The organism is Acinetobacter guillouiae CIP 63.46, assembly GCF_000368145.1.
Taxonomy (GTDB): domain Bacteria; phylum Pseudomonadota; class Gammaproteobacteria; order Pseudomonadales; family Moraxellaceae; genus Acinetobacter; species Acinetobacter guillouiae.
The window spans coordinates 2,072,570-2,187,912 of the sequence record NZ_KB849283.1; the positions used below are offsets into that span (position 1 = coordinate 2,072,570).

The following is a 115,343-nucleotide window of genomic DNA, read 5'->3' on the forward strand; positions in this document are numbered from 1 at the left end:
TGGGCAAACTTCAAGCCACGATTGAAAAAGCAAGTGAAGGCTTAGAAGGCATCAATGTTCAAGCCATTGTCGATGAAACAGTTAAAAACTTATATAACGGTGTAAAACAGTCAGACATCTCAACCACGATGATGATGGCGACACGTACCCGTATCGAACAAGAACCAAACTATACTTATGTAACTGCACGCCTATTACGTGATGACTTGGTTGCGACCGGTTTAAAATTCTTAGGTTTAGCCACAGATACCATCGAAGGCGATGCACTCGAAACTTATTTAAACAAAGGTATCGAGCTTGAGCTTCTCTCTCCTGAGCTTTTAAACTTTGACCTTGCGAAATTGGCAGCAGCGATCAAACCAGAACGCTCAAACCAATTTACCTATTTAGGTTTACAGACGTTATTTGACCGTTACTTCATTCATTCAAATGATGTACGTTTCGAACTTCCGCAATTGTTCTTTATGCGTGTTTCAATGGGACTTGCATTAAATGAAGAACAGCGTGAAGACCGTGCAATCGAATTCTATGACTTATTGTCTAGCTTCGATTATATGGCGTCTACACCAACACTGTTTAACTCAGGTACGTTACGTCCACAATTGTCGAGCTGTTACTTAACCACCATTCAAGATGATCTTTATGACATCTATGGTGCGATGCGTGACAATGCCCTTCTTTCTAAATGGGCAGGTGGTTTAGGCAATGACTGGACACCCGTGCGTGCCTTGAACTCATATATCAAAGGTACCAACGGTAAATCACAAGGTGTTGTACCTTTCCTTAAAGTTGCCAACGATACTGCGGTTGCAGTAAACCAAGGTGGTAAACGTAAAGGTGCTGTATGTGCATACCTTGAAACTTGGCACTTGGACATTGAAGAATTCCTAGAGCTTCGTAAAAACACTGGTGATGACCGTCGTCGTACCCACGACATGAACACGGCAAACTGGGTTCCAGATTTGTTTATGCAACGTGTGATTGAAGATGCTGAATGGACATTGTTCACGCCATCTGAAACACCTGATTTGCATGATTTAACTGGCGGTGAATTTGCTGAACGCTATGCTTACTACGAAGGCATTGCAAAAGAAAACAACATGCTGCATAAGAAAATCCGTGCGAAAGACTTATGGCGCAAAATGTTATCAATGTTGTTTGAAACAGGTCATCCTTGGATCACATTCAAAGACGTATGTAACTTACGCTCACCACAACAACACGTAGGTGTAGTGCATTCATCTAACTTATGTACTGAAATCACTTTAAATACCAATAAAGATGAAATCGCAGTATGTAACTTAGGTTCGATCAACCTTGTACAACACGTTCAAGGTGGCGCATTAGACCGTGAAAAATTAGCGCGTACAGTTAAAACTGCTGTTCGTATGCTCGACAACGTAATTGACATCAACTACTACGCAGTTGAACAAGCACGTAATTCAAATATGAAACACCGCCCTGTCGGTATGGGTATCATGGGCTTCCAAGATGCTTTATATGAATTGGGTATGGGTTATGGTTCTGATGCAGCGGTAGATTTTGCTGATGAATCAATGGAAGTGATCAGCTACTACGCGATTCAAACATCAAGCGACCTTGCTGTTGAACGTGGTGTGTATTCAACATTTAAAGGTTCATTGTGGGATCAAGGTATCTTGCCAATCGACTCTTTAGATATCGTTGCAAAATCACGTCCAGAGCGTATGTTTGAAGTTGACCGCACTCAACGTTTGGACTGGAATACATTACGTACTAAAGTTCAAAAAGACGGTATGCGTAACTCAAATGTAATGGCGATTGCACCTACAGCAACCATTTCAAATATTTGTGGCGTTTCACAGTCTATCGAACCGACGTTCCAAAACCTTTATGTAAAATCTAACCTTTCTGGTGAATTTACAGTGATCAACCCGTACTTGGTACGTGCGTTAAAAGATCGTGGTCTTTGGGACTCTGTGATGGTTAACGACTTGAAACACTTCGAGGGTTCAGTACAAAAAATTGCACGTATCCCTGAAGAGTTAAAAGCAATTTTTGCGACTGCATTTGAAGTAGATACACGTTGGATCGTAGATGCTGCATCACGTCGTCAAAAATGGATCGACCAAGCACAGTCATTGAACCTTTATATCGCTGGTGCAAATGGTAAGAAACTAGACATCACTTATAAGATGGCTTGGTTACGTGGTCTTAAAACCACTTATTACCTCCGTGCATTAGGTGCAACCTCTGCGGAAAAATCAACCATTAACACGGGTGCTTTAAACGCAGTAAAAGCAACAACTGTTGCTGCACCAGTGGCTGCGGTTGCTCAAGAAACTAAACCTGAAGCACCTGCTGAAGAAGATGGTTTCGCTCAAGCAGCACCAGTACCACAAGCATGTTCAATCGACAATCCAGATTGTGAAGCTTGTCAGTAAGTAATCCTCCCCAATCCTCAAGGGGAATAAAGTCCCCCCTTTAAAAAAAAGGGGGGTTTAGGGGGATTCAAAAAATCTGAAATTATAAAAGGCGAAGAAATGTTCCATTTAAGTCATAACTATGAGTTAGGCGTAATCGTGCTGATCTTAGCCTTTTTAGTTTTTTACGTGCCTGCGGTCTATGCATTCTTTGCGATCCGTAAGCAGCAAAAGCGTAAGCAAAATAAGTAGTGTGGATATCTGTTCTTTCGAACAAGAACAAAACAACTATCGGCAAAACTTAATTTTGCTTGCACAGAATAAGCGTATAGTAGTGACATCTTCCATTGTGAGATGTCGAACATAGATATTAACAACGAAGAGAGAACAACGATGTCTATCCTAAGTTGGGACGATTTTGAAGATGATGAACAGAAACAAGCTGCACAAGCTCACCAGCCTGCGCCCGTCGAACAGAAAAAAACGACTGATTCGCAAGTGGTATCTGATACAAAGCAGTCATCGCAGAATGTGGCAACTACACAATCCGCTGGAACCTATACAGCAAGATCAACAAATCCAACCGATTCGTTGGCAAGAGCATCTCACGCCTTAGAAAAGTTAGATGTTGCACCTGGCTTAGAAGAGCTTGAAATGGGTGCACAACGTGTACAAGTTGATGATAAAGCCATGATCAACTGTCGCGCTGACTTAAACCAACTTGTACCGTTCAAATACGAGTGGGCTTGGCAAAAGTATCTAGACGGGTGTGCAAACCACTGGATGCCACAAGAAGTCAACATGAACCACGATATCGCACTTTGGAAGTCTGAAAATGGCTTAACCGAAGATGAGCGTACCATCGTGATGCGTTCATTAGGTTTCTTCTCTACTGCGGATTCTTTGGTTGCAAACAACTTGGTGTTGGCGATTTACCGTCACATCACCAACCCTGAATGCCGTCAATACATCTTACGTCAAGCATTTGAAGAAGCGATTCACACCCATGCTTACCAATACTGTATCGAATCTTTAGGTATGGATGAAGGCGAAGTCTTCAACATGTACCGTGAAGTTCCATCAGTTGCTCGTAAAGCGGCTTGGGGCTTGAAATATACTCAGTCTTTATGTGATCCAACCTTCCAAACTGGTACACCAGAAAACGATCAAATCTTACTGCGTAACTTGATCGCATTCTATTGCGTACTTGAAGGGATCTTCTTCTATTGTGGTTTCAGTCAGATCTTGTCTATGGGGCGTCGTAACAAGATGAATGGTGTTGCTGAGCAATTCCAGTACATCTTACGTGATGAGTCTATGCACTTAAACTTTGGTATCGACATGATTAACCAAATCAAGATCGAAAATCCAAACTTGTGGACGGCTGAATTCCAAGAAGAAATCATTCAGATGATTCTTGAAGGCACCATGCTTGAAATCGAATATGCGCGTGACACAATGCCACGTGGTGTATTGGGTATGAACGCAGCGATGATGGAAGAATATTTGAAATTCATCTGTAACCGTCGTTTGGCACAGTTAGGTTTACCTGAGCAGTTTGCTGGTGTAAATAACCCATTCCAGTGGATGTCTGAAATGATGGACTTGCGTAAAGAGAAGAACTTCTTTGAAACGCGTGTAACTGATTATCAAACTGGTGGTGCGTTGAGCTGGTAAGAAGTCACGCCCGTCACGCGACACATAAGGTGTCATTGAAAAAAATCCGATTTAATATCGGATTTTTTTATTGCTCAAAATTCCACCTAAATTAAGCTTTAATTTATTATAGTAATGCTGATTCTAGACAAAATAATGGACACATAGCCCCTCTAAAGCTACTTGACAGTTGTGCTTGGAAACTGACGTGGCCTCGATTTTTAGCCATGCTTGAAATAGATCTAGGCCACAAGTATGCGAAGGTTGCTTTATTAAGACACATGAGATTCAAAAGAGCGTGGGGGCAAAAGAAGATGGGAAGCAAACCCACATAGAGATTGTAAAAATGTTTTTAATAATTATGCTTTACGGACAGCTTTAGAAAAGATTAAAAATTTACTCAAGAACAAACAAGAACATAAAAAATAAAAGAGTTTATATGTACTAGCTCAAACCAGATCTGACAGTTATCGATATTTGATTGAGACTGTCAGGTTAAATTTAAGCTAAATTCTTTTCAACCCACAGATGCACCCCTAAAATAGAACAATAAACAGCCGTTTTTAATACTATTAGCAAAATACCCCCCGATAGGGGTATTTAATTTATTGTTTTTTAGCCAGATATATTCCACTTAGAATTAAAAAAACAATCTGGCAAAGAAGCCAAACTAAAACAGAAAAATTTGAACATTTAACTATTGAATCGTAAATAATTTCTTTATATGACACAGTTTCGATCATGTTTAATAGAGTCAATTCCAACACTAACAGTATAAATATTAATCCAACATAAATGTATTTGTTTTTTATAAAAATCAATATGATTGCTAGTATTATTGATAAAAGACCACACATACCAAGCATGGATGGATCATTCGCCGATACTCCGTTTAGTTCTTTAAAATAGGTAACTGTGTTAACAGCTATATATTCGTAAACACATAAATCTTGACCAAACTTATCAATTGTATATCCAGCTACACCAGATAAAAATAAGAATACTACTGCTAAATATTTAATCATGACTTATAAACTCAATTTTAATGATGGGTCAAACTTCCAAGTTTCAACTTGTCTTTCTGGATCAGCGCGACAAGTTCCTTCACATCCATCGGGAATCGCAATAACATCACCGTTAAGAGCCAATTTTATAGCTTCTTGCCATTTCCATGATCGTGCATATACTGCATTTTCTAATCGTTTTTTTGGAATTTCACCTTTTATCCAACTATTTAGAGCCTTTTCCCCTGCATTATAAAAAACGGTTGATTCTTGCAAGGTAAGCTTTCTACCTAAAATTTTTCCACCACGCACTACATTTTTTGCAACCAAATCCATCGCAACTGTTGCATCTGTACAAATGACAACAAATGTTTCATACAACCAATCAGGATTTCTTTTATCTATATTCATCAATTCAGCAGCTAATCCTAATTGCATTTCGCCAAAACCATAACTATTATGAGGATATACTTCTCCTAGATTTAGATAAAAAGACAAAAGATTTTTCCTAAAAGCCCAAACTCCATGCATTTTTTCTTCAAATACAATAGATGCAACAATTTGCGGATCTATGCCATTATTAGCTCCTGCACTTTTAATTTCATTTCTAAGATAGGCAACCATTCTTAAACCTTCAGGCACTGGATAAGTCGTCGGAATAATTCGATTAGGAACCCTGTGTTCATCTTCTTTTAGGGTTTTATCCTGAAATAATTTTAGATCATATTCTGTTATCAGAGGCTTAGAATTAGCTTCTTTTATATAAGTATGACCGTAAATAACAATTCTAGGATTATATTGTGTCCCAGATGGAAGAAATATTTTAAATGAAACTGTAGTTTTGTCAGGTACTTCTTTGGGATTTAAGTCAAATGAAACCTCTACCCCTAAGCCATTTGCTTGTATAGCAACTTTATTTGTAGTTCCTACTCTTCCAGCACTAGTCACAAAATTAGCAACATAACTAAATTTACTGAAATTTAAAATATTCTTACTTTCTTTAATTTTCAATCTTGCGTAGGCTTTTGTCATTGTTCTTCTTCAGTGTAAGTATATTTATCTAATAAGTGGAAATTAACAATCTCTTGCTGCTCTGTATAAATAGGTTTGGTATAACCTTCTTCATCAGTTACGCCTTCTATAAGCGCACCAGATTCAGTCACTGCAAAGTACGCCTTATTTTTATAAGGAATATTTTCTGCATCAGTTAATTGGACACTTAAATTGAACTTACCATCATTAGGTAAGGGCAAAATAGGAAAATGAGCAACCACCTGTTCACCAGATTTAAAAATATGTTGTCCCGCTTTAACTTCAAATTTTCCAGCCATAATTGCAGTCACTTTAATTATGTTTATGTTATAGTCAGAATATACAAACCTTTAATATAACTTATCAATGACTTTAATTGTTGCAATTAATTTAAACAATTATCTTTTTTTAGCTAGTGACCAGAGATTAACTATTGAATGTGAACCATCAACTGGTCTACCACCTCGTATTCATCATGATGGATATAAAAAAATACGATACTGGAAACATGGCGCTATAGTCACATCAGGTGATGTTATTTTAATGGATCTGTTTTACAAACAGTTAATTCTAAAAGAAAATAAACCCGAATCAGAGCTAGATTTAATTTTAACTTCTAGAATAGCGAGAGTAATGTATCTACAGTTGGGATTTCCTGCTGCTCAAATATATGGCTGTGCTTTTTTCTCGGTTTATACTGAAGGTAAAGTAAAACTCATTCACCTATCCATTAAAGAAGACTCTATTGAATATGAAACTGTTAAACCTATGCACGCACATTTTTCATTATTTGCAGGATTGCCAGATGATCCAATTTACCAGCAATTTGTAAATTACTTAAAAAATGTCCAATCATTTGAATCATTCAAAGATTTTTACAACTATCACATGGAATTATTGAAATACTTTTATAAAAGACAATATTCATTTGATAAATCAATGACCAGTACTTTCGATTTATTTATTCAAAATAAAAAAAATGGAAAAGGCTTTACACAAACAATTAAAAATTTATGAAATCTGTTCTCTTGATGCACTAATAAATAATTACCTCGTTCAACGAAAGTTATGACTCATTCAGATCAAAGCTCACAGTACTGTAGTCGTGATTTTAGAAGACGGCTATTGACAGCTGTATTCAAAGGATAGCCTAGAAATCTAAATACGCTTTCAATTTTAGGGAAAACATCATTATTGAGTTTAATCTGATATATAGCAATGTCAGACTAGACTCAGTTAAATGAAAGTCCAATCAATAAAATAATTAAATCTATTAATTTATGATCTTTTAATTTCGTTCGTTAAAATTAGTGAGAAACAACATAAAATATAGGGACATATCTACAACTAATCCTCCTCAAACAACACTACCCCAACCCATCCAAAAAACACCCCACCAACCTCTCCCGATCATCCACACTGTTTTCACCCTGAAGCTGAACCATTGCCCCATCAATCACAAACAAGAACATATGTGCATCTTGTTTTGAGGCATTTGTATTGCTGGTTAAAAGCAGTTTATAAATTTCATCAATCAGCCAGTTTCTATAATCAACCACGATTTGATAAGCATTGGGATAGCGCTTTTCAATCTCAAAAATAGCCTTAAACGGTAGATGATAAAACCCTTCCAGATTGGCATGTAAAAAGATAATATGCTTAAGCTTTTCATAAACAGTAAAGTCTTTCTTTTTATAAATCAGCGCAAATACTTCTTCTTTCAGCGCATCTTTTTGAAAGGTTAAACTCATTTCAATCAAACGCTCTTTAGAATAGAAGTATTTATAAAACGTGGCTTTGGGAATTCTGGCAGACTCAATAATACGGTTTACCCCAACATGATGAAATCCGTATAGGTTAAAGAGTCTTCGAGAGGTATCGAGTACCCTTAAAGCTCGAAATGAAATATCTAAATTTGACATATATTTTCCCTATAAATATTTTTTGTTTTAATGAGATAAAACCACTCTCGATCTTGTTATAAGCAAAGAAGCATCAAAGGCTTCAAAAGGTAACCAGAGTGGATCTCAAGTTTTATTGTTGATATTTTTTAGGTATAACCAGCCAATGTCTAAAAGCCCAAAGGCTGTTAAACCGTACTAAACGCTAATCTGAAGGTTTACGAATAAAATACATGGCCAACTCCTGAACAATTCAAAATTCTGCCAATGTATAAAAATTATGGTGGCAGAACGAAAGAAGGTTGACAGACTGGTTCGACCCCAGCACACCCGAAGGTGTCCCTCTCCCGCCCTACCGCAACGAGAGGGGACGAGAAGTTTACATGCAAAACTATCCCTCAGATGGAATAATTCTGATGTAGTCGAAAAACGGTCTGTCAAAACCGGCTGGCAATGTAGGCCAGCCAGCAAAGAATAATCGGAGATTTTTCGGGTGTCAATGCTGTATTTTTCTTAAAACATTAAAATTATTATTATTTTTCAATCAATTAAATAATTGATTATGATTGTATTAAACCAGCGTATTTGATCAATTCAACCGATCAACACACCTTATTATTTTTAGTTCTGGCATAAGGCGTAAACCAAAAACCAAACTGGCTTTAAGCAAACTGGCTTTAAGCAACTTCAGTCTGCCCAACATGATGATAAGAACGATTAAAATAAACCAAGCTTTGATCATGTTCACTTTGTTGAATTGCCACAATACGACAAATAAAAATCGTATGTGTTCCAACTTCTTGAATTTGCTCAATCTCACAATCAAAATTCACCAAAGCATCATCTAAAACTGGTGCGCCAGTTTCTAATTCTGTCCAAACACCATGTTTAAATCGTTCTTCTGGGCTTAATTTAGACGAAAACGCTTTAGAAATATGCTGATGATGTGCACTTAAAACATTCACAGTTAAAATTTTATTTTCAACAAAATGCACATGCGAACTCGCCGCTTTATTCATACAGACCAATAATGTCGGAGGCGAATCCGTAACACTACATACGGCAGACGCAGTAAATCCGTAACGACCAGACAAACCTGTCGTGGTAATGACACTGACTGCACTGGTCAACAAAGACATTGCATTTCTAAAGTCTGTTGCTTCAATCATTTCATTGTTCCTAAATTGAACCGTACTTTTTTAGATTTAGCATTACCCTGCTATTCCGTCATGTAGGCACTGCATCTGGATGAGTTTCTCAGTAGAACAGATGTTCTCTAAATTGTGATCAGGGTTTCCCGTTGGGTCTTGGATATCCATTCACCCAAACAGATCACCCTTTTTACACCACAATATCGTTGAATACTAGCGGCTAAGTTCTTTACGAACGATTTCTGCGCCAGCACTTAAGGCATTAAGTTTGCCTCTTGCAACTTCACGAGATAAAGGAGCCATACCACAGTTAGTCGATGGATAAAGCTTATCTGCATCTACAAACTGAAGTGCTTTTCGTAATGTGTTGGCAACTTCTTCTGCTGTCTCAACGGTATTGGTTGCCACATCAATAGCACCAACCATTACTTTCTTACCACGGATCAATTCGATTAAATCCATTGGTACACGAGAGTTTTGGCATTCTAAAGACACAATATCAATTTTAGATTGTTGAAGTTTAGGGAACGCTTCTTCATATTGGCGCCATTCTGAACCTAAAGTCTTTTTCCAATCTGTATTGGCTTTGATGCCGTAGCCATAGCAAATATGCACCGCAGTTTCACATTTAAGCCCTTCCAGCGCTCTTTCTAAAGTCGCAACACCCCAGTCGTTGACTTCATCAAAAAACACATTAAATGCAGGCTCATCAAATTGGATAATATCCACACCTGCAGCTTCTAACTCTTTGGCTTCTTCATTGAGGATTTTGGCAAATTCCCAAGCAAGTTTTTCACGGCTTTTATAATGCGCATCATACAGCGTATCAATCATGGTCATTGGACCAGGTAACGCCCATTTAATCGGCTGATTGGTTTGTTGACGTAAAAACTTGGCATCATCAACAAAAACAGGCTTTTGACGAGACACCGCACCGACAACAGTTGGTACGCTTGCATCATAGCGATTACGAATGCGTACAGTCTCACGTTTCTCAAAATCAACACCGTTGAGATGTTCAATAAACGTGGTAACAAAGTGTTGGCGGGTTTGTTCGCCATCACTGACAATATCGATCCCAGCGTGTTGTTGCTCTTGCAATGACAAGCGTAAAGCATCTTGTTTGCCTTCAATTAATTGCTCATCTTGTAATTTCCAAGGTGACCAAAGTTTTTCAGGCTCGGCAAGCCAAGAAGGTTTTGGCAGGCTGCCAGCAGTTGAAGTCGGTAATAATATTTTCATAATCAATAATCTTGTCTATCTAGGTAAATTAAGCAACGTAATTTGCAGACCACTGCTCAAGGATATGTTTGTATGGCTTGATGAACTGCTCTTCAGTAAATTTGCCTTGCTTAATCGCCAACTGACCACGCTCTTCTCGGTCATACACAATACGAGTAAGTGAATAATCCTGATGTTTTAAACTTGGTTGGTAAGATTTACCTGCCACAGAATTCGCGTTGTAAATCTCAGGTCGGTAAATCTTTTGGAAAGTTTCCATGGTGCTGATAGTCCCGATCAACTCAAGGTTAGTGTAATCACTCAGCAAATCACCACGGAAGTAAAATGCCAAAGGCGCAACACTATTAGGCGGCATAAAATAGCGAACCTGCAAACCCATTTTTCCAAAGTATTCATCTGTTAACGAATATTCATCTTGCAGATATTCAACACCCAATACTGGATGCACATTTGCAGTACGGTGATACACCTTGCTACTTGAAACACTAAGACAAATCACAGGTGACTTTTTAAAGTTTTCTTTATACGCATTTGAATTTACAAATGCGTTGAAAATTTTCCCATGAAGCTCACCATAGTTTTCTGGCAGGCTAAATTGATCTTTATTTTTATTATGTTCTAACAGCAATACACTAAAATCATAATCACGCACATAAGAAGAAAAATTGTTGCCCACAATACCTTCGATACGTTGATTATTTTTGTGATCAACAATATTGGTTTTCAATATTTCAATCGTAGGGAAAGTCTCACCGTTGCCTTCGATATCAATATCAACTGAAATGATTTCTAGCTCAACAGAATAACGATCTGCTTCAGGATTATCCCAATGCGCTAAGGCATTAAAACGATTGTCAATCATCGTTAGGGTATTGCGCAAATTGTCATGGCGGCTCTCACCTCTTGCTAAATTGGCAAAGTTGGTTGTGATACGCGTATTATTAGAGGGATGATAGTTTTCGTCGAAACTAATGCTCTTAATCGTAAATGTAAAATCTTTACTCATGATGATCTGATACCCTAATTTCTGAAATAAACCTGAATTTTTTTCATGCTCTTTCTGAACCATCCAATTTATCTTTGGATCTATCCAGTCAATAGTATTTCCCGTATTTTCTGACTTGTACTTGGTCGCTCAATTCAGAATCAACGATAATCTTATCTATCGTGAAGCGCTTGGTGTAATTTATACCGCAATCCGTACATGAATAAAAATGATATAATTTCACAAAAAAGTGAACCAAATTCATGTTTAGGGGTGAGTATCATGAATAAATGGATTGTGCGGCTACGATGTTTGATCAAAACTCAATAGATGAGTGACCAAAATTGCTGTTAAAAGCGTATATAAACAAACTGATGTGATTGCTAATGTATTGCGCCGTATTGTGTTGGTTGCTATTTGGCTTTTTTCTTGGCTTAGTGAATTGAGAAGAAATGAAGATCAAAAATATTATTTTGATTGATCATTTAACTTTTCTATTGTGAGGCTGTTGGGTAAAAGTCACCTATTCAAAGATTTTAATAACTTAAAATCCGTATATATTTGAAAACAAAATTATTTACACATCCTTCACTAATTTTTTTCATATTTATAGCCTTAAACGATTTCGCTGAGATGTTTATACACCATCCAGTTATATCCAAAATCAACTAAATAACATCGTAATATTTTGGGCAAAACTATAATTTTAAGCATGCAATAATAGAGTCAGTATCATTTTGCAAAGAATGGATTGAAGGTAAAAAAATCTAACAATTCAAACCCACCCAGGATATAAAGTTGATCCACTTCACATTATGCGATTAAAATATGGATAATTTTTTTCTTGAAAATATATAAAAATTTACAATAAAAATGAGTAGCTTAGTCGTTTTCAATCATCACAAAACGAAATATTCCCTATTTATTTTCAGGTTTTTTTATGGTTTTTATAATTAAACAATGTATTCCTCTTAACTTTTCCATTAAAATAAGCCAAATATCTTTTTGTAATTCGTCACCACCCTCTCCTATTGTACCTATTGAGTGGTAACACGAATAAAACATGCCTTTGAAAATTCGCGTGGCTAATAAACTGTAATGACTCAAGCAACTCAGCATCCTATGGAATCCATTTCCAACATCCGTGTATTGGATGAATGGCAAGAAGAAATTCCAGAGGATTTATATATTCCTCCTGCTGCATTCGAAATTCTGCTTGAACATTTCGAAGGACCACTCGACTTTTTAATTTATCTGATTCAAAAAAATGGTTTCGATCTTTTACAGTTAGATATTGCCCCGATTGCAACACAATACTTGTCTTATATGGACGGTATGAAATCGTTAAATATCGAGTTAACCGCTGACTATATGGTAATGGCAGCATTATTGGCAGATTTAAAATCTCGCTTGTTATTGCCAAAACCAAAAACCATTCATATTGAAAAAGATCCAAAACAGGAATTAATCGATCGCTTAGAGACCTATTTACGGATTAAAAAAGCAGCTGAACGTTTAGGCCAGATGCCTGTTTTAGACCGAGATACTTTTACGACCCATGTTGCGATTGGTCATATTCCAAAAGTGTATGAAGGTTATGACGTTGAGATGTTAAAAGATGCCTTGTATTGCATTTTTAACCGCCCTGAACCCATAACCCATAAGATTGAACAAGAACCTGTATTACTTGAAGAACGCATTGCTTATATCGAATATATGATTGAATCTGGAGAAGTTCTCAGTTTCCAAGAATTACTCAAGCCAAACCAAGGTCGAATGGGCATGGTGGTTACATTTATGGCAATCTTGGAGCTGACCCGTCAGCAAAAAGTCCAAATTATTTCTTCTGGTGTTGAGGCCCCGCTTGCAATTCAAGGAGCAACGGCATGACCATTGATCAAAATAATGCCTTTAATGTTGATGAATTACATCACGAAGTTCTGATGCAACTTGAAGCGATTATCTTTGCAAGTGATGCCCCTGTATCGCTTGCTCGCTTAAAAGAAGCATTTCAAAATCAGTATTCTAAACAACAGTTGCAACAGTATTTACAGCAATTGTCTGTGTTACAACATGGTCGTTCAATCGAACTTGTCGAAACAGCTCAAGGTTATCGTTTTCAAGTACGGGCAAAATACCGTAACGTGATTGCGCAAGTTTGGCCAGATCGACCAACTCGATTATCGCCGTCACTGTTAGAAACAGTTGCAGTGATCGCTTATCATCAGCCAGTAACCCGTGCTGATATTGAGCAAATACGAGGGGTTACAAATAATAGTCAAATACTCAGGACTTTGTTTGATTGGAACTGGATTAAAGAATCTGGTTACCGAGAACTCCCAGGTAGACCCGCGTTGTTAGTGACAACGCCACAATTTTTAAATGCTTTTGGTCTAGTGTCTTTAGATCAATTGCCTCCCCTACAGGATGCCAAGGAAGCTTTTATGATTTTGGATGCGCAAGCTGCCAAGTCTTAAATAGGTGCACTGTTGATGATTATTTCTAAGGTTATGCTGTCATGAGTGAAAAATTGCAAAAGGTACTCGCACGAGTGGGTTTGGGCTCTCGCCGTTATATGGAAGAGGTCATTGCCGCCGGTCGTGTAAGTGTCAATGGGCAGGTTGCTCAAGTGGGCGAACGTATTGAACCAGGTGATGAGCTTCGCATCGATGGTCGTAAAGTTCAGTTCCAAATTGAAGACGAAATTCGTCGTCGTGTATTGATTTACTACAAACCTGAAGGTGAAATCTGTTCTCGTAATGATCCAGAATCTCGCCCGACTGTGTTTGATCACTTACCTCCCATTTCCAATGACCGTTGGGTGATGGTGGGTCGTCTAGATATCAACTCAACAGGTTTATTACTTTTTACAAATGATGGTGAACTTGCCAATCGTTTAATGCATCCCTCAAATGAAATCGAACGTGAATATGCAGTTCGAGTCATGGGTGAAGTAACGCCTCAACTCAAAAACAACATGACAAATGGCGTTGTTTTAGATGATGGTCCAGCAAAATTTGAATCTTTCTCTGAAATTGGTGGTGAAGGGATCAATCGCTGGTACCAAGTCGTTGTAAAAGAAGGTCGTAACCGTGAGGTTCGCCGTATTTTTGAATCACAAGGTCTAAAAGTAAGTCGCTTGCTCCGTACTCGTTACGGTACTGTGATTTTGCCTCGTGAACTTCGTACAGGTCGTTGGATGGAACTTGATAAAACTGATATCGATAATTTAACCAAAGCTGTTGAACTTAAACCACGTCAAGGCACAGGTTTATTTGGTATGGCAAAACGTCGTACTGAACGTATGCAAGACAAGCCTATGGCTGCGCGTCACGGTGGATTCCTGCGTCAACAACGTCGTGATAGCGAAGGTGAAGAAGCTCACAACCATCAAAATGATCGTCGTGATGCTCAGCCAAGTGCAAACCAATATGGTCAAAATCGCACTGAAAACCGTACTGACAATCGCAATGAACGCTCAGAAAACCGCTTTAATAAAGCACGTTCTGGTGGCAACAGCTACAACAATGAGCGTGCTGACAACCGTGGTAATAGTTTTAATAGCAACCGTTCTGAAAACCGTTATGGCAATCAACAAAACCGTAATCGTTCAGAAGGCCGTTATAATCCAAACGAGCGTCTAGATCGTTCAGATCGCCAAGAACGTAGTGAACAACCTGAAAAGAAAAAACCGTTTGTTGTGACAAAAGGTTTTAAAAAGTTCTAAGTTCTGAATAGACTTAAAGAGCAAAAGCCACTATTTTTAAATAGTGGCTTTTTTTCGTTTCAACTATGCGCTACATCATGCATTAAGGTTTAAATATATTCCTGTAGGCTATGCCTCAGCTTGTGCTGTAAACAAAACAGTGCAAAATCCTTTAAGCAATATGATCTTAATATGGTAATAACAAGATGAATAAAAAATACCTGATCCTCATTCCCTTATTTCTTATCTGGTTTATTGCGTCTATATCGATAGCATATCAAGGGCTGTTTTATTCAGAGTATCTGATCAATTTTCTTAGAAAGAAACCACAGGATTATGGTTATCCACTTTTTCAGGTTGTCATTTTATGCTCAATTTATGGCCTATGGATGTGGAGCTATGCCTATTTACTTTGCTCAGAAACAGCCATTCGCAGACCATTTCTTAGCTATGCAGTCTGTTCAATCTTACCGATTGTTATTCCAGTCTATGGCGTAATAATACTGATTTACTCACCACCTGATATAATCACTTTTATTCTAATCAGTTGTGCAACCAGCCTATTTCATTTTTTATTATTGCCTATTCTTATGCCTATCTATCGCAAGTATATTTATCCTAAACAAAAAGCATCAGTTTAATCGTTTTATATATCAATAAAATACTCCTTGCGCTACTACAACAGTAGCTCTCCCTGTTAGAAAAAGAGGGAGAGCAACCTGAGACTAAATTAATTAACTTCAGTAATACCCCCCTCCTTTTTCAAAGGTGAGAAGTATCAACTTCGCAAAGAGCAAGATTTGAAATCCTTCACTGACTGGCAGCAACTGAATCCAGCAGCTCTCACATAACAAAAATCTAAATCACCTGTCTGGTTCCTTGTGGAATTGAACTCAATAAGCGTTTGGTATAGTCATGCTGTGGTGACTGGTACAACTCATCCGAATTGGCAATTTCAACGATATCACCATGGTTCATCACCATAATTTGATCCGAAATATATTTCACCACAGACAAATCATGTGAGATAAAAATATAACTTAAGCCAAATTCATCTTGCAGATCTTGAAGTAAGTTCAGGACTTGTGCTTGAACCGATACATCGAGTGCTGAGACGGATTCATCACAGATTAAAATTTCAGGTTTTAAAGTTAAACAGCGTGCGATTGCAATACGTTGACGTTGTCCCCCAGAAAACTCATGCGGATAACGATCAAAGGCTTGCGCAGGTAAGCTCACTCTTTCCAGTAATTCCAAAGCCATTTTTTTACGTTCAGTATCATTTGCGCCAATTTTATGAACTTGCATTGGCTCCATCAAAATTTGCCCCACGGTAAAACGCGGATTAAGTGAGGCATAGGGATTCTGAAAAATAATCTGAATCTTACGTTGATACTGGGCAAACTCTTTTTCAGACATTGCCAAAATATCTTTACCTTGAAATAACGCTTGACCGCCAGAAGCTTGTTGCAAACGCATCAACAATAAACCAATGGTGGTTTTACCTGAACCAGATTCCCCGACGAGCCCTAAAGTCTTACCTTTCGCCAATTGGAAAGATGCCCCTTTGACTGCCTGAAACTCATCTTTGCCAAATAGCCCTTTACGACTAAAAAATGATTTTTTTAAATCACGTACCTCTAAAATAATTTCTTCACCGCCAACAAGGCCTCGCTTGCGCTCCGCAAAATCCACCTCAGGCAAACTCACCGCCTCAGTCACAGGTGCGTCTTGAGCTTGCATAAAATCACTAATAACGGGTAAGCGATATGGACGATGCGAAAGTTGCGGACGGCATAATAATAATGCTTTGGTATAGGCATCTTGTGGCTGTTCTAAAACAGCTTTTGCTAAACCTTGTTCACGAATTTCACCATGACGCATCACAATCACCTCATCAGCAATTTCACTCACCAATGCCAAGTCATGGGTAATAAACAACATCGACATTTGACGGCGCTTACGTAAAGCCTCCAACAAATCCAATATTTGTTTTTGGATGGTGACATCTAATGCGGTGGTCGGTTCATCAGCAATCAGTAATTTGGGTTCACAGGCGATTGCCATAGCAATCATGACCCGTTGTTGTTGACCGCCAGACAGTTGACTGGGGTAAGCATCAATCTTGCTTTCAGGGGATGGAATCCCAACTTCAGTGAGTAATTCCAAAGTGCGTTGTCGTGCTTGTTTACGCCCCATATTTAAATGGATACGCATAATTTCAGCGATTTGATCACCCACTGTAAACACAGGATTAAGTGAAGACATCGGTTCCTGAAAAATCATGGCAATGTCTTTACCACACATTGCACGCATTTGTTTACTGCTTAAACTGAGTAAATCTTTGCCTTCAAAAATAATTTTACTGTTTTCAGCAATACGAGATTGGCCTTTGGGTAATAAACCCATGGTTGCCAATGAAGTTACGGATTTGCCACTGCCAGATTCCCCAACCAAGGCCACAGTAGTATTGGCAGGAATCTGAAACGAAATACCTTTTACGGTTTCAATAAATTGCTTATTTTCACCCTTAAAACTCACACTCAGATTTTCAACACTGAGTAGCACAGGAGGTGTCGCTTGTTGTTCTGACATCTTTAGGCTCCTTATTTTAGTTTAGGGTCTAATGCATCACGCAATGCATCTGTAAACATTGAAAATGCGGTCACAAGCACGGCCATCGCTACTGAAGCTGCCACCAATTGCCACCATTTACCTAAAATCAGCTCACTTTGCGCCTCATTCAACATGCTGCCCCATGACACCACCCCCACAGGTACACCAAAGCCCAAGAAGCTTAAAATCACTTCAGACTTAATAAATGCAACCACCAAAATAGACATCTGAACCAACGCAATATGACTTACATTGGGGAAAATATGCACGAACATCCGTCGGGTATTACTGACACCAATTGCTTTGGCTGCCAGTACATACTCGCGTGAATTATGTTTCATATATTCAGCACGAATTAAACGGAATACTCCAGTCCACCCCGTTAATCCCAAAATTAAAACAATGGAAAGAATGCCCTTTTGTTGCAGTACAGCAGCAATCGCCAACACCAACAATAGATAAGGTATCGAGGTAAAAATGTTATAAAACCAGTTTAGAATATCATCGACCCAACCACCGAAATAACCAGCAATTGCCCCTAAGAATGTGCCGATTACCACGGCCAGCAATGCCGAGATCAAGCCCACAATAATTGAGGTTTCTGCGCCTTTAATGGTTTTTAGTACAACATCCTGTCCCCATTTATCTGCACCGAAAGGCAAGGTTTGTTTGAGTTCACTTTGCTGATCAAGTAAATGCCCACCCAATTGCTGATCAATGGCTTTCATATCTTCTGCAAGCGGATCTTGAATACCGTAGTAGTCAATCGCGCCACCTGAAGCTTGTTCTGTTGCAATTTCAGTATTTAACTCTTTGATCACATCTTTTAAAGGATCAACAGGATTTTCAGGTAAGGCCTCTACAGTTGCGGCTTTTTTTGCAGAATCTTGCGTGTTTTGATCTGCCCCGATAAATGTAGGTGGCGCATAACTCACGGCTACTTCTTTATTCCAATTTGATGCAACCACACCCGTCATGGAGAGTACCAATATGATGAAATAACACAGCAACACCAATAACGATAGCATAGCAATACGATCTGCTTTTAAACGTCGCATCGCCAATCGCCATAAACCAGGAGAAGTCTGTTGTTCTTGGGCGTCTACTTTTTTCGATAAAATTCCGAGCATCATCCCACCTACTTCAACTGTACGCGTGGATCAACCACTTTATAAATCAAATCAGCGATCAGGTTAAAAATCATGGTCGCAGCGGCAACATAGACCGTGATTGCCTTAATCACTGGAAAGTCGCTTCGTTCTACTGCAATAATGACTTCTCGCCCAATCCCCGGAATACCAAAAAATCGCTCAATTAAAAATGCCCCAATCAATAACGCTGGCAGGCTCGACATCACATCGGTAATAATCGGAATAGATGCATTACGCAGTACATGTACGCCTAAGATACGTCCCTCACCCACTCCTTTTGCTCGTGCAGTACGGACATAGTCCTGATTGACTTCATCCAAGACAAAGCTACGGTATAGACGTAAAGTCGGTGCAATACTCACCACCAACATGATTAAGATTGGCAATAGTGCGTATTGCAATAGATTTTCACTGAGACTATCGCTCCAACCTTGTACAGGGAACCATCCCAGCTTATAGGCAAGACCGTACTGAAATACGATGATATAGACCAAAATACTGATCGACATCCCAATGGTACATAACAACATCACCATACGATCCGTCAATGAACCACGTACCGAAGCAACAGCCAAAGCCAGAATGATTGAAATCACGGTTTGTAAAATTGTCAGTGGAATGATGATGGTCAGCGATGGACCTAAACGGGTCAGGATAATGTTTGAAACTGATTCCCCAGTACTCCAGCTATTGCCATAATCAAAAGTCAGGATTTGCTTAATAAAAATCCACAATTGAACGTAATATGGTTGATCTACCCCAAGTTGCTGACGAATATTTTCAATCTGTTCAGGGTTTGCCATTTTTCCAGCAAGGATATAAGCAGGATCTCCGCCCACCCAGTTAAATAGAAAGAAAATCAGCAACACGACTCCCAACATGGTGGGAATCATTTGCCATATACGGCGCGTGATATATGCCAGCATAGTTCTAATTCCTTTTAATCACGTTGACCGGTAATTTCTTGAAAGAATGCCTTGTTATCCGGTTCTCTGCCCAAGAAATCAACCACCAGCTGCTCTGCTTTCTTTTGTCCACCTTGTGACAAAATCGCTTTACGATAACGTGCTCCAACCTCTGGATTATTTAAGTTATCGCCAAAAGCAGAAAGCATGTCTAAGGCCATCACTTCAGACCACATATAGCCATAATAGCCGACTTGGTATCCGCCCATAATATGACCAAATTGTCCTGGGAATTCTGTGGTCGGCACATACCCTAAGGCGGTTTGGTTTTCGAGTTTTTTCCATACATCTAAAGGCTGGGTTTTTAAAGCATCTGCGGTATGCAGTGCCATATCGTATTGTGCGTATAAGGTTTGACGAGAATAGAACAAGCCACGACCATAGTTTTTAACGGCTTTTAATTTACCAATTAATTCATCATCGACACGTGGACAGGCTGGTTTACAATAATCGGCTAAGGTCGACAGCGTTTCTTTACGACGTGCCCATTCTTCATACATCTGTGACGGTGCTTCAACAAAATCTCGCTCGACTGAGGTACCAGATTGCGAGGCGTAACGGGTGTTTGACAAAATTCCATGTAAGGCATGTCCAAACTCATGCACAAAGGTTTCCAGTTCATCACTGTTTAAACCTTTACGGTTAAAGTTGGTGACTAAGGCTGAAATCGGTTTACGCTGGGTCAGGGTACTGCCACCCTTAACGCCCCACACCGCTGCATGACCATACTTTCCTTCACGTGGAAATTTATCGATATATAAACCACCTAAAAGCTGACCTGTTTTCTGATCTGTTACATCGTAATATTCAACTTCATCTTGCCAGACATCAACTTTGGCAGGCTTAAATTCAATCCCATATAGATTTGATGAAATTGCAAATAACCAATCTTGTGATGCTTGGGTCGGAAAATATTCACGCATTTTTTCTTGGTCAATTTTGTACTTTTCTTGACGTAATTTTTCGCTCCAATAGCCCTCACTCCAACGATTAATTTCCGCTTTTTCCACTGGGATATTTAAGCTTTTGGCCTTAAATTCACGCAGTGTTTGCACTTCTTTTTTCTCTAATGGCGCAACCGTACTATGTACTTCATTGAGAAATTTATTGACCGTTTCAGGATTCTTAGCCATACGATTTTTCAATGCCCAATCGGCATAACTGGCTTTACCAAATAATTGTGCAAGTTCATGCCGTAAATCAATCGCTTGTTTAAGTAATACTAAATTCTTTTCAGTACCACGGCGGGTATAAGCAATTTGATAACGTTTACGTGCATCATCACTGTCTGCCAATTCCATAAAAGGACGGTATTCTGGGTAGTCAAAGCCCAATAGATAATTGCCTTTTTCATTTTTCTTTAGATTGGCAATATAACTTTCTGGTAAGCCTTTTAGCTCGGCTGGGGTAAATTCTAATTTATCAGGATTATCTCGAATGTTGCGGGCATATTCTTGTTGAATCTTGGTCAATTCATCTAAAATCACTTTTAAACGTGCTTGTTTTTCTGCGGGAAGTTGTACCCCTGTATCTTCAAAACCATCTAAAATATCTTGGCGATATTTACGGTCAATCTCATCACTTGCTTTGGTTTTTTTAATTTGCTGATAAAGCTTTCCATCTTGATAGACTTCAGTTTGAAACTGACTGATTTTAACTTCGCAATCTTCTGCGGCTTTACGTAAATCTGCGCTTGGGTCAACATTACTGGCTAAATTAATTGGCCCATAAAAATCTTCAAACTCTGCAAAAATTTGATCCCACTTTGCCAATACTGCTCCAGCAGGCGCATTATTTTTGAGTTTAACTTTGGCAAATTCAGCCAACTTGGTTTTAACGTCTGCAATTTTTGCATCACATTGGGCCGGGATATCTTTCGCCTGAAACTTGGGTAAAGTACTGCGTTCAGTTTCTGCAAAGGCCCATTGCCCCATACCCATTGACAACATACAGAGTGTGGTTAATTTAAATCGCTTCATTTTCATTTTCTCCAATCTTTCATTTATTCATTTTCAAATTTCAATCTGTTTATTTTTAAGCTTTTGATAGAGATTATTTTTTCATATCAAAATACATCCATTCCGATGGAATAATCGGATGCTTTTTAAAGCCGATGACACGTGGTTGCGCCAAAGCATTGCGATAACGCGTCGACGCCATTTGTACCGGCATATACACTTCTAATATCCGCGCCATCTTATGATATAAAGCATCACGCTCAGGACCCGGTTTCAATTTTTGGGTTTGTTCATATAAGCGATCATATTCAGGTATTTTCATACATGCACTATTGGTTGCATGGATATTCTTTCCATAAAACAGTTGCATAAAATTATCTGCATCGGGATAGTCGGCAATCCAAGCTGATCCCTTAAACATGGTTTTACATTGTTTTTCAGCTTTTAAACCTTCCGCAAAAGGTAAGGATTTGGTGGTCATTTTGACCTTGATATTGTCTAAAGTCTTTTTCCAAAATTCAGCACTTTGCTGACTACGTGTACTATTTCCATAAACAGTTAATTCAATCAGTAAGGGTTTGCCATTCGGCAAGGTACGCCAGCCATCGGCTGCAACCTTATAATGATAACGATCTAACAGTAAATTGGCCGCTTTGACGGAATAAGGAATACTGGTTTTATAGTTTGGATCATGCCCAATCACCCCATAAGGGATGGGGAATTGTAAGCGTTGTGCATCACCCTTCATCAAAATCTTAATTTGATTATCAGGTGAAAAGGCCATGGCCATGGCACGGCGTAAAGCAATTTTTTCTTTACTCAAACCACCAACAACAGGGTTTTGCATATTCCAGTAATAATAATCAATTGAAGGATCGGCAATACGGGAAAGTTGAATACCTTTTTTGGCAAGTTCGGGTTTAAGCTGACCGTCTTGGATGGCTTGAACACTGAGATCACCATCCAACACAAATAAATCAGTTTCATCTTTACTAAATGATAACCAGCGTGATTGTGATTCTTCCATCACTTGAATATCGACCACACCGATTTGCGGCATTTTTTTGCCTTTCATCGCATCTACAATTTTTTGATCTTCTGGCGTGGATGCTTTGAAATCCCAAACATAACCACGAAAATCTGGATTGGCTTTCAGGATAATCCGTGAGCCAGGTGTCCATTTTGCCAAGACATAGGGACCCGTTCCGACAGGATGGGCCATGGCAAAACCAGACCGATCTCGATAGTGTTCAATCACTTCTCGTGCAACTGCGCCAGCTGGTTGATGTGCCAACAGCATTGGGAAGTTTTGATCCACTTGTTTTAGTTTAATCACCAAGGTATAACGATCTGTGGCCTGAAGCCCTGCAACAGGTAGATCATAATTAAACTTGCCTGTTTTTTTAGCTTGCTCAAGCACTTTGTCCATGCCTAGAATTTTGTCATCAAACAACCAACTATTGGGCGAATGCAAACTTGGGTCTAACAACCGTTTATAAGAAAAAACATAGTCTTGCGCGGTTAATTCACGGGCTTTGCCTTTAAATACAGGATCTTTGGCAAAATAAATTCCTTTTTGAATTTTAAAAGTATAGGTTAAACCATCAGCACTGACTTCAGGCAGGCTCACCGCGGTACGGGGTACTAATTTGGCGGGTGTTGCTAAATAATCGTAGGTATATAAGCCTTCAAATATTGAATTATGCACATGCGCAGAATAAAGATCTTGTGTGCCTGCTGGATCAAAACCCGTTTCTGCAACGGGGAAAACATAACGTAAAACTTTATTTGGATCCGCTGGGCTTTTGGCAAATACATTCATCGTGCCTGTCAGGAGCATACCGCCCAAGAATGCACTGACCCCAATCTGCTTTAACTTTTGCTTTAAATCATCCTTCATCATTTTATTCAACTTCATCTGGTTATTTTTTAACTGGCTGAACATCAAGGTATTGCCAAACGGTATTGATCATTGGATGTGCTTTATAGCCTTGAACTTGTGGTTGCAACAGCCAATTGCGAATACGGGTACTATGAATAATCCAAGGGTTATCTGCCTCTATCTGCCGACTGATTTTTTCATAAAACGGCGTTCGTTGTTGTGGCGGTAAAGTTAACGCTTGCTGATACAGTGCATCATAAGCTTTGGATTGATAGCAACTTAAATTTCCTTTGCCTGAGTTCGGACCGTAAAGCAACTGAGCAAAATTTTCTCCTTCAGGAAAATCAGCAATCCATGCCCCACCCCAAATCATATGTTTACACTGCATGGCCTCTTTTAAATTATCGGCAAAATTACTGACCTTAAACTCAACTCGCACCCCAATAGCATCTAAGTTTTTCTTCCATAACTCAGAATGAATGACTGAGCTTGAGCTATTTTCAGTATTATATTTCAGCGTAAACGGCTGCCCGTTGGGTAAAGTTCGATAACCATCTTTGCCTTTCTTATAACCAAATCGATCCAGTAATTTATTGGCCAATAACGGGTTATAGGCAACACTACTTCTATATTGAGCATTGTGCCCTTGCACCCCATCTGGTACCAACATTTCAGCTCTAACCGCTTGACCTTTATAAAGTTGCTTAATCGCTTCCTGTTGGTTATATGCCAATGTAATGGCACGGCGTAGTGCTATTTTGTCTAGACTATAACCACCCACAATCGGATCTTTCATATTGAACATGGTATAGGTGATTTCAGGGTCTTTATTGGGAAAATGTTGAATGCCCTGTTGTTTAAGTTCTGGTTTTAATTGTGTGCCGTTTAAAGCCTGTGGAACCGCATTTGAGGTTAATTTGTCAAAATCCAATTGGCCTGACTTAAATGCCAACCACCTTGACTGTTCTTCCTCAATAATACTCACGACAACCTTACCGACTTGGGGCATTTTTTTGCCCGACATCTCTTTGACAAGTTGGTTATCCCATGCCGTTCCTGTCGATTTATAATTCCAAATAAAGCCACGATAGTCAGGGTTTGCCACCAGCTCAATTTTACTGCGCGGCACGTATTTACTCAGTTGATAAGCACCTGTACCTACAGGATGCTGCCCGATACGATCACCATAAAACTCAACAACTTCACGCGCTGTTCCGCTAAAAGTGACATAGGCCAAAATATAAGGAAAATTATAATCTGCACGGGTTAAGGTGAATTGTAGGGTGTATTTGTCTAAAGCTTTAAGCCCTGAAATAGGCGCATCGTAATTAAACTTGCCTATCTTTTTCGCATTGGCAACCACTTGCTCTAAGCCTTGAATTTTGCCATCAATAAAAGAATAGGTAGGCGAATGGTTTTTCGGATCACTCACACGTTGAATCGAATAAATATAATCTTGAGCAGTCAATTCACGTCGTTTGCCTTTGAACGCAGGATCATCGGTAAAATAAATGCCAGGCTGAATTTTAAAAGTATAGACCTTGCCCTCTTGTTCTATTTTTGGCAATGCTTGTGCCGTATTGGGCACCAATACCACGGGACGAGCCAGATAATCATATTTGAGTAAGGGTTCAAATATCGCCTCTGCAATATTTCCACTGTAGAAATTATAGGTTTTCACCATATCAAAACCATCATCTGGTGCTTCAAAAGCCAAATTCAGGATTTTATTTGGTTGTGCAGGCGTTTTCGCAATCGCCATTTCCCCACAACCCATTGCACCGACCAACAACGCAAATTGTAAAAGCTTGGATTCCAAATTCACACCTATGTATTTTTATTCATCAAATTATTTAAACAGAATACTGGCAGCACCATCATCCTGTCGATTGCTGCTTTGGTGCCGAACCAGAACGTTAAATTAACAATAGTGAAAAATTGAACGATATAACAGTATTAAATACAAAGCGAATATCATGCCACTACACTTACCCCTTCTAAATTTTGTTTATTTTTACCGTAATAAAATTACATTTATTCAATAATTATCTGTGATTGACATCCTATCGTCATCTTTAGTATCAATCTAAATATTAAATTTAGATATCGTTTATCAGAACTACTCATAATGCACAGTTTAAGTACACACACGTTCCAAAATTGATCACTTATTTTATCAAACACTATAAATAACAAATTAATCATTTGATTTAAAATAATTAATAGCAAAAATAAAGCCATAATTAATAGTTATACCACTCATTAAATATAGTTAAACTCTTTAATTAACAAATAAATATAAAGAAAAACTAAAACCTTTTGAGTGTTTTTTAACCACATCTTCATATTGTATTAACATTAATCAGGTCTATTTCCAAACTTATTTTTCTACTATCAAGTCACGGATGAATAAGGAGATTAAACACTAGTCACGTAAATTCTTATCATTTTTTTGTATATTTTTAAAACATATAATTAGATAGTTGGCACTTGAATTGCTAGAAAGCAATGCAGCAATATCGCTAAGTACAAAAAAAAATGGATGTCTGAAAATATGAAAGTAAACAAAAATGTTTGCACTTTGGGATCGCAAACGATGGGGAAAACGTTACTAAAATTAAGTACGCTTAGTCTAAGTATGATGTGCCTATCGCTAGCGCATGCAGCAGAAACTGAAGAAACAAAACAACCAACAAAAGTAGCCAAAGTCACCGTTACAGGGTCTTCAATTAAAGGGGTTGCAGCTCAAAGTGCTTCACCCATTACGATTATTAAAGGTGAAGATTTAGCCAAACAAGGGGTAACCACTGTCGAAGAAGCCTTGACCAAAGTCAGTTCAAACCAAGCTGGTTTTTCTACCTCTCAAAACATCGGGCGAAGTAATACCGAGGGTTCATCAGCCAATTTACGTGGTTTAGGAACAAATAAAACACTGGTCTTATTGAATGGTCGTCGTTTAGCTTATAGTCCGTTTAGTACATCAACCACCAACCTTAATATTATTCCAATGGCAATGGTTGAACGTATCGAAGTCCTTCGTGATGGTGCATCTGCGGTTTATGGTGCAGATGCAATTGGTGGTGTGGTCAATTTTATTACCAAAAAATCCTTTGAAGGCCTCAACATCAGTGTGGGTGCAACTCAGCCCGAAGCCAGTGGTGGTGATAAACAAGATATTTCCATCTTTGGGGGCTATGGTGATCTGGATGAACAAGGCTTTAACGTTTACGGTGTAGTCGATTATCGCAAAACCAACAATATTATGGCAAAAGACCGCAAGATCAGTCGCCGTGGTGGTGTGATCCCTGAACTCGGTCTAGATGCCAGTTCAATAAATGGATTCCCTGCAAATTTTCTTGATCCAAAAAATAATATTTTGGCAAATCCATATGGCAATACAAATTGTAATAACACGCCTAATGTCGTTGCAGATGGCGGATTATGTTATCTCAATACCCAAGCATTAATTGGGATTACCCCAGAAGTTGAAACAATTTCAGCGCTTGGTCGTGGAACCTTTAAACTTTCAGATAAATTTAATCTGATTGGAGAATATATCTTCTCGCGCAATGAGGTCACCACTTCAGTTGCACCCGATGTATATAGCCGTTCGGTCACCCTACCCTCGACAAGTCAATATTATCCTGGCAAAGGCATTGTCCCTGCAGTGAATGGACTCAGCGATGGAGATTTACAACTCTATCTGCGTTCACAAGGTGGAAATCGCTCAGGTAAAACAATCAATGATTCACATCGTGCATTTGCAGGAATTGAAGGTGAAGCCTATGGTTGGGATATCAATGCCGGTTTAACCTATGCAAAAAGTGAAGCAACAGATAGCTTTAATGCGGGTTATCTCAATCAAAGTAAGGTTCAGGCCGCTTTAAATAATGGTTCACTCAATCCATTTGGCCCTTCAGCCGATGCTAATATTTGGAAATCCTTTGAGGTTAAAGGAGATACCAATAAAGCCAGCTTAGACTCAACCTCATTTGATGTCACCGTATCTCGTCCAATCTATACACTACCCGCAGGTGAGGTTGGATTTGCCTTAGGCGGAAGTTTTACCAAACAAAATTGGGATCAAAAAATTAATGCTGAGATCGTCAGACAAGTACCTGGTAGTGGTACAGATCCAGATAAACCTGTGAGTAAAGGTGATCGAGATATCTCTGCGGTATTCACTGAATTACATATCCCGATTTTAGCCAATTTAGAAGCGCAACTTGCAGCACGCTATGATGACTATAGTGACTTTGGCGATACCTTCAATCCAAAAGTCGCTTTACGTTGGGAACCGTTAAAGCAATTGATGTTCCGCACCTCATACAGTACAGGTTTCCGTGCACCAAGCTTATACGAAATCAACTCACCACAGAGCCAAACCTACACTGGTCCAAAATACAATGACCCGGTACTCTGCCCAGATGGCGCCCCAACTGCACCACAATACCAAACAGAATGTAAAGTTCAATTTAAACGTATGCAAGGCGGAAATCCCGACTTAAAAGCTGAAGAGTCAACATCTTATACTGCTGGGCTTGTGTTTGAACCGATCAAAAATCTGGTATTTACAGCAGATTACTACAACATCAAAGTGGATAATTTGATCGATACGATTTCCGATTCAATTATTTTTGCTGACCCAAACAAATATTCAAGTTTATTTGTCCGTGATGCAGATGGACGGATCAAATATGTGAGTACCACTTTGATCAATATGGGTGGAATTAAAACTCAAGGGGTTGATTTAAGTTTGAACTATCTCACACCTGTGACTAAAACAGGGCGTTTTGGTTTTGGTATTGATGGGACCTATGTCATTAAATATGACAAACAAGAAGAGAAAGACGGTGAATGGATCAGCCGTGCAGGTAGCTATTATAACCAACAAGTCTATTCACGCTGGAAACATGTTGCCAATGTCAATTGGAGTTACGACAACTGGAAAATGATCTTTGAGCAACAGTTTAGTCGTGGTTATAAAGACTCAAATTCTATTGGTGAAGCCAAATATGACAACCATCGTGTCAGTGATTACATCCTGTATAACATTGCGGGCACTTATAGTGGATTCAAGAACTTAGAACTTACTGGTGGGATCAAAAATATCTTTGACCAAGATCCGCCTGCATCCAACGTGAAGGATAATTTCCAATATGGTTATGACTCCAGTTATGCAGACCCAACCGGTCGCGCATATTACGTCAGAGCAACTTACAAATTCTAATTAGGCATTTCGCAAACATGGTCTAGATCTAATCTAGTCACGGTGTTTGCGAAATTGATTCATTCACTTAGCCAAACAAAAGAATTGAACAGAATTTTTTTATCGTCTCTCTTTTACTATTTATTGTTTGTCTCTCATTTCAGGAGTAGCAATGGGCAAGAATTTTTCAGAATTAGAAAATAATTCTTCCAAACGCCTGATCGGGATTGGAGCAGTCATCTTACTGCATCTAATCATTCTCTATGGCTTGATTACAGGTTTATCCAAGACAGTTGAAAAACCAGCGGATGAACCTGTTGAATTACTGATTATTCAGGACAAAAAACCTGAACCAGAAAAACCTAAACCCATTGAAAAGCCACCAGAACTACCAAAGTTGGTGGAGAAAGTGTTGAAAACACCAGATCCAAAGCCGACTGAAAAACCAATGGAAAAACCGACACCAACACCAAAGCAGACGGCTACACCTACACCCACAGCAACGCCAAAAACCTCAGAGAGTCCTGAGCCAACACCGACGCCAAAACCTGAAACGACGCCAAAACCTGAACCAGCAAAACCCAAACCAGCAGGTGAAACACGCGGTGTATCGAGTGGAGAAGCGGGTTGTAAAACACCTGATTACCCACGTGAATCTTTACAAAACGAAGAGCAAGGTGAGGTTCTTATTTCGGTATTTGTGGGTAGTGATGGAAAGGTTAAAGAAGCCAAAGTAAAAAAATCGAGTGGGAGTAAAAGCTTAGACAAAGCTGCCTCGAAAGCTTTTAGCTTATGTAAGTTTAAACCTGCTTTAAAGAATGGTGAACCTCAAGATTCTTGGTATGACATACCTTATGAATTTGTACTGAATTAATCAATTAAATAAAAATTTGGAGATAAATGATGAATAAAACGCTGAAATCTATACGACTATTTGCTTCTGTTGGGATTTTAACTGTAAGCACCCTACTGCCTGTATCTAGTGTATTTGCAGAAGAAACCACTGCAACGCCTGCGACTGTAACGACGACCAATACAGCAACCAGTGAAACACATACACCACCACCTAAACCAGCAACAACACAAGCTGTTCACAACCCTTACGGTTTAGAAGCACTATGGCGCGAAGGTGATATTGTGGCTAAATCAACCTTATTTATCTTGGTCCTGATGTCGATTGGAACGTGGTACATCATGGTGACCAAGTTTATTCAGCAGGCAAAAATTAAGCGTCAAGGTAAAGAAGTTGAAGCCAAATTCTGGGATGCTGCATCAATTGACGGCGCTGCGGGAACGCTAGGCGAAGCAAGTGCTTATCGTTTTATTGCTGAAAAAGGCATTAACTCAACCAAAAAACATGGCGGAAACCTACTTGAGCGTATCGACTTTAATACTTGGGTCACAATGTCGATTCAACGTGCAATTGATAAAATTCAAAGTCATTTAAGTGGTGGTTTAGCATTTCTTGCAACCGTCGGTTCTACCGCACCATTCGTTGGTTTGTTCGGTACAGTTTGGGGAATCTATCATGCACTTACTGCAATTGGCATTTCGGGTCAGGCCTCTATTGATAAAGTTGCTGGACCTGTCGGCGAAGCACTGATCATGACTGCAATCGGTCTTGCTGTAGCCGTGCCTGCGGTACTTGGTTATAACTGGCTCACCCGCCGTAATAAAGCAGTATTGGATAATGTACGTACTTTTGGTTCTGACTTACATACTGTTTTACTCAGTGGTGAGATCAAAAACAGTGGTGATGCGAAATAAATGAGGTATCTATTATGAGCATGACAGTCAATTCAGGCAGTGACGAAGATGATGTAATTTCAGCGATTAATACCACACCTTTGGTGGATATTATGCTGGTTCTGCTGATTATATTTTTAATCACCGTCCCCGTTGCAATTCACACGGTTCCAGTCAAGTTGCCTGAGGAAAAAAATACACCTTATGTCACTAAGCCAATTAATGTGCAAATCGCCGTCAATAAAGCGGGAGATATTTTTTGGAACGAAAAGTATATCGCAGATAAAAATACACTGATCAATCGTTTAGAGGCTGAGGCAGCAAAACGCCCACAGCCAGAGGTACATATTCGTGGTGATCAAGTGACAAAATTTGAAGCGATTGATGAAGTCATTAGTGCTACTAAGCAAGCAGGTATCGGCAAAATCGCTTTTGTCACGACACCTGTTGCCGCACCATAATCGGGAGAAGGAACAGTTTATGGGTATGAATGTAGGTGCCAATAAAGACGATGATGATGTGATGTTAGATGTCAATATGACGCCACTTATTGATGTGATGTTGGTGTTGTTGATTATGTTTATTATCACCATCCCAATTCCAAATAATGCGATCAATATTGACTTGCCCAATGGCGCACCACCACCTACCAATGAGAAGCCACCTGAGCCAGTCACCTTACGTATTGACCCTCAAGGTAAAATCTTTTGGAATGATCAAGCTGTTGAAAATAAACAAGCGCTAGAAGTTTTATTTGCGGGTGTTGCACAGAAATCAGATCAAGATCCGATTAAAGTGCAGCCCGATAAACTGACTGAATATAAGGATGTGGCAATGGTGATGGCAGCCGCGCAACGATTAAATGTTAAAAAAATCGGAATTGCAGCAAGCCAATAATATTTAAGGGATGAACAAAGCTGCACAGTGCAATCGACTTGCAGCTTTGAGTCCTTGATATGCAATCTTTCGGGACGATTTATTCATAGTGCAACATTATAAAGAACACAACACTCGATATATTTGGCATTCACTCACACTTAAAAAAGCCAGCATCTGCTGGCTGATCATCGACATAGAATCAATTAGGTGATTTTAAATGCCAAAGAAATGGCTTGATCTTGTTGTTCAGGATCAGGCCATTTTTGTGAAACAGATTTTAACTTAGTATAGAAACGAGCGGCATCTGGACCATATAAATGCGACTCACCAAATTTTGAACGTCGCAAACCACCAAAGTTAAAATAACTCACTGGGAGTGGTACAGGCACATTAACACCAATCATGCCCGACTCAACTTCCATAAAGAAGCGATGTGCTGACTTTCCATCACGGGTAAAAATCACCGAACCATTGCCATATTCATGGCTATTGGTCACAGCAATTGCCTCATCTAAACTATTGACGCGTAAAATTCCTCGCGCTGGGCCAAAAACCTCTTGTTGATAAAAATCCATATCCATAGATAAATAATCAAATAAAGTTGGTCCGATATAATAGCCATTGGCATACTCTGGATGTTTAAAATCACGACCATCCACCACCAACTCAGCACCATCTGCAATACATTGATCAATTGCCTTTAAAACAGATTGTTGCGATTGCGCACTAATCACCGCACCAAAATCTGCAGTCGGATCATTGTATGCGCCAACTTTCAATGCTTTGATTTTTTCTACGATACGTTGGCGTAAGTGATCTGCCGTTTCAGCACCTACGGGAATCAACAATGATACCGCCATACAACGCTGACTGGCTGAACCAAAACCTGCTGAAACAAAGGCATTTGCAGCCGCTTCAAGATCGGCATCAGGCATTACCACCATGTGATTTTTCCCGCCTGTAAATGCTGCAACACGTTTGTTATGTGAGGTGCCTTTTTGGTAAACATATTCACCAATCTGTGTAGAACCCACAAAGCTCACAGCTGCGATTTCAGGATGTTCAAGTAATGCATCGACTGCTGTTTTATCCCCTTGTACAACATTAAATACATCGTCTGGAAGACCCGCTTCTTTCCATAACTCTGCAAAAAATAATGCAGCCGAAGGCACTTTTTCAGACGGTTTCCAAACTATTGAATTCCCCACAGAAACAGCCATGGCCATCATGACAGCAGGAATCATGATGGGAAAATTAAACGGGGTAATACAGCCCACCACACCCACAGGAACCCGTACAGAAAACACATCGATGTCGCCAGCAACATTACGTGCATATTCACCCTTTGTAATCTGCGGTGCATTACAGGCAAATTCAATTCCTTCAATCGCACGGCCAATTTCACCGATTGCATCGGCAATGGTTTTGCCATGTTCACGACCAATGATTTCTGCTAATTCAGCTGTTTTGGCAATCATTAATTCACGTAATTTAAACAGAACTTGCAAGCGTGTAGCATGTGAAGCTTTTGCCCATTTTTTTGCATTTGCTGATGTCGCGGCTTTCACGGCAGTATCAATCACGGTTGCATCGCCATAAGCACAACGCGCAATTTCTTCACCTGTAGAGGGATTAAATACTGGGCCTGAATGTTGAGTTTCTGTGATATGACGGCCTGAAATATAATGTCCGATCAAAGTGTTCATCCTGATTTTTCCTTCACGCTGATACTGAAACTAAATTAAAAATGCTACTGAAGTCGGTCTTTCCATGACCGTTTTGGCGAGAAAGCCCCATATTCCCAAGACTGATAAAGGAAATATTCATATTCATTCCTGAAAATTAAGCGTGGTAAATTGAATGATTGATTGTAATGCTGTGCTTTGAATCACTGCTTTTCATTAAACAGACAATTTGCTTTTCACTGATTTACGTTGTCTCGCGGGGCTAAGATCATCACGCTTCATAAAGAAGCTACAGAAGATTGCGAAAATCGCCATGCTCATGATGTAGGTAATAATCAAATGCGGGCTACCATTACCAATACTCAGTAGTTTGGTGGCGATCAATGGTGCGAGTCCACCGCCTAATACACCTGCGAATTGAACTGAAATCGAGATGCCACTGTAGCGAATTTCGGCAGGAAACTGTCGAGCAAATAACTGAGACTGTGGCGCATACATGATCGGAAACACTACGCCGATTGCTAAAACAATTGCGGTCCATACCAAGACTGGGTCCTTGGTATCCAACATGCTAAAGAATGGATAGCAATACAATGCAAGGACCACTAGACCAAACATAAACATATTACGCTGCCCAACTTTGTCGGATAGATGTCCACACAATGGTGTCATCACCATGATTAAGCCTGCACCACAAATCGTTGCAAACAAAATGTCTTGGCGAGGAATACCCAACTTGGTTGTGGTATAGGCTAAGGCAAAAGTTGAAGCAATATAGAACCATGCATTTTCAGCAGCACGGGCAAAGATAATCGTGAGTAATTCGCGCGGATGATTTTTAAAGACCTGCATTGCTGGAACTTTAACTTCTTGTGCTTGTTGTTTTACTTTTTCAAAATCGGGTGACTCAGGCACTTTGACACGGATATACCAACCCACACCTAATAATAAAATGCTGGCAAGGAAAGGCAGACGCCAGCCCCAACTAAATAAACTTGCTTCGGGTAAAAGTGAAACCAAACCCAATGCGATAGAGGCCAACATTAAACCACCACCAGCACTTGCTTGAGGTAAACTTCCCCAAAAGCCTTTACCGCCTTCAGGAGCATGCTCTACAGCCATCAACACGGCACCACCCCACTCGCCGCCCATTGCCATACCTTGAATAAAACGCAAAATCACCAGAAAAAATGTCGCCCAATATCCAATACTTTCGTAGGTTGGCAATAGGCCAATTAAAACGGTAGGAATCCCCATCATAATCAGCGTGGTTAGCAGCATGGTTTTCCGACCAATTTTGTCCCCAAAATGACCAAAGATAATGCCTCCCAACGGACGTCCAATAAAGCCAACAGCGTATGTGGCAAACGCGGCCAATACACCTGTTAATGGATCAAGATTGGGGAAAAACAGTTTATTGAAAATTAATGCTGCGGCTGCACCGTAAATAAAAAAGTCGTACCACTCGATTGTCGTTCCGACCATGCTGGAGATACCCGCCAGACGGTGTGAAGACTTTTTCGGTTGTTGAGGACCTGATCCTTGTATATGCTCCATCGCTACCTCGCCCAATTCTTAGTATTGTCATCCATTCACCACCTTAGAGATAATCCATCCTGATTATATTTATTAAGGTGATCTAATTCTTTTTACACAAATAACTTAAAATAAGAAGCCAAGATTAATATTGATTTATCCTGATAAAAAATTCTAAATAACATGAGTGCTTCTCATCATCAATGTGAATCAATTGCTTTTTTCAGTCAACACCCTTAATTACTTAAGTAGTTTTTAAAATTCAATAAATAAATTAAATACAATTACTTATGAAAAAACATACCAATATAGACTAAAGTTAAATATAAAAAATGTGATCCATTACAAACTATTCAAAATGCTAAGTTTATATGTATAACAACACAAAAATAATCTATTTAATTTTCATCATATTATAAAAAATCAACGATCGAATACTTGTTATTTCTCGCTATCACGTTATATTCATTATTATACTAAGTAAGGATGCTTATTATGAACTATAATAAAATCGCATTTGATTTTAGCCCTGCACCGATTGTTGTATTAAGTTATCGACACATGATGGAAATGAATGCTGCATTTGCCAATCTATTTGGCTATGAGCGTGGTGAATTAATTGAGCAATCCATAGTCAAAATTTTTCCTAGCCTTGAAGATTATGAAAAGGTCGGGAATGATGCATTGCAAAGCTTATTGTTAAAAAAAAGCCATTACTATTCTGATCAGCGCTTTATGCAGCATAAAAATGGCGAAATCTTTTGGACACATACCCATGGGCAAACCTTAACACCTGAAGATCCCTTTAAATTGATGGTCTGGCATTTTGAACGTAAAGATCAGGTGCTGTCTTCTAAGCAAAAATTGACCAAACGTGAATCAGAAATTACCCAATTGATTGTCAATGGATTTACCTGTAAAGAAATTGCACGAAAATTAGAGCTGTCGCATCGGACCATAGAAGTACATAAAGCAAATTTAATGAAAAAGTTGGGCGTTCGCTCCAAAGCAGAACTAACCTCAAAAATTATTATTCGAGAAAAATGATATAGACAAAAAAATGATCACAGTTGAATTGCTGTGATCATTGATGAACCTCAAAAAAATTAAGCTTTTTTCACAAATTCTGACTTTAACTTCATGGGACCAATACCATCAATTTTACAATCAATATCATGCCCATCATTACTGTCTACCAGTAAACGAATACTTTTGACTTTGGTTCCTACCTTAACTACTGCAGAAGAACCTTTAATTTTTAAGTATTTAATCACTGTCACTGAATCGCCATCTGCCAAGATATTGCCAACAGCATCTTTAATCGTCACGCTGTCATCTGCTGTTACTTGCTCGCCATCTTTCCATTCATAACTACATTCTGGGCAAATCAATAAATCGCTATCTTGATAGGTATATTCTGAATTACATTTTGGACAATGTGGCAAAGACATAATAAGCTCAACTTCGGTTCAAATCACAATCATAGCATTTTAAGATTTTTCATCAACTTAAAAACCATAATAAATATAAGGAATAATTTAAAATCAACCGCGATCAATAAAACTAGGCTTTATGATTTAGAACATCCAACAAAACACTGACATGATTTCGCCCTTGATTTTTGGCCGCCGTTAATAAGGTTATAGGACCTTGTGCTATAAGTTTCCGCAGCTCTTCTAATTGTACTGTAACCTGTGATAATTCAACGCGATAACGTTGTTGAAACTCATCCCAACGGTTTTCGCTATCCTCGTGATACCATTTTCTGAGTTCATTGGACGGGGTAATTTCTTTCGGCCATAAGTCAATCTTAGCATCATCTTTTTTAATACCACGTGGCCACAAACGATCAACCAAAATTCGTTGACCATCTGTTTCTGAAACCGCATCATAAATTCGTTTGCTATAAATCGTCATTGTTATTCCGAACCGAAGTTATTCTAAAATTATTCCAAATGATGAGAAATATGGTTGTGTAAAGTGACAATGTGGGAATAAAAACACATTGTCCCCCATCACAGCTTAGCCTGCAAACATAGGCGAGGCTTGGTGCTTACTCAGGCAATCAATGATTGAATTGTATTGCCCGTTTAATGGATGATAGATGAATGATATAAATACCAAAGCAGATCTATAGCGATAGTTTATAGGTCACTCACGCGAGTTTATTGATCTGGAATTGTTGGATTGACCAAGAGACCAAGTAATTGCAAAGACTCTTGCCATCCCAAATAACAAGCCTCAACAGGAATCACTTTCGGGATACCTGACTGGGTAATATTGACTTCCGTTCCGACAAGCACACCTTTTATTTCAATGATTACTTCAATTTCGCCAGCGAGCTCAGGATTATCAAATCGATCAAAATATCGTATGCGTTGGTTGGGAATCAGCTCCGCATAAGTTCCACCAAATGAATGGATTGTACCTGTAGAGAAATTGGTAAATGACATTCGATAAGAACCACCAACCGTAGCATCCATTTGATGAAGTTTTGCTGTAAAACCATGCGGAGGCATCCACTTTACAATTGCATCTGGGTCTAAGAAAGCTTTATAGACTCGCTCTGGTGGTGCACTAAAAACGCGATGCAACTTTACCGTATTACTCATACTCATATCCTTGACTATTATTGTTGTTGACAAGCAAGTTTAGCGCTGTACAAAGCTTTCATTTGTATGGTTTGAGTAGTCTGAAACTTAAAAAAAAGCATATCAACAAGGATATGCTTTTAAAACAATATGCGTCGTCTAAAGACCATTATTCTTCATCGTCTTCATCATCAAATATATAGGTTGTACATCCCCAACCATCATATTCACCTTCAAACTGCTCAGCAATTTTACTAAACCATTGCTCTAAATCAACAACATCTTCGTAGTCTGGAATCAGATGAACATAAACCGTAATCACCCATTCATTAGGCTGCACTTCTTCATCCAAATACAGCGAAATTTTTTGCTCTTCGTGTAAAAGATAGATTGCACATTTTTCAGCAAGTTCTTGTGTTTTAAAATACACAGAAAACTCGATTTCATGTACCTCTTCTAAATCATCACCATCTTCGTGCATTTGCCAAAGTAGATTACCGTTATCATCTTCTGGGAATTTTTCAAAATCACGAGTCATGGCCAAGCCCTCTTTTAAGGTTATAAATATTATGACTTTTACAATAGCAAAGTTTTATGACAGTTTTAAAATATTGCCTATTCGCACACAAATTACTACTTTTATTTGGCATCAATTTGTAATAAAAATTGAATTAATTCTATGATTAGGGTCTGTTGTTGATCAATATTCATTGATGATTAAACCAATAATGAAAGGTGCATGATGCCAAACTTTAACCCACAACAACGACAAGAAATTCTGTTACTGATTCAACAAGGTCGTAAAGTTGAAGCAGTTAAATGGGTCAAAGACCACTCAGATTTAGGTTTAAAAGAAGCCAAGGATTATGTAGAAAATCTGACAGAAAACGCATACAACTTCGCATTTGCAGATACAGCTCAAAGTGATAGTTCCCGTGATATACACTTGCAAATTCCTCAACAAGACATCCTTTCCCTAATCCAACAAAATCGTAAAATTGAAGCGATTAAACTGGTCATGGAAAATTCAAACCTTGGGCTAAAAGATGCCAAAGACTTTGTAGAACAGCTCACTGAAAATCCCAATTTAGCAATCAATCAGTTTCAGTTCGATGATGATTTTTATGACAGTCAGCATCCTCGCTATAAGGCAATTCAGTCAAATTTTGAAACTGGTGAAATCTATGTGTTATATCAAGATCATCAAAAAGTGTTGATTGATGAGCATCATCCTGACTGGGATGAAATTATGCGTCATTTTACACAAGGTGAAACATATGATTCGGCTGCTGCCTATATTGCTGCGATGAAAGCCAAAGCACGTGATAGTGCTGTCAATTCGACACGCAATGTTCAGTCAATTCCCCGCCCATCCAGCGTGACAACACAACCTGTCGGTATTGAAGATCAAACCAAGAAAAAAGGCTTACCTATTGTTATGCTTGTTGTTATTGCGATTGTTGCTGTGATTGCCTATCAATTTTTTATCAAGCAATAAGATGCAACACCGCGATAAAATTTAACACGGCAATAAAATTGAATGTACAATGCAGGATGATTAATAAAGTTTAAAACAGTCAAAAGAAAGCCATTCAACTAAACGCCATTGCTCTCATCATTTAAATTATTCGAGATGCGTATGTACCAATTGAATCAAACACAATTACAAACATTGCTTGATCTGCTTGAACACCATCAAACAGAACAGGCTGAACAATTCCTTATTGCACACCTTCAGCTAGATCCAACCGCAGCAAAAAATTTAGTCCGCATCCTGCATGAATCACCAGATGCGCTTCAGGCTTTTAAAGCAAACCCTCAAATTTTATCGGGAGAAATACCGAATATAAAAAATGAAAGCAAATCTTTTGAATTCAACTTTTCATCTAGTACGGTGAAAATGACCAATCAGGATGGTAAGACCATTGAAATCAATGATCAACATCCCGACTGGCAAGAGATCAAAAAACAATTCCAAATCGATTTGACTCAACCAGATGCTTTATCCAAATTTGCCGAAAACTTTATGCAAGGAGAGACGCAAAATACCTCATCACAAGCAAAGTCTTCATCTTATGATTCAACAAGCCCTACTCACGCTTCGGTTCAAACCTCAGGGGTGGAAGACTTGAGTCATCAGAATAAGTCCAGCAGCATGCTGTTATTGATTGGGTTTCTTGTTTTGATTGGGATTGCAGCCTTTTACTATTTTAAAACATGATTGAGCAGTATAAAAATTAACTCAGCTCAATAATATCAATGGTTGGTGGTACTCTAAACCGAAAAGGCACACCCACCATACCGGTACCGACACTGACAAATACATCGGCATTTTCATGCTGATACAAGCCTCGTTTATGACCGAGAATAGAAACTTTTTTCATCACATAACTGGTCAACCACGGCAATTCAACTTGCCCACCATGAGTATGTCCAGACAGCATCAACGGACGTGTAGGCAACTGTGGCACCATATCTACCGTATCGGGGTTATGTGACAAAATTAACCACGGTTTGTCTTGAGGTAAATCGGGCATATAACGCATATCCGCCTTGCCTGCCCATAAGTCCCCGACACCGATTAAGCGAAAATCATCAAATTCAACAATTTTACCTTCAATATCCATGACGTTATTGGCCTCTAAGGCACTGGCCAATAAGGCTTGAATCGGTGGTCCTGGATACTGCTCATCATGATTACCATTTACTGAATAAACCGGAGCTTCGATCTGTTTTAAAATCGCCAGTTCTTCAACCAATTTATTTTCAGGTTCATAGGTCCAATCCCCTGCAACCACGACAAAATCGGGTTGAGCCAAATTAATTTTTTTGACAATTGTTTTAAGCTGACGCTCATGTCCAGAAAACAGACCAATGTGTAAATCTGCAAGCAACGCAACTTTAATCGGTTGAGTAAAGCTTTTCTCCTGCCCCAACGAATATTGTATATGCTGAACATGAACCCGATGTGGTTCAATAAAACGTGCATAAATCAGCAATGCACTGAGCAAGAAAATAAAAATACTTTCATGTAATGAGAATTTTCCGATATATCCTGCATAAATGCTAAAAAATAACAACGGAATTAATAAATAAGACAGGTAGAATGCCAGTAAATGGACGAAAGACTTAAAAGGATGGATCGTTTCAGTTCTAGATTGACTTAACCAAGCTTGGCTTACTCCCCATATCGCAAGCACAATGAAGCAGAGATAAAAAATTGATGTAACAGTTAGGGTTGGAAACATATTTAATCTCGCAAGTCGCTTGTACTTGTCATCTCTTTATTTATCTTTTGAAAAGGCTACATTGGCATTTCATAAATGGATTGCATTTCGGCAAACATCGACGAATTGTCAATATATCCTCAGGCAATTATACTCTAGCTCTGAGAAATCTTAGAAAATATTATGCAAAGAACGATCAATCGTAATACCCAATTACAGCAAAAAGCTCACAATCACCATGCTTCAAAATATTGGGTGATGATCGGTTCTTGCCTATTACTCAGCCTTTCTGCCTGCTCAACCCTACCCCGACAAGAAAATATTAAACCCGAATATGCCTACGATATAGACACCAAAGACACCCCTTTGGCGCAAATTATTTCTCCATTAAAAGCGCAAAACCCTGAGTTAACCGGTTATCACGTTCTTTATGATCCGCTGGAAGCAATCGCAGCACGCATCAATTTAATTGAAAAAGCACAAAAAACGTTAGATTTGCAATATTACATTTGGGACAATGACAAAATTGGCTCATTGGCTTTATACAAAATTATTGAAGCCGCAGATCGCGGTGTTAAAGTTCGTTTACTGATTGATGATAATAATGCTAAACAAATGGAAGGGGTTTATCTCGCCTTAGATCAACACCCAAACATTGAAGTAAAACTATTTAACCCTTACCGTTTTAGAAGTATTCGTCCCATCGACATGGTGCTGGATTTAAAACGTATCAATCGTCGCATGCATAACAAGACCTTTACTGCTGACAATCAAATTTCATTAATTGGCGGACGTAATATGAGTAATCAATATTATAACGTCAGTGACAATTACCAATTTTCAGATGTAGATGTCATGCTGGTGGGTCAAGCGGTAGATGATATTACCCACTCCTTTGACGAATACTGGAATCATAGCTACGCTTATCCGGTGAGAAATATTGTCAATCACAGTACCTACACCTTACGTTATGACAGCCTAAAAGAACAATTAACCCATCATTACCAAGAAATTACGGTTCAAAATTATTTGAATTTAAGTAATCGCACCCATGCTTTTGATCAGTGGCTCAATCAGAATATTCAACTGGATTGGGTCAAAGCAGAGGTGGTCAAAGATGCTCCTGATAAAATTCAGGCCAAGGCCAAAAAAGAACAGCATCTTAACTTCCAAATGGTGAAGCGCTTAGATATCCCGACTCAAAATGTCGATCTGATTTCTGCTTATTTTGTTCCGCAAAAAAAAGGCGCAAAGAAACTGGTTGAGTTGGCAGATGAGGGCGTTAAAGTACGTGTCCTGACCAACTCATTTAAAGCCAATGATGTCGCATTGGTGCATGCATTTTATGCAAAATATCGAGATAACTTATTAAAAAATGGGGTCGAGCTTTATGAGTTTCTGCCTGCCGTTTCTGAGGAAAATCTCTATGCCAATTCAGAAGAAATCTCAAAGAAAGCCAAAGTTAGCTTAAAAGGTTTAAGCCGTTCTAGCTTGCATGCCAAACTGATGGCTGTGGATAATAAGCAAGTGTTTATTGGCTCATTTAATTTCGACCCGCGTTCAGCCAACTTAAATACTGAAATTGGGGTCATTATCAACAGTCCGCCGTTGGCGATTGCCGTACATAAAACTATGGACGATAATTTAAAAAAATATGCTTATAAGCTGGTTTTAGATTCACAGAATAAAATCAATTGGCTCAAAGAAACGCCTCAAGGCATTGTCACTTTAAGAAAAGAGCCAAAAATGAAGTGGTGGCAAAAAGCAGGAATTAAGGTGATTTCTTGGTTGCCGATTGAGGGCTTTATGTAATTCTGAATAATTTCACATATATGGTATAAGCACTGAATAAGCAAAGTAAGACCACTCATGAAAATTTGCATAATACAAGGTGTTTTCACTGCCTTATATTTTGAGAAAAGTTTAGATCGATTTGCGTAGGCGATGCTCTACTTTTCTCGGGCAATGCCAAAACTTGCGCTGCAAACAAAGCCGTGCTTTGTTTTTGCTCATGTTGTTCAAAGGGGATATCCTTATCGCCCTTGACCAACGGCGGCATCCATGCCGCCAAACGCGATAGCGATGTCAGGTAAAATCGGCTGATGGTAAAAGCAAAAACCATTTTATTTATGTCAAGTTAATAATATTGATCGGTATAATATCTAAAAAACGTTGAGCATGAGTGAGGCAATATCGTTGAGAAAAAATAATGCCTTCACTGTATTTTTGAATTTGGAATCAGGCGTCATAACTTTTTCTTTTTCGAACAATCCTCGTTATGACTATGCTCCAGTGACAAATATTCTGCCTGCTGAGTAAAGACGTTTTATAAACCTACACACTCTCGCAGACAGCTTCCCTTGGCCTATTCAAAACAGTCAGAGACATCATTTTGAATAGATCGTTAATCTGTTAGGACTTCTTTCTGTAGATCTTCCAAACCTTTTTGCATCATCACTTGCACTTGTTGCGTCAGACTTTCAACCGTATGCCCTTCTGTTACAATCGCAGGAAAAGTTTTGAGATGCGCCACAACCTTTGGCATTTCCAGCACAGCTTGGACATGTTCGACAAATGTGGTTTCACCAATAAAAGGCACTACGGTATCTAATTGCCCATGTTGATTTACATAGCAAATCACACATACTTGTACAGGTTTCTTGGCTTCGATTGCTGCACCTAAGATCCGACCATGTACTTTTTTGACTTTTGAACCATCTGTGGTGGTTGCTTCAGGGAAAAACAACACTGGAATATCTTTACTTAAGAACTCAGCGATTTGCTCTCGAATACGCACCGAATCCCCTGAACCACGTTTAATAAATAAGGTTCCACCACCTTTAGCCAAATTGCCAAAAACTGGCCATTTTTCAATTTCAGCTTTCGCTAAAAAGAATACCCGTGCCCCTGAACCTAAAACAGCAATATCCAACCATGAAATATGATTACTCACCCACAATGCTGGTTCACGCGGAATATCGCCATGTACACGCACGTCGACATTAAATACTTCACTTAAACGGCGACAAAAATACTGCACATAACGGGTATTTTTAGGATTATTCGGATCTTTATAGAGTTGATGGCGGTAAACCAGATAAAAGCCTTCTGCAACAGCAGATGTTCCTGATACCAGTTTTTTACTGTACAAAAAGACTTTAGATAAAGCACTTAATTTCGATGATTTTGACTTTTTGATTGCTTGTTGTTGAGTCATAGATATTCACTAAACAAAATGTATGTCATATTAAACTGACACTATTGTATACATATCTAAATCAACTTGCATTCATCATAAAGACAACAACATTGATTTACTGTGCGAAATGAATAGCCAAATCAGCTCAACGCTAAATTGTGGCAAAATTTGCGCGCCATCAAGCAGCTATACATTTTTACTGAATTTTAACTCCACCGTTAAAACAACAGGAAAACCCAAATTAAGATTTCACCATAAATTCATATATTTATAATTTTATTGCAATACTTTGCATACGGCTTAGGATTTCACACGGAATATCCTTTAGAATGATTTTTCTAATCTAATGTCTGAGTTTTACAATCTGTGGAATACTTTGATCAAAATCAAGGTGGTGAAAAAACCATTTTAGTCAGTGTGAATGTTCAAATTTTAGAAGATCTTGATGCAGAAGAATTTCGATTACTGGCTAAATCTGCGGGCGCGGATATATTAGAGCATTTAAGCGTACAACGGATTAAACCCGATCCTAAGTTCTTTATTGGTTCAGGTAAAGCAGAAGAAATTGCTGAACAAGTTGAGGCAGATGAAGTGGAGTTGGTTATTTTCGACCAAGCGCTTTCACCCGCTCAGGAACGTAATTTAGAACGTATTTTAAAATGTCGTGTGATTGACCGTACGGGTTTGATTCTTGATATTTTTGCGCAACGTGCCCGTACCCATGAAGGTAAGCTGCAAGTTGAATTGGCTCAGTTAGATCATCTTTCATCACGTTTAGTCCGCAGTCGTAGCAATCTAGACAGTCAGAAAGGCGGTATCGGTCTACGTGGACCCGGTGAAACCTTACTTGAAACAGATCGACGTCTATTACGCATCCGTATGGAACAGCTCAAAGATCGTCTGGAAAAAGTCCGAAAAACACGCATTCAAGGTCGTGCTGCTCGCCAAAAAGCCAATATTCCAACCGTATCTTTGGTCGGTTATACCAACGCAGGCAAATCAACACTTTTTAATATTTTAGCAAATAGTGATGTTTATGCAGCGGATCAATTATTTGCCACACTCGACCCAACCTTACGCCGTTTAGATTGGGATGGTATTGGCACGCTTGTTCTTGCAGACACTGTTGGTTTTGTGCGCAATCTCGCTCATTCTTTAGTCGAATCCTTTAAGGCAACTTTGGAAGAAACTTTAGAAGCGTCTTTACTGTTACATATCATCGATTCGAGTAGTCCAGATGTCATGGAACAGATTGATGCTGTAGAAACGGTGTTAAATGAAATTGGCGCAGATGTTCCGATATTAAGAGTTTATAACAAGATCGATCAAAGCGGCGAAGAAGCCAAAATCGTTTATGCCAAACCGCACCAACCTGAACGTGTTTATGTTTCAGCCCATACACAACAAGGTTTAGACTTGTTACGTAAAGCGGTCCATGAATGTTTGATGGGGCAAATTCAACGTTTTGAACTGCAATTAAAACCCGCTTATGGTAAGTTAAAAAATCAACTTTACGATCTTAACGTCATCGAATCTGAGCATTATGATGATGAAGGCAACTTACAATTGGTGGTTGCCATGGCACCACAAAAACTGGAACAGCTCATCAATCAGGCACATTTACCGCTCGTTGAAATCCTTGGAAATAAGGCAGAACAATTTAAAAGGCCGTTAGAAGAGTTTGAAATAAAGCGCTAAATCGGTTAAAACGTGAAAGATCAATTTTTATAAATAAACACACATGGATCAGTTAAAAGGTATCGATTGGCAAGCATGGATCTTCACAATAGGACTTATCATCTTCTTTCGTGAAGCTTCTGTGTTGGTGATGTCACAATTTAATCATCCTGAATTGGGCAATTTAACAGGTCTACTCAGCTTACTGTTTGTGCTGGTTATATGGCGCAGATTCAAAAAAATCCCTGCCCGTCTGGTCGATACCAATAATAAATTAATGAGAGAAAGTGGCTTTGCTTTCTTACCGATATGCGCGGGTTCATTAATCATGCTGGTCAGTATGGGAAAAGAGATCCCCTTATTTCTGGTTGTGATGTTTGTCAGCACACTAATTCCACTCTGGATTTATGCAAAAATGGCGAAGAAGTGGCTATAGGAGGCTGATATGTTAAGTGTACTCACTGGGTTTTTAATCACGCTAATTGCCTATTTGGCAGCGAAACCAATTAATAAACGCTTTCCTCAAATTCCGCTTCTGGTCATTGGCATGTTTTTTGTGATTGGAATTTTAATGATCTTTAAAATTCCTTATGAAAAATACAATACTGATATGAATGGTCTATTTAGCCATCTACTCGGTTATGTCACTGTGGCCTTGGCTATTCCATTAGCGGCAATGCGTTATGATGATTTGCCACTGAAATCTGTTGTGGGGATCTTGGTGTTTGCCAGTATCAGTGCTGTCGCATTACCCATGAGCTTGGCTTATTTACTGCATATGTCGGAACCGACCATTATGGCCTTTGCTACACGTGCTGTGACTACCCCAATTGCAATCAATATTGCAACTTTATTGCACTCACCAGTCACATTGGTGATTTTGATCGTCATTTTATCGGGCGTGATTGGGGCCGCATTTTCATCGATTATTTTACGCAATATTAATGATGAACGCGCGTCTGGCTTGGCTTTAGGACTGGCTGCACATGCCATCGGAACGGCCCAAGCTTGGCAACGTGGCGCGGTTGCAGGTCGTTATGCAGCCTTTGGAATGGCAGTAAATGCGGTGTTCACAGCCATCTGGTTGCCAACCTTTATACTTTTTATAAAATAAATGTGATTTAGTTTACTTTTCACATGATTGCCTAGAGTAATTATTCAGCTTAAGATGAACTATTCTTTCCCCCATTTTGATAAGGAATCAATAAATGAGGTTTAATAAGTTCATCTTAGGGACATTATTTTCTGTTTTAAGCTGTAGCAGTATGGCAAAAGATATCACCGGTATTTGGAAAAATATCGATGATAAAACTGGCTCATCTAAAGCTGTGCTTGAAATACGCAAAGAAGCCAATGGCACATATACTGGTAAAATCATCAAAATCACCCCACGTCCTGGTTATACTCCAAAAGAAACCTGTATAGACTGTCCAGCGCCTTATACCAATAAACCCATTTTAGGTATGGATGTTCTTAAAAATCTCAAACAAACCAGTGAAGAAGATTATGTCGGTGGAAAAATTATTGACCCACTTACAGGTAAAATTTACTCCATGAAAGCCAAACTCAACTCAAACGGTAATCGCTTAATGTTAAGAGGTTATGTAGGGGTATCTGCACTTGGTCGTAGTCAAACTTGGATTCGTGAATAAGGTCTTATTCATGAATCACAACATTTAAACTTAAAAGAAAATAGGTATGCTTATGAAAAAAGGAATTTTCAATTGTATGCTACTGGGAATGATCAGCTGGACACATGCAGCTGACATCACTGGCACATGGCGCACTGTTGATGATAAAACAGGTTATGTTCGCGCACATATTCAAATCGAGAAACTAAAAGATGATACTTATATCGGGAAAATCATTAAAGATTTTCCTGCACCCGGTGAAACGGCTTTAACACAATGCCGCAATTGCCCCGCACCCTTTACCAATAAACCGATTATTGGCTTAACCATTTTACAAAAGTTAAAAGCTGATCCAAATAACCCAAACAACTATATTGGTGGTGAAGTTCTGGATCCTCGTGGAGGAAAAATTTATCATGGCAAAGCCCGCTTAAATGCAAGTGGAAACCGCCTGACCTTACGTGGCTATCTTGGTATTTCGCTGATTGGTCGAAGTCAGACATGGATTCGACAAGAATAATTTGCTTTTCAGTTGATAGATAAATTCGCCATTTAAAAGATTAAAATCATTGAAAATGGTGCATTGACACTATGCTTGAATCTCGTGATATTGCCCAAAATAAAGCCACATGTTGTGGCTTTATTCATATCAAAAAACAGGATTATCGACACTAAAAAGTTTTTGATCTTCTAGTCGATAAGCCAGCAGTTGATGCCCCCAAACACAACCACCATCGACATTTTGGATTTGCGCATTGATGCGCTCACCTTGCAACGCTGCCCAATGTCCAAAAACGATCTGATGAGTTTTTGCTGTCTGCGATTCAAATTTAAACCATGGCTGAAAACCTGCTGGCATCGGCTCATCTAAAGCATCTTTAAAGCTAAACTCTAAACGACCTTGTGCATCAGTCAGGCGCATACGGGTTAAATAATTGGTAATACAGCGTAAGCGAGCATGACCTTGTAAATCATCAACCCATAAATCTGGCTCAGTGCCATACATCTCTTTTAGAAATGAATCCAGCACAGCAAAGTCATCATGCGCTAAGACTGCTTCTACTTCTTTGGCCAACGCGGCAGTCTTTTCCGCATCCCAAATATTCGGGATACCCGCATGGGTCAAAATCGTCTTTTCATTGGGAAATAAACACAAAGGCTGTTTACGCAACCAATCAACCAATTCATCACTTTCTAAAGCATGAATGACATCATCAATATGGTCTTTTTCTTTGAGCTTTTTGATCCCACGTGCAACCGCCAGCAGATTTAAATCATGATTGCCAAGGACTGTCGCAGCATTGCCTTGTTCGCATAATTTTTTGATAAAGCGTAATGCACCCACTGAGTTTTCACCACGCGCGATTAAATCGCCCGCAAACCAAATAAAATCTTGATCAGCATCGAACTGGATTTCTTTGAGTAGTGCTTTCAGTGCTTCAAAACACCCTTGTACATCGCCAATCACATAATTATATCTGACTTTCTCCAGTGCCATTTAAGCCACCATTTGGTCAGATAATGCAACAAACTGAGCCAATGTTAAGGTTTCTGGACGTGCCATTGGATCTACACCAGCATTTTCAAAACCGTCTTCTACCAACATGCCTTTTAAGCTATTACGTAGTGTTTTTCGGCGTTGTGTAAACACATGCGATACCAAACGAGCTAAGGCTTTTTCACTTTTAGCAACAATTGGTTTAGTCGCATAAGGCTCTAAACGGAATACCGCAGATGTTACTTTTGGTGGTGGATTGAATGATCCCGGTGGTACTTCAAACAAGAAAGTAGGTTTACAAAAGTATTGAATCATCACCGACAAACGCCCATATTCTTTGGTGTTTGGAGATGCGGTAATACGATCAACCACTTCTTTTTGCAACATAAAATGCATGTCTTTGACTTTGTCACCAAATTCCAAGAGATGGAAAAGCAAAGGCGTTGAAATATTATAAGGTAGGTTTCCGACCACACGTAAAGGACGACCTTCCTGAAATAATTCAGTAAAATCATATTTTAACGCATCAGTTTCAATGATGGTGAGCCGTTCAGGATGTGGTACTCGACCCGGCAAGCCCGCTGCCAAGTCACGATCCAGTTCTAGCACTGTCAAAGCATCACATTCACCATTTAAAGGTGAAGTTAAAGCGGCTAAACCCGGTCCAATTTCAACAATATTTTCCCCTGATCTTGGGGCAACAGAACGAACAATTTTGGCAATCACACGTTGGTCATGTAAGAAGTTTTGTCCAAAACGCTTACGCGTATGATGCCCTTCATCTTTAGGGTTTAAGGCATTAATTTGATACATAAAAAAAATCCAACGTGATAAATAAGGTTGTTTACAAATTAATTCGAGCGAGCGAGATCAAGCGCTAAATCGACAGCGACATGCAAACTTGAACTTTTTGCAAGGCCTGTACCTGCAAGGGAGAGCGCAGTACCGTGATCAACTGAGGTCCGAATAAAAGGTAAACCTAAAGTAATATTAATGGCTTCGCCAAATCCCTGCGATTTTAACACAGGTAAACCCTGATCGTGATACATCGCCAAAACAGCATCAGTACCTTTTAAATGATCCACAGTAAATAAAGTATCAGCAGGCATACTTAAACTCATGTCTATACCTTGGACTCGATAACTTTCAAGCACTGGATTGATCGTATCAATTTCTTCATGACCTAAGTAGCCACCCTCTCCAGCATGCGGGTTTAAGCCACACACCAAAATACGCGGATGATTAATTTTAAATTTTGTTTTTAAATCATGAATAAGAATATCAATCACCTGATGGAGACGCTGTTTGGTAATGGCATCTGCAACATCCCGCAGTGGTAAATGCGTGGTCACTAAAGCAACTCTTAACGTTTTTGTTGCAAGCATCATGACCACACGTTCCACACCAGCAAACTCTTGGTAATATTCCGTATGACCGCTGAAGTGGATCCCTGCGTCATTGATAATTGACTTTTGTACTGGCGCTGTAGCAACACCAACACTGAGGCCTTGCATGGCATAGTATGCAGTACGGCGTAATTGTTCGATCACATATGCAGAGTTTTGCGAGTTTAACGTCCCTAAAGCAATATCCACGGCTAAAGGAACATGTTCCACATAGAGCTGACCTTGAGCCAAACACTCCGTCTGCCCTTGATACTCAATAAGCTGAACGCTTTTGTTTAAAATTTTGGCACGATCCCTCAACATATTGATATCAGCCAATACAACAACTGGACGATCATCAATACGATCTGCCAAATCTAAACAAATATCTGGGCCAATGCCAGCAGGCTCACCACTGGTTATATATAAAGGAAGCATCTAGAACTCTTTTAACAGACCTTGCATAGACAGTATACATCGGTTCTAAATTATCATTTCCAATTCAAATTCATTTTTATATCGAATATAACTAAATCAGGTAAAAAATGAACCAAAAACAATGTCTCAAGCCACCTCTCTGACTCCATTGCAAACAATTTTTATATTTCATCATACTTAGATGATTGAAATTTAGAATGCTTTAGAGTTGACTTTTAGAAGCGGGCCGAGTTTCTGGTTGAGCTTGCTATTGATCAATTTCAGAGAAATCAAACATTGATTCAACGTCTTTCCCACACTTGGCTGGATCAATATGTTGATCAAAGATTATTCTGACTCGATGGTCTGGTTCAACTTTCCCATAGACTGTATATTCCCCACTTCGGCTTTTATCATCGTCATCCTCCCATTGCACGACAGCATCGACTTCTTCACCAATAGGGATGTGTTGAGTTTGAATGAGTAATCCAATCGCTTGGCAAGGATATGCGGTTTGAATTTCTTCACTAAAATCGACAGTCATCCATTTCGCATCCAAGATCGTATCTAATTCTCCTCGCTGTTGTTTTCTTGCTGCTTTTTCTTCTTCGGTTTTTCCTACTTGTTTTATTTTTTCATTTTCCCATGTTTTTTCATTTTCTAATATGTTCTTTGAATTCATATGATTGAACTGGGCTTGCTGATCCAGCAAATCCGCTTGAGCAAAACTCAGGTTTAAGTTACCTATACCCAATAGCAGTAGAACGAATTTTATTGAATTTATTATTTTCATTTTTGCCTGACTTATTTTCTCTATATCACCTTAATTATTCATGAATCCCGTCACAATTCCAATATAAATCAGAAAACCTTACAACATTTTATCCAAACTAAGCTTTGCTTTTGGGTACGTTTATCAATATAATGATGCGCTTGAAATTCAATATTTCAATTGCGACTCTAACTCTTTTCAGATAGAATTCGCACTCCTTTTTGTTTGGACAGATTCCATAGTCCAAACCAACTATAATAGGTAGTGGTTTAATGAAAACTCTCAGCGCTAAGCCAGCTGAAGTTCAACACGACTGGTATGTTGTTGATGCTTCTGGCAAAACTTTAGGTCGCCTTGCGACTGAAATCGCTCGTCGTTTACGCGGTAAACACAAAACTTCTTATACGCCTCACGTTGACACTGGTGACTACATCGTTGTGATCAATGCTGAACAAGTACAAGTGACTGGTAAAAAATCACTTGATAAGAAATACTATCGCCACACTGGTTTCCCTGGTGGTATTCGTGAAACTAATTTCGAAAAATTAGTTGCTCACAAACCAGAAGAAATCTTCGAACGTGCTGTAAAAGGCATGTTGCCAAAAGGTCCTCTTGGTTACGCGATGATCAAGAAAATGAAAGTGTACGCTGGTACTGAGCATCCTCATACTGCTCAACAGCCACAAGTTTTGGACATCTAAGGGATACAGCACATGGCTACTAACTATGGTACAGGTCGCCGTAAGACCGCAACTGCACGTGTTTTCCTATCAGCTGGTACTGGTAAACTCGTAATCAACAACCGCACTCTTGAACAGTATTTCGGTCGTGAAACTGCTCGTATGGTTGTTCGTCAACCACTTGAGCTTTTAGAAGTTACTGAAAAATTTGACCTTTACATCACTGTTGCTGGTGGTGGTATCGGTGGTCAAGCAGGCGCTATCCGTCACGGTATTACTCGTGCATTGATCGCTTCTGATGAGACTTTAAAACCTGCTCTTCGTCAAGCTGGTTTCGTTACTCGTGATGCTCGTGAAGTTGAACGTAAGAAACTTGGTTTACGTAAAGCTCGTAAACGTCCTCAATTCTCTAAACGTTAATTCGTTTACCGAATCGGATAAAAAAACCTCGGCATTTGCCGAGGTTTTTTTATGGGGTAACTATTCGAAGTTACTTTGTTTTATCTCGTTTAGAACAGTCCATGACAGCGTCAGTAATCCCATCGGCAGCTTTTGATTCTGTAATCGTACAGCCATTTTCCTGATAAGTTCGAGTTTCCTTAGAAAACTTGTGATCTTTCGGAAGCGGTGCATTACATGGCTTATCGGTCTTTACATTGACCATTTTCACAGGTCCATCATTATAGATCGTCACCTTACAACCTTTTACGACATATTCTTGTTTGATCCCACCATACATTTCATCTTCAGAAGCAGCAGATGCAACATCACAGGCCTCGTCTGCACTACATAAGGTCCCTGCTCCAGCCACTTCCGCTCCAGCGGCTTCGGTTGCTTCAGCAGCAGCCTCTTGTACTTGAGCATCTACAGATTGCTTCTTTGCATATGTATTTGAAATACTCATCATCAACAGCAATGCCAAAGCTAATTTACTGTGCTTATTTATTAAATTCATAAGTTTATCCTTGTTTTCTATCTACTTGATAGCAATACCCACCATAAGCTTATTAAAGTTAAGATGATTTTATTGTCTATTTTTAGTATTCTACTCTATTCACTTCACTTAGTTTTTGGAATATGCCTGTCGAAAATGCACCTCAACAAGGGATTACGTTGTATAGCCACGAGGATGACTTTCGTTCACATTGGATTAGATTTCTTCTTGCAGAAAAACAAATTAAACACACCTTAATCATTGTCGAAGAAGATGATGAAGATTTAGCCAGTTTAAATCCATATAATCAACTACCTATGCTGATTGAAAATGATTTAAAGCTGTTTAATACCAGTATTATTTCTGAATACTTAGATGACCGTTATCGACAAAATAAACTCTATGCGGATGCCCCAGCACCACGCGCAGAGCAAAGACAGTATATTTGGCGCTTTGAACAAGATTGGCTTAAACTTGCAGACATTATGCTACGCCACCCAGACACACTTAATGAAGCTGCAAAAAAGAATGCACAAAAACAATTAAAAGATACTTTGGTATCCCTGACCCCACTTTTTCAACATTATCCTTATTTTATGTCTGAAAACTTTACAATTTTAGATTGCATGTTAGCGCCAATTTTCATACGGTTAAAACATATGGGAATTGAATTACCGAAACAGCAATCTCGTCCAATTTTATTATATTGCCAACGGATTTTTAGCCGCCCTGCTTTTTTAAAGTCGATGACTTTTAAAGAGAAAAACAGATATAGTGAATTTTTGGCAAAATTCTAGATCGCAAATCAATAGAGTATTTTTTAATGTCTGAACAAGAATTGAACTTAACCCCAACTCGACCATACCTTGCACGCGCAATATATGAATGGATTTGCGACAACAATTTAACGCCATACTTACTTGTTGACGCAACCAAACCCTATACCGATGTACCACAACAATTTGTACAAGATGGGCAAATTGTATTGAACATCGCACCACATTCTGTGCATATGTTAAATATGACCAATGAAGCAATTACTTTCTCTGCTCGATTTAGTGGTGCATCTAAAGATATCTATGTGCCTATAAATGCAGTATTAGGCTTGTATGCACGCGAAAATGGACAAGGATTATTCTTTGATCCTGATGAATATGCCAATGTGCAAATAGATGAAGATGTTTTAGAATCAAATACTAGTGAAGAAGTAGAAACTAAAACTGAGGCACCAAAGAAAAAACCAAGTTTAAGAATTTTAGAATAGAACAAGGAGAACTGAATGGCTTTTGATCTCGTACAATACTTTGCTGAGCAGATAAAGATTCAAAAGCCTCAGCTATTATCTCAATTAGAGCCTGCTCAACGTATAGCACATATTGAAGAACTCAATGCTTTAACGTTGGGTAAACTCATTACGCTATGGCGTAAAGATGATGATGCGTTGTATCAAGAAATTCTTTCGCAAGATCAGTTATACAGCCAAGAAATTTCTCGACACCTCACCACCTCTACTCAGAATAAATCCAGTTTAGATAAATCTATACTTGAACCAGCAACAACGGAAATTCTTGAACTACAGCTTGCTGAATTAAAGCAACTTGAAACAGCAGGAAGTTTAGGTAAGCGAGGGCTTCGAGAATTGGTGATTGGGCAAATTGAGCACCTCTCAGGTCAGGCGAAAGATTGGGTTTGGTCAACAAACGAACTAACCGAACTGATTGGCTCTCAACCTGTGCTTGAAGAAGAGATATCATTAGATGAAACGATGAAGGAGTTTAATCAAATGGTCAATGTTCAAAAAGCAGATCTTCATACAGATCACCAAGAAGTCGTAGTAACCGAAACGGCGAATCCTACTTGGGCTAAAATTGCAGAACCTGTGGTGGCACTTGTGGTTTTGTATATTCTTTTTGAAGCAGCTACGAAGCTTTTTGCTTAATTTAGTCTGATAATCAAAAATTATAAAAAGCGATCGAAATGATCGCTTTTTTTCATGTAAAAAATACTTAAGTAATTTTAATCATTTCACGTGATTAAAATCACAGTAATAATATTATAAATGATAAAATATGCACAATCATAATAAACATTCAAATTACTATTAAGTTAAGCTTTTATTGATAAAAATAACTAAGCAATTTATTTAACTTTAAGATAGATTTTTTATAATAACTAATGTTAATTTAAAGCCATGAAACTCTCTAAACGTTAAAAAAAATTAAAAGTTTACACAGGAGGATAATAATGCAATAAATATACTGATTAAATGCCAAGCAATTAAACATTAAAAAAATGATTTTACTGGAAAAAGAACAAATCTAGCGTTAACTTAAACTAACTACGACCGTTAAAAAACAGTTTACACTTTAATTTTTTAATATTAGATAAGTGATATTATGAACAATCAATGTATCAATATCGCAATTTCAGGCTTAGGTTTAACCACCTCTGACGATCTTAAAATAAGACTTAGAAAAATTTTACCAACCAACATTGGTATAAATTGGACAAGTGTTTCAGATCAAAATATAAATTGTATTTTGATCAATGAGCAGTTTTTTGAAAATAATAATATCCAGAATATTATCCAAAATAAAAATATTCCTTATTTAAAAATTTCAAAACATAGTGAACATAAAGAAAGTGCTGAAGATAATTTACTCTGCATCCCGATTTATGACGAATTTACACTGAAAAACTGGGTCAATATCAAATTACTGCATAAGACTGAAACAGAACAATCTGAACTTAGCCAAATTCCAAATGATGAAGCTGATGATCAACTTGAAATCAAAGAAATTGATTTTTTTGCAGCGCTTTTCCATCACGACAGCCGCAAAGTTATATTAAATGATCATCTCGGTACGATTGCGATTATCGACCATCATGCGCATCTGGCATGGCTAGAAGCTACCCGTGAAGAATACCAAACAGATCGCTCGATACACTACACCGCAGCAGTCACTGCGGACTTTATAAAAGTTTCTCGTAAACGACAATTCAATTTAGAAAATTGGTTATTTAACCTGATTTGGAAAAATCCCAATTTAATTACCGTACCTGCAGCTGATAAATATTATCGCCTCAAATTTTGGGTTCAACCCAATGAGCTGGATAAGAAATTACTGTTACAACTAAGTGCATGTTTTATTTCTGGGGCTGAGATCCAACACGTCTCAGACAAACTCAACATTCCAGTCACAACCGTGCAGCACTTTGTTGCTGCGAATTTAGCCATCCATAACGCTGAACTGATTTCAGCAAAAGAAAGCCTATTTGATAAAACATCAAGTGATACTGAGCAAACGGAAGAAAAAGGAATTTTAAAAAGCTTTTTTAACAAATTAAAAAGTCGATTTAAATTTTAAGGGATAAATACACGATGATTATTCAGAAGTATAAAATTGTTTTTGCAGGTTCAATGGGGGCAGGTAAAACTGAAGCGATTAAATCATTATCAGAAGTACCTGTATTAGCAACTGAAGCATTTAACACCGATGATCGTAGCCATAAAAAACTAAACACAACCGTGGGAATCGATTATGGCGAAGTAACCCTTGATGATGGCAGTAAAGTTGGGCTGTATGGCACACCAGGACAAGGTCGCTTTGACTTTATGTGGGGCGTGATATGCAAAGGCGCGATTGGTACGATTTTGTTGATTGATCATAGCTTAGCAACACCCTTAGATGAACTTGAATATTACCTCAATATTTTTAAACAGTATGGTGAAAACATTGTGATTGGAGTCACCCATATCGATGATGATATGAATAAGCCAACGCACCAATACCGTCAATGGTTGATGGAACGTAATTTAAATTTACCTGTGTTTTTTATTGATGCACGCAAGAAAGCCGATGTGTTATTGCTCTTAGAAACCTTAATCACCACATTAGAAGTAAAATATTTATAGACTATTGATATGTATCCGCTTACTGTAAACGTATTCGGATACTCAAAAGTCGCTATATTTAAACCAATTAATTATTCATATAAGTGATATCTATCAAGTCATTGATTAGAAAATAAGCTTATGTTTTGTATGAACTTTTAGGAAATTTTGGTTATCAATTGATTTTTTGTACTTTTGAATCCTAGATGGTTATCCTACCGCAGGGCGACATGGATGTCGCCGTTGGGCGGGGGTATATGAGCAAAAATAAAGCACTGCTTTGTTTGCAGCGCAAGAGCCCTGTTAAACGGAAGATTTTTGTCACTTTTCATCTCTGAAAAGTGAGGCATCGCCTACGCAAAGGGATTTAAACGTTGAATTTAAGGTATGGCATTGCAAGCTTTTTTATAATTAAACAATTGATTTTTTACATATAATTGATTTAATTAAAAATATTAATTAATAAAAATTATATTCTTGTGTATGCGTTTTTTGACAGGTTAACTATATTTAAAGCCTTTATTTAAGCAATGGAGAAATAAAACCGAATCCACTTGATAGCATAAAGGAATAAAATCTTTAGCCTTATTACTGTTTGTAAGGCTACTGTTTATAAGATTGCATAAATTGTTGTTTGTGACTTCCCTTGTGCTTTAGACTGATACATCAATAGATCTGCCTGATGCGTTGCATCATCGACATCGTCAGGTAATTCATTGTAAATACCAATCCCCATACTAAAATCAATACCGAATTTTTGCTTTAAGCCACTAAATAAAAAACTATTTCTAAGTCGTTTTGCGTAGTCCTCGATTCCTTTTAAATCAGTATCTTGTAAGATCACTACAAATTCATCACCGCCCATACGAGCAACCACATCAGAATGGCGTGTCGCAGCTTGCAATACATGAGCGAACTCGACTAAAACATCATCACCTTTGCTATGTCCATAGGTATCATTTACCGCTTTAAAGCCATCTAAATCTATAATAGCGACAGCTAAGGTATGTTCTTTTTTGCAATAACGCTTTTTTAGAGCCTGATACTCTAAATTAAAGGCACGAGTATTATTCAGCGATGTCAGAGAATCTTTCATTGCCATTAAGGTCATTTCATTTAAATTATTTTTTATTCTCAACAATAAAAAAGCCACAACACTAAAGAAGCCAAGCCTTACACAAGCATTCCAGAAAGGGATAATCGAATTTGTATACTGGTGCCCTGCACTATAGTCAGCATATAACCAAGTAATCCCCGATAAAATAACCGCAATCATCGCGATATGCTTGTTGTCATACCATGCAGCGATAGAAACAGGAATCAGATAAAACACTGCAAATGAGTATTCATAGCCAGTCGCCAGATCAATTGCACCTAAAATGATGATGATAAAAAGCAAACTAATACGACGTACAACCATCGAACTCATCAACAGATAGGTCTCCAATTGTTTAATCATTTAGACATCATTCCTTGACCAATAGCAGTAAGTTTTTGAAACAGCTTGAATATAAAAAACCAAAAACAACAACACCACGAAACCGAACTAAAGCTATGTTTTAATTAATTTTAATAATAAAATTCAGACTTCATTAGTCACTTATAGTTAAAATATTCAATAAAGTAAAGTTTTGAGTATGATGATTTTTAGCTTCTTATAGATAATTTCTTAATTACTTTGTAGCTAGGTTAATTAGATCAAATAAAAGGAATTGTACAGTATAATTTTTATCGAATTTTTCAGGATGAGCGGGAAAACAACTCTGGTTTACTTCAACTATTAAAACTTTGTAAGTTTTAATCCTATTGCCTATAAACTTTTGATTTATAGCGTCCTAAGCCGAATCGAGACCTTGTGGGTAAGTACTACACTCACGTTGTACGTAACTGGTAGCAATCTACTCTTTTCGATCCCTTACATCCTTGAGATAAATATTAACGAAATCGGCTCGGGATTATTTTCCTAAGATAGATTAATTTTTTTATTTTTTAGGAAAATTTTCCTTCAAAAGTCACTTAATAAAGAAAATTTTCCAAGAAAGTATACTTAATGATTTTTTATTGCATGAATTCTAAAAAAATGCAAATTTAATTTATAAATTTGCATTTTAGTCACTCTATTTCAATTGGCACACGCTTTAATCTGCTGAGTTAAGACGCATCTTTTAGTGAAGTTGCTTTACTATCACGCAAGATATCTTCTAAGCCTTTGGTATCCTGATTTAAAAATGCGGTTAAACTGGCTTTTACCTGTTCAAGCGTACTGTGTTTGATTGCAAATACTTCTTTATTTTTCCGCGTCATCAAGCCAAATAATTCGCGTTGTGGGAAAATCAATTTGATATTGCTTTCTATCTTAAATTCAAAATCTTCACTTTTCGCATAAGCATTTAATGTAATTTTTAAAAATGCTTCTGATGCTGAGCTGAACACTGTAAAAATAGTATTTCGACCATCCAGTTGTAATTGTAAAACACGTTGACGGCGCCAACTGATACTTTCAAGTTTCGCCAATATCTCAGCAATATCTAAATCGCTCTCATGCTCCATCTCACGCTCATCTGTGTGATTAGGATACTGAATTTGAATTTCAAAAATGTTCATTATTTTATAACGCATACCTTAAAATCTATTTGTAGTGTAACAATACTCATTGAAATTAATAGCAATTTAAACCAAATTTTTATAAATTAGTCATTGATTTTAAAGTTTAAATTGTATAATCGCTCACTATATTTAACTTTTATATGTACTAAGTGTATTTTATCCATTGGTTAAATAATCAAGCCCGTTTATTACTTTTTTTACAGATCAATAAGGAAGCACACGCTTCCTTATTTTTTATAGAAGATGTCGACTCTCTAGTCGTTATGCCAAACGATGCTCTTGCAGCATTTTTTTATGCATTAATTGTCGATATTGTTCTGTCATCTCTTCGATTTGACCATTTAGGAATAAGCTGAGCTGTTCTGAAACTTGTGATTGGTTTAAGTTTTTATACACCACATCATATTTCTTTTTACGCGTTAAAAGCCCCAGAAATTCTTTACTTTCAACAACCAGTTGGATATTGCTATCGATCTGAAAAACAGGGTCTGCTTTACTCGAGTGTGTATTTAACTGAATATGTAAATAAAGTTCTGTCTCCGTGTCCTGTACAGCAAAGGAAATATCAGAATTTTCAACTTGTCCCTGTATCAGGAATAAACGACGCCAATTGATCGCATAAAATTTTGCACGAATTTGCTCAATGTCCTCTGCCTCAAATGACACGATATCTTGCGCAGGCAAATTGATCTCGACCTCGAACTTTCTCATTGTTCTCACCTATCCATGTGATGTTTATATTATGAGCTATTAATAGCATTTATATCTTTTTTTTAAAACAAATATTTATGTTAAATCATTAAAATTTATTACTTTTTATCAAATACACATCACAAAAATCAGATTATTTATTGATGAAGTTTTTATTAATTTTTCTATTTTTATATCAAACAGTAAAAAGTATCAGCATACTTTTAATCCCCAAGGTATTTTTAAAATGATGAGTCAGCATAAGCTTTCATCGTGACTTCAAACAATTGACGTTTAAAATATACATTTCAATTGAATAGGTATACGCTCTATCCCTTTTAATATTATGCAGTTCCACCACATAAAGATGGAACGGCAGGTAACCTTGGTGATGGTTAAAGGCTATGAGCTTCTTAACAACAGCAAACACATCCCTTAATTTTTTCACGAGGCCAATTCATCTTTGCTCGTTTAATTGCCAGCTCACTTGTCGCAAAAAATCCCAGTAGATTTTGATTTTCCGCCTTAGGTAAATGCTCACAAGCTTTGCTTGCATTGTGTACCTCATATACACCATTGGCTTGCGCATTTATATTGATAATAAACTTGTCCATCATAAAAGTTTCCCCCAGTACTCTTAAAAAGACTTTGAGATTAAATCCATAAAGATGATGTTTTCATTAATCCCATAATAAAAGTATGCCTTTATGGTGCAAAAATCAATCTCTCTTTTATTGATTTATTGTTTGGGGAAATTTGTCTTTGTATTCGATTTAGAGTGAATCAACTTTCTATGTCAAAAACAGCGAACACTTAATCCAATTTAATGACTCAACCCAATTGAATTGAGTCATCATCCTCTTCGAATCTTGATAAACAGTTGATTCACAAATGCTAAAACACACTAACTACAATGGATGAACAACGCTTTCTTGTTTTTTCTTTCTTAACCAGCGAACCGCTAGCGCCATCAAAATAATACCAACAATCACCACCAATACAGGAACGATAAGTGATAATACCGATACCACGATTGCCCCAATCCACTCACCTGTAGACACCAAAGGATTGGCTATTCCGCCTGTCGTTGCAGTAGATACACCACGAACCGCAACCGTGCCCATTTGTACGGCTGTTGCTGTACCACCACCAACGATAATCGCAGCCGCCCAGCTTGCAAACTGTGACATTTCACCTGTACTGACCGCCATGGTGGTCAATGTTCCAGCCACCATCGCTGCTGGCGTGGCAATAGTATCTAAAGCATTGTCGACCCAAGGAATATAGTACGCACCAATTTCACAAATGGTTGCGACAGCTAAGCCAATACATACCGATGGTATCGCTAACCACTCAAAACCTTTCATTGGCTCAAACCAGCCCATCAGTGATGCAACACTCATCACCAATAACGGTACAAATACACGAAAACCGCAGGCGGCACTTAAACCAATGCCAATACATAGACTCAGGATTGTTTCCATAATGATTTATCTGCCTTTTTCTCGTTATCTTTTCAACTATTATTAAATTAACAAAAAGCCCTATCACTGGATAGGGCTTTTGCTTAAAACAGGGAGTATCTGTTTTATCTGTGCGGCTTAGCAATCTTATTTTTTAAATTGATTGCCAAGGCATTTGGTACACTGGGGTAAACGATCTGTACCAATTTCTAAGTAAGTGCGATGTCCGCATTGGACACAAAAATAGAAGCCTGTTCCGGGTTTTTCGCCAGCAGTAACCATTTTTGCTCTCCATAGGTTTTAGAAATGGTGAATAAAGTATAACCATATTTTGATGTATGTCTACTGTCTATTTCCAAAAATGATGGTGTCATTTTTGCAAGAAATGATTTCAAGAGAGAAATTTATTGTTTTGAGAGCTACTGCTTAATCATTAAGTATCGTAAACCATTTAAAGCTCTTCTCTTTCTTGAGATGGCTCATCTGTTCTTTCTTCCTCATAAAAATCATCAGGCATCTGTGACAATACATTTAAAAGGCGCTCAGCTGTGATTGATTCATCAGAATTTACCGTATCACTTTGAGTTTTTCGTAATAAAGACATTTTATTCCCCAAATAAAAACCCCACTTAACAGTAGGGCTTTTTTACAACACTATCAATTACTTTTAATCCTCAATTAATCTTCTTTTTAAAAGAGCAGCCCCCCCTTTTTCAAAGGAGGGTTGGGGGAGGATTTAAAGAACGGAACTCATCAAGCCACTTGCCCTTCCAAGAAATCCTGTGCAAAGCGTTGTAATACCCCACCCGCTTCATACACATGCACTTCTTCTTCAGTATCCAAACGACAAGTTACAGGAACTTCAATCACTTCATTCTTACCATCAACCGTGGCACGCTCAATCACCAAAGTTAAGTCTGTACGTGGTGCAATATTACCAATCACACTATACAGCTCAGTACCATCAAGCTTTAAGGTTTTACGGTCAGTACCAGCTTTAAACTCAAGTGGTAACACCCCCATACCAACAAGGTTAGTACGGTGGATACGTTCAAAGCCCTCAGCCACAATCGCTTCAACCCCAGCAAGGCGAACACCTTTCGCAGCCCAGTCACGGCTAGAGCCTTGACCATAATCCTTACCAGCAATGATGATCAGTGGTTGCTTACGATTCATATAAATCTCAATTGCTTCCCACATACGCATCACTTCGCCTTCTGGCTCAACACGCGCTTTAGAACCTTGCTTGATGGTACCGTCAGAACGAACCACCATTTCATTAAACAGTTTTGGGTTGGCAAAAGTTGCACGTTGCGCGGTCAAATGGTCACCACGATGCGTTGCATAGGAGTTAAAGTCTTCTTCAGGTACGCCCATTTTATGCAGATATTCACCCGCTGCCGAATCCATCATAATTGCATTCGATGGTGATAAATGATCCGTGGTAATGTTGTCAGGTAAGATTGCAAGTGGACGCATATTTGACAATGTACGTGGTGCAGCCAAAGCCCCTTCCCAATACGGCGGACGGCGAATATAAGTACTTTGCGGACGCCAATCGTATAACGGGCTTTCTGATTTTTCTGTCACACCCAAATCAAACATCGGGATATACACTTTACGGAACTGTTCAGGTTTTACAGATTGTTTAACCAATGCATCAATTTCAGCATCCGATGGCCAAACATCTTTTAGGTAAACTGGATTACCGTCTTTGTCATTACCCAATGAATCCGTTTCAATATCAAAACGAATTGTGCCTGCAATTGCATAAGCCACCACCAATGGTGGTGAAGCCAAGAATGCTTGTTTTGCATAAGGATGGATACGACCATCAAAGTTACGGTTACCTGAAAGTACCGCAGTCGCATACAAATCACGGTCAATAATTTCTTGCTGAATCTTTGGATCTAAAGCACCAGACATACCGTTACACGTCGTACATGCATAGGCCACGATACCAAAACCAAGCTTTTCTAAATCCTCAAGTACGCCAGCTTCTTCAAGATAAAGTGCAGCAGCTTTAGAGCCTGGTGCAAATGATGATTTCACCCAAGGTTTACGTACTAATCCCAATTCATTTGCTTTACGTGCCAACAAACCCGCGGCAACTGTATTACGAGGGTTAGAGGTATTGGTACAAGAGGTAATCGCGGCAATAATGATTGCACCATCAGGCATTAAACCATCAGTACGGTTTTCAACTACGCCTGCAATGCCTTTCTCTTTTAAATCTGCTGTTGATACACGTGCATGTGGGTTTGATGGACCTGCAATATTACGTGTTACCGTTGAAAGATCGAAACGAAGTACCCGAGGATATTCTGCTTGTTGCATATCCGATGCCCAAAGACCAATTTCTTTGGCATAACTTTCTACCAATTTGATTTGGTCTGATTCACGACCAGTCAAGGTTAAATAATCAATGGTGTTCTGGTCGATATAGAACATTGCCGCAGTTGCACCATATTCTGGAGTCATATTGGAAATCGTTGCACGATCTCCTACAGACATACTGTCCGCACCTTCACCAAAGAATTCTAAATATGCACCCACTACACGTTCTTTACGCAAGAATTCTGTAAGTGCTAAAACGATATCTGTGGCAGTGATGCCAGCTTTGCGCTGTCCCACCAATTCCACACCGATAATGTCTGGAAGGCGCATCCAAGATGCACGACCCAGCATGACATTTTCAGCTTCCAAACCACCAACACCAATAGAAATTACACCCAACGCATCTGTATGTGGTGTATGTGAATCTGTACCGACACAAGTATCTGGAAATGCGATACCTTCACGGTTTTGAATCACTGGAGACATTTTCTCCAAGTTAATTTGGTGCATGATGCCGTTGCCTGCTGGGATCACATCGACATTTTCAAATGCTGTTTTGGTCCATTCAATAAAGTGAAAACGATCTTCATTACGACGGTCTTCTACAGCACGGTTTTTTTCAAATGCATCTGGGTCAAAGCCACCGTATTCCACTGCTAGAGAGTGGTCAACGATCAACTGCGTTGGTACAACAGGGTTAACTTTAGCAGGGTCACCGCCTTGATCTGCAATCGCATCACGCAAACCTGCAAGGTCGACTAATGCTGTTTGTCCAAGGATGTCGTGACATACTACACGTGCTGGATACCAAGGAAAATCATGGTCTTGTTTACGATTAATCAGTTCTTTTAAAGACTGTTCGAGAATGGCTGGATCACAACGGCGTACCAGCTGTTCAGCCAATACTTTTGATGTGTATGGAAGTTTTGCATATGCGCCTTGCTGGATATCTTCTACGGCTTGACGCACATCGAAGTATTCGAGCTGGGTACCTTGCAGTGGTTTACGATAGTTGTTATTCATTAGTTTTGTGCCTCTTGCATCATTTTGTACTGCGTGTCTAATGATTGGCATAGTACACTGTCGAAAACCCATTTCCCAAATCGTTTATATTTCATAAGCTTAGATATAAAAACAGGGGTTTTGGAAATATTTAGTAACAACTTCATTAAAATATTTGCACTAAAACTGCTTTTTTTTGAAAAATAGCGGAAAATAAGATTAATTCTTTAGTATTAGATTTAAGATAAGCGAGCAATTCATGAGCGATCTAGCTTTCTCCTCATTTACCTTGATTGGTGTTGATGCAATCAAATTTCTACAAGGTCAAGTGACTGTAAACGTTGAAGCTTTGGCTGAAAATATCACCCAATACACTGCGATTTGTGATCTTAAAGGTCGTATCCATTTTGGCTTATGGCTTAAAAAAATTAATCCTGAACATTTAGAGATTGTTACGACTCAAGATCAAGCCGAAGAATTTGCTAAACATATTAAAAAATACGGCGCTTTTTCTAAAATGAAGCTTGAAGAAACTGGACAAGTTTTTCCAACATTGAACGGCTCAACGACAGATTTTTCAACGACACAAACCGATATTTCAGCATGGGAAATTGCTGCAATTCAAACTGGTCAGGCTTATATAAATCAAGCAATTGAACATGTATTTCAACCACAAGAATTACGCTTACACCAACGCGAAGGAATCAATTATGACAAAGGCTGTTACCTTGGTCAGGAAGTGATTGCACGCCTCTGGTTTAAGGCAAAACCAAAAGCATGGTTACATGTCATTCAAGGTACAGGTCCTGCCCCTACTCAGGCTGAACAATTGAATAAAGGTGTTCAAGTGGTAAACAGTGCAGCATTTAAAAATGGTTATATTGCGCTTGTGGTTGCCCGCCCTGACGCTTTAGAAGAGTTAGACGTGACTGTTTTAGCATTACCTGAAAGCTTAAGTGGTGATGTGGCGAGACCGCAGTAATTTCTCAAAATTGTCTACAATAATAAACCTACAACCTTGTAGGTTTATTAAGAGAATAAAATGATTGAGTCAATCACAACAACTTTAACAATAGCAATTGGTTAGCTTTATTTTCATAGATAAATACTTGCTGATCTAATACTGCTTCCAAAGATTTATCGACAATTTATATTTTTACTTTCACCTGAATTTTGTATTCTTAGCCATGCTCTTTTTACTAACTCCTAAAATTTTAGAAAAGTTCAAAATTTAGGAAGATTCTTTCTGCCTCACATAATAAATCACACCGCCTTTATCATCAGAGAAATAAAATGAATTTTCATCTACTCGATAAATATCACAAGGGCGACCATAGACATTTTTGCCCACTAAAAAACCATCCATAAATGTCTGTAGTTTTTGCCCTTTACGCATAATGACAATTTTATAACCATGACCAATTGTGGCATCGGTAGAACCATGTAAAGCAACTAAAAAAGAATTTTTGATGGTGTCATCTGTATTGAGATGATCAAAATAATCAAAGCCAAGTGCAGATGAATGCGCAGGGAAATAGGCATAAGGAGGCAATACATTTTTGCAACCTGACGGACGTTTAAATTTTGGATCTGCCAAAATTTTTCCATTCGACGAATAACATGAAGCCCAGCCATAATCTGCATCACGTTTGAGTGCATAAAAAGTTTCATCAGGCTTATTTTTACCCAAATGATCCACACCTTGATTGGTGGCAAATAAAAAATTACCAACCCATTTCAAACCGACTGCATTGCGTAAACCTGTAGCAAAAATCTTTTGTTGCGAACCATCGGGATTCATTTCTAATACTGTTGCCCGAACTTTTTCTTTCTCGGTACAAGCATTGCAGCTTGAGCCGACTGAAACATAAATTTTCCCGTTCCCACCCACAGCAATTGTTCGCGTTAGATGCCAACCACCATATTTATAACTTAAACCATAGTCAGGAAAAGTCACTAAAACTTCGGCTTTATCGGTTGGTTTAATTTCACCTTTGGTAAATTTTCGTCGGGTCAGTTGATTAGTTTCCGCTAAATACAACCAATCTTGTCCTGAAGAATCTGTATAAAATTGAACTGAATTAGGGTTCTTCAGCCCCGTCATATAAGGAATAATTTTGCCGAATTTTCCCGTTTCAGAGTTCCATTCATCCAAAATATAAACGATGCCTTTTTTATTATCAGTCAAATCGTGCATATCTGTTACAAACATTCTGCCATCAGGAGCTTTGCTAAAATAACGAACTCGCTTTAAGCCCTCAGCCGCTGGAATAATTTCGTAATTTGCTGGAAGATTTAAAGAAAAGCGCTTCCCATTTTTTAAGTTTACTTGATGAGGCACAAGATTTGGCTGTTGGGCTAAAATCCCCATTGAACAAACTAAACTTATGAATAAGATTAACAGTACTTTCATCATAGATACGTCTCGATTAATCTTAGCAAAAACAGCCTTCCTTTTTATATTATATAACTTGAAGCACGAGTATATAGTCAAATAATTTTGCTAGAAAAATACAAAGACCATCCAGATACAAGCCATTATCTTATATTGTTTTTAGCCAAGCGCCGAAAGTATTGTTGCAGTGGATTAATGCATTCACTCTCGTTTTATGGCACACAGCGCATCAAAAAACACAACTAAGAAAATAAACAATGACAACATCAAAAATTATTACTTTAGAAAGCCCTAACCACCATCAATACATCGGTAGAGGGCTCATCCAAGCGCTTAAACCATTTTTATAGCCCAATTGAACAGTTCACTAATTTTTAATAGATATCAAAACCCATGGAATAATTTATTCATGTCTTTACAGCCATAATCTTTTAAGTAATAGGTATAGGATCCTTTATAAATTCACTGACTTACTTGGAATCCATTTTTTTACAGAATTATTGTAATCAACATACAGCCATAACTCATTCTTTTTAAAAAAATAATCCTTAACTTGGACTTTGTCATTTTTAACTAGATAAGCCTTTCCCATTTTAAAATCATTTCCCACCTTGTCATATAAAAATACTTTTTGATTGATTAACAAAAGACTATTATCAATGTCACATGTTTTTTCTAAATTTTCTTTTTTATCAATAAGATATTTCACCAATTTATGATTTCTAGTTTTAGTTAATGATATGCAAGTAGAAAGCAAATATGAAAAATTTGTATCATCGTAGAGTTTATTATCAGCACTCTTAATAGCTCTAATGTATTTTTGATCAACTTGAGGGGAAGTAGCCAATAAAAGTTCTGATATTAAGTAAGTCCCTTTTGAAAAATTAATATCGTATGTTGATATAATTTTATTACAAGGAAAGAAGAAATAGGTTTTTTCATTCATACCAGCTAACAAAATTTTTTGATTACTATTTATATATAAACATTGGCGATCCTTTTCATCATGAACATACTTTGTATTAGCTAAACTCACTTGTGTGTAAACAGAGCCTATTATAAATAAAACAATTTGTAGGAGGTTTTTCATTCCGAAAATTCTAGTTCTTATTCTTCTTTTTATAATTTTTCGCCTCATTCTAATGGAAATAAAGCTTGCTAAAACAGCATGCTCCATTTGCCTAACCAAAGCTGAACCAATCGCAATTGGCCCTATGCTACTTTGCGTATTGATATTTAAGTTCCGCATAGTTTCACTGATCAGTAAATCACTTACTTCACCTTCAATGATAAAAAGCCTTTCTGACAATTGATCAATATTTTGGTCTGTTTTTTTTAAACTCATTTTTTCCATATATTTCTTCTAGGTCAATGTGGTAAAGCAAACCATATAAATGCATTTAAACCAATTTTTTCTAAAACCTTAGTTGTTTTATTTAAAGTCTGTTGAGAAATGTTGCTTGCGTAGCAAGCACTGAACAACAAATTTGTATAGCTTAAAATAATAACCAATTTTTTCATTTATTATATATCGGATTAATTTTACACCATTTTAATGATGGCGACATTTACTTATTGTGTTTTTATTAAATCCCTTTAGATACTTTATAAAGTCTGCTCTTAAAGATATTGTATTCTCACCATTATTTATAATTTCCATATAGTTTGGCTTATTTAATTTTTTTGTACCCTCATTATTTAGAAATGTGTAACTATAGTTCAGACTATAACCTGATAAAAATTTAGAGTCATAAAAATATAAAATATCCTCACCGCCATAACCACCAGAATCACCATCAACTTTGGCAACAATTACACACTGATTTTCATTAAGTTTATATATACTTACTTTATTGTCCAGAACAGCCCCCCCATCCTCTACCTCATAGTCAGTAATAAAGTTTTGTATTACTTTAAAATTATTATTAATCTCATAACCAGTATATTGATGTTGAATATTACCTTGAGCTATACAACTTGTAGAAAATAAAGATAAGGAAATGATTGTGAATAAAAATTTCATTAAATATTTCTCATATTAAAATGTTAACTTTTTATAATTTGCTATCCCCAAAGCTAAAAGTTGAGGCTTTAAATCACGCCATGTCTTTCCATTAGGTTTCAGTTCAAAATGGGGATAATCCTTTTTCTTCCAAGTTCCTCCCCATCCTAGTCCTAATTCTAGCCCAATTGATCCTATTTGTTTAGCATCATCTATTGCAATTTTTGCACGATCAGCTTGAGAAATTTTTGTATTATAAGCAACTATTTGACCATCTCTCACAGACCAAATATCTATAGCTAAACCATATTGATGATAGCTTTGTAATGCTTTTGCATTGGTATTAGCGCTTGGTAAAGCATCTTGTGCCGATGGACTTCTATAACCATCCGTAATAACCCAAGCAATCCCAAGACTTTGGTATGCTGCATTAATTAATTTAATCACATAGGGTTGATATATAGGATGCAGTTCAGCTATTCGGGCTGATGTCCTCTTGTAATGCTTTTCTCCCCCACATGCTTCTGGCAACAATCCGTTTGCATTGACTGGCGTAGGAGTTTCAACCATAGCCACTGGTGTTTTTTCTTTATTCTTTGATGCATCTTGTTTAACCGCTGGTGGTTTAACGGCCTCTTTATCTTCCTTTTTCTTCTCTGCTTGAGATTTTATTATTGTAGGCACTTTACGGTCATAGACTCTAAGCTTTTGATTTTGGCTCAATCTATCACTACCTAAACTATTTAATTTTTTTATTTCTTCAACCGTATTCCCTGTGAGCTTGGCTATTAAAGATAAGGTATCTGTCTGCTGAACAACAATGATCTTGGTTTTTTCTTGCTGAATTGGTTTTGGTTCTTGTGGCTCTGACTTATTTTCAGGTGGTGGCTTTGGTGTATCAGCTTTTTTAACAGGGATCTTCAATACTTGCCCAGCATGAATATCTGTATCACTTTTAAGATTATTAATTCTAATCAATTCCGCAATAGTTGTATTGTTATCAACCGCTATTCGAGATAAATAATCACCCTCAGCAACAATATATGTTGACCGTATATATGTCCCAGAAGCAACATCTTTAGCAGAAAGATTTACCCCTTTGAGTAATACTTTCGGACTACGAACAATAAAAATAGTTTTTTCTCCAACTAGCTGTATTTTTACTTTTGACTTATATTCACCAGAAGTCATACTTCTTACTCGAATATCAATGATTGTACCTATTGGACGTTTAATCCAAACAGATTCACCAGTGGCAAGAGTTACATAATCCGATATGAGCGATGAACCAACCCAAATTTGATGCACTAAGCCATTAATAGGTTGGTCTAGAGCATCTAAAAATCGAATATTTGCTAAACAATCCATAATTATATCTCCCCCTCATGTGAACCACAGTTACAGTCATATTCAAAATCATCATCTTCACTACCATCATCTATAGATATAGTCCATTCTTCATTTGCTCCTATGAGAATGTCATAATTTTCATTTTCAGTCGTATTTATACGTTGGGTTCGTCCATGTTCATCTAAATTTCCTGAAATATAAGTACCATTCTTAGTATTGATTAATTTATATTTCACTTCTGAAAAATTATTTTCATAAAACAAGTTATAAAAATCCCATTTATTAGTAAAAGATTTCATTTCATTCATTATAGGAAGTAATGGAATTTCAGCTTTAATTCGCTGTCCTCCCCCAAACTTCTGCTGCCCCGACTTCACCTCAAACAATCCTGGTGTCGTCGCAAATACACCTGAACCATTGATCCTTACCTCAGAAGTGTCCCCAACCAATCGAATCTCTTTAGGGCTAATGATATAAACTGTATCTTCTGTAGAAATGATTTGAATGTCTTTACGTGCAATGACATCAGCACCATCACCCTAAGCTTGAATTTCAACTTTACCTTTTCCTGCAAATAACCTTGCGCCTTCTTGTGCTGCAAACAAACTGATCTTGTTTTGTACATGCGCTAAGAAGCTCTTTTGAGTGCTTAGATTAATACTGTCGCCTGCGCTATGACTAATTTGCCCATCTGCTGAAAGATGAATATCTTCATTACTGGTAAGCGCAATTGAGTTTGGTGAAGCCAATATCATTAACGCCTGTTTAAACGCCTCGGCTTGGTTCTTAGCTTCATCTGAGTCATCTTTTTCCAAAGCAAAAATAAACGATTTCAAATGATCTAAGTTTTCTAAAGGATCAGCCTGTTGATTCTTGGCAACTTCACTCAATGCTTTGGAATTATTTAGACTACTTTCTAACTGATTTTTGCCTGCTGACACATCAAGGTGATTACCCGAAGCTGAATCCTGAGCATAAGTACTCAGTAGTAAACCTTGTCCTGCTCTAACTCCACCCCACTGGTCAGTTCTCAGTTCAAAGCCTTCACCTCGTCCTTCGCTGGTGTCTGTCTCTTTGGGATGACTTAAATTACCGAGGTTGAGTTGACTCGCCCCATGACTGCTCTGTAACTGACTACTGATTTGCTCAGTACTATCATCAAATCTAAGTTGGTTATAACCAGTACCTTGATACTCTCGACTTTTTATTCCTGACAGTTTTTTGGTATCAGGCAGTTTACCTTTTTCATCAAACTTGCTTGGATGACGATGCGCTTCATGAATACGTCCCACCACAAACGGCCTGTCAATGTTGCCATCAAAGAAATCAATCACGACGACCTCTCCGATTCTCGGTAAAAATCGTGCACCATAGCCTTCACCTGCCCACGGCGTCAGTACATCCACCCAAGCAGAATCGATGTCGTTATCGTTGGAGCCTGCACCACCATCGTGGCTATGATCTTGATTGCGGGTAAACAGAAAACGTACTTTGATCCGCCCCCACTCATCTACATGGATTTCTTCTCCACTTGGTCCAACCACTCTGGCACGTTGGGGTGATGCAATCGGACGATGTTTTAGTGGGTGATATTCGGGAACGATCGCAATATTACGACGTTGTAGCACCAACTGATTGGCTTGACGCTCATCACTATTGTTTGTTGTGATATTGGTCATTTGCCAATTGCTTTGTTTAAGCAAATTTTCAACCTGATTGGTCAGGTCTTTTGGTAGGTTGTTTTGATTGTAAAAGTGCTTCGATATGATTAGGAATTGCTTATCGGAAAAATCGTGTTGATCAATTTCGGGATGCCCGTTTAATTCAAAGACATAACCCACATGTGCATCACGTACTGTAGATATTGCGGTAAATTGTTTGGCTTGAGAATCATGGTAGTTACTCAAATTTTCATTAAAACGTTCAATTTGACGATTACCTGATGCTGTTGCACCATCTTCTCCATTCAGATCTTGGATCCATGCTGGGCTAAAGTGCCAAACTTGCTCAAGACCTAAACTGGCATTGTCGTAGTTTTCACTATGTTGATGCTTACTTTGTACATTGCCTGCACCTTCATCTATGTCTAATACATCGGCTTGCCAACGTTGAATATGTACTGATGTTGGTTGAATAGAACGCTGTCCAATAAATGAGATAATGCTGTCCTGCCTTTCGGTGGGGCTGCTACGATGAAAGCGGATGCTTTTGCGTTCTAAGCTGATGTATTGAGTATTATTGTCAATCAAACGAAGCTTTTGCGCTTGGATTTGTTCACTGAAACGCGATACTTTAAGTTCGGCTTCATCAATTAAAGTATTAATCCCTTCAGAAAAAAGCAGACGTTGAACAAAGTCTATATCCCGTTCATTATTCTGCATAATAAATGGGCGAACATCGTAGTCTTTGGTCAAGCCACTTTTATCCAATGTTAGACTTGAAGCAAACAATGGACTTCGCTCGCGCCATTCCTGAAATATAACTTCAACCACTTGAGGTGCAGACATGTTCATAAACACTCTGGAATTTCTACGATGCTTCCAAAGTGCTGTTGGGTCTTCAACTGTCAGGCGGTAAATCGTCAGCGCACCATCGCTCGCGCCCACATCTGCTTGGGTCACAATCCCTGAAATTCGATTGAGTTCTGATTTGTCATTCACAATATCGACAGCCACTTGGCTACCGATAAATTGCTTTAATGGAATATTCATTGACGTAGACAAGCAAATCAATTGTAAATGAATGCCTTTGTTTAATTCATGCATCCCATCAATACGTTGTAGGAACACTTGAGCAATCAAATCAGGATTGCTAAATTGGATATGCAAAACACGCTTTTGAGCAGTCAGCCCACATTTTTCTAAGGCAAAATAAATATTATTCGACATGTTTTTTTAATATTTGTTAAAAATCGCAATACAGACTACAAAAAAATCCTTATTTTGTATACACTTAGGTGATTTTTCATGTGATCACTATATGTAATTTCGCTGCGATCTTTTTAGATATTTATTCTTTTCTGTGCCTTTATACTATTTTTTGTTCTAGGCGTTGTTAGATTCAATTGCCAAACCTTATCAACATAATTATCCATTAGAATATCAAGAATGGTTTAAAGAAAGACCATCAACTTTAGCACGATCATCCTATTCAATTTCTACTTCAAGCTCATCAAGTAGCAGTAGAGATTTAAGCGACAGCTCAAATGGTAGTAGCACATCAGGCTCATGGTAAACACCAAAAGCCCAATAGATTTAGCTGTTGATTAAAACCCATGAAATAATTTATTCATGTCTTTACACAAATAATCTTTAAAGTGAAATGCCCGTGCATGTTTTGCATCAAACTTGGCCGTCTGACCATCTTTTTCAAAAATATAGACACGGTCATCCTTACTGACAAGAAACTCACCACCCAGTTTGATCAACAAGGCATCTATCTTATCTTCATCGGCAATACTGTCATCTTGGCTGACTTTGTCATAATTACGTCTAATGCCTTTAATAAACATCATCTACTCACACGTTCTATTTAGCCAGAATTATACCCTTTTCATTGCCTTTAAAATGGCTCTAAATAAACATTATCAAAATCATTCAGCTTGTTTACCCAGATAAATACTTATAAAATAGCCCAATCATGTGTTATCGCGGCTGCTGAACCCGATCAACTCATGAGTTTTTATCTATGGACATTACACAACAATATTTTGAAAATGAAATAAACCGCAATCGCGCTTGGAGACGTAAGGTAAATTATTTACACCGTGGTCGAGATTGCAGACATACTTCAAGCCTTTGGAAACCAGAAAAAGACTGGAAGCTGCTTTGGAACAGATCGTTAAAAAGATCTCGCTCGAAACAATTAAGAATTGAATATCCACGTATTTCATCTGCTAAAAGACGAAAACAAGCACAATATGATTTTTGGAAGACTGCTGATTGAACACCCTTTTTATTTGTAGTCGTAACCAATGGCGTAGTCCCACTGCCGAGCGTGTCTTTGCAGTGGGCTATGGCATTTCCACACGTTCCGCTGGAACAAGTAAACACGCCAAACATCGTATTTCTGTCAAAGATATTGCCTGGGCAGATATGATTTTTGTCATGGAGCAAAAACATAAACAAAATATCAAAGAGAAATTCCCCAACCAGTTACAACATAAAAAAGTCATGGTGTTGGATATTCCAGACGATTATCACTATATGGATGAAGAGTTAATTGAAATTTTAACAGAGGCTATGCAACCCTATTTGCCTTAAATGCTAAAGTCGTTGCCATCAATCAGTATGACCAATTCATAATCAAAATGATGACAAAACAACCTTAAATTGCCATAGCTCAATCCGATCAATATTTAACAATAAAATAAATGATGCAGAATCCACTAAAAGTATTTTCTATCCTTAAAACCTTCACGCTTATCTTGGTGATATGCGCGCTTCTATTCAATTTTAGTTTTATATTTAGATTTTCTGACTCAAATTCTGATGAAATTCCTTTTACGGCTACTACAGAAAAACTTGGAATATTTCAAAAATATAACAACCAAATCTATGCCGCTGTACCCAGCAATGGTGATTATTTGATCCCAGATGCAGATGTTCAAAGTTTTTATTTACCCAATGATGATTACCAATACCGACAACTAGGTGCAGATAAACTGCATGTTTATTGTGGCAATATCCTCCTAAAAGGTGTGCAACCTCAACAGGTGAAAACTATTGGGGATGGTTATTTTACTGCTGGAAAAGACACTTGGTATTGCTCCCCCTCCACCGAACGAAATAAGGATTTAGCTGCGCTTCGAGAAGTTTGGCAAATCATGCAACAAAATTTTGCCCTAGGCTCAAAACCACAAAGCTATCTCTACCCCTATTTTAAACTTGAACGAGGCAACTGGCCTTATCGTGTTAATTCCGAAAATGATACGGCAAGTAATGGGACATTCACCTATTTTCAAGGGAAATTGCTTTCTGGAGCCAATCCAGACCAACTCAAACTTGTCTTAGGCGAACGTAACTATGCCTATCGAGTGGATGGTAAAAACGTCTATTACAACAACACTTTGCTCGATTTAAAAGACAATGGAAAACTTTATAGTATTGAAATAGACGGTTTAAATAACCAATATTATTTACTCAATCCTGTCGATGGTATGGTCTATGTCAACGAATTTGCCTTTGATCCCAAATACGCCCCCTATCATCTCTTAAGCGAACATGGCGATCACATTAACCATGCTTTGTTTTATAACGACACGGGGATTTACTATTTTGATCTGAATAAGAAAAAAATGCATCGCGCAGGTGATAATCCGTTTTTAGGCAACGCGTTTAAAGAAATCGCACCGCTGATTTTTTCTGATGGCACACAGCTACTCTATCTACAAGCCAGTGAATATCGCAGCAATAAAGGATCAGCCTCTTCCAAATCCACCCATATTCTAAAATTAGCTGAGCCACTTCATTCCACATGGCAAAAACTTGGGGATGTAAATTACAACTATGGCACTGTATGGAAAAATGGCAATGCGTTTTACTATTTTGATCAGTTAGGAAATAGCCAACTGGTTAAGGCCACGATTTATCATATTCGCGACCCACAAACGATTCAAAATTTACTGAGAACTCAACCACGCACTGACGATATTCGACAATGGATTGATGAGCAAAAGATTGTTGAAGCCAAACACACAGAATTACTCGAAGTAGAGACAACTAACCGCTCAGACAAATATTGGGGTTTGTTTGTTCCGATCATTTTCGTAGCCTTTTTTAGTATGCTGATGTGGATATTTAAACGGTTTAATTTAAATTTTGCCCCATTTTATATACGTAACCATAAACTGATCGTCAGTAATTTGATGATGACCTCGTACCCTTTAGATCAGATCACATGCGTTGAATTTAGTACCCGTATGACAATAGCGAATGGAGCTTATATTGGGCACTTTCAAATTTTACAGCGCAATGGAAAACGCAGTAGAATCTTTAATTTTAGTACGCAATTACGTTTACGGAGTGACTCACAAGTAGAATTAAATCAATATATCCAACAACTCAGAAATGAGTTAACACGCCATGGTATCCAGAATACAATACGAAATTAAACGTGGTATCAACTAAATATCGCATTGGCAATTACATGATCTCAATATATTTTTGATCAGTATTGAGTGCACAATATCCACATTATTATTTTGAGCTTTAACATGAAAATCTGGTTATCTCTTCTAACTTTGGGTCTTTTTACCTTTTCTTCTGCACATGCAGATATTCAAACTTTGCAGCAAAACTTAAAAACCAAATATCCTGAGATTCAGGTGAAATCGGTACAAAACTCACCAATTAAAGATGTTTATGAAGTCTATATGGGTGGGCGTATTGTTTATACCAATGAAGAAGCAAAATATTTCTTTGTCGGCAATTTAATTGATCTTAAAGAACAAAAAAACCTGACCGAAGAACGTATGCAAGCGCTAAAAAGTATTGATGTAAAATCATTACCTTTGAAACAAGCCATTAAGCATGTCAAAGGTAAAGGTGAACGTGTAATCTACGTATTTAGTGATCCTGACTGTCCATATTGCCAACATCTTGAAAAAGAATTAAAAAATATCGACAACCTAACCGTTTACTTATTTTTATACCCAATCACCCGTTTACATCCAAATGCTGAAAGTATTTCACAGCAAATCTGGTGCTCTAAAAACCAGTATCAAGCATGGGAAGACTATTTAATTGACAAGAAACAACCGACTTCAAACAAGTCATGTACGACCCCAATTGAGAAAAACATTGCTTTAGCAAAATCACTTGAAGTCGATGGTACACCGACATTCTTCTTACAAGATGGCACCCGTATTTCAGGCGCACGTGAGGCAGGCGAAATTGAATTACTCCTCAAAGCAGTAAAATAACAGCCCACAGCCTAGAGAATAAAAAATTTCTCTAGGCTTTAATGTTGTTAAAATATCCTTAATTCTTTCTTATTTATAAATAAATTAAAATTTAAATACACTAACTTATACAATAGGCATGTTTACATTTATAATTTTCAAATTATGATAAAAACGTCCTCAACAATGTTCTCACACCATAAATGGAATTATGTTGAAATTAAAACAAGGTATATCGTCAAAATGAAAAAAATTCTATTCGCTACACTACTCAGCTTTTCATGTATTTCTGCATTTGCAGCAGATACAGCTAAAAGTAACGTTGACCCTGCATTTGTCAAAGCACAAGAGCTGATTCAAGCAAAAAACTATCCAGCGGCGTATCAAGAACTTGAGCGTCTTGCAAAAGCTGGCAATGCGCAAGCCTTATATAACTTAGGCTATTTAACCCAAACGGGACAAGGCACAACCAAAGACGATAAGAAAGCTTTGAAATATTATCAAGATGCTTCAGCAAAAGGCTATCCTGTTGCAAGTTATGTCTTGGCGCAAAGCTATGCGGTAGGTCAATTGGGCTTAGCCAAAGACGAAAAGAAAGTTCGTGAATACTTAGAAAAGTCCTCTGCTCAAGGATTTGATGATGCTACAGTGGAACTTGCGGTTTTATTATTTGCTGAAGGCACACCCGCATCTGACAAACTTGGCTTACAAAAACTTGATCCTTTAGTGAAAAAAGATTTTGCACCTGCGATTCATGCGAAAGCGTTGTATGACATCACCGATGGTTTAAAGAAGAAGAATGCAGCAGCAGTCAATCAAGGTTTAAAATCAATCCAAGATTTAGCTAAAAAGGGATATATCCCAGCATTGATGGCTGTCGGAAATATGCTGACCAATGGCAATATCATTGATCAAAATCTGCCAGAAGCACAAAAGATTTTCTCAGAACTTGCTAAAAATAATGTGCCTAAGGCAAAAGAGTCTTTGGATGTTGTAAACAAACTGATTGCTGAAAAAGGCAAAACACCTGCTCCCAAAGCACCAGCAAAAAAATAAGCAGCTCTAAAAAAAATACTCTCACAAGAGAGTATTTTTTTTACCACCAAATACCAATCAAAACACTCACTACAATAAAACTCAGTAACGTACTAATCATCAATGGTGTCAGTGCTTTTTCATTTAAACCATAGACTTGCCCAAAAATTCCAAATATAGAGGGCATAGGTAAAGCCGCAATCAAGGTACCTGCATAAATCATCTTTTGATCCAAATCGGTTAAATGAGTCAAACCTAAATAGACCAATATCGGCATACAGATATTTTTAGAAACCACCAAATAAATAGTTTGCAGATTAAGTGATTGAATCGTAATCCCAACCATCCCACCACCAATAATAAATAACGCTAAAGGTGAGGCAGTCTGACCTAACAAGGCAAATACTTGGTCTAATACATGTGGAATTTGAATTTCGAAGATCGCACAGCTCATGCCAATCATCACTGACAAGAACAATGGATTTTTTAATAAAGTCAGAAATGTTGTTTTTAAAATGGCGGCTAAATTGGCTTGTCTTTGTCGCCCTATTTCTGCCAAGGTTAACATCAGCGGTACAAGAAATACGCTTTCAATGATAACAATCAGTGAAATATAAATCATGGCTTCACTACCCATCAGCAAAGTCAAAATTGCTGCGCCCAGTAACCCGGTATTGGACATTGATGCGCCAAGTGAAAACACAGAAGCATGGGTAAAATGGTTGTTAAAAAGCTTTTGCCCTAAAATAAAGGCCAAAATAAATAGACTAAAAGTGATGCCTGCATAAACAAAGAAATAAGCAGGATACCAAATCTCATGTAAATCTTTTGCAGCCAGTGCATGAAGTAATAAAGCAGGTAATGCAATTTTGATTACAAAAGCACCAATTGCAGTAATTTGCTCTTTAGAGATCAATTGGATTTTGACAGATATAAAACCCAAAAATAACAGGAAAAATACTGGAAAAATTACCGAAAAAATCATTCAAGCCGTTCCTTTTCCAGATCATACAAATAAAGATATATCCTAGAATATATCTTTATTCAGTTTAAATACGTTTAAAGATTAATGAGTGAATCAAAACTGTTATGCCATCAATATGCTGAGAACAAATCTTTGATTCCATGCGGCTGACAACGTAAATATTGTGGTGCAATCGAGATTTTTGCACCCAATTTTGCTGCCGCATGCCAAGGCCAGCGGGGGTTATATAAGATCGCTCTTGCCAATGCAATTGCATCTGCCTCACCTTGCTGAAGGATCTGTTCAGCTTGTTCAGCTTCGGTAATTAAGCCCACTGTAATTACAGGAATATTCACCTGTTTTTTAATCGCATTTGCAAAAGGCACTTGGTAATTTGCACCCACTTTAATATCTTGTTGAATATGTAATCCAGCAGAAGATACATGGATATAAGCAGCACCAAGTTGCGCTAAAGCTTTTGATAAGCCAATGCTTGATTCAACATTCCAGCTATTTTCTGCATCCATCCAGTCAGTTGCAGAAATACGTACACCTACAGGATAGTCAGTTGGTACAATTGCTCGAATCGCTTGAAAAACTTCTAATGTAAAACGAATACGATTTTCAAAGCTTCCACCATATTCATCAGTTCGGTGGTTAGACAATGGCGACATAAATTGATGCAGTAAATACCCATGCGCTGCATGAATTTCAATCAGTGAAAAACCAGCATCTACTGCACGAATTGCCGCTTGCGCAAAGTCGTGAATAATTGTTTTAATTTCGTCAATTGTTAATTCATGCGGGGCAATATCATTCGGGCTGAAAGCAATATCACTGGCTGATACAGTTTGCCATCCGTGTGCATGATCTGGCGCAATCTGACCTTTCCCCTGCTTCACCAACCAAGGCTTTTCAGTCGAAGCTTTACGACCTGCATGCGCAAGCTGAATAGCAAAAGGTGTTGGAGCAATGCTTTTTACCTTATTGAGTAAAGCTTTGATTTGATCTCGTTGTGTATCATTCCAAAGTCCCACATCGGCATAACTGATCCGCCCTTCGGCTTGAACCGCTGTTGCTTCAATAATACATAAGCTCGCGCCTGACAAAGCGTAACTTGCCCATTGCTGTTCATGCCAATAGGTCACTTCACCCTGATCTGTTGCCGAATATTGACACATTGGCGCAATAATAATTTTATTGCTGAGGGAGAGTGAACCAAATTGAATAGATTCAAATAACTTTGGTTGAGCAGACATAAATTATTTTCCCAATGAATTAGAACTGTTTGGTGACACTGAGTCCTGCACTCCAGTTAATACCATCAGCAGGTTCAAAGAATCGACTATTACCATCATTTACAATGACTGAACCGACATAATTTTTATCGAATAAATTATCGACTCGAGCAAAACTACGTACTTTCCAATCGTTGTTTTTCCAGATATAACCGACATTCATACTGGTTACTGTATAACTTGGTGCAGTATCTGTATTGAGATCGTCCACATAGATTTTATCCATATATCGAACATCTACACCTGCATTAAAGCCCTGCTCAGGCAACCAGCCGAAAGATACAAAGGCTTGGTTTTTTGCAATTCCCGGAATGTAATTGCCACTTTGGATGACTTTTTTAGGATCTGTGTTGGGAATGTCTGCATCAAATGTTGCATCAAGGAAACTATAACTGGCTTGAGCCGTTAAATTTTTCCACAGCTTTTTATTCCAAGACAGCTCTACCCCTTGGCGCAGTGTTTTATCTGCATTTTGATAGGTTGCACGTCCATTGAGTGTTCCCGCAGAAACGATGTCATCTTGAGTATTACTTTGGAAAACTGCGGCGGTAAAATTACCTAGACGATTTTGTGCTTTTAAACCAAGTTCATAGTTATCACTGGTTGAAGGTTTAAGCGCAAAGTTAATCCCTGCCGTTCCTTCTGTTGGATAGGCCATTTCGGTAAAGGTTGGTGTTTCAAAGCCTTGGGCATAACTGATATAAGTACTAAGGTCTGGAGTAACTTCCCAAGTAAAGGCAGCTGATGGGAGCAGTTTTTGATAATCGGTTTGACCGCTGTCATCGCCATTCAAACCAATGATGTAGTGATCTTTCGACTCATAATGGACATTGCTATAGCGTAACCCTGTATCTAGACGTACAGTCGGCAAAAATTGCCAAGCTGCCTGTAAATATGGATCTAAATTCCATAAGGTATTTCGTTCATCACGGCGTAAGTTGCCTTTTACCCCATATTCGCCCTTAGCATTAAAATTCTCATATCCTTGACGATCTTCATTCATCGCATCATAAGCCAAGCCTGCACTGATCCGTGTATTCGGTAATAAGTCTTTGCCAGTCCAACGTAAATCAGCACCATAAAAATCTCGTTCGAAATCAATCACCCCACCTGCATGGCGTGGATTCTTTTGAGCAGAACTTGGAATAGACTGGTATTGAGTCACTTCACGATGACCAATATAGGCCATACTATAAAGCTCTTGTTGATCATTCAGGGGCTTAGTCCAATTGATACCTGTCTGTGTTTGGTTAATATCTTTACGAACATCATAGATATTTTTACTGTCATTGACCTGTTTAGGATTTTGCTTCCATTGCTCACGAGTCAAACCTTGTGGATCATCAGCGGAAATATCCACATGATTGATCAGCCAATTGATCTTAGAACCATCATCTAAGTCCCACGTGAGTTTGGCATTGCTCAACACTTTTCTTGCGGCACTGTGGTCACGATAACCATCGGTATCAAAATAAGAAGAACTGATCACATAGCTCGGTTCATTGGCTTTATCTGCACCACCTTGTAAGGTGATGTCAGCACGGCCTTTATTATTACTGCCACCTGAATATCCTAACTCGACCGAATCACGCCCTGTTCCTTCTTTGGTCATGGTGAGAATAGTCCCCCCAGAGGAGTTTCCATACAGTGATGAAAAGGGCCCACCAAGTACTTCAATATGATCTAAGCTCGTTAAATCAATATTTGAAGTTTGGCCTTGTCCGTCTGGCATCGTCGCAGGAATCCCATCGACATAAAGACGAATTCCACGTACCCCAAAAGTTGAACGTGCGCCAAATCCGCGCATAGACAGTTGTAAGTCTTGGGCATAATTTTCACGATTATTGAGCTGTAAACCCGGAATTCCTTTGAGTGTTTCAGTGAGGTTTACCCCAATATTATTTTGACTTTGTTGTTGATCAACTCTATATACCGATGCTGGGGTGTTTAATATGCTGGTATCAGAACGTGTTGCTTCAATTTTAATGGTTGGAAGTTGCTGCGTAGAATTTTGCTGAATGGAATCTTGAGATTCCACTTCAGCATATAAGCTCTGTGTGATACATACCGTTAAGCAAAGTAGTGTTGTATTAATTTTTAGATGTTTCACTCTTTGCATAAAGGTGTCCTCGGGTGGTATTAAAAAATAATTTTAGACCCCAAGCCAACGACAAATGCATTGTCCACCTGATTGGTTGCACCAGGATGTACCACATACTGCACTAAAGGACGAAGCATGAACCATTTGGCAGGGTAATATGAGTAATTCAACTCAACATTATACTCTGCATCTTCATTCAACTGTCTTAAATTTGTTCCTAAACGAGCACCATTCACATAATTAGTATACCGATCGTTCAAATGTACCCGATTTACCGCCAAACCAAGAATATCGTTTGGTTGACCATCAAACAGACCATAGTATTTTAGACCAAGTTGCTGTGAATCATTTACGGCTGTCGTCGTACGATCATGAATGGTGAAGTTACCAAAACTGTGTAAACCACGTTTCCCCTCTCCAGTTGAAGTCAACTGCTGTTCAAACGTAATCCAACCGCCATATGTTCGATCTTCAGCCTTAGTTCCTGCTTTGTAAGCAACATCGTACTGATTTTTAGCCTCATCAGCAGTATTGTAAAGCGTACCAATACGATAACTGCCTGGTAAATCATTCACACCCTGTTTAGGTGACCACACCACTTCAGAAAGAATATTTACACCATCAGCATGCTTTGTATCCAGATTCCAGCCTTGTCGCTCTAAAGCATTATCAGGGTTGTATTCAAACACCCCCACTTGTGCAAATAGTTCAGGATTGATGTGATATTTTAAACGTGCGCCCCATTGTGAGACTGGTGTGTTATACCAAAGCTTACCTTGCCATTTCCCCATCTGTGCTGCACAAAATGCATTGCCTTGGAAATCACAAGCCATGGTATTGAATTCAGTACCTAAACCCATACGACCTAAACGCAAGCTTAGTCCTTGATCCTTAAAATTCTTTTCTATATATAATTCGCTGAGACGGCTCCCCGAATTACCACGTCCCCAATTGGCTTGCGAGTTTGCCCATTGTGGTGCATCTGGTGCTTGAATACCTCTGAGTGAAGTACTTTCACCTTGACGTGCTGTAACTAAAGCACGAATAGTCACATCATTCCAACCCGCCAGTTTCCCCATATCTAAGGTTGTACCCAGTCCGAATTGTGTCGCAAATGTTGGCGCTTGGTGCGCATCATAACCACCATCAGCGAGATATGAACTGTCCATGGCAATGGTGCCATCAAATTTGATTCCCTTTTCTGCAAGTTCAGTCCGACTCCCATTCCAATCACCCGTCATGGTTGAGCCGTGTAAATTAAACGCATCTTCAGCTGATGCAAAAGACATCATGCTACATGCAGAGATTGCCAATAAAGGATAAGCAATTTTTTTCATGGGAAAGCCTAATCAGGAACAAAACGAATAAAGATAAACTAGTCAACTCTCAATCACTTTAACCGTCTAAATTTAATAGAAAGTTCCAGCTTTAAAATGACTATTTTTCCTGAAATATCGAGATAAAAAGAATTATTTCAGTAAACAATTCACTAGAAATTTACACATTTTTTTACATATAACTATCAGATATTTTTTATCAATTGGAAAACTTTATTTTATCAATAAACTTTATTTTAGATAACAATCACTTAACAATAATAGTTCAATCTTATTCTACGATCATATCCATAATTTCAACCTAAAGTCGTAGGCTCAACACAACCGCCCTTTAACGCAATCCAATTCTTGCATACAATATTCAGTCCTCACACCAATGTGACAAGTGCATGCCTGAATTACCAGAAGTTGAAACAACAAAAACCAGTTTACTCCCCTTGATTGACCAGAAAGTTCTTCATGTTCAAGTGCGTGAGTCACGGTTACGCTGGCCTATACCCGAAGATATTCAACAACTTCAAGGTCAAAAACTCGTTCGCTTAACACGTCGTTCAAAATACATTTTGGCAGAGTTTGAAACTCATAGCATGTTATGGCATTTGGGTATGTCGGGTAGTTTTAGAATCTGTGATGAACATGAAGCGCTTAGAAAGCATGACCATCTGATCATTCAGTTTGAAGACACACAGCTGCGCTATCATGACCCTCGACGTTTTGGTTGTATCATTTGGCTGAATGAGGAAAGCCAAACAAAATTGATTGATACTTTAGGGCCTGAACCATTGAGTGATGAATTTCATGCCGAATATTTAGCAGAAAAGTTTAAAAATAAAAATGTCGGCACAAAAGTTGCAATCATGGATAATCATATTGTTGTGGGTGTAGGCAATATTTATGCAACCGAAAGCTTATTTAATTTAGGGATTCATCCTGCGCAGCCTGCTTCGAGTTTGACGAAAGCGCAAATTCAAAAATTGGTCATCGAAATTAAACGAATTTTAAAGCAAGCGATTGATTTGGGTGGTTCAACTTTAAGAGACTATAGCAATGCCATGGGTGAGAATGGCTACTTTCAGCAAACCTTATTGGCTTATGGTCGTGCGGGTGAGATGTGTATTAACTGTGAAACCACTTTAGAAAATTTAAAGTTAGGACAAAGAGCCAGTGTGTTTTGCCCACAATGCCAGCCATTAAAGATCGCGAAGAGCATCCCACAAAAACCACGAGGAAAAAGTAAATGAAAACTGCAATCGTTCGACATATTCTCGTCAAAGATAAGGACTTGGCTGAACAACTCAAGAAGAAGATCCATGATGGCGCTGATTTTGCCAAAGTGGCCAAACAGCATTCCACATGTAATTCAGCAAAACGTGGTGGTGAACTGGGTGAAGTAAAAAAAGGACAACTTGTTCCTGTGATTGATAAACTGGTATTTACCGCAGCTGAACGTGTACTTCATGGTCCAGTAAAAAGCCAATTCGGCTTTCACTTGGTTGAGATTAAATTTAGGATGGATGGATTCAAATGATAAAGCAAAATGGTATCAAGCTTGAACCAATTGCATATCAAGCACTCAATCCCAAAGCTCAAGAAACCTATAATTTCCATAAAATGGCAGCCCTTTTAGCAGATTATGGCTACAACTGCCTTTGGCTGAATAACGATTGGAGTAGTGCAGACTGTATTGCTGTTCATATTGATGGCATTTCAGATTTCAAAATACAACTTAAAGGTGGTATTTCCTTTGCACAAAAATATCGGATGAAAAACCTGTATATCGCGTTTTTTGAGCAAGAAAATTTATACATCTACCCACATGATTTCATTCTAGCGCAAATAGAAACTGACATCGCAGACAAAAAATGGTTAGAAAAAGGTACTTACTTTCAAACAAAAATTACAAAAAGATTTAGAGACATTCTTAAACCTTATGAAATTCCGAAAGTCACTAAATAATAGAGTTCTTGTGAAAATAAGCTTTTAGATGATAACTTTTTCAATGCCACGCTTTACATTTAAAGTTTAAATCGCTTTGCGTAGGCGATGCCTCACTTTTCAAAGATGAAAAGATGACAAAAATCTTCTGTTAGGTGAGGGGTACGTCCTGTACCCCCACCCAACGGCGACATCCATGTCGCCACACGATAGAACGACCAGACATGATTCAAGAATATAAAAGAAACTCATTAGATATCTGAACCAAAATATGAGTGGCTATTAAATGCTCGTTTTGGCGAATACAAGAAGTCTAATATATTCTCCTCAATTCAAACCCTTCTATATTTTTGAATCAATTTGCTCAGGTTTAAATTCATGGATAAACTTCGCATAATCATCAATATATGATCTAAATGCTTCTTCGCGAGTGGTAAAGTAAAATATTTCATTGTCATTTCTGACGATGGTTTCAGGAGATTTACCATTACAGTAACCCCCAGCTGAATAGACAGCAGACTTAAGCATTTGAAAACTTTGCTCAGCAACCTGTTCATCCTTAAACGCAAAAACCAGCAAAACAAAATCTGGACGATATTGTTTTTCATCACCTAACTTAACTTTACTGATTGCCTTATAAGAGCGGATGCCCTCACCTTTTACTTGAATCACTTTATTCAGAGAACAATCATTTTCAGACCAAGAGCTGCCACTGTCTTTTTCTATAAACTCAAAATTGGCTTTTAATAAACGTGTTTGTAATGCCAAAAGTAATGTTTCATTTTCATCTACCGAGTTGGTTTCTATAGTGGCGTAGCGGGTATCTTCATTTGGCATTTCATTAAAGGTTAAACCACTGGCAGGTCGGCTTTGGTCCGCTTGTGTAGATGTTGGAGTATCAGCGGATTGCTGCTCTTTCGGATGCTCTGAACATGCATACAAACTGATAAGTATTGCCATAATCCCTATGTTTTTTTTCATCAGCCCCATCCCTATTTTCTTGCTTGCATAAAAAACGGTACTTGATCGTACCGTTTCATTCAACTCTTTTACAATGATTTAATAGCTTTATCAGGGTTTAGATATATTAAAATACTGTAATTTGAATCAATTTAATGAAGATTAAGCTTCAGGGCGTTTCTTTAATTCATCACGAATTTCACGCAGTAATGCAATATCTTCTGGTGTAGCAGCTGGAGCTTCTTCAGCAGGTTTACGAATTTTATTTAGGAATTTAACCAACAAGAAAACCACCCACATTAAAATCAGGAAGTTCAATACAATTGTGATGAAATTACCATAAGTTAATACGTTAATTCCGGCTTTGGTTAATTCATCCAATGATGAAAGGTTATTTGGGTTATCACCAAGTACGACAAATTTTTGAGTAAAATCAACACCACCACCCGTAATCACCGTGATTAAAGGCATAATCACGTCTTTAACTAATGAGTCGATAATTTTATTGAAAGCACCACCAATGATGACACCAATTGCCAAATCCATCATATTGCCTTTAATGGCAAATTCTCTGAACTCTGAAAGAATACTCATATTTTAACTCCACGCCGATTTTGCGTATTTTTTATGTGACGAAGTATACATTATGTTTCAACATATATTTCCGCCTAATTTACTCGCTTTTTATTAAAAACCAATATTCTTTTACATTTATATAAAAAAACCGCAATTTATTAAAAAATTGCGGTTTTTTTTCTAGAAATTAAATTATTTCCAGTTTGAACGCTTAGCCACGTGAAGCACGTTTACGTTCATTTTCAGTTAAGAATTTTTTACGAATACGAACTGATTTAGGTGTTACTTCAACTAATTCGTCATCTTCAATAAATTCTAATGCTTGTTCAAGCGTGAATTTAATTGCAGGTGTTAACGTTAACGCTTCATCTGTACCAGATGCACGCATGTTAGTTAACTGTTTCGCTTTGGTTGGGTTCACAGTCATGTCGTCTGAACGAGAGTTCATACCCACGATCATACCTTCATAAACTTCTAACTGTGGTTCAGCAAATAGACGACCACGGTCTTGTAAAGTGAACAATGCAAACGCTAAGCAAGTACCGTTAACCATAGAGATCAACACACCGTTTTGACGTTTCGCAACTGCACCTTGTTTAGCTGTACCGTAATGCGAGAAGCTTGAAGTCATGATACCAGTACCAGAGGTAATGGTTAAGAATTCAGAACGGAAACCAATCAAACCACGTGATGGAACAGTTGCTTCAATACGGATACGGCCTTTACCGTCAACTTCCATATTGGTCAACTCACCTTTACGGTTACCCATTTGTTCCATAACAGAACCCTGATGTTGCTCTTCAACATCAAAAGTAACGTTTTCGTATGGTTCTTGAGTTTCGCCATCAACTTCTTTCATGATCACTTGCGGACGAGAAACACCCATCTCGAAGCCTTCACGACGCATGGTTTCAATCAATACTGAAAGGTGAAGTTCACCACGACCAGAAACTTTGAAACGGTCTGGACTGTCAGTATCTTCAACACGTAAAGCAACGTTATGGATCAATTCGCGATCTAAACGCTCACGGATATTACGTGAAGTTACAAATTTACCTTCCTTACCAGCAAACGGTGAGTTGTTTACTTGGAAAGTCATCGAAACTGTAGGTTCATCTACAGACAATGCAGGTAATGCTTCAACATTTTTAGGATCACAGATTGTGTCAGAAATGTTCAATGCATCTAAACCAGTGATACATACGATATCACCCGCTTGAGCAGAATCTACATCTACACGCTCTAAACCATGGTAACCCATAATTTTTAAGATACGACCGTTACGTGTTTTGCCATCTTTATCGATAACAGTCACTGGTGTATTGGTTTTTACTGAACCACGTTGAATACGACCAACACCAATTACACCCACGAAACTATTATAGTCAAGTGATGAAATTTGCATTTGGAATGGACCATCAATATCAACTGCTGGTGGTTCAACGATATCTACGATTGTTTCGAACAACGGTGTCATGTCTTCCGCTAATTCTTCAGGAGAAGGACCAGCAACACCACGTAAGCCAGAAGCATATACGATTGGGAAGTCTAACTGTTCATCACTACCGCCTAAGTTATCGAACAAATCAAATACTTGATCGATTACCCAGTCTGGACGAGCACTTGGCTTATCTACTTTGTTGATGATAACAATTGGCTTCAAACCACGAGCAAACGCTTTTTGTGTTACAAAGCGAGTTTGTGGCATTGGGCCTTCTTGTGAATCGACAAGAAGAAGTACGCAGTCAACCATAGACATTACACGTTCAACTTCACCACCAAAGTCAGCATGTCCTGGGGTGTCGACGATGTTGATGCGGTATTCAGTATTTGTACGCTTGTCTAACCATTTGATTGCAGTGTTTTTTGCAAGAATGGTAATACCGCGTTCAGACTCAAGCGCATTCGAATCCATAACACGCTCAATCTCACCCGCGCGGTCACCGAGTGCACCTGATTGTTGTAAAAGTTTGTCGACAAGAGTCGTTTTACCATGGTCGACGTGCGCGATGATGGCAATATTACGGAGAGTTTTAATATCAGACATGTAAATTCGATACGCTTTAAATTTGAGGGCAAATTATACAGAAAAATCTTAACTTTTAGTAGTGACAGTTTATTGACAGTTACAAGTTTTTTTCACAACAGCAGGCTTTTTATTTTGTAATAGTGTGTAAAGCGATTAGAATAGCGCCATCTTGCCACTTCCAATTGCTGTGCCATGTCCAATTCTACCCCCTCTCCCAATCAGAAACAGGCTCAAATTGATCTTGTTTATGGTCTAGATGATCGTCCAAAACCACTCATCGCTTTTTTTGCGGCTTTGCAACATTTACTTGCGATTATTGTTCCAATTGTAACACCCGGTTTACTGATTTGTTTAGCTTTAGGTGTTTCTCCTCAAGATACCAACATGATTCTTTCCATGTCATTGGTGATTTCTGGGGTAGCAACATTCTTACAATGTAAAAAAATTGGACCCTTTGGTGCAGGGCTACTGATTGTTCAAGGTACAAGCTTTAACTTTATTGGTCCAATGATTGGGATTGGTTCTGCCATGGTTGCTGCGGGCACACCAGTAGAAGCGGTTATGGCATCTATTTTTGGTGTGGTCATTGCAGGCTCATTTATTGAAATGGGTGTTTCACGTATTTTACCTTGGGTAAAAAAGTTGATCACGCCCTTGGTTACAGGGATTGTGGTACTGTTGATTGGTTTAACCTTAATTAAAGAAGGTTTAATCAGCATGGGTGGTGGCTACCAAGCCATGGAAAGCCATACGTTTGCCAGCGCCGACAATCTCATCATGTCATGTACAGTGTTGGCAATTATCGTCCTTCTCAATCGCTTCAAAGTTGTTTGGGTGAAAAGTTCTGCAATTCTTATTGCTTTAGTCATTGGCTATATTCTTGCGGGCTTTATGGGCTATTTAGATTTTTCTGGTTTAAAAGATGCCCCATTGATTCAAATTCCGACACCAATGCATTTTGGAATTAGCTTCTCATGGAGCTTATTTATTCCTATGGCGTTTATTTATCTTGTCACGTCTTTAGAAGCAATTGGCGATGTCACCGCAACCTCTAAAATTTCAAATCAGCCTGTAGATGGCCCAGTGTGGATGGAACGAATTAAAGGTGGTGTACTGGTCAATGGTGCCAACTCATTTCTTGCAGGGATTTTTAATACATTCCCAAGTTCTGTCTTTGCACAAAATAACGGTGTAATTCAGTTGACGGGTGTTGCAAGTCGTTTTGTTGGGATTTGGATTGCAATCCTACTCATCATTCTGGGGTTATTCCCTGCTGTTGCTGGTATCATTCAGGCGGTACCGCAAGCGGTACTGGGTGGTGCGGTTATGGTAATGTTTGGTGCAGTTGCTGCTTCAGGCATTAACATTTTATCGGGAATTCAACTAGACCGTCGTGCGTTATTAATTATTGCCATCTCTTTGGGTCTCGGCCTAGGGGTTGCACAAGTTCCTCAAATTTTGGAACATTTGCCAGAATTACCGCGTAATATTTTTAGTTCTGGTGTCGCAACTGGCGGGCTAGCTGCATTAATTTTGAATTTAGTTTTACCCGAAACTAAAAAATAATAAATCTATTCTTTATAATGCCCAGCTTAGACTGGGCATTGCGCTAATTTTTATTGATGGATGGTGAATATGGAGCCAAAAAGCGAAGTTGTCATTCGACAGCATGACTACCTTTCTGGACGCGTGCTATTTGTAAATGCAGCAACGGATGATCTACTTTCAAATTTAGCTCATAACATCGAAGCAAGCATTTGGACTTGGAATTACAATGAGTTTCAATATTTTCAGAATCAGCAGGCAACGGTACATTTTGGTACTGACCTGCCAGAAGCTGAATTTGATCAAGCTGTTGTTTTTGTTCCAAAATCAAAAGAGCTGCTCAACTATATCTTGCACAATTTAGTCAGTCGTTTAGCCGTTGGCGCTTCGATTTTCTTGGTTGGAGAGAAAAAAGGTGGTGTAGAACGTGCTGCAAAACAACTCCAGCCTTATGGTCAATCCATCAAGCTTGATAGCGCACGTCATTGTCAAATGTGGCAACTCACCACAGATAAAACCATGACAGCAAAGCCATTAGCAGAATGGGCGCAAGTCTATAATGTTCCAACACCTGCTGGAGAACTTAGCATTTGTGCACTCCCTGGTGTATTTAGCCAAAATCGTCTAGATATTGGAACCGCAGTGCTTTTACCTTATCTCAAACAAGTGACGTCTGGAAAGATTGCGGACTTTGGTTGTGGTGCAGGTGTCATCAGTGCTTATCTCAGTAAACTTAATCCGAAAAATCGTATTTTTGCTTTAGATGTCGATGCTTTTGCTTTAGCATCAACGCAAATGACTTTTGAAAAAAATAATTTACCTTTAGAACAACTTGAAATAAAAGCAGTCACAGGGATTGAAGATGCGCCATTGTTCTTACACGCCATTGTGAGTAACCCTCCATTTCACCAAGGTATTCAAACAGATTACAATGCCAGTGAAACGTTATGTAAAACTGCGAGACGACATTTAAAATCAGGTGGTGAATTATGGATTGTGGCAAACCGCTTCCTAAATTACCCATTACTCATTGAGCAGAGTTTTAGTCAATGTACGACTAAAGCAGATCAACAAGGCTTTAAAGTGCTGTTCGCCAACACTCAAAAAAGTAGTAAGGAATAACGATGAGCGAAACAGATCATCCTCAACTCCAGCGTAAGCTTGGAGCACGACATTTAAACATGATCGCCATTGGCGGTTCTATTGGTACAGGGTTATTCCTTGCTTCGGGTCAAACGATTGCCACCGCTGGACCTGGTGGTGCATTACTTGCTTATGTCCTGATTGGTATCATGATTTATTTCTTGATGACCAGTTTAGGTGAACTTGCAACCCACAATCCAACATCAGGCGCATTCTTTACCTATGGTAATAAGTATGTAGAAGAAGGTTTTGGTTTCGCACTCGGTTGGAACTACTGGTATAACTGGGCCATTACCGTTGCATTTGAATTGGTTGCCGTTCAATTCATCATGAAGTTTTGGTTTCCAGACATCCCCGGCTTTTGGTGGAGTGCGCTATTCCTTGCGATTATCTTCTGTATCAATGCCTTAACTGTAAAAGGCTTTGGTGAAAGTGAATTTTTATTTTCACTGGTTAAAGTCATTGCCATCATCTTCTTTATTGTCATTGGTTTATTCATGATTGGTAAAATCATGTTAGATCCAACAGATTCCATTACCAAGAATTGGACCGTTGGTGAAGCGCCATTTGTTGGTGGCTTTCAAGCCTTAGTCGGTGTGGCCATGATCGCTGGATTCTCGTTCCAAGGGACAGAGATGGTCGGTGTTGCAGCAGGTGAATCTAAAGATCCGAAAAAAACCATTCCAATCGCTATTAAACAAATCTTTTGGCGTATTCTCTTATTTTATATCTTGTGTATCTTTATCATTGGTACATTGGTTGCGTATACAGATCCAAACCTTGCACTTGCTGCTGAAGGTGATGGAAACATTACCCTGTCACCGTTTACCCTATTATATGAAAAAGCAGGTTTAGCATTTGCAGCAGGCTTAATGAATGCCGTGATTTTGACTGCAATTATGTCTGCAGGTAACTCAGGCATGTATTCATCAACACGTATGTTGTTTGATATGGCACGTGAAGGTAAAGCGCCACGAGTTTTCTCTAAACTCGATCTTCGCGGTGTACCCATGAATGCACTGTATGCAACAACGGCAATTGCGGCACTGTGTTTCTTAACCACCTTTATTGGTGAAAGTGTCGTGTTTACTTGGCTGTTAAACATGTCAGGTATGTGCGGTTTTATTGTCTGGTTAGGTATCGCAATCTCACATTATCGCTTCCGTAAAGGTTATTTGGCTCAAGGCTATAAACTTGAAGATCTCGCTTATCGTGCAAAATTCTTCCCTTTTGGTCCGTGGTTTGCCTTTATTCTTTGTGCCATCATTATTCTTGGCCAAAATGCAGAAGCTGTGCTTGATGGAAAATGGATGAGTGTGTTGTCTACTTATATCAGTATTCCACTGTTCCTTGTTATCTGGCTTGGCTATAAGTGGAAACACAAATCTAAATTGATTGCTTATGATCAGATGGATGTACAACCCATTCAAGTCGAAAAAGAGTAAATCACTTGATGTAAATAAAGCAGCTTTTTAGCTGCTTTATTGTTTTTTATAACAGCAATTCAACGTGAATTAAAAATTAATTTACTATGTTTCATTGACAAAGTTTTTTTTCTTTATAGAATAACGCCCATTGGATTATTTCCAATCAGAATTTTCACCTTTGATTTTAAATCAAAAAGTATAGGAGTACGACATGCATCAACTTGAGAAAACTTTAAATTAAGATTAAGCAGTCGTCTACCCACGGGCACTGAATTAATCAAAGTGTCCGAATGTCAGTCAAACCTAGCATTCGCTAGGTTTTTTATTGTCTTTAAAATTTGAATCGATCATTGCTTTGACAATAGTGTTGTAACCACCTTCGGACAATAAAAAAATTTGCTTCGAGAAAAAAAATGAGCATACAAATGATTTTAAACGCCAAAGCAGAATATGGCGTTCCTGTAAAAATTTATACAAAAGATGTGGATGAGGAAAGCCTAACGCAACTGCGAAAAATGGCACAATTGCAATTTATTCATTCACATATCGCAGTCATGCCAGATGTACATTTGGGTAAAGGCGCAACCGTGGGAAGTGTTATTCCCACCAAAAATGCCATCATTCCTGCTGCGGTTGGCGTGGATATCGGTTGTGGTATGAATGCATTAAGACTTAGTCTAAAAGCATTTCAACTGCCCGATAACTTAAGCACTTTACGCAATGCCATTGAAAGAAAAGTACCTGTCGGCTTTGAAATGCACAAACAAATCAAAGCAAAGGCTTCAACCCTTTCGCCCTTAGATAAAAAACTCCAGCGTATTACAGACAAACACCCTGCTTTAAAACGCATGTTACGTAGTTTTGATGTTACATGGCAAAAGCAACTCGGGACTTTAGGTGGTGGTAATCACTTTATTGAACTGTGTATTGATGAAAATGATGATATCTGGGTCATGCTGCATTCAGGTAGCCGTGGCTTAGGTAATGTGATTGGCACTTACTTTATTGAACGTGCCAAGAAAGAAGCACAACATCGTTTTGGTCACGTGCCTGATAAAGACTTGAGCTACTTTGCAGAAGGATCGACGAATTTTGATGATTATGTAGAAGCTGTAGAATGGGCACAAGAATATGCTTTTGAAAACCGACGCGAAATGATGCGTTTAATTTTAGAAGCGATTCGCCCTTTATTACCAAGTTTTCAAATGACCAAAGAAGCGATTAACTGTCATCATAATTATGTACAGAAAGAACTTCACTTTGGTGAAGACGTCTTTGTTACACGTAAAGGTGCAATTCGTGCAGGGCTCGATGAATATGGGATTATCCCCGGTTCAATGGGCGCACAATCTTTTATTGTTAAAGGCAAAGGCAATCCAGATTCGTTTTGTTCATGTTCACATGGCGCAGGACGTAAAATGAGTCGCTCTAAAGCCAAACACTTGTTTAATCAGCAAGATTTGATTGCACAAACAACAGGCATTGAGTGCCGCAAAGATAAAGGTGTGGTTGATGAGATTCCAAGTGCCTACAAGGATATTCATCAAGTTATGGCCAATCAAAATGATTTGATTGATGTGGTTCATACACTAAAACAAGTATTGTGTATTAAAGGCTAAAGCTGAAATAGCCCTCAATTTTGATCATAAATCTCAGTAAATTCGATTTACTGAGATTCACATTTTTAATTGGATTAACAATAACGTACAGATTGAATATAAGGATCAATCACAATTGCTTGCTGACAAATTCCTTCAGCTAACCGCTGTTGTTCAAAGACAGCTTTCGGCATGGCATCAAAATTATCATAGAAACAAATTTCCTGATCATTTATCGAATAAACCAACGAATGATTTCCAACGCCTTCTAAAGTGTCATAAAAAACAATGATATTACATCCTTGTTCAATATAGGCTTGAATTTCTTGATAGCTTAGCGCTGGATCGATATTGAGTCCTAACTTCTTCGCGTCTTGATAATGGACGATTTCTTTTTCATGAATATTTAAGTCTTCATCTGTATAAAAAGACAGATCAAAACCTAATTTTTTTAACCCAACGGCTAGGCCAATCGTAAAAGTGCCATCCTCTGCATCGTGATGACAAAGTTTAACCAGCTGTTGAATATCTAACTGAATTGAGTAATTTTGCAATAACATCCAAACAGCAAAAATACCGCAATTTGATTCTAGCTCTAATAAGGCTTTAGGCAGTTGCACACTCATTCAATTTTCAAACTTGTAGAAATCACAATCAACAATTATAACGCTGTAAGATCAAATTGAGAGGCTTTATCGAAATTACTTAATTTTTAAAGTCACCGTTACTCGTCTATTTTTCACTCTACCTTCAGCTGTTTTATTATCAGCAATTGGCTTGGTTGGTCCTAAACCGAGCGTAATCAATTGCTCTGGATTAACCTGATATTCATTTAAGAGAAAATCTTTGACAATATTTGCTCGCGTTAAGGAGACTTTATTATTTGCAGCCAAAGAGCCTGTACTGTCTGTATGGCCTTCAATGTAGAGAACAAAATTTTTATTGTCTTTCAATAATTGTGAGGCAACAGATAAAGCAGGTTTATACTCAGCTTCAATGTGTGTTGATTTCGGTTGAAAATATATAGACAGCCCACTTTTCAATGATTTCACTTCATTTGGATACTGTTTTTGGATTGAAACACGATTTGAATTTATTGGTGTCGACGTACAGGCATTTAATGCCATGAGTACCAGTCCTAAAATAATATATTTCATCGTTAACCTGTAATTATTAATTTCTGATTCAATTTTATTTAGATATTCTAGAATTATAAGGACTTTAAATAAAAAAGCGACTCAATTGAGTCGCTTTTTTATTTACTAAATAAAGGATTATTTAGTTACAGTACGGCTACCAGTGATTGTCGCGAATACACGACGGTTCATAGCACGACCTTCTTTAGTTTTGTTGTCAGCAATCGGTTGATCCCAAGCGAAACCTTGAGTAGACAAACGAGATGCATCAATGTTGTACTCGCTTACAAGCGCTGATTTAACAGAGTTAGCACGAGCTAAAGATAAACGTTCGTTTAACTTACGTGGACCAGTGTTATCTGTATGACCTTCAATACGAGCAGTCGCATTCGGGAATGTAGTTAACGCATCAGCAACTTTAGCAACTTCTGGCTTGTATTGATCTTTGATGTTTGATTTGTTTGTATCAAAGAACACACGAAGTTCCATGTTCAAATCTTCAGTAAGAACTTGTGGAGCTGGTTCAACTGGAGTTGGAGCAACTGGAACCACTGGAGCAACTTCTACTACAGGAGCAGCAGGCTTCAAGTGACCACCAAGAACTACGTTAAGACCTGCAAGAGCAGTATAGTTCCAGAATTTTTCGTCGAAGTTATAAGTACCACGAGCTTCAGTACGAAGAGATAAAGCATCGTTTAAGCGCCAGAAAGCACCAACACCAGCATTACCTAAAGTACCTTCTTCGTTGTTACGGAATGCAGTGTCATCAAGTTTATACTTGTAATGACCAGCACCTAACAATACATACGGTTTGATTTTGCTGTCATAGTTTTTAGTGATCAAATCAGAAGTAGCATAAAAGTTACCGTTGATTTGAGTTTGCTTGTATTCAGAACCAGCTACGCCAGTACCGTCAAGATCACCTTTAACTTGGTTATATTCAGCTTCAAAACCTAACCATGGAGTAAGTTCTACACCAAGTGCAGCACCAACGAATAAATCGTCTTGTAATTCAGGACCGTTAGTTAACTCGCCTTTATCACCACCATTGTTGTGTTGAGTGTCTTGGAAAGTGTAACCAAGTAGTAAAGGTGTAACAGTTACACCAGCATTAGCAGCAGCGAATGGAGCGGCAACAAGCATAGCAAGTGCGATACGACTCAATTTCATGGATATCCTCCAGAGATAACAATTGTTGTTCAAGCTTAGCCTAAAATTTATTGGCTATCCTGAGATAAATTTTAATACCCCAGTATTATTTTTAAGCTACTCACGTTGAATCATACAAACACTTGAGGCTTTTTCCAAGTGCTTGATAACTTTAATCAAGTAAATTATTGACAAAATTACTTACAATTTCCGTTGTAATTCGGTAACATTTTACTCAATTTTTTTGCGTGGATCGCTTATCTTTTTGCTACGTGCATTTTAGCAGTAAAAGAAACTGATAGTAATAAATATTTTACTACGTTAACATTTCAATTAAATTTAATAGAAAAATCATTATTTTTCAAATAAAAAACAAGACTTAACAGAAGACCTTAAGATGTATTTTTATTGTAAAGAGCAAGGCCTAACCTTGTTCGAGCTTATCACCACTATTTGTATCCTGACAATTATCTGCTTAATCAGTTTGCCTCACTATCATAATTGGATGCAAAAACAAGAGATTAGAATCATATCTTCAGGTATTCAACAGCATGTTTCTTATGCAAGAAGTCAAGCTTTAGTCCGACATACCACTGTGGTCATTTGTTCATCCGAAGATTTAATTCGATGTGAAAAAGACAAATGGAACAAAGGATTACTTATTTTTACAGATAAAAATAAAAACAAACAAGTCGATTCTGAAGATCACATACTCCTCAAAACTGAAAATAAAATTAAATATGGCAAACTGACTTGGGTCGGAAGTGCCAGCAGTAGAGATGTATTGACTTTACAAGGTGATACAGGTTTACCCAGAGGTTCACCTGGAAGCTTCTATTATTGTAGCCAATATGATGAGGTAAATAATAAGCGCTACAAAATCGGACGAATGGGAGCAATAAATTTAGGGTCACCACCTGAATGTTAAAAACTGTTCTCTACGGTCAGCATATATTCAATCGCTAGACTTTATTCTTATACTATTTTTTATATACTGCTTAGGTTTTGGATATATTCACAGAATAATCATTTGGAGATTAAAACAATGACTGACATCGTAATTGTGAATGGTGCGCGTACAGCTATGGGTGGTTTTCAAGGAAGCCTGACCAGTTTGACTGCACCAGAACTAGGTGCTGCGACGATTAAAGAAGCCATTGCCCGTGCTGGCTTACAACCAAATGATGTACAAGAAGTCATTATGGGATGTGTTTTACCTGCGGGTTTAAAACAAGGCCCGGCCCGCCAAGCGATGCGCAAAGCTGGCTTACCTGATTCAACCGGTGCTGTAACTATTAACAAATTGTGTGGTTCAGGCATGAAAGCAGTTATGCAGGCTGCGGATGCAATCAAAGCAGGTTCAGCAGATGTGATTGTTGCTGGCGGTATGGAATCGATGACCAACGCACCTTATCTTTTGCCAAAAGCACGTAGCGGATATCGCATGGGCCATGGCGAAGTAAAAGATCATATGTTCTTTGATGGCCTAGAAGATGCTGAAACAGGTCGTTTAATGGGTTCTTTTGCCCAAGATATGGCAAATAGCAAAGGCTATACACGCCAACAGATGGATGATTTTGCGATTCGTTCTTTACAACGTGCACAAAAAGCTATTACTGAAGGTTGGTTTAAAGATGAAATCGTTTCTGTCACAGTTTCAAGCCGTAAAGGCGATGTTGTTATAGATCAAGATGAACAACCATTTAATGCCAATATCGACAAAATTCCTAGCTTGCGCCCTGCGTTTGCCAAAGATGGAACAATCACGGCAGCCAATGCCAGTTCAATTTCAGATGGTGCATCTGCGCTGGTTTTAACCTCTGCGGATCATGCTGCAGCAAAAGGGCTTCAACCTTTAGCAAAAATTGTTGCCTATGCTTCAAACTCACAACATCCCTCTGAATTTACCATTGCCCCAGTAGGTGCAATCCAAAAGGTACTGAATAAAACCGGTTGGGATGTTCAAGATGTTGACTTATGGGAAATCAATGAAGCATTTGCTATGGTTACCATGTGCCCTATCGATGAATTTAAATTGGACGCTGAAAAAGTCAATATTCATGGTGGTGCATGTGCCCTCGGCCATCCTGTTGGTTCTACAGGTTCACGCATCATCCTGACCTTGATTCATGCGTTAAAACGTACTGGTGGTAAAAAAGGTATTGCTGCCCTTTGTATTGGTGGTGGTGAGGCGACTGCTGTAGCGATTGAAATTCTTTAAGCACCTCAATCCTTGAATTAAAAAGAGGCGTCTATTACATGGTAGACGCCTCTTTTATTTTGCTTTCACCTGAACAACTTAAATATCGCTCAATTCATAATTAAGGATTTAAATTGTTCTGCTCTGGAATCGGGGCAATATAGGCAATAATCAGCATCACAAAACCCGCACCCAAGAAAGAAATCACGCGCGTTAACGTTCCAATATGAGATAAATCAAACAGTACCAATTTTAAGGTGACAATCACCAAAATGCTCCCCCCTAAAATCCATAAAGGACGTAATAATTTACGGCTAGCAAAGCTCATCGCAATAAAGGCTAAGCTTACCCAAAGCAAGGTTAGACTCAGTTGTGCAGTGGCATCTTGCCAAAGACTCAGTTGGTTATAAGGTGTAGCAAAATACACATGTAAGGCTCTTAGAACGATATAGCTACTCAGCCATAACAAACTTAAAACACATAGTACTGCAAGTATTCCATGGTCGATTCCCGGCTTCAAAGCTTGTTTAAATTGAAGGTTCAGCATCCAGAAAAAACCAATTAACATGGCGATACTAACCAAATCAAAGGGATTTAAGATTGGTAATAAATATCCTTGAAATGCTTGCTGTGAAAATAGCTGAGAACAAATCATCCAAATCAACATCAATAACAAACTGCTGCGCGTTTGCCAAAACATTGTCCATTCTGAGTTTTTCTGAAAGAAGCACCATCCACAAAACACTAAAGGTAAAATGACCATGCTGATATAAGGCATCGTTGCAATAAAGCTAAGACTGCTTAGACTTAAACTGATTAAAACACCTAAACTGAGCCATTCACTTTCAAACTGTAGCCCTTTTGAAGGTCTGAACCAGACTGTCGCTAGCACTAAACCTGAAACTGCGATACCCCATCGTTCAATATCACTGGTCCATAGCAACATGCCATTTTTACTAATATCCAGCAATAAAATGAGTGTAAATACATAGACGGGAATTACCCCAATCCATTTTGGAATCAACCATGTTGATCTGGCCTTTAGCCATAACATCAATTCATTCATCAACAGATAAGCAATAACCACAATCAATACACTGTATATATATCGATTCTCTCCCTCTAAGAGATCAAGCAATAATGCAAGAATCATCGTGGTTGCAGAAATCATCAGCAGGCTTAAAAACAAGGTCGTTACTGAACTGATCTGTTTGCGAAAATCATCACGGCTATTTGCCAATAACACCACGGCGATATAGCTTAAACATAAGTACCAATACATCGTGGTTGGAAAATCAGGCAATTCAAACAAGTAATAAAGGCTTGAACAGCCTGCAACAATCAACAAGGCAATCGCCATATAACGACTGATCACCGATTGTCTATATAAGGCAAAGCCAAAAATACAGAGGCCTTCAACAGCCCACCCCACCACACTCCACTGACCATGCAGAAGAATCGGTGGAATTAAAGCAAGAAAGATCAATGCCAAACTAAAATAACTTTGAGAAATCAGTTGAATAGATTGATTACGTTTTGAAAGCTGATAAATCCCAGCAAACACCACAGCAAAACCAAGGCTAAAACCAGCAAGAATCAGTTCTTGGTGAAAATACATTAAATATAAAAATAAATAGCCAATAATCGGTGCACCAAAAATCAACGCAACATCTAAACTGGGTTTCAGTTTAAATTGCTCAAGATCCTGTTTGGCGATCAATTGACTGAATCGAAAACCAAGCCAAATGAATACTGCAAGATGTACAAGAATAAGTATCGTGAGTGATTGCTTTTCTTGACTATAGCCATGATAGAACGCATAACCACCACCAATGATTACGGTCACTAAAAATCCGATCTGATTTAAATATTTCCAAGGTCTTAAAGTACTCAGTACAGCAATCGCAATGTTAATCACTAAATAATAAGCCATCAGTTCTGCTACCGTTGCATTTCGCACAGGCAACGTAAATGGTGCAATATAAGCGATAAGCACTGCCATCAATGCCAATTCCACGCTTTGCTGCTTTAAGCTTAAACTCAATGTCAGCGCCATAATTACAGCAAAACACAAACTTGCCAGATAAAGACTCGGAATCACCTGATTGTAATAAGCAAAGAATAAGGTTAAAAATAATCCCGCAAGCCCCAAGCCCTCTATTGCTAAAGCAAAACTACGATTTTTATTTTGTAGCAACACACCCAACGCGGTGATTGCCCCACTGGACAAAGCAACGATTGAAAGTTTGACGGCTAAACTTAATTGCCAATGCTCTGTCGCAAAACGCAGCAGTAACACAATACCAATCACCAAAACCAAGATCGCAACTTTCAAAACAGGGTTGCCTTGAAAAATCCATTGGCGAATTTGCCCCATTAAGTTTAGCGACGAATCTTGTGGCGTGCCGATGCGTTGTTGTATCGATGATGGATGGTTCAAATCTGGAGATTGTTGTTCTGACAAATTCAAGTGTTGAATTTGCAGTTGAACTTGGCTCAAATAGCGTTCTAAACGGCGTAACCAGCGTAAGAAAAAGAAAATCCAAGCAGTTAGACCTAAACCTACCATCCAGCTCAAATGCATTGTTAAACCCACAACAGCAATAATCGAGGAGACATATAATGGCACTTTCGAGGTGCTTTGCAGTGGAATCTGTGTCTGTTGTGCAATCTGTTGCAATGGATCTTGGATCGCATCCACATACTGCATCACACTCATGACAAATGCCAAACCACAGATATAGGTCAATATCCGTGCATCTAAAAACCATGCACTGACTGCGATAATGATCAGCATCATTAACCAAATGATGCGAATTTCACTCTGCCCTTTGAGCATATTTCATCTTTCTCGATCCTGAGTAACTCGATGATACAACAGCCTTGCTTGATGATTATGTGAATTCATCAGATATTCAGTAACACAAGGATGACTGTTGCATCTTCGCAAGCGCAAAAAATCACGTACAATAAAGCGGTTATTTGAATTAGGAAAATATCAATGCCACCATTTGTATTGGTCGATGGGTCATACTTTTTATTTCGTGCTTTTCATGCACTCCCACCTTTAACCACATCAACTGGATTACAGACCAATGCGATTCGTGGGGCAATTTCTGCAATTCAAAAACTGATGCGTCGTGTGCAACCGACACATATGGCGGTTATTTTTGACACACCTGAACCGACCTTCCGCCATGTACTGTCACCAATATATAAAGGTGACCGCCCAAGCATGCCAGAAGAATTATCTCAACAAATCCCTTATTTGCACGCCTTGATTCGTGCTTTAGGTATTCCATTACATACGCTTCCAGGTGCTGAAGCGGATGACATTATTGGAACCTTGGCAAAACGTGCTGAAAAAGCAGGTCATCAAGTTTTAATTTCTACTGGTGATAAAGACATGGCGCAGTTGGTCACGGATAAAGTGACCCTCGAAGACAGTTTTAAAGACAAACCGATGGATGTCGACGGTGTAATAGAAAAATTTGGCGTCCGTCCAGATCAAATTATTGACTACTTAACCTTGATGGGTGATGCCTCTGATGGTATTCGTGGCGTACCTGGTGTAGGTGCAAAAACTGCCGCTAAGTTGTTAAATGAGTATGGTACGATTGCTGGCATTTTGGAAAATGTTGACAATATCAAAGGTAAAGTTGGACAAAGTTTAAAAGACAATGTTGAAGGGATTACACTTGATCATCAATTGGCAAGTATCGTTATCGATCTCGATTTAAGCTTGACCTATGATGATTTAAAGCTATGTGAACCTGATGTTGAAGCATTGCGTAACTTGTATACTGAACTTGAATTCCGTAATCAGCTACAATCGCTAGATCATCCAAATAATCCAAATAGCTCGGCCTATAAACAAACAGCACAAAGTATTAGCAAAACTGAGCAGCCTATTGAAAGTGAAATTACAGATCAAGCAACAAGTTCGAGTGTTGATGACCGCCTTGGTGAAGCCACTTATCATACTGTTTTAAGTCAAGAAACATGGGATAAGCTCTTCCAGCGCTTAAGCACAGAAAAACGTTTTGCAATTGACACTGAAACCACAAGTTTAGATTACCGTATCGCTGAAATGGTTGGTTTTTCAGTGGCTTTTGATGCCAACGATGCTTATTACATCCCTTTGGCACATGATTACGAAGGTGCACCTGAGCAACTCAATCGTGATGCAATTATTCAGCAGATCAAACCGATTCTTGAAGATCCAAGTGTTGAAAAAATTGGACATCATTTAAAATATGATGCGCATATTTTTGAAAATCACGGTATCCATTTACAAGGCTGGTACTTTGACACCATGCTGGCCTCTTATGTCTTGAATGCAGTAACAACACGCCATGGTATGGATGATGTTGCGCGCGTTTATCTGAGCCATTTGACCACAACTTTTGAACAAGTTGCTGGTAAAGGTGCAAAACAAAAGACCTTTAATCAAATCGAGATTGAAACCGCTGGACATTATGCAGCAGAAGATGCGCATGTCACTTACCGTCTTTATGAAGTTTTAGAACGTAAGCTGAAAGAAATTCCTGAACTGATCAATATTTTACATCACATTGAAATGCCAGTAGCCAGTGTTTTGGCGACCATGGAAGAAAATGGGATTGAACTTGATCTAAGCTTCTTGGATCAGCTCAGTGTGGACTTTGCCAATACCATTCAAAATCTTGAAAATCAAATTATCGAAATCGCTGGTGAATCTTTTAATGTCGGCTCACCCAAACAAGTCGGTGAAGTTTTATTTGAAAAATTAGGTTTAAAAGGTGGCAAAAAAACTGCAACTGGACAATACAGTACCTCTGAAGCGGTTTTAGAAAAAATCGATCATCCAATTACTGAACTGATCATTGAGTATCGTGGTTTAACCAAGCTTAGAAGTACCTATACCGAAGCCTTAGTCAAACAAGCCAATCCCGATACCCATCGCGTACATACCAGTTACCATCAAGCCTTAACAGCAACGGGACGCTTGTCTTCAACCGATCCAAATCTACAGAACATTCCGATACGTGAAGAAATTGGTCGTCAGATTCGTAAAGCCTTTATTGCACCTCAAGGTCGTGTACTTTTGGCAGCCGATTACTCACAAATTGAATTACGTTTAATGGCGCATTTCTCACAAGATGATGCTTTGGTTGATGCCTTTCAAAATGGGCAAGATGTACACCGTCGTACAGCATCTGAGGTCTTGGGTGTCGCGCTGGAAAATGTAACCTCTGATCAACGCCGCCAAGCCAAAGCCGTTAACTTTGGTTTATTGTACGGTATGTCTGAGTTTGGTTTGATTCGTCAACTGGGCTTTACTCGTGAAGAATCGCAAAACTATATTAAGCAATACTTCCACCGTTATCCAGGTATTTATGAGTATATGCAACGTACCCGCCAAGTGGCATTGGAACAAGGCTTTGTAGAAACCATTACAGGTCGTCGTTTATATACACCAGATATTGACGCTCGAAATATGATGGTGCGTAAAGGTGCGGAACGTGCTGCGATTAATGCCCCACTCCAAGGCTCTGCGGCTGAAATCATTAAAATGGCGATGATTGAAGTCAATAAAATCCTCCCCCAAGATCAGGCCAAACTTTTACTACAAGTACACGATGAATTGGTATTTGAAGTTGATGAAGCTATTGCAGATCAATTGGCTACACAGATTAAAGATGTGATGCAAAAAGTCGTTACCTTATCGGTACCTTTAGTTGTTGAAGTCGGTCAAGGCAAGAATTGGGGTGAAGCACATTAAGCCTTTAAAAGACTCCCTAACTTTCTAGAAGAGGGTTAGGGAGCGATCATCTTTTGTTGAAAATATACTCAATGTTATATTTTTAACATTCACAAAAAAGGACTCGATTGAGTCCTTTTGCTATTTAAACTGGTGAATTAAAGACCTGTTAGCAATGCAATCGCAGCATAATCCATAACTTTTTCAGCAATGATCAATGCCAAAATCGCTAAAATTGGAGAAAGATCAATCATTCCCATATTTGGCATGATACGGCGGAACGGTGCCAATAACGGTTCAGCAAGCTCTTGAATCACTTCAATATAAGGTGATCTTGACTGAGTAAACATCACCACCCAACTGAGAATAATGGTCGCAAAAATTAAATAGCGACAAAAACGAATCAGGTCTTGGATCATGGTAACAAAAGTTAAAATGATCAAATGCACAGGACTATTGGGTATTGCACCTTGCAAGTACATCATTCCAAAAATTTTAAGCAGATATAACACCACTAGCAAAACTAATGCAGCTGTATTTACTCGCCCTTTGGCCAAAGGCGGAAAAATTCGCCCAAACATATCCACAATTTTTGTCGCTTTAACTGTCGACATCACCACTGGATTGTATGGACTCACCATGGCCAATTGCATTAAAAAACGAAAGAATACGAGCAAAATCGCTACGTTAATAATAATGCCAAAAATTTGCGCAGAATTTGCACCCATACTGGAACGTTCCTAAAAATCAATAATTATTTAATGCTGTCACTTAATTCTTGAGCCAGTTCCTGACTACGCTTCTGCGCAGCAGCTAAAGCTGTCTGAATATTTTGAGAAATTTGAGCACGATCAAATACTTCTAAAGCAGCTTGTGTAGTGCCGTTTGGAGAAGTCACATTTTTACGCAATTCTGATGGCGCATTTGAGCTGGTAATTGCCATTTGTGCTGCACCAAGTGCTGTCTGTAAAGTTAAAGCCGTCGCAACCTTCTCATCTAAACCCATATTTTTTCCAGCACGAATCATGCTTTCCATCATATAGAAGAAATATGCAGGACCAGAACCAGAAACAGCAGTCACAGCATCAATCTGTGCTTCAGAACTCACCCAAAGCGTTAAACCTGTCGCAGCAAGTACTTGTGTTGCCAATTCGCGGTCTTTAGCACTGATCTCTGGTTTCGCAAACATACCATGTGCACCAGTTTGAACCAAAGCAGGGGTATTCGGCATAACACGAACAACACGCTCACTGCCGGTTAAGTCTGAAATCGTTTTAATTTCAGCACCAGCAACGATCGAGATCAATAATTTATCTTCGAGTAAACCTTTTAATGGTTTAAGTACCCCACCCAAAACTTGAGGTTTTACAGCAAAAACAACAATATCGGCATTTTTAATTGCTGCGATATTATCATCAGTCACATGAACATCTTTTTCTTGTAGCAATTGTCGAATGTTTTCAAAGGGGTCAGAAACTGTAATACGTGTTGCAGGTAATCCACGACTCAACAAGCCACCGATTAGGGCTTGTGCCATATTCCCACCACCAATGAAAGTAATATTACAATTTAACGCTGCACTCATGAATCACGCTCGACCTTAGTTTTTAACTCAGAGATTAAATTTGGTTGCCATCCACCCACTTCACAATATTCAGATTGCGCCAACCAAAAACCATTTGGTGTAAACACCCCAAGCATAACATTATCTACACTTAATATTTGAATTGTATGACGCATCCAAGGAAAAATATGTGCTTCTTGAATGGCTTTTTTTAAGGGCCAAGCACCTACTCTGCCATAAAGGTGAATTTTTTCACCACCCAAACGTGGCTTTAATGTTAGCTTATGATTGAATAATGCAAAAGCCAGGCCCATTTTAGAGCTTTCGATCTGAAACACACCAGATGTGAATTGTAGTTGTTGATGAAGCTGAAATTGAACTTCTTGTTCTTGAGGCAATTGTTTAGATTTTGATGCTAAATATTGGTTTTGTTCAATTCGATACAACTGATTTTGATAACGTAAATAATAAAAATGATTCCAATGTAAAGCAGCTTGCGCATCTGTTTTAGACTCAATTACTTCATCTTGTAGCCTTTGCACCATGTCCAAGGCTGGGCGATATATCCCCTCACCTTTCATCCATACCGATAGAAGTTGCCGCTGTCTAGCAGGGGAAAGTGATGCCAATTTGGCTAAATCCAATTGTGTAGGATGACCACAGAACTTTAAATCTTGTTGTACCACCTCATTGAGAATTTCATCAGCATCTTGCATTAAATAGCTGGTACGTGCCAATGCTTGCTGCATTTTAGGATAACGGCTTTGCAAAATATGCCAAAGTTCATGTCTACACCATGCACGGTCATAATGTGTATCTAAATTGGAAGGATCGTCCACATAATCGATTTGCAGTTGCTCAACCCATTGGCAAATCTGCTCACGGGAAGTATCGAGTAAAGGTCGCCAAATCAGCAATTGATCGCGCTGATCGATGGATTGCATCGCAGATAGACCTGTAACCCCAGCACCTGACAACAAACGCAACATTAACGTTTCAGCCTGATCTTGCTGATGATGTGCAAGAACCAATACCTCATTTTCATCGATATGCTGTAAATAGGCTTGATAACGCGCTTGACGTGCTTGATTCTCAAGATTGCCTTGAGTGACTTGAACCGACTGAAGAATATAAGGAATATTCAGCGCCGTGCATTGTTGAGCAACAAAATCAGCCCACACATCACTGACTTTTTGCAGGTGATGATTAACATAAATTGCACGAATTTGCTTGGGGAAAAGTTGTGCCATCAGATGTAGCAACAGCATGGAATCCATACCACCACTACATCCGATTAAGAAACGGGTATTTTCAGGAAATTGAGAATACTGTTTTAAGAAGCAAGACCTAAATTGTCGCTGCCAAACTTCATTAAACGTTGATAACGTGCTTCGCATCGTTCTTCCGCAGTCATTGGCTGTAATTCATCAAGCGCTTGTTTTAACACATCCTTGAGTTTTTCCATAACCTCAAAAGGATGTAAATGAGCACCCTCACCTTCATCAACCACATATTCAACAATACCAATTTCTTTGAGCTTGTCGGCAGTTAATGCAAGTGCTTCACTGGCTTGCTCTGCTTTATCTGCAGTTTTCCAGAGAATAGAAGCACAACCTTCAGGTGAAATCACAGAGTAAATACTGTGTGACAGCATAATAACGCGATCAGCAACACCGATGCCCAACGCACCACCAGAACCACCTTCACCTAAAACTGTTGCAATGACTGGCACTCTAAGGCTTGAAAGTTGCGCCAAGCTGGTTGCAATTGCTTCTGCTTGACCACGCTCTTCAGCACCAATACCCGGGTATGCTCCCATGGTATCAACAAAGGTAAACACTGGAAGATTAAAGCGTTCCGCCATATCGAGTAAGCGTTGAGACTTTCTGTATCCTTCAGGATTACACATCCCAAAGTTATGCTGTAATTTTTCACGCGTACTACGACCACGGTGTTGGCCCACAACCATTACTGGCTGACCGTTAAAACGGGCCAATCCACCCACCATCGCACCATCATCACCGTATAGACGATCACCATGCAAGGTATCAAATTCAGTAAAGATTTCGCCTACGTAATCCAAAAATTGCGGACGCTCAGGGTGACGTGCAATTTGAACCGTTTTCCAAGCTTGAGATTGAGCAGCTTTATTTTTCATAAGTCGAGTATTATCCCTAATTCACCGATGGATTACGCATCGGAAGTTTAGGTTTAAGTGATATGAAATGATTGATCATTCCATCATCACCAAACCTTTAAGTTAATCGATAAACTGTTCCGACTGAATATTCAATTCAATGTCCCAATGCTTAAATTGCACTTGCTCATCATGCAAATCTGCAACCAGCAATGGCCATTGTTTGGCATCACCAGAAACGCTGAGTTGCCATTGTTGCTCATTCTCTATCGTCAATTCAATGGCAGGAAGCATCTCATCGCTACGACTATGATTCAGTAAAACTGCAAGACGAAGCAACAAACACAAGTACACAAGCTTGTTGCCGCCCACTTTTAACACGTCTAGTTTGGCATCTACGCGTAATTTACGACGATGATGAGCGACCAAATGTGACAAATGATTTTGATCAATTTGCGAAAAACCAGGGATGTCTGAATGTTGTAATAAGTAAGCACTATGCTTTTGATAACCACTATGGCTAATAGCTAAACCAATCTCATGTAAATAAGCAGCTCGACGCAACAGATCGCTATCATCACTGTTTAAGTTGAGTGTATTGGCCACAGCATTAAACAAATGTTGTGCTGTTTCAACCACGCGCTCAGCCTGTTTTGCATCTGCGCCATAGCGTCCCATCATCGCCTGTACACTACGATCGCGAATATCTTCATGTTGGAAACGGCCGAGCAAGTCATACATTACACCTTCACGTAATGCCCCATCTGAATACACCAATTTATCAATATTCAAGACTTCAAACACAGCATAAAGGATCGCTAAACCCGCAGGTAATACTGCTCGGCGATCTTCTTTTAAACCATCAAATTCCATATCTGAAATATTTTTAAATTTCAGTAATTTGTCTTTTAATTTTTCTAAACCTTCACGAGTCAGATTCTCTTGCTCATCACTCCAGCCCATATTGACCGCAATTTGGCGACACGCTTTGATGGTTCCACTAGAACCCACCACAGTATCCCAGCCCGCAGCTTTATAGGTATTTGCAATCGAAGATAATTCTTTACGTGCCGCAACTACAGCTTTATCAAAAGCTTTGTTGTTAATATCACCATCAGCAAAATAGGCTTTAGTAAAGGCAACACAGCCCATTTGTAAAGATTCGGTATGAATCGGCTCGAACTCTTCACCAATAATCAGTTCAGTAGATCCACCACCAATATCAATTACCAGACGACGACCACTATTGGCCATGGTATGGGAAACACCCAAGTAAATGAGTCGGGCTTCTTCTCGTCCCGCAATAATTTCAATGGGTTTTGGCAAGATCTCCGCTGCTTTTTGAATAAATTCATGCCCATTTTTCGCTTGACGCAGCGCATTTGTCGCTACAATTCTGAGTCGAGTCGGCTGTACTGAACTTAAACGCCCAACAAAACGCGCTAAGCAAGCCAAGCCTCGTTGCTGTGCAGCTTCAGTTAAGTTTTTATTTTCATCTAATCCAGCTGCAAGCTGAACCTTTTCTGACATAGAAGCAACTTTCTTAACTTCACCATGATCCACACGAGCAATTGCCAAATGGAAACTATTTGACCCCATATCAATCGCAGCAAGTAATTCTTCATCAATCAAAAAATCAGACATTATTTATACAAACTCATACTGAATTGCTGCTTAGATTAATTCACATACACGCTTTTTAAAAGCCATTTATTTAGACAATTTGATGAGTCATTATTTTTTCAGCATATATGACAATTATGTGACAGTTTCACTGGTTTTTCTAAAGATCCGATTGTAAATATCGTGAGCTTCAATTGGACAAACTCACAAATTAGAATGAAAATTTAAGTATCCCCCTACATTGTTAAAGATGACTATGTAATACTTATATCCATAGATAGATTCATCTTTAAAATATTTTGGAGCAAAATCCATGTCTGGCAATATCGTAAATACCACTGATGACAACTTTGATGCAGATGTACTTCAATCTGATATCCCTGTAATCGTAGATTTCTGGGCAGGCTGGTGTGCACCGTGTAAAGCGATTGCACCAGTACTTGAAGTACTTTCAACTGAATTTGAAGGTAAAGTTAAAATCGTTAAAGTTGATGTAACTGCATGTGAAGCAACTGCGGTCAACTACAACATTCGTAACATTCCAGCATTATTGATGTTTAAAAACGGTGAAGTTGTTGCCCAACAAATTGGTGCAGTGCCAAAATCTAAACTAACTGCATTCATTGAAGAAAATATTTAATTTGCTGAATTTATAGATTATTTGTATAAATCTAGGAAAATGAGAAATACGCTTGATTTTCTAGCGTATTTTTTTTCGACTATAATTTGACAAACTTGTTGATCTAACTTATATTCCATGCTCAAGGAACATTAGGATTCTCTTCCTGTTTCTTAAAGGACAACACATAAGATCGCCGTTCGGCAACAGAAATTGTTTTACATATTTCTCCTCGAAAGAACTACATAGATTCTGAGTTTGTTTTTGTGTCTATACAATTTCAACTCACCTATTACACTGCTGGCGACTTTTGCTTCTTTTCTCTTTATCTGTGTTCCACACATCCTTATTCAATCTGACCATTTATGAATTTAACTGAACTCAAGAAAAAACCGATCGGCGAACTCATTAAAATTGCTGAGTTTATGGGCCTTGAAGGAATGGCTCGTAACCGTAAGCAAGACATCATTTTTGCCATCCTCAAACGCCATGCAATGAATGGCGAAGAAATTTTTGGTGATGGTGTTCTTGAAATTTTGTCTGATGGTTTCGGCTTTTTACGCTCCGCTGCAGGTTCTTATCTTGCAGGTCCGGATGATATCTATGTTAGTCCTTCACAAATTCGTCGTTTTAATCTACGAACTGGTGATACGATTACAGGTACGATTCGCCCACCTAAAGAAGGTGAACGTTACTTTGCATTATTAAAAGTTAATCAAATTAACTATGACACCCCTGAAAACTCACGCAATAAAATTTTATTTGAAAACCTCACACCACTTTTCCCAACTGAGCAATTGGTTATGGAACTGGGTAATGGTTCTTCTGAAGATTTGACAGCGCGTGTCGTGGACTTGGTTGCACCCATCGGTAAAGGTCAACGTTCAATTATCGTAGCACCGCCAAAAGCGGGTAAAACGATGTTATTACAGAACATTGCCCAATCTATTGTGCGTAACAATCCTGAATGTTTCTTGATTGTTCTTCTGATCGACGAGCGTCCTGAAGAAGTGACAGAAATGGAACGTACTGTGCGTGGTGAAGTTGTTGCATCAACCTTTGATGAATCTCCAGCTCGCCATGTCCAAGTTGCTGAAATGGTGATTGAAAAAGCCAAACGTCTGGTAGAGCACAAAAAAGATGTTGTGATCTTACTTGACTCAATCACGCGTTTAGCCCGTGCTTATAACACTGTTGTTCCTTCATCTGGCAAGGTACTTACTGGTGGTGTTGATGCACATGCCTTAGAACGCCCTAAACGTTTCTTTGGTGCTGCACGTAATATTGAAGAAGGCGGTTCTCTCACCATTATTTCTACTGCATTGATTGAAACAGGCAGTAAAATGGATGAAGTGATCTACGAAGAATTCAAAGGTACAGGTAACCAAGAAATCATCCTTGATCGCCGTATTGCTGAAAAACGCGTCTTCCCAGCAATGAATATCAAAAAATCAGGCACGCGTCGTGAAGAGCGTCTCATGAGCGAAGAAAACCTACGTAAAGTATGGATTCTTCGTAAACTTCTTCATCCTATGGATGAATTAGTGGCGATGGAATTCTTGTTGGATCGCATGAAAGAAACCAAAACCAATGATGATTTCTTTGATCAAATGAAGCGCAAAGCTGCTAACTAATTCAATAAATACTTAAAAAGGCTACTCTTAAGAGTAGCCTTTTTATTTGGTTGACATTATTTACATAAATATACAATCATCGAGTTTCAACGTTACACGATATTGCAAATATTTGAATATAAAAATTATTCATTAAGATTTTTTATATTTATTAATAACTTATTTATCAATAAACCAATCTAAAAACGCAACTTGATTGTAAAATACTGTTAAAAAAACATCATTTTTTCATCAATTTGGTCAGTTTTTTTAAGATAAACAGTAGCAATTCAAAATGCGCAGTGATAGCATATTCGCATACCAGTTAGACTGCTCATGCAAAAAGCAAAAAACAGGCTAACTTGGGTTTTTTGTCTCTATTAAATTTATGAGAGTGATGCCATGTTATTCAAAAAAATCGCTATTGCTGCTGCAGTTGCTACTACTTTAGCTTTCGTTGGTTGTGCTAAAAAAACTGAAGAAGCTGCTGCTGATGCAAACACTGCTGCTTCTCAAGCTGTAGAAGCTGCTTCTGAAGCTACTGCTGCTGTTGACGCTGCTGCTGCATCTGCTACTGATGCTGCTGCTGATGCTACTGCTGCTGCATCTGATGCTACTGCTGCTGCTGCAGACGCTTCTGCTGCTGCTTCAGCTGCTCAATAATAATCGCTTAGATTATTATCAAGAAAAGAGAACCTTTTAGGTTCTCTTTTTTTTGGTTTCTTTTTACCTTAAAGTTTAAATCATCATAAATAAGCTGTATCGCCCTTCACTACAGCCCCTTTGATCTAATAAGCACAAAACCACACCACTATATTCTACTTTGGTTATTGCCCTTTAAAATTGCAAGCGTATTCAGATCATCTTAACCAACACTAGAATATTTTACTTATTTGCATTTTTATAAAGATACTTAGAATTTTCTTAAAATAAATTTATCCCACATAAGTGGAATGGTATTTATTTTTTGCAATAAAAAACCCCAAGCACATTACCCAGGGTTTTTATCTTACAAAACTTTTAGATTACAGAGCTTTCATCTTACGACACACAAATTGCCGATTAATCTTCTTGTTCTGTACCCACACGTTGTCTAAATTTTTGACCTGCACGGAAAGTTACAACTCGACGTGCTGAGATTGGAATCTCTTCTCCAGTTTTAGGATTTCGACCTGGACGTTGACGCTTGTCACGTAGTTCAAAATTTCCGAAACCTGAAAGTTTGACTTGCTCGCCAGCAATTAATGCTTGGCTAATCTCGTCAAAGAACAACTCGACCATTTGTTTTGCTTCACGACGGTTTAAACTCGTAAGCTCACTTAAATGATCAGCCATTTCTGCTTTTGTTAATGCTGTCATGAGGCCCTCAATGTCGCTTGATAAGTGTCTTCTAACACTTGAATAATATGATCCATACCGGATTTAATCTCAGCATCTTCGAGTGTACGTGATGGATGTTGCCATAACAATGCAAATGCCAAAGAGCGCTTACCTTGTTCAACACCTTGCCCTGTATACACATCAAATAACCAAGTAGAGTCTAAAAGCTCTCCACCCGTTTTTTCGATAAGTTGCTGAATTTCACTAACATTAATCTTATCACTAATTACAAGCGCAATATCACGTCTAACCGATGGAAATCGTGATAATTCTGTAAAATTAGATACATAAGTTTGCAAAACAGCCGATTGGTCGAGCTCTGCGATCCAAGTTGTGCTCAAATCCAGTGCATTTTCCAAAGATGGATGTAGACGACCTAAATAACCTACTGATTTCCCATCCACAAGAATTTCCGCAGACTGACCTGGATGTAACCATTCACGATCAGAACGAACATATTCAACGTGAACACGTCCAGCTGCTAAAATTTCTTCGACCTCGCCTTTGAGATCAAAGAAATCCATAACTTGAGCTTTTCCATGCCAAGATTCAATTTGTTTTGATCCTACAGCAATCATAGCCAAAGTTGGAATCTGTTTCAAATCTTCTATACTTTTCGCGTTTTGATAATCAAAACGTAGCCCTAGCTCAAAGAAACGCACACGACTTTGTTGACGATTGATATTGTACTGAACACACGGAATTAAGCTTGAAAGTAAAGTTGAACGCATGACCGCCAAATCACTTGAAATCGGATTTGCAAGCGCCAATGGATTTACTTGTGAATTCAATTGTTTTTCAAGTTTTAAATCTGCAAAACTAAAACTAATCGCCTCTTGATAACCCAGTGTTACTAAAGTTTGACGTAACTG

Annotated in this window: 103 protein-coding genes and 3 pseudogenes (2 of these 106 running past the window's edge); 48 read left to right on the forward strand and 58 right to left on the reverse strand. The window is 38.5% G+C overall.

All coding sequences use genetic code 11. The annotated features are described in order from the left end of the window. The 3 genes from F981_RS14735 to F981_RS14740 form a co-directional block, all read left to right on the forward strand. Positions 1–2,423 carry the 3' portion of a ribonucleoside-diphosphate reductase subunit alpha gene (locus tag F981_RS14735; protein WP_081401073.1) on the forward strand. It extends 448 nt beyond the left edge of the window, so the window shows 2,423 of its 2,871 coding nt (coding positions 449–2,871); the start codon falls outside the window, past its left edge; its stop codon occupies positions 2,421–2,423. A 99-nt stretch (positions 2,424–2,522) separates the two neighbouring features. Continuing rightward, positions 2,523–2,654 (forward strand): preprotein translocase subunit YajC, encoded by a 132-nt coding sequence (locus F981_RS23365; RefSeq protein ID WP_004722859.1) that lies wholly within the window; start codon positions 2,523–2,525, stop codon positions 2,652–2,654. A gap of 141 nt (positions 2,655–2,795) precedes the next feature. Next, positions 2,796–4,079 (forward strand): ribonucleotide-diphosphate reductase subunit beta, encoded by a 1,284-nt coding sequence (locus F981_RS14740; protein WP_004722861.1) that lies wholly within the window; start codon positions 2,796–2,798, stop codon positions 4,077–4,079. 584 nt (positions 4,080–4,663) lie between these two features. Here the strand turns inward: F981_RS14740 and F981_RS14745 are convergent. Genes F981_RS14745 through F981_RS14755 form a run of 3 tightly spaced genes read right to left on the reverse strand, consistent with a single transcriptional unit; the run spans position 4,664 to position 6,393 of the window. Continuing rightward, on the reverse strand, positions 4,664–5,083 hold the full coding sequence (locus F981_RS14745) for a hypothetical protein (protein WP_004722863.1): 420 nt from the start codon (positions 5,081–5,083) through the stop codon (positions 4,664–4,666). Positions 5,084–5,086: 3 nt separating this feature from the next. Then, a complete protein-coding gene (locus F981_RS14750; RefSeq protein ID WP_004722865.1) occupies positions 5,087–6,094 on the reverse strand; it encodes a hypothetical protein in 1,008 nt (335 codons plus the stop codon). After that, complete coding sequence (locus F981_RS14755) at positions 6,091–6,393, reverse strand: hypothetical protein (RefSeq protein ID WP_004722868.1); 303 nt, start codon at positions 6,391–6,393, stop codon at positions 6,091–6,093. The genes F981_RS14750 and F981_RS14755 overlap by 4 nt, the downstream gene beginning before the upstream one ends. 67 nt (positions 6,394–6,460) lie before the next feature. Here F981_RS14755 and F981_RS14760 point away from each other — a divergent pair, with 67 nt between their 5' ends. After that, positions 6,461–7,111, forward strand: coding sequence for a hypothetical protein (locus F981_RS14760; RefSeq protein WP_004722870.1), 651 nt, complete (start codon positions 6,461–6,463; stop codon positions 7,109–7,111). A 350-nt stretch (positions 7,112–7,461) separates the two neighbouring features. Here the strand turns inward: F981_RS14760 and F981_RS14765 are convergent, their stop codons facing one another. From F981_RS14765 to F981_RS14780, 4 genes are all read right to left on the reverse strand, one after another. Beyond that, a complete protein-coding gene (locus F981_RS14765; protein WP_004722872.1) occupies positions 7,462–8,016 on the reverse strand; it encodes a TetR/AcrR family transcriptional regulator in 555 nt (184 codons plus the stop codon). A gap of 656 nt (positions 8,017–8,672) precedes the next feature. Beyond that, positions 8,673–9,164, reverse strand: a complete 492-nt coding sequence (locus F981_RS14770) for a flavin reductase (protein WP_004722874.1) — start codon at positions 9,162–9,164, stop codon at positions 8,673–8,675. Positions 9,165–9,359: 195 nt separating this feature from the next. Then, a complete protein-coding gene (locus tag F981_RS14775; protein WP_004722875.1) occupies positions 9,360–10,388 on the reverse strand; it encodes a methionine synthase in 1,029 nt (342 codons plus the stop codon). A gap of 28 nt (positions 10,389–10,416) precedes the next feature. After that, positions 10,417–11,394, reverse strand: a complete 978-nt coding sequence (locus F981_RS14780) for a DUF1852 domain-containing protein (protein ID WP_034610135.1) — start codon at positions 11,392–11,394, stop codon at positions 10,417–10,419. 1,077 nt (positions 11,395–12,471) lie between these two features. Between F981_RS14780 and F981_RS14790 the strand changes: the two genes are divergently transcribed. The 4 genes and pseudogenes from F981_RS14790 to F981_RS23375 all read left to right on the forward strand — a co-directional run bounded on the left by F981_RS14790 (position 12,472) and on the right by F981_RS23375 (position 15,720). Further along, positions 12,472–13,263 carry a segregation and condensation protein A gene (locus F981_RS14790; RefSeq protein ID WP_004722880.1) on the forward strand — a complete coding sequence of 264 codons (792 nt, stop codon included), beginning with the start codon at positions 12,472–12,474 and terminating at the stop codon, positions 13,261–13,263. Then, a complete protein-coding gene (scpB, locus tag F981_RS14795) occupies positions 13,260–13,850 on the forward strand; it encodes an SMC-Scp complex subunit ScpB (RefSeq protein WP_004722881.1) in 591 nt (196 codons plus the stop codon). Before F981_RS14790 ends, scpB begins: the two co-directional genes overlap by 4 nt. Before the next feature lie 41 nt (positions 13,851–13,891). Beyond that, a pseudogene (gene rluB, locus F981_RS14800) lies at positions 13,892–14,779 on the forward strand (23S rRNA pseudouridine(2605) synthase RluB); the annotation flags it as partial. 506 nt (positions 14,780–15,285) lie between these two features. Next, entirely contained in the window at positions 15,286–15,720 is a 435-nt protein-coding gene (locus F981_RS23375; protein ID WP_004722884.1) for a hypothetical protein, read from the forward strand. 217 nt (positions 15,721–15,937) lie between these two features. Here the strand turns inward: F981_RS23375 and F981_RS14805 are convergent, their stop codons facing one another. The 6 genes from F981_RS14805 to F981_RS14830 all read right to left on the reverse strand — a co-directional run bounded on the left by F981_RS14805 (position 15,938) and on the right by F981_RS14830 (position 25,482). Then, entirely contained in the window at positions 15,938–17,674 is a 1,737-nt protein-coding gene (locus tag F981_RS14805) for an ABC transporter ATP-binding protein (RefSeq protein ID WP_004722886.1), read from the reverse strand. 11 nt (positions 17,675–17,685) lie between these two features. Beyond that, positions 17,686–18,825, reverse strand: coding sequence for an ABC transporter permease (locus tag F981_RS14810; protein WP_004722888.1), 1,140 nt, complete (start codon positions 18,823–18,825; stop codon positions 17,686–17,688). Between the two features lie 8 nt (positions 18,826–18,833). Next, positions 18,834–19,772, reverse strand: a complete 939-nt coding sequence (locus F981_RS14815) for an ABC transporter permease (protein WP_004722891.1) — start codon at positions 19,770–19,772, stop codon at positions 18,834–18,836. Between the two features lie 14 nt (positions 19,773–19,786). Further along, the gene (locus tag F981_RS14820) at positions 19,787–21,796 is read right to left on the reverse strand and encodes a M3 family metallopeptidase (protein ID WP_035371682.1); all 2,010 of its coding nucleotides are present in this window, start codon (positions 21,794–21,796) and stop codon (positions 19,787–19,789) included. Between the two features lie 67 nt (positions 21,797–21,863). Then, positions 21,864–23,672 carry an ABC transporter substrate-binding protein gene (locus F981_RS14825; protein WP_004722895.1) on the reverse strand — a complete coding sequence of 603 codons (1,809 nt, stop codon included), beginning with the start codon at positions 23,670–23,672 and terminating at the stop codon, positions 21,864–21,866. 19 nt (positions 23,673–23,691) lie between these two features. After that, on the reverse strand, positions 23,692–25,482 hold the full coding sequence (locus F981_RS14830) for an ABC transporter substrate-binding protein (protein ID WP_409360507.1): 1,791 nt from the start codon (positions 25,480–25,482) through the stop codon (positions 23,692–23,694). Between the two features lie 723 nt (positions 25,483–26,205). On the opposite strand from F981_RS14830, the gene F981_RS14835 reads away from it, so the two are divergent. The 5 genes from F981_RS14835 to F981_RS14855 all read left to right on the forward strand — a co-directional run bounded on the left by F981_RS14835 (position 26,206) and on the right by F981_RS14855 (position 31,503). After that, a complete protein-coding gene (locus F981_RS14835) occupies positions 26,206–28,881 on the forward strand; it encodes a TonB-dependent receptor (RefSeq protein ID WP_212749878.1) in 2,676 nt (891 codons plus the stop codon). A 151-nt stretch (positions 28,882–29,032) separates the two neighbouring features. Next, a complete protein-coding gene (locus F981_RS14840) occupies positions 29,033–29,734 on the forward strand; it encodes an energy transducer TonB (RefSeq protein WP_004722898.1) in 702 nt (233 codons plus the stop codon). 29 nt (positions 29,735–29,763) lie between these two features. Continuing rightward, positions 29,764–30,627, forward strand: a complete 864-nt coding sequence (locus tag F981_RS14845; protein ID WP_004722899.1) for a MotA/TolQ/ExbB proton channel family protein — start codon at positions 29,764–29,766, stop codon at positions 30,625–30,627. Between the two features lie 14 nt (positions 30,628–30,641). Beyond that, positions 30,642–31,067 (forward strand): ExbD/TolR family protein, encoded by a 426-nt coding sequence (locus F981_RS14850; protein ID WP_004722900.1) that lies wholly within the window; start codon positions 30,642–30,644, stop codon positions 31,065–31,067. A 19-nt stretch (positions 31,068–31,086) separates the two neighbouring features. Then, the gene (locus F981_RS14855) at positions 31,087–31,503 is read left to right on the forward strand and encodes an ExbD/TolR family protein (protein ID WP_004722903.1); all 417 of its coding nucleotides are present in this window, start codon (positions 31,087–31,089) and stop codon (positions 31,501–31,503) included. A gap of 185 nt (positions 31,504–31,688) precedes the next feature. On the opposite strand, the gene F981_RS14860 is transcribed toward F981_RS14855, so the two are convergent. Together F981_RS14860 and F981_RS14865 are read right to left on the reverse strand one after the other, a co-directional pair. After that, the gene (locus F981_RS14860; protein ID WP_004722906.1) at positions 31,689–33,191 is read right to left on the reverse strand and encodes a CoA-acylating methylmalonate-semialdehyde dehydrogenase; all 1,503 of its coding nucleotides are present in this window, start codon (positions 33,189–33,191) and stop codon (positions 31,689–31,691) included. 195 nt (positions 33,192–33,386) lie between these two features. Then, positions 33,387–34,727 carry an MFS transporter gene (locus tag F981_RS14865; RefSeq protein WP_004722907.1) on the reverse strand — a complete coding sequence of 447 codons (1,341 nt, stop codon included), beginning with the start codon at positions 34,725–34,727 and terminating at the stop codon, positions 33,387–33,389. A 474-nt stretch (positions 34,728–35,201) separates the two neighbouring features. Between F981_RS14865 and F981_RS14870 the strand changes: the two genes are divergently transcribed. Further along, positions 35,202–35,753: a LuxR C-terminal-related transcriptional regulator gene (locus tag F981_RS14870; RefSeq protein WP_004722910.1), complete on the forward strand. Its 552-nt coding sequence runs from the start codon at positions 35,202–35,204 to the stop codon at positions 35,751–35,753. A gap of 59 nt (positions 35,754–35,812) precedes the next feature. Here F981_RS14870 and F981_RS14875 read toward each other — a convergent pair whose 3' ends face one another. The 4 genes from F981_RS14875 to F981_RS14890 all read right to left on the reverse strand — a co-directional run bounded on the left by F981_RS14875 (position 35,813) and on the right by F981_RS14890 (position 37,835). Then, positions 35,813–36,157, reverse strand: coding sequence for a zinc ribbon domain-containing protein YjdM (locus tag F981_RS14875; protein ID WP_004722912.1), 345 nt, complete (start codon positions 36,155–36,157; stop codon positions 35,813–35,815). A 112-nt stretch (positions 36,158–36,269) separates the two neighbouring features. Beyond that, complete coding sequence (locus tag F981_RS14880; protein ID WP_004722913.1) at positions 36,270–36,623, reverse strand: DUF488 domain-containing protein; 354 nt, start codon at positions 36,621–36,623, stop codon at positions 36,270–36,272. 248 nt (positions 36,624–36,871) lie between these two features. Then, positions 36,872–37,318 (reverse strand): SRPBCC family protein, encoded by a 447-nt coding sequence (locus F981_RS14885; protein ID WP_004722915.1) that lies wholly within the window; start codon positions 37,316–37,318, stop codon positions 36,872–36,874. Between the two features lie 148 nt (positions 37,319–37,466). Continuing rightward, on the reverse strand, positions 37,467–37,835 hold the full coding sequence (locus F981_RS14890) for a ribonuclease E inhibitor RraB (protein ID WP_004722917.1): 369 nt from the start codon (positions 37,833–37,835) through the stop codon (positions 37,467–37,469). A 201-nt stretch (positions 37,836–38,036) separates the two neighbouring features. On the opposite strand from F981_RS14890, the gene F981_RS14895 reads away from it, so the two are divergent. Continuing rightward, positions 38,037–38,795, forward strand: a complete 759-nt coding sequence (locus F981_RS14895) for a ribosomal protein L7/L12 (RefSeq protein WP_228129032.1) — start codon at positions 38,037–38,039, stop codon at positions 38,793–38,795. 141 nt (positions 38,796–38,936) lie between these two features. Beyond that, positions 38,937–39,518, forward strand: coding sequence for a hypothetical protein (locus F981_RS14900; RefSeq protein WP_004722924.1), 582 nt, complete (start codon positions 38,937–38,939; stop codon positions 39,516–39,518). A 16-nt stretch (positions 39,519–39,534) separates the two neighbouring features. On the opposite strand, the gene F981_RS14905 is transcribed toward F981_RS14900, so the two are convergent. Next, complete coding sequence (locus F981_RS14905; protein WP_004722925.1) at positions 39,535–40,545, reverse strand: metallophosphoesterase; 1,011 nt, start codon at positions 40,543–40,545, stop codon at positions 39,535–39,537. Positions 40,546–40,707: 162 nt separating this feature from the next. Here F981_RS14905 and F981_RS14910 point away from each other — a divergent pair, with 162 nt between their 5' ends. Continuing rightward, positions 40,708–42,336, forward strand: a complete 1,629-nt coding sequence (locus F981_RS14910) for a phospholipase D family protein (protein ID WP_004722927.1) — start codon at positions 40,708–40,710, stop codon at positions 42,334–42,336. A 592-nt stretch (positions 42,337–42,928) separates the two neighbouring features. Here the strand turns inward: F981_RS14910 and F981_RS14915 are convergent. Further along, positions 42,929–43,741 carry a lysophospholipid acyltransferase family protein gene (locus tag F981_RS14915; protein ID WP_004722928.1) on the reverse strand — a complete coding sequence of 271 codons (813 nt, stop codon included), beginning with the start codon at positions 43,739–43,741 and terminating at the stop codon, positions 42,929–42,931. A 348-nt stretch (positions 43,742–44,089) separates the two neighbouring features. On the opposite strand from F981_RS14915, the gene hflX reads away from it, so the two are divergent. From hflX to F981_RS14940, 5 genes are all read left to right on the forward strand, one after another. Then, positions 44,090–45,421, forward strand: a complete 1,332-nt coding sequence (gene hflX / locus F981_RS14920) for a ribosome rescue GTPase HflX (protein WP_004722930.1) — start codon at positions 44,090–44,092, stop codon at positions 45,419–45,421. Positions 45,422–45,464: 43 nt separating this feature from the next. Continuing rightward, on the forward strand, positions 45,465–45,836 hold the full coding sequence (locus F981_RS14925; RefSeq protein ID WP_004722931.1) for a hypothetical protein: 372 nt from the start codon (positions 45,465–45,467) through the stop codon (positions 45,834–45,836). 9 nt (positions 45,837–45,845) lie between these two features. After that, positions 45,846–46,514, forward strand: a complete 669-nt coding sequence (locus tag F981_RS14930; protein ID WP_004722933.1) for an LrgB family protein — start codon at positions 45,846–45,848, stop codon at positions 46,512–46,514. 94 nt (positions 46,515–46,608) lie between these two features. Beyond that, positions 46,609–47,052: a DUF2147 domain-containing protein gene (locus F981_RS14935; RefSeq protein ID WP_004722935.1), complete on the forward strand. Its 444-nt coding sequence runs from the start codon at positions 46,609–46,611 to the stop codon at positions 47,050–47,052. A gap of 52 nt (positions 47,053–47,104) precedes the next feature. Then, the gene (locus F981_RS14940; protein ID WP_004722936.1) at positions 47,105–47,551 is read left to right on the forward strand and encodes a DUF2147 domain-containing protein; all 447 of its coding nucleotides are present in this window, start codon (positions 47,105–47,107) and stop codon (positions 47,549–47,551) included. A gap of 129 nt (positions 47,552–47,680) precedes the next feature. Here F981_RS14940 and F981_RS14945 read toward each other — a convergent pair whose 3' ends face one another. The 4 genes from F981_RS14945 to F981_RS14960 all read right to left on the reverse strand — a co-directional run bounded on the left by F981_RS14945 (position 47,681) and on the right by F981_RS14960 (position 51,124). Next, a complete protein-coding gene (locus tag F981_RS14945) occupies positions 47,681–48,529 on the reverse strand; it encodes a symmetrical bis(5'-nucleosyl)-tetraphosphatase (RefSeq protein ID WP_004722937.1) in 849 nt (282 codons plus the stop codon). Next, a complete protein-coding gene (gene rsmA / locus F981_RS14950; protein WP_004722938.1) occupies positions 48,530–49,342 on the reverse strand; it encodes a 16S rRNA (adenine(1518)-N(6)/adenine(1519)-N(6))-dimethyltransferase RsmA in 813 nt (270 codons plus the stop codon). 38 nt (positions 49,343–49,380) lie between these two features. Continuing rightward, positions 49,381–50,352: a 4-hydroxythreonine-4-phosphate dehydrogenase PdxA gene (pdxA, locus tag F981_RS14955; RefSeq protein WP_004722939.1), complete on the reverse strand. Its 972-nt coding sequence runs from the start codon at positions 50,350–50,352 to the stop codon at positions 49,381–49,383. Between the two features lie 247 nt (positions 50,353–50,599). Next, complete coding sequence (locus tag F981_RS14960) at positions 50,600–51,124, reverse strand: hypothetical protein (protein ID WP_004722942.1); 525 nt, start codon at positions 51,122–51,124, stop codon at positions 50,600–50,602. A gap of 251 nt (positions 51,125–51,375) precedes the next feature. On the opposite strand from F981_RS14960, the gene rplM reads away from it, so the two are divergent. Next, positions 51,376–51,804: a 50S ribosomal protein L13 gene (gene rplM, locus F981_RS14965; RefSeq protein ID WP_004722943.1), complete on the forward strand. Its 429-nt coding sequence runs from the start codon at positions 51,376–51,378 to the stop codon at positions 51,802–51,804. Between the two features lie 12 nt (positions 51,805–51,816). Beyond that, the gene (rpsI, locus tag F981_RS14970) at positions 51,817–52,203 is read left to right on the forward strand and encodes a 30S ribosomal protein S9 (RefSeq protein ID WP_004647927.1); all 387 of its coding nucleotides are present in this window, start codon (positions 51,817–51,819) and stop codon (positions 52,201–52,203) included. A 178-nt stretch (positions 52,204–52,381) separates the two neighbouring features. Here rpsI and F981_RS14975 read toward each other — a convergent pair. Further along, positions 52,382–52,690: pseudogene (locus F981_RS14975) on the reverse strand (hypothetical protein); the annotation flags it as partial. Positions 52,691–52,860: 170 nt separating this feature from the next. On the opposite strand from F981_RS14975, the gene F981_RS14980 reads away from it, so the two are divergent. From F981_RS14980 to F981_RS15000, 5 genes are all read left to right on the forward strand, one after another. Next, complete coding sequence (locus F981_RS14980) at positions 52,861–53,514, forward strand: glutathione S-transferase N-terminal domain-containing protein (protein ID WP_004722947.1); 654 nt, start codon at positions 52,861–52,863, stop codon at positions 53,512–53,514. A gap of 26 nt (positions 53,515–53,540) precedes the next feature. Then, complete coding sequence (locus tag F981_RS14985; RefSeq protein WP_004722950.1) at positions 53,541–53,981, forward strand: ClpXP protease specificity-enhancing factor; 441 nt, start codon at positions 53,541–53,543, stop codon at positions 53,979–53,981. A 15-nt stretch (positions 53,982–53,996) separates the two neighbouring features. Further along, positions 53,997–54,656, forward strand: coding sequence for a hypothetical protein (locus tag F981_RS14990; RefSeq protein ID WP_004722951.1), 660 nt, complete (start codon positions 53,997–53,999; stop codon positions 54,654–54,656). Positions 54,657–55,113: 457 nt separating this feature from the next. Next, entirely contained in the window at positions 55,114–56,085 is a 972-nt protein-coding gene (locus F981_RS14995) for a hypothetical protein (protein WP_004722954.1), read from the forward strand. A 14-nt stretch (positions 56,086–56,099) separates the two neighbouring features. After that, positions 56,100–56,633 (forward strand): GTP-binding protein, encoded by a 534-nt coding sequence (locus F981_RS15000; protein ID WP_004722957.1) that lies wholly within the window; start codon positions 56,100–56,102, stop codon positions 56,631–56,633. 589 nt (positions 56,634–57,222) lie between these two features. Here the strand turns inward: F981_RS15000 and F981_RS15005 are convergent. The 8 genes from F981_RS15005 to acnD form a co-directional block, all read right to left on the reverse strand. After that, complete coding sequence (locus F981_RS15005) at positions 57,223–58,071, reverse strand: GGDEF domain-containing protein (protein ID WP_004722958.1); 849 nt, start codon at positions 58,069–58,071, stop codon at positions 57,223–57,225. 692 nt (positions 58,072–58,763) lie between these two features. Continuing rightward, entirely contained in the window at positions 58,764–59,231 is a 468-nt protein-coding gene (locus tag F981_RS15010; RefSeq protein ID WP_004722961.1) for a hypothetical protein, read from the reverse strand. A 249-nt stretch (positions 59,232–59,480) separates the two neighbouring features. Beyond that, the gene (locus F981_RS15015) at positions 59,481–59,930 is read right to left on the reverse strand and encodes a hypothetical protein (RefSeq protein ID WP_004722963.1); all 450 of its coding nucleotides are present in this window, start codon (positions 59,928–59,930) and stop codon (positions 59,481–59,483) included. Between the two features lie 392 nt (positions 59,931–60,322). Next, positions 60,323–60,526 carry a hypothetical protein gene (locus F981_RS15020; RefSeq protein WP_004722965.1) on the reverse strand — a complete coding sequence of 68 codons (204 nt, stop codon included), beginning with the start codon at positions 60,524–60,526 and terminating at the stop codon, positions 60,323–60,325. 291 nt (positions 60,527–60,817) lie between these two features. Continuing rightward, positions 60,818–61,393 (reverse strand): DUF4126 domain-containing protein, encoded by a 576-nt coding sequence (locus F981_RS15025; protein ID WP_004722967.1) that lies wholly within the window; start codon positions 61,391–61,393, stop codon positions 60,818–60,820. Between the two features lie 126 nt (positions 61,394–61,519). After that, positions 61,520–61,654 (reverse strand): zinc ribbon-containing protein, encoded by a 135-nt coding sequence (locus F981_RS23380; protein WP_004722968.1) that lies wholly within the window; start codon positions 61,652–61,654, stop codon positions 61,520–61,522. 169 nt (positions 61,655–61,823) lie between these two features. Next, positions 61,824–61,976: a hypothetical protein gene (locus F981_RS23945; protein WP_004722970.1), complete on the reverse strand. Its 153-nt coding sequence runs from the start codon at positions 61,974–61,976 to the stop codon at positions 61,824–61,826. 149 nt (positions 61,977–62,125) lie between these two features. Continuing rightward, positions 62,126–64,732, reverse strand: a complete 2,607-nt coding sequence (acnD, locus tag F981_RS15030; protein WP_004722971.1) for a Fe/S-dependent 2-methylisocitrate dehydratase AcnD — start codon at positions 64,730–64,732, stop codon at positions 62,126–62,128. A gap of 238 nt (positions 64,733–64,970) precedes the next feature. Here acnD and ygfZ point away from each other — a divergent pair, with 238 nt between their 5' ends. Then, complete coding sequence (gene ygfZ, locus F981_RS15035) at positions 64,971–65,693, forward strand: CAF17-like 4Fe-4S cluster assembly/insertion protein YgfZ (RefSeq protein WP_004722973.1); 723 nt, start codon at positions 64,971–64,973, stop codon at positions 65,691–65,693. Positions 65,694–65,942: 249 nt separating this feature from the next. Here ygfZ and F981_RS15040 read toward each other — a convergent pair whose 3' ends face one another. The 6 genes and pseudogenes from F981_RS15040 to F981_RS15070 form a co-directional block, all read right to left on the reverse strand. After that, positions 65,943–67,127, reverse strand: coding sequence for a PQQ-dependent sugar dehydrogenase (locus F981_RS15040; RefSeq protein WP_004722974.1), 1,185 nt, complete (start codon positions 67,125–67,127; stop codon positions 65,943–65,945). A 433-nt stretch (positions 67,128–67,560) separates the two neighbouring features. Further along, complete coding sequence (locus tag F981_RS15045; protein ID WP_016539232.1) at positions 67,561–68,451, reverse strand: hypothetical protein; 891 nt, start codon at positions 68,449–68,451, stop codon at positions 67,561–67,563. 207 nt (positions 68,452–68,658) lie between these two features. Beyond that, positions 68,659–69,129, reverse strand: a complete 471-nt coding sequence (locus F981_RS15050) for a hypothetical protein (RefSeq protein ID WP_004722977.1) — start codon at positions 69,127–69,129, stop codon at positions 68,659–68,661. Positions 69,130–69,144: 15 nt separating this feature from the next. Then, positions 69,145–70,476, reverse strand: a complete 1,332-nt coding sequence (locus tag F981_RS15055; protein WP_004722980.1) for a M15 family metallopeptidase — start codon at positions 70,474–70,476, stop codon at positions 69,145–69,147. A 2-nt stretch (positions 70,477–70,478) separates the two neighbouring features. Next, a pseudogene (locus F981_RS15065) lies at positions 70,479–73,346 on the reverse strand (type VI secretion system Vgr family protein). 377 nt (positions 73,347–73,723) lie between these two features. Next, positions 73,724–73,969: a hypothetical protein gene (locus F981_RS15070; protein WP_004722984.1), complete on the reverse strand. Its 246-nt coding sequence runs from the start codon at positions 73,967–73,969 to the stop codon at positions 73,724–73,726. Between the two features lie 176 nt (positions 73,970–74,145). Here F981_RS15070 and F981_RS15075 point away from each other — a divergent pair, with 176 nt between their 5' ends. The 5 genes from F981_RS15075 to F981_RS15095 all read left to right on the forward strand — a co-directional run bounded on the left by F981_RS15075 (position 74,146) and on the right by F981_RS15095 (position 78,415). Further along, a complete protein-coding gene (locus tag F981_RS15075) occupies positions 74,146–74,403 on the forward strand; it encodes a hypothetical protein (protein WP_004722985.1) in 258 nt (85 codons plus the stop codon). After that, positions 74,400–74,720, forward strand: a complete 321-nt coding sequence (locus tag F981_RS15080) for a low molecular weight protein tyrosine phosphatase family protein (protein WP_004722986.1) — start codon at positions 74,400–74,402, stop codon at positions 74,718–74,720. The genes F981_RS15075 and F981_RS15080 overlap by 4 nt, the downstream gene beginning before the upstream one ends. 110 nt (positions 74,721–74,830) lie before the next feature. Then, positions 74,831–76,570, forward strand: coding sequence for a DKNYY domain-containing protein (locus F981_RS15085; RefSeq protein ID WP_004722987.1), 1,740 nt, complete (start codon positions 74,831–74,833; stop codon positions 76,568–76,570). A 102-nt stretch (positions 76,571–76,672) separates the two neighbouring features. Continuing rightward, positions 76,673–77,380: a DsbC family protein gene (locus F981_RS15090; protein WP_004722988.1), complete on the forward strand. Its 708-nt coding sequence runs from the start codon at positions 76,673–76,675 to the stop codon at positions 77,378–77,380. Between the two features lie 222 nt (positions 77,381–77,602). Then, positions 77,603–78,415 carry a tetratricopeptide repeat protein gene (locus tag F981_RS15095; protein ID WP_004722989.1) on the forward strand — a complete coding sequence of 271 codons (813 nt, stop codon included), beginning with the start codon at positions 77,603–77,605 and terminating at the stop codon, positions 78,413–78,415. A 40-nt stretch (positions 78,416–78,455) separates the two neighbouring features. On the opposite strand, the gene F981_RS15100 is transcribed toward F981_RS15095, so the two are convergent. The 4 genes from F981_RS15100 to F981_RS15115 all read right to left on the reverse strand — a co-directional run bounded on the left by F981_RS15100 (position 78,456) and on the right by F981_RS15115 (position 84,094). Next, positions 78,456–79,379 (reverse strand): AEC family transporter, encoded by a 924-nt coding sequence (locus tag F981_RS15100; RefSeq protein ID WP_004722990.1) that lies wholly within the window; start codon positions 79,377–79,379, stop codon positions 78,456–78,458. 110 nt (positions 79,380–79,489) lie between these two features. Then, positions 79,490–80,617, reverse strand: a complete 1,128-nt coding sequence (locus tag F981_RS15105; RefSeq protein WP_004722991.1) for an NADH:flavin oxidoreductase/NADH oxidase — start codon at positions 80,615–80,617, stop codon at positions 79,490–79,492. 19 nt (positions 80,618–80,636) lie between these two features. After that, positions 80,637–82,775, reverse strand: coding sequence for a TonB-dependent receptor (locus F981_RS15110; RefSeq protein ID WP_004722992.1), 2,139 nt, complete (start codon positions 82,773–82,775; stop codon positions 80,637–80,639). 20 nt (positions 82,776–82,795) lie between these two features. After that, complete coding sequence (locus F981_RS15115; protein ID WP_004722993.1) at positions 82,796–84,094, reverse strand: carbohydrate porin; 1,299 nt, start codon at positions 84,092–84,094, stop codon at positions 82,796–82,798. Positions 84,095–84,483: 389 nt separating this feature from the next. Between F981_RS15115 and mutM the strand changes: the two genes are divergently transcribed. Genes mutM through F981_RS15130 form a run of 3 tightly spaced genes read left to right on the forward strand, consistent with a single transcriptional unit; the run spans position 84,484 to position 86,050 of the window. Further along, positions 84,484–85,335 (forward strand): bifunctional DNA-formamidopyrimidine glycosylase/DNA-(apurinic or apyrimidinic site) lyase, encoded by an 852-nt coding sequence (gene mutM / locus F981_RS15120; RefSeq protein ID WP_004722995.1) that lies wholly within the window; start codon positions 84,484–84,486, stop codon positions 85,333–85,335. Further along, entirely contained in the window at positions 85,332–85,622 is a 291-nt protein-coding gene (locus F981_RS15125) for a peptidylprolyl isomerase (RefSeq protein ID WP_004722997.1), read from the forward strand. Before mutM ends, F981_RS15125 begins: the two co-directional genes overlap by 4 nt. After that, positions 85,619–86,050, forward strand: a complete 432-nt coding sequence (locus F981_RS15130) for a hypothetical protein (RefSeq protein WP_004722999.1) — start codon at positions 85,619–85,621, stop codon at positions 86,048–86,050. Before F981_RS15125 ends, F981_RS15130 begins: the two co-directional genes overlap by 4 nt. Before the next feature lie 321 nt (positions 86,051–86,371). Here F981_RS15130 and F981_RS15135 read toward each other — a convergent pair whose 3' ends face one another. The 3 genes from F981_RS15135 to typA form a co-directional block, all read right to left on the reverse strand. Next, on the reverse strand, positions 86,372–87,010 hold the full coding sequence (locus tag F981_RS15135) for a hypothetical protein (protein WP_004723001.1): 639 nt from the start codon (positions 87,008–87,010) through the stop codon (positions 86,372–86,374). Positions 87,011–87,151: 141 nt separating this feature from the next. Then, positions 87,152–87,583, reverse strand: coding sequence for a large conductance mechanosensitive channel protein MscL (gene mscL, locus F981_RS15140; RefSeq protein ID WP_004723003.1), 432 nt, complete (start codon positions 87,581–87,583; stop codon positions 87,152–87,154). Positions 87,584–87,776: 193 nt separating this feature from the next. After that, positions 87,777–89,612, reverse strand: a complete 1,836-nt coding sequence (gene typA / locus F981_RS15145; protein ID WP_004723004.1) for a translational GTPase TypA — start codon at positions 89,610–89,612, stop codon at positions 87,777–87,779. 174 nt (positions 89,613–89,786) lie between these two features. Here typA and F981_RS15150 point away from each other — a divergent pair, with 174 nt between their 5' ends. The 4 genes from F981_RS15150 (at position 89,787) to F981_RS15165 (ending at position 95,328) form a co-directional block, all read left to right on the forward strand. Then, complete coding sequence (locus F981_RS15150) at positions 89,787–91,160, forward strand: uracil-xanthine permease family protein (protein ID WP_004723006.1); 1,374 nt, start codon at positions 89,787–89,789, stop codon at positions 91,158–91,160. Between the two features lie 69 nt (positions 91,161–91,229). Next, positions 91,230–92,261 (forward strand): class I SAM-dependent methyltransferase, encoded by a 1,032-nt coding sequence (locus F981_RS15155; protein WP_004723008.1) that lies wholly within the window; start codon positions 91,230–91,232, stop codon positions 92,259–92,261. 2 nt (positions 92,262–92,263) lie between these two features. Continuing rightward, complete coding sequence (locus F981_RS15160) at positions 92,264–93,727, forward strand: amino acid permease (protein ID WP_004723010.1); 1,464 nt, start codon at positions 92,264–92,266, stop codon at positions 93,725–93,727. Positions 93,728–94,122: 395 nt separating this feature from the next. Next, positions 94,123–95,328: an RtcB family protein gene (locus F981_RS15165; RefSeq protein WP_035371687.1), complete on the forward strand. Its 1,206-nt coding sequence runs from the start codon at positions 94,123–94,125 to the stop codon at positions 95,326–95,328. A gap of 74 nt (positions 95,329–95,402) precedes the next feature. Here F981_RS15165 and F981_RS15170 read toward each other — a convergent pair whose 3' ends face one another. The 3 genes from F981_RS15170 to omp38 form a co-directional block, all read right to left on the reverse strand. After that, on the reverse strand, positions 95,403–95,933 hold the full coding sequence (locus F981_RS15170; RefSeq protein ID WP_004723014.1) for a cysteine peptidase family C39 domain-containing protein: 531 nt from the start codon (positions 95,931–95,933) through the stop codon (positions 95,403–95,405). Positions 95,934–96,008: 75 nt separating this feature from the next. Further along, complete coding sequence (locus tag F981_RS15175) at positions 96,009–96,464, reverse strand: OmpA family protein (protein ID WP_004723017.1); 456 nt, start codon at positions 96,462–96,464, stop codon at positions 96,009–96,011. Between the two features lie 117 nt (positions 96,465–96,581). Continuing rightward, a complete protein-coding gene (omp38, locus tag F981_RS15180) occupies positions 96,582–97,613 on the reverse strand; it encodes an outer membrane protein Omp38 (RefSeq protein ID WP_004723018.1) in 1,032 nt (343 codons plus the stop codon). A gap of 484 nt (positions 97,614–98,097) precedes the next feature. Between omp38 and F981_RS15185 the strand changes: the two genes are divergently transcribed. Then, entirely contained in the window at positions 98,098–98,520 is a 423-nt protein-coding gene (locus F981_RS15185) for a GspH/FimT family protein (RefSeq protein ID WP_228129033.1), read from the forward strand. Between the two features lie 117 nt (positions 98,521–98,637). Continuing rightward, entirely contained in the window at positions 98,638–99,813 is a 1,176-nt protein-coding gene (locus F981_RS15190) for a thiolase family protein (protein ID WP_004723023.1), read from the forward strand. Between the two features lie 100 nt (positions 99,814–99,913). On the opposite strand, the gene F981_RS15195 is transcribed toward F981_RS15190, so the two are convergent. Further along, the gene (locus F981_RS15195) at positions 99,914–102,631 is read right to left on the reverse strand and encodes a DUF2339 domain-containing protein (RefSeq protein WP_004723024.1); all 2,718 of its coding nucleotides are present in this window, start codon (positions 102,629–102,631) and stop codon (positions 99,914–99,916) included. Positions 102,632–102,793: 162 nt separating this feature from the next. Between F981_RS15195 and polA the strand changes: the two genes are divergently transcribed. Then, a complete protein-coding gene (gene polA / locus F981_RS15200; RefSeq protein WP_004723027.1) occupies positions 102,794–105,556 on the forward strand; it encodes a DNA polymerase I in 2,763 nt (920 codons plus the stop codon). A 137-nt stretch (positions 105,557–105,693) separates the two neighbouring features. Here the strand turns inward: polA and F981_RS15205 are convergent, their stop codons facing one another. The 5 genes from F981_RS15205 to ppx all read right to left on the reverse strand — a co-directional run bounded on the left by F981_RS15205 (position 105,694) and on the right by ppx (position 110,880). Next, the gene (locus F981_RS15205) at positions 105,694–106,263 is read right to left on the reverse strand and encodes a YggT family protein (protein WP_004723028.1); all 570 of its coding nucleotides are present in this window, start codon (positions 106,261–106,263) and stop codon (positions 105,694–105,696) included. 26 nt (positions 106,264–106,289) lie between these two features. Further along, positions 106,290–107,120, reverse strand: coding sequence for a pyrroline-5-carboxylate reductase (gene proC, locus F981_RS15210; RefSeq protein WP_004723031.1), 831 nt, complete (start codon positions 107,118–107,120; stop codon positions 106,290–106,292). Further along, on the reverse strand, positions 107,117–108,496 hold the full coding sequence (gene tilS / locus F981_RS15215; protein WP_081401071.1) for a tRNA lysidine(34) synthetase TilS: 1,380 nt from the start codon (positions 108,494–108,496) through the stop codon (positions 107,117–107,119). Before tilS ends, proC begins: the two co-directional genes overlap by 4 nt. Further along, on the reverse strand, positions 108,433–109,257 hold the full coding sequence (locus F981_RS15220) for an acetyl-CoA carboxylase carboxyltransferase subunit alpha (protein ID WP_004723033.1): 825 nt from the start codon (positions 109,255–109,257) through the stop codon (positions 108,433–108,435). The genes tilS and F981_RS15220 overlap by 64 nt, the downstream gene beginning before the upstream one ends. A 102-nt stretch (positions 109,258–109,359) precedes the next feature. Further along, the gene (gene ppx / locus F981_RS15225) at positions 109,360–110,880 is read right to left on the reverse strand and encodes an exopolyphosphatase (RefSeq protein WP_004723034.1); all 1,521 of its coding nucleotides are present in this window, start codon (positions 110,878–110,880) and stop codon (positions 109,360–109,362) included. A 292-nt stretch (positions 110,881–111,172) separates the two neighbouring features. On the opposite strand from ppx, the gene trxA reads away from it, so the two are divergent. The 3 genes from trxA (at position 111,173) to F981_RS15240 (ending at position 113,754) form a co-directional block, all read left to right on the forward strand. After that, on the forward strand, positions 111,173–111,499 hold the full coding sequence (gene trxA / locus F981_RS15230; RefSeq protein WP_004723035.1) for a thioredoxin: 327 nt from the start codon (positions 111,173–111,175) through the stop codon (positions 111,497–111,499). A 344-nt stretch (positions 111,500–111,843) separates the two neighbouring features. Beyond that, positions 111,844–113,112, forward strand: coding sequence for a transcription termination factor Rho (gene rho / locus F981_RS15235; protein WP_004723038.1), 1,269 nt, complete (start codon positions 111,844–111,846; stop codon positions 113,110–113,112). Between the two features lie 381 nt (positions 113,113–113,493). Next, positions 113,494–113,754: a hypothetical protein gene (locus F981_RS15240; RefSeq protein ID WP_004723040.1), complete on the forward strand. Its 261-nt coding sequence runs from the start codon at positions 113,494–113,496 to the stop codon at positions 113,752–113,754. A 399-nt stretch (positions 113,755–114,153) separates the two neighbouring features. Here the strand turns inward: F981_RS15240 and F981_RS15245 are convergent, their stop codons facing one another. Next, positions 114,154–114,450: an integration host factor subunit alpha gene (locus tag F981_RS15245; RefSeq protein WP_004723042.1), complete on the reverse strand. Its 297-nt coding sequence runs from the start codon at positions 114,448–114,450 to the stop codon at positions 114,154–114,156. After that, positions 114,447–115,343, reverse strand: the end of a protein-coding gene (gene pheT / locus F981_RS15250) for a phenylalanine--tRNA ligase subunit beta (protein ID WP_004723043.1). 1,485 nt of this gene lie beyond the right edge of the window; 897 of the gene's 2,382 nt are visible here — the last part of the coding sequence; its start codon lies beyond the right edge, outside the window; its stop codon occupies positions 114,447–114,449. The genes F981_RS15245 and pheT overlap by 4 nt, the downstream gene beginning before the upstream one ends.

Bases quoted from the DNA above. Each gene is read 5' to 3' on its own strand.
- F981_RS23365 (WP_004722859.1), top strand. From the start codon at position 2,523: ATGTTCCATTTAAGTCATAACTATGAGTTAGGCGTAATCGTGCTGATC.
- F981_RS14740 (WP_004722861.1), top strand. From the start codon at position 2,796: ATGTCTATCCTAAGTTGGGACGATTTTGAAGATGATGAACAGAAACAA.
- F981_RS14745 (WP_004722863.1), bottom strand. From the start codon at position 5,083: ATGATTAAATATTTAGCAGTAGTATTCTTATTTTTATCTGGTGTAGCT.
- F981_RS14750 (WP_004722865.1), bottom strand. From the start codon at position 6,094: ATGACAAAAGCCTACGCAAGATTGAAAATTAAAGAAAGTAAGAATATT.
- F981_RS14755 (WP_004722868.1), bottom strand. From the start codon at position 6,393: ATGGCTGGAAAATTTGAAGTTAAAGCGGGACAACATATTTTTAAATCT.
- F981_RS14760 (WP_004722870.1), top strand. From the start codon at position 6,461: ATGACTTTAATTGTTGCAATTAATTTAAACAATTATCTTTTTTTAGCT.
- F981_RS14765 (WP_004722872.1), bottom strand. From the start codon at position 8,016: ATGTCAAATTTAGATATTTCATTTCGAGCTTTAAGGGTACTCGATACC.
- F981_RS14770 (WP_004722874.1), bottom strand. From the start codon at position 9,164: ATGATTGAAGCAACAGACTTTAGAAATGCAATGTCTTTGTTGACCAGT.
- F981_RS14775 (WP_004722875.1), bottom strand. From the start codon at position 10,388: ATGAAAATATTATTACCGACTTCAACTGCTGGCAGCCTGCCAAAACCT.
- F981_RS14780 (WP_034610135.1), bottom strand. From the start codon at position 11,394: ATGAGTAAAGATTTTACATTTACGATTAAGAGCATTAGTTTCGACGAA.
- F981_RS14790 (WP_004722880.1), top strand. From the start codon at position 12,472: ATGACTCAAGCAACTCAGCATCCTATGGAATCCATTTCCAACATCCGT.
- scpB (WP_004722881.1), top strand. From the start codon at position 13,260: ATGACCATTGATCAAAATAATGCCTTTAATGTTGATGAATTACATCAC.
- F981_RS23375 (WP_004722884.1), top strand. From the start codon at position 15,286: ATGAATAAAAAATACCTGATCCTCATTCCCTTATTTCTTATCTGGTTT.
- F981_RS14805 (WP_004722886.1), bottom strand. From the start codon at position 17,674: ATGTCAGAACAACAAGCGACACCTCCTGTGCTACTCAGTGTTGAAAAT.
- F981_RS14810 (WP_004722888.1), bottom strand. From the start codon at position 18,825: ATGCTCGGAATTTTATCGAAAAAAGTAGACGCCCAAGAACAACAGACT.
- F981_RS14815 (WP_004722891.1), bottom strand. From the start codon at position 19,772: ATGCTGGCATATATCACGCGCCGTATATGGCAAATGATTCCCACCATG.
- F981_RS14820 (WP_035371682.1), bottom strand. From the start codon at position 21,796: ATGAAAATGAAGCGATTTAAATTAACCACACTCTGTATGTTGTCAATG.
- F981_RS14825 (WP_004722895.1), bottom strand. From the start codon at position 23,672: ATGATGAAGGATGATTTAAAGCAAAAGTTAAAGCAGATTGGGGTCAGT.
- F981_RS14835 (WP_212749878.1), top strand. From the start codon at position 26,206: ATGAAAGTAAACAAAAATGTTTGCACTTTGGGATCGCAAACGATGGGG.
- F981_RS14840 (WP_004722898.1), top strand. From the start codon at position 29,033: ATGGGCAAGAATTTTTCAGAATTAGAAAATAATTCTTCCAAACGCCTG.
- F981_RS14845 (WP_004722899.1), top strand. From the start codon at position 29,764: ATGAATAAAACGCTGAAATCTATACGACTATTTGCTTCTGTTGGGATT.
- F981_RS14850 (WP_004722900.1), top strand. From the start codon at position 30,642: ATGAGCATGACAGTCAATTCAGGCAGTGACGAAGATGATGTAATTTCA.
- F981_RS14855 (WP_004722903.1), top strand. From the start codon at position 31,087: ATGGGTATGAATGTAGGTGCCAATAAAGACGATGATGATGTGATGTTA.
- F981_RS14860 (WP_004722906.1), bottom strand. From the start codon at position 33,191: ATGAACACTTTGATCGGACATTATATTTCAGGCCGTCATATCACAGAA.
- F981_RS14865 (WP_004722907.1), bottom strand. From the start codon at position 34,727: ATGGAGCATATACAAGGATCAGGTCCTCAACAACCGAAAAAGTCTTCA.
- F981_RS14870 (WP_004722910.1), top strand. From the start codon at position 35,202: ATGAACTATAATAAAATCGCATTTGATTTTAGCCCTGCACCGATTGTT.
- F981_RS14875 (WP_004722912.1), bottom strand. From the start codon at position 36,157: ATGTCTTTGCCACATTGTCCAAAATGTAATTCAGAATATACCTATCAA.
- F981_RS14880 (WP_004722913.1), bottom strand. From the start codon at position 36,623: ATGACGATTTATAGCAAACGAATTTATGATGCGGTTTCAGAAACAGAT.
- F981_RS14885 (WP_004722915.1), bottom strand. From the start codon at position 37,318: ATGAGTAATACGGTAAAGTTGCATCGCGTTTTTAGTGCACCACCAGAG.
- F981_RS14890 (WP_004722917.1), bottom strand. From the start codon at position 37,835: ATGACTCGTGATTTTGAAAAATTCCCAGAAGATGATAACGGTAATCTA.
- F981_RS14895 (WP_228129032.1), top strand. From the start codon at position 38,037: ATGATGCCAAACTTTAACCCACAACAACGACAAGAAATTCTGTTACTG.
- F981_RS14900 (WP_004722924.1), top strand. From the start codon at position 38,937: ATGTACCAATTGAATCAAACACAATTACAAACATTGCTTGATCTGCTT.
- F981_RS14905 (WP_004722925.1), bottom strand. From the start codon at position 40,545: ATGTTTCCAACCCTAACTGTTACATCAATTTTTTATCTCTGCTTCATT.
- F981_RS14910 (WP_004722927.1), top strand. From the start codon at position 40,708: ATGCAAAGAACGATCAATCGTAATACCCAATTACAGCAAAAAGCTCAC.
- F981_RS14915 (WP_004722928.1), bottom strand. From the start codon at position 43,741: ATGACTCAACAACAAGCAATCAAAAAGTCAAAATCATCGAAATTAAGT.
- F981_RS14925 (WP_004722931.1), top strand. From the start codon at position 45,465: ATGGATCAGTTAAAAGGTATCGATTGGCAAGCATGGATCTTCACAATA.
- F981_RS14930 (WP_004722933.1), top strand. From the start codon at position 45,846: ATGTTAAGTGTACTCACTGGGTTTTTAATCACGCTAATTGCCTATTTG.
- F981_RS14935 (WP_004722935.1), top strand. From the start codon at position 46,609: ATGAGGTTTAATAAGTTCATCTTAGGGACATTATTTTCTGTTTTAAGC.
- F981_RS14940 (WP_004722936.1), top strand. From the start codon at position 47,105: ATGAAAAAAGGAATTTTCAATTGTATGCTACTGGGAATGATCAGCTGG.
- F981_RS14945 (WP_004722937.1), bottom strand. From the start codon at position 48,529: ATGGCACTGGAGAAAGTCAGATATAATTATGTGATTGGCGATGTACAA.
- rsmA (WP_004722938.1), bottom strand. From the start codon at position 49,342: ATGTATCAAATTAATGCCTTAAACCCTAAAGATGAAGGGCATCATACG.
- pdxA (WP_004722939.1), bottom strand. From the start codon at position 50,352: ATGCTTCCTTTATATATAACCAGTGGTGAGCCTGCTGGCATTGGCCCA.
- F981_RS14960 (WP_004722942.1), bottom strand. From the start codon at position 51,124: ATGAAAATAATAAATTCAATAAAATTCGTTCTACTGCTATTGGGTATA.
- rplM (WP_004722943.1), top strand. From the start codon at position 51,376: ATGAAAACTCTCAGCGCTAAGCCAGCTGAAGTTCAACACGACTGGTAT.
- rpsI (WP_004647927.1), top strand. From the start codon at position 51,817: ATGGCTACTAACTATGGTACAGGTCGCCGTAAGACCGCAACTGCACGT.
- F981_RS14980 (WP_004722947.1), top strand. From the start codon at position 52,861: ATGCCTGTCGAAAATGCACCTCAACAAGGGATTACGTTGTATAGCCAC.
- F981_RS14985 (WP_004722950.1), top strand. From the start codon at position 53,541: ATGTCTGAACAAGAATTGAACTTAACCCCAACTCGACCATACCTTGCA.
- F981_RS14990 (WP_004722951.1), top strand. From the start codon at position 53,997: ATGGCTTTTGATCTCGTACAATACTTTGCTGAGCAGATAAAGATTCAA.
- F981_RS14995 (WP_004722954.1), top strand. From the start codon at position 55,114: ATGAACAATCAATGTATCAATATCGCAATTTCAGGCTTAGGTTTAACC.
- F981_RS15000 (WP_004722957.1), top strand. From the start codon at position 56,100: ATGATTATTCAGAAGTATAAAATTGTTTTTGCAGGTTCAATGGGGGCA.
- F981_RS15005 (WP_004722958.1), bottom strand. From the start codon at position 58,071: ATGATTAAACAATTGGAGACCTATCTGTTGATGAGTTCGATGGTTGTA.
- F981_RS15010 (WP_004722961.1), bottom strand. From the start codon at position 59,231: ATGCGTTATAAAATAATGAACATTTTTGAAATTCAAATTCAGTATCCT.
- F981_RS15015 (WP_004722963.1), bottom strand. From the start codon at position 59,930: ATGAGAAAGTTCGAGGTCGAGATCAATTTGCCTGCGCAAGATATCGTG.
- F981_RS15020 (WP_004722965.1), bottom strand. From the start codon at position 60,526: ATGATGGACAAGTTTATTATCAATATAAATGCGCAAGCCAATGGTGTA.
- F981_RS15025 (WP_004722967.1), bottom strand. From the start codon at position 61,393: ATGGAAACAATCCTGAGTCTATGTATTGGCATTGGTTTAAGTGCCGCC.
- F981_RS23380 (WP_004722968.1), bottom strand. From the start codon at position 61,654: ATGGTTACTGCTGGCGAAAAACCCGGAACAGGCTTCTATTTTTGTGTC.
- F981_RS23945 (WP_004722970.1), bottom strand. From the start codon at position 61,976: ATGTCTTTATTACGAAAAACTCAAAGTGATACGGTAAATTCTGATGAA.
- acnD (WP_004722971.1), bottom strand. From the start codon at position 64,732: ATGAATAACAACTATCGTAAACCACTGCAAGGTACCCAGCTCGAATAC.
- ygfZ (WP_004722973.1), top strand. From the start codon at position 64,971: ATGAGCGATCTAGCTTTCTCCTCATTTACCTTGATTGGTGTTGATGCA.
- F981_RS15040 (WP_004722974.1), bottom strand. From the start codon at position 67,127: ATGATGAAAGTACTGTTAATCTTATTCATAAGTTTAGTTTGTTCAATG.
- F981_RS15045 (WP_016539232.1), bottom strand. From the start codon at position 68,451: ATGAGTTTAAAAAAAACAGACCAAAATATTGATCAATTGTCAGAAAGG.
- F981_RS15050 (WP_004722977.1), bottom strand. From the start codon at position 69,129: ATGAAATTTTTATTCACAATCATTTCCTTATCTTTATTTTCTACAAGT.
- F981_RS15055 (WP_004722980.1), bottom strand. From the start codon at position 70,476: ATGGATTGTTTAGCAAATATTCGATTTTTAGATGCTCTAGACCAACCT.
- F981_RS15070 (WP_004722984.1), bottom strand. From the start codon at position 73,969: ATGTTTATTAAAGGCATTAGACGTAATTATGACAAAGTCAGCCAAGAT.
- F981_RS15075 (WP_004722985.1), top strand. From the start codon at position 74,146: ATGGACATTACACAACAATATTTTGAAAATGAAATAAACCGCAATCGC.
- F981_RS15085 (WP_004722987.1), top strand. From the start codon at position 74,831: ATGATGCAGAATCCACTAAAAGTATTTTCTATCCTTAAAACCTTCACG.
- F981_RS15090 (WP_004722988.1), top strand. From the start codon at position 76,673: ATGAAAATCTGGTTATCTCTTCTAACTTTGGGTCTTTTTACCTTTTCT.
- F981_RS15095 (WP_004722989.1), top strand. From the start codon at position 77,603: ATGAAAAAAATTCTATTCGCTACACTACTCAGCTTTTCATGTATTTCT.
- F981_RS15100 (WP_004722990.1), bottom strand. From the start codon at position 79,379: ATGATTTTTTCGGTAATTTTTCCAGTATTTTTCCTGTTATTTTTGGGT.
- F981_RS15105 (WP_004722991.1), bottom strand. From the start codon at position 80,617: ATGTCTGCTCAACCAAAGTTATTTGAATCTATTCAATTTGGTTCACTC.
- F981_RS15110 (WP_004722992.1), bottom strand. From the start codon at position 82,775: ATGCAAAGAGTGAAACATCTAAAAATTAATACAACACTACTTTGCTTA.
- F981_RS15115 (WP_004722993.1), bottom strand. From the start codon at position 84,094: ATGAAAAAAATTGCTTATCCTTTATTGGCAATCTCTGCATGTAGCATG.
- mutM (WP_004722995.1), top strand. From the start codon at position 84,484: ATGCCTGAATTACCAGAAGTTGAAACAACAAAAACCAGTTTACTCCCC.
- F981_RS15125 (WP_004722997.1), top strand. From the start codon at position 85,332: ATGAAAACTGCAATCGTTCGACATATTCTCGTCAAAGATAAGGACTTG.
- F981_RS15130 (WP_004722999.1), top strand. From the start codon at position 85,619: ATGATAAAGCAAAATGGTATCAAGCTTGAACCAATTGCATATCAAGCA.
- F981_RS15135 (WP_004723001.1), bottom strand. From the start codon at position 87,010: ATGAAAAAAAACATAGGGATTATGGCAATACTTATCAGTTTGTATGCA.
- mscL (WP_004723003.1), bottom strand. From the start codon at position 87,583: ATGAGTATTCTTTCAGAGTTCAGAGAATTTGCCATTAAAGGCAATATG.
- typA (WP_004723004.1), bottom strand. From the start codon at position 89,612: ATGTCTGATATTAAAACTCTCCGTAATATTGCCATCATCGCGCACGTC.
- F981_RS15150 (WP_004723006.1), top strand. From the start codon at position 89,787: ATGTCCAATTCTACCCCCTCTCCCAATCAGAAACAGGCTCAAATTGAT.
- F981_RS15155 (WP_004723008.1), top strand. From the start codon at position 91,230: ATGGAGCCAAAAAGCGAAGTTGTCATTCGACAGCATGACTACCTTTCT.
- F981_RS15160 (WP_004723010.1), top strand. From the start codon at position 92,264: ATGAGCGAAACAGATCATCCTCAACTCCAGCGTAAGCTTGGAGCACGA.
- F981_RS15165 (WP_035371687.1), top strand. From the start codon at position 94,123: ATGAGCATACAAATGATTTTAAACGCCAAAGCAGAATATGGCGTTCCT.
- F981_RS15170 (WP_004723014.1), bottom strand. From the start codon at position 95,933: ATGAGTGTGCAACTGCCTAAAGCCTTATTAGAGCTAGAATCAAATTGC.
- F981_RS15175 (WP_004723017.1), bottom strand. From the start codon at position 96,464: ATGAAATATATTATTTTAGGACTGGTACTCATGGCATTAAATGCCTGT.
- omp38 (WP_004723018.1), bottom strand. From the start codon at position 97,613: ATGAAATTGAGTCGTATCGCACTTGCTATGCTTGTTGCCGCTCCATTC.
- F981_RS15185 (WP_228129033.1), top strand. From the start codon at position 98,098: ATGCAAAAACAAGAGATTAGAATCATATCTTCAGGTATTCAACAGCAT.
- F981_RS15190 (WP_004723023.1), top strand. From the start codon at position 98,638: ATGACTGACATCGTAATTGTGAATGGTGCGCGTACAGCTATGGGTGGT.
- F981_RS15195 (WP_004723024.1), bottom strand. From the start codon at position 102,631: ATGCTCAAAGGGCAGAGTGAAATTCGCATCATTTGGTTAATGATGCTG.
- polA (WP_004723027.1), top strand. From the start codon at position 102,794: ATGCCACCATTTGTATTGGTCGATGGGTCATACTTTTTATTTCGTGCT.
- F981_RS15205 (WP_004723028.1), bottom strand. From the start codon at position 106,263: ATGGGTGCAAATTCTGCGCAAATTTTTGGCATTATTATTAACGTAGCG.
- proC (WP_004723031.1), bottom strand. From the start codon at position 107,120: ATGAGTGCAGCGTTAAATTGTAATATTACTTTCATTGGTGGTGGGAAT.
- tilS (WP_081401071.1), bottom strand. From the start codon at position 108,496: ATGCGAAGCACGTTATCAACGTTTAATGAAGTTTGGCAGCGACAATTT.
- F981_RS15220 (WP_004723033.1), bottom strand. From the start codon at position 109,257: ATGAAAAATAAAGCTGCTCAATCTCAAGCTTGGAAAACGGTTCAAATT.
- ppx (WP_004723034.1), bottom strand. From the start codon at position 110,880: ATGTCTGATTTTTTGATTGATGAAGAATTACTTGCTGCGATTGATATG.
- trxA (WP_004723035.1), top strand. From the start codon at position 111,173: ATGTCTGGCAATATCGTAAATACCACTGATGACAACTTTGATGCAGAT.
- rho (WP_004723038.1), top strand. From the start codon at position 111,844: ATGAATTTAACTGAACTCAAGAAAAAACCGATCGGCGAACTCATTAAA.
- F981_RS15240 (WP_004723040.1), top strand. From the start codon at position 113,494: ATGTTATTCAAAAAAATCGCTATTGCTGCTGCAGTTGCTACTACTTTA.
- F981_RS15245 (WP_004723042.1), bottom strand. From the start codon at position 114,450: ATGACAGCATTAACAAAAGCAGAAATGGCTGATCATTTAAGTGAGCTT.